The sequence below is a fragment of the Microbulbifer sp. ABF4_107 genome (genome assembly GCF_056312215.1).
On sequence record NZ_CM149983.1, the window covers coordinates 57,672 to 173,014 of the forward strand.

Below are 115,343 nucleotides of genomic sequence, written 5' to 3' on the forward strand. Positions count from 1 at the left end.
GATATCCTGGTCACCGGTTCTGTATTCCAGAACAACCGCGATCACTCAGAAATCGACCAGTTCCGCTTCGGCGGTAATTTCGAGCTGAATGCGTCGAGCGATATCGATTTTGGTATTTCCCGCCAGGAAGTCAGCAATACGTCTCAGGAAACCTTTGTACAGCGCAACAGCTGGGGTGGTGCCGGCAGCCCCGCCGATCTTCCGGACGAGTTGTTCACTGCGAAGGATCTGTCGGACGAATTCGACATGTCCTGGGGTGACTTCTCCGAGATCGATGGCAACCAGACCGCCCTCGATATGTATTTTGCCTGGGACTTCAATGCCGTGCGCGCGATCGCCGAGCAGCAGTTCGGCAATGATCCCACGGATCTGTCCCAGGCCACTGCGCTGGGGGATTGTGGTACGGCATTCTGTGCCTCTACCGACTGGGGTTCGCAAACCGACCGCACCACGGTGGAGACTACCAACGCCGCCTACGCTCAGTACAACTTCCGCTCCGAACTGCGTGGCATGCCCTATCGCGTGAATGCCGGGCTGCGTTTTGAAGAAACCGAAGTGGTATCCACCTCCATCGTGCCTACCTATGACACCGCGACCTGGTCTGGTGGTACCGAAGTTGTGCTGACCAGCAGTGACGGTGCACGGGACTACCTGACCCAGACCGGCGAATACAGCTACGTACTGCCGAGCCTTGCGTTCAGTATCGACCTGACCGATGAAGTGGTCGCGCGCGCGGCGATCAGTGAGGCGATCACTCGCCCGGGCTACAACGACATCAAGGGTGGCACCACCGTTGGTGGTCAGGCGAACAGTGGTATTGGCGGAGGCTCCTCCGGTAACCCGGGCCTGAAGCCGTTCGAGTCACTGAATTACGACCTTTCCCTTGAGTACTACTACGGCGACACCAGTTACGCGTCCGTCGGGTTGTTCCGCAAGGAAGTGTCCAACTTCATTAGTGGCGGTATCACCGAAAGCACCATTTTCAATATCCCCAACCCGTCCGATGGCGCGCTGGTGGATGAGGCCCGGGCCGCAATTGCAGCGGGTGCCGATGTTTCCATTCATGAATACATCGCGCAGAACTACGCCGATAGCCCCTACGTCAATGTGACGTACACCGACGAGGGTGAGATCGACACCGTGCAGATCACCGGTAATCCTGAAACCGATAACGACATGGTGTTCCGCATCAGTCAGCCGGTGAATGGTGAACTCGACAACACCATCGACGGTATGGAGCTGGCGGTTCAGCACTTCTTCGGTCAATCCGGTTTCGGTATGCAGGCGAACTACACCATTGTGGATTCCGACCTGACCTACGATCCGTTCCTGATCATGGACCAGGAATCCATGATCGGCCTCAGTGATTCCGCCAACCTGGTGGGTTTTTACGAGAAGAACGGTTTCCAGGCGCGTATCGCCTATAACTGGCGAGATGAGTTCCTGAGTGCCCGCGGTCAGGATACTGGTGAGCATCCGCAGTATGTTGAGGCGTACAGTCAGATCGACCTGAACATCAGTTATGAGATTCCGCAAATCGAAGGTATGCAGGTATTCCTCGAAGGCATCAACGTAACCGACGAGTATGTACGTGTGCACGGCCGCGACAAGTACCAGTTGATGGGACTGTATCAAGGTGGTGAACGCTGGCAGCTCGGCGCACGCTACGCCTTCTAAGCGCCTTCACAGGATGGTTTGCTAAAGCAAAGGAAAGCCGCTGTTCCCAGAGGAACAGCGGCTTTTTTGGCTAGAGAGTTTTACATCAGATAAAAACAATAACGGTGAGAGAAGTACGATGACGAATGCAGTATTGCTGAACAATGTGGATCACCGCGAATTGCGGGTGATGACCGAGCGCTCCGCGGCGTTTGGCGATGATCAATGGTTCGCACTGACGTTTCCCCTGGAGTTTCGCGCACTGCAGGGGCAGTACCCGATCTTTTTCCAGAAAGATGCGCGCAGTGGTAATTTTTTTCCTCTGGCGCTACTGGGGCTACAGCCCGGGGAGAATTTGTTCCTGAATGAGTGCGGATGGGATGCGTCATACATTCCACTGGCCATTCGTCGCGAGCCCTTCATGATTGGCCGCCAGCACCACGTTGAGGATGGCGTGCAGAAAAGCCGGCGCGTAATTCATATCGACCTGGATAACCCCCGGGTCAATCGCGTCCGTGGAGAAGCGTTGTTTCTTGAATACGGTGGTAATACCCCCTACCTGGATCGCGTTGCAGACATGCTGGAGGCGGTACATCAGGGGATAGAGCAGGGCGAAAAGTTCGTGCGCACCCTGCAGGTACATGGATTACTGGAACCATTTACGCTGGAGGTGACCTTGAATAATGGTGAGACCAATCAGCTTAAGGGCTTCTATACCCTCAATGAAGAGCGCTTGAAGGCGCTGGATGCGGAAGACCTGCAGGAGCTGCATGGTGCCGGGTTCCTCGAGGCCATCTACATGGTCATGGCTTCCCAGTCCCAGATGCGACGTCTGATTGACGAAAAGAACCGACGTCTCACGGCGCACTGAGGGGTGAACCTTGGAAGCTCCATTTATTGAGGATGCGGGTGTCACTGCGGCGAGTGAAGTCTGGGGTGTGCACTCGGGCAATATCCTGGAATATCTCGCCGGAGTGACGCGCCCACTTGTTTTGCGCGGTTACTGCGCTCACTTTCCTTCGGTTGTCGCGGCGAAAGAATCGGATCGCGCTGTTGCAGAGTATTTACTGGGTCACTATAGCGGCCATCCGGTCAATGGCTGCTACGGAAAACCGGAGACCGGTGGCCGGGTGTTCTACAACGAGGACATGAGTGGCTTCAATTTCCAGGTCCGGCAAACGGATCTGGGTATCTTGCTCGACGAAATTCTTGCCGATTCGGGCCAGCCCGATACACCCATGCGCTATATGCCCTCCAGTGAAGTGGGGCACTGGTTTCCGACGTTCGCTGAGGTCAACGATGCCGGTGTGCGGTCGGTTTCACCGGTAGGTTCCCTGTGGCTGGGCAATAAGGTGCGGGTGGCCGCACACTACGACTTTCCGAATAACCTCGCGTGCAATATCGCCGGGAAACGTCGCTTCACCCTGTTACCTCCGGAACAAATCAGTAATTTATACCCCGGCCCGCTGGAATTCGCGCCCGGTGGCCAGGAAGTGAGCCTGGTGGATTTTTACCAGCCTGACTTCGAACGGTTCCCGCGATTTCGTACCGCACTCGACCATGCGCTGGTGGCAGAATTGGACGCGGGCGATGCATTGTATATTCCGGGTATGTGGTGGCATCACGTGGAAAGCCTGGGCAGCCTCAATGTACTCTATACCCACTGGTGGCGGGATTCCGAAGCCCATATGGGAAGGCCCACCAATGCACTGTTACATGCCGTGCTCGGGTTGCGCAATTTACCCGCGCATCAGCGCAAGGCGTGGAAGGCATTGTTTGACTACTATATTTTTGACGCGGAAGACGGTGCTTCCGAGCATATTCCGGCGGGGCGCCGCGGTGTTCTGGAGCAGCCCCTCTCGCTGGAAGCTGCGATGCAATTGCGGGCAAAACTGCAAAATGACCTGAAGCGCTAAAAAAAAGAAAACAATAAAGAAAACGTGAGAGATGTAATGAAAAGCAAGCAACGGGTTCGCAATGTGGTCATCGCTGGTGGCGGTACGGCAGGCTGGATGACTGCGGCCGCCCTGGCGAAACTTTTGGGAAAAAACCTCAATATAACCCTGGTGGAATCGGAAGAAATTGGCACCGTAGGGGTAGGTGAGGCCACCATTCCTTCCCTGCACCTGTTTCACCAGCTGCTCGGTATCGATGAGCGCGAGGTAATGGCCTTCACCAACGCTACCTTCAAGCTGGGGATATCGTTTGAGAACTGGAAGGATGTCGGGCAGGACTATATCCACTCATTTGGTGATGCCGGGCAGGATTGCTGGGCGTGCAATTTCAGCCACTTCTGGGTGAAGGGATTACAGCAGGGAATCCAGCATGACATCGGCGATTACTGTGTCGAGCACTACGCTGCCCGCCAGGGCCGATTCGCTACCGGTGGACAAAGGAAGCGCACACATGCCTATCATTTTGATGCAAGCCTGTACGCAAAGTATCTGAGAACGCTTGCGGAAAAATTTGGGGCCAGACGGATTGAGGGAAAGATTCGCAACGTGCAGCTGGATCACGCAACTGGCGATATACTGGCACTGAATCTGGAGAGCGGCGAGCGACTCGAAGGTGATCTGTTTATCGATTGCACGGGTTTCCGCGGCCTGCTGATCGACAAGGCGCTTCACACCGGTTACCACGACTGGGGTCACTGGCTTCCCTGTGATCGCGCGGTCGCCGTGCAAACCACCAAAAGTCACAGCCCGGTGCCTTATACACGATCCATCGCCCGTGAGTCCGGTTGGCAGTGGCGAATTCCACTGCAGACACGTACCGGGAATGGACTGGTCTTCTGCAGCCATTATCAATCGGACGATGAGGCTCGGCGGCAATTACTGGACAATGTCGAGGGTGATGCGCTGACTGAGCCCAGGGTTATTCCGTTCCGCACTGGAACCCGCCGAAAGCACTGGAATAAAAACTGTGTGGCGATCGGGTTGTCCAGCGGGTTTATCGAGCCGCTGGAGTCTACGAGTATTCACCTGATTCAGCGCAGCATCATTCGTCTGATGACCATGTTTCCGGCGGATGGAATCAAGCAGGTGGATGTCGACGAATTCAATAAATTGGTGCTGGACGAAACGGAGAATGTGAGGGATTTTATTATCCTCCACTACAAGCTTACCGACCGCGAAGACAGCGAATTCTGGCGTTATTGCCGGGGAATGGATATTCCGGATTCACTCGCGCACCGTATGGCCATGTTCAGGGAAAGTGGCCGTGTATATAAATACGGAGAAGAGTTGTTTGGAGAGACATCCTGGCTGCAGGTTATGCTCGGGCAGGGAATTATGCCGCAAAGTTATCACCCGATTGCGGATATGATGAGCGCAGCTGAACTGGATAAATTCCTTGCGGGTATTCGCAGCCAGGTTCGCGGCACCGTTGAGAGTTGGCCGCAGCATATGGAATTCATTGGTCATTACTGTAAGTCCATGGCGCCTGAGAAAATGTGATGGATTCGGCGCAAGTCTGCGCCGAAATGGTTTCTCAGGTGGGTCATATTTTCAAAATCCATAAAGTGGGACGACGGGAACTTAGTAAAGAAACTAGCTTCAACCTCGCGATGTACTGAATTGAGAGCTACAGCGCTCGCACTCCAATAATCAAGAATAACGATGAAGCGAGGTTTGACCATGCGTCTACTCCCCACATGGCGGAGCACCCTGTCGGTGCCCGCACGTTCCATGATCACAAGCAGCGCGATTGCCCTGTCACTCGTGTTACCGCTTCCCGCCGCGGCACAGCAAACCAATCTGGCGACAGGCTCCAGTATTTCTGCCAGTACCGCGGACCTCCCCGCAAGCAACGCGATCGATGGCAACAACGGCACTCGCTGGGCGTCGGCCGCGCAGACAGACCCATCCTGGATTGCCGTTGATCTCGGGCAGGCCTACGACCTGGACCAGGTAGAAATTTTCTGGGAAGCGGCCAATCCGGATACTTACGAGATCTGGGGGTCCAATAATGGTGTTGACTGGAGCACACTGAGTGTTCAGACCGGTGGTGTCTTCGGACACCGCACGGACACGGTCAATGTTGATGGAATCTACCGGCATGTGCGCATTCAGGGTATCAGCCGCAGTGCCGGAAACCAGTGGGGGTACTCCATCTGGGAGCTTGCGGTGTTCGGGCAGGCCGCAAATTGCGATAACGGATGTGTGGTGGAGCTGGACGGCAACACGGCACAGGCGCGGCTCACCGGCGGCGATATTGTGGATGTGCACTATTCGATTAATGGCGGCGCGCAGATGAATGTGCGAATGTCCCACTCGGGTGGCTTGTGGACACACAATATCCCCAATCTGAACGCCGGCGATGTAATTACCGTGTCCTACACGAAAATTACCAACGGGGTGGGTGAGAATATTCCGGCCAGTCAGTATGTGTTTAGTGGCCAGGGCGGTTCCTCTTCATCATCTTCCTCTTCATCTTCCTCTTCATCGTCCTCGTCGTCATCCTCTGGTGGCGGTTCGGGTGGCAGTGGTTCAAGTAGCTCCTCAAGCAGTTCCTCCGGCGGCTCGTCCAGCGGTTCATCATCGGGTGCAGATCTGGGCAATATTGTCCCGCTTTACAACAGCGGCACCGCACTGGAGCCCGCCATTACGTTTGAAACCGCCAATGCGCTGGTTACCCGTTTCTCCGACCGCGCCCGGGATCGCCATGCCAAAGAAGACCAGTTCCAGGCGTATGACCATTACCTGAGTTTTTACTGGGAGGATCGCACCGCGGCGATCGAAATCATCGATGAAGTCGCCAAGGGCGGTAGTTCAGTGCGGATGAATGTGCGCACCGAGTTCAAGCTGAGTGATACCGAGGCGGAAAACCGCTGGTTCTATCGCGGTGTGGGTACCGTGGCGGAATATTGCGATAACGGCACTATGGTGGTTGTCGATCAGTATAACTATTACAAGGAGCGCACCTATAACTGCCGCGAAAACCGCAACATCCAGGTGGGAGATCTGCTGGAGTTTGAAATCAGTCAATTCCTCGATCCCAGTGTGCCGAATGGCCGCGCCAATTATTACGGGACCACCTTTCTGTATATTGTCGGTGAAGGCCTGGTGCCCTGGGACGTTGGTGGTGCTACACCATTTGGTGGGACAAAAGATTCGTTCAAGATTCCGCAAAGTGCGTGGCTCGGTGGCGATACCACCATACATGCGCTGACTTCCGGAGAGACCGACAATCACTATATGCAGATGGCGACCAACCTCGGCTATGAAAATGCGCAACCGTTTATGCGCGGACGCCGGGTGCTGCATAGCTCTGCCATTGATGGCGTGCACGATGAAAAACCACTGGAAAACCCGCCGTTTGCCCCAATGGTCAATCTCGCGGGCCCCCATTACATCAACGATAGTTGTGCCAGCTGTCATGAACGCAATGGCCGCGCGGTACCGGCCGCAATCGGTGAACCCCTGGATAAATGGACATTCAAGGTTGCCTCTGCCAGTGGTGACCCGGATCCATATCTCGGCTCTGCGCTTCAGCCCAAGGCCCGCAATGGCGCCGCCAGTGAGGGGCAGGTCTCGATTGCCAGCTGGAGTGAGCAGAATGGACTGCGCTCGCCGAATTATGCGTTTACCGGCGTAGTGCCGGAGCGTTTCTCGGCACGGATCGCACCGGGCATTGTCGGTATGGGATTGCTGGAAGCCATCGACGAATCCAGTGTGATCGCCAGTGCCGATCCTGCGGACGCGAACGGTGACGGTATTTCCGGACGGGTCAACCGCGTAGTCGACCCTGAAACCGGCGAAACACGATTGGGCCGTTTTGGCTGGAAGGCCGGAATTGCCAGCATTCGCCACCAGCTGGCCCGTGCGCTCAACACGGATATGGGCGTGATGACATCGGTGTTCCCGCAACCGGACTGTGGCAGCAGTCAGAACGATTGCGGTGCGACTGGTGCGGAGCTTGCCGACAATCATCTGCAGGATCTGACCAAATACGTCGCTTTGCTCGGCGTGCGTCCCCAGCGGAATTATGACAACCCGTCAGTGGTCAACGGCAAACAACTGTTCGCCAGTATCGGCTGTGCCGGTTGCCATACTCCCACGCAGCAAACCAGTGCACAGCATCCGTTTGCGGAACTGCGCAATCAGACCATTCACCCCTACACCGACCTGCTCGTGCACGACATGGGGCCGGGACTTGCGGATAACCTTGGCGAAGGTGAAGCCTCTGGTGCGGAATGGCGAACTCCCGCGCTTTGGGGGTTGGGTCTGTCCGCCTGTGTTACCGGTGGAGTGGAAAACCCGGTCGGTGGTCAGGGTAATGAAATCTGCACACCACAGCATGGCTATCTCCATGACGGGCGGGCGCGCAGTATTGAAGAGGCGATTCTCTGGCACGGTGGGGAAGGTCAGGCGGCCAACAATGCGTACCAGAGCCTGAGTGATGCACAACAACAGGATTTGTTGAGCTTCCTGAATTCACTCTGATTTTTTAAAAAATAATTGGCAAGCACTGATAGAAAGGCGCGGAAACTTTTCCGCGCCTTTTTTATTGGCGGGGCAGGAAGTCACAGGGCCCAGGTTGTGTACCAACGGAATGTGGGGCGACGGATATTCATTTCCTGCGCTAAAAAGGTTCCGTTCCCTGTGGGGACCTGAGTGAAAAAATAAACAGTGATAAGAATAAACACAGTAAAAGGAGACAGCGATGTCGAGATTCCTGTTCCGCAGTACCACACTGGCAGTTGCCGTGGCCGCAGTCGGATGTGGCGGTGGCAGTTCCAATAGCGAAGATCCGGGTGAGACTATTATTGATCCGCCGGTGGTCGATACCCGCCCCGAACAATGCTTGGAGGACCCGGAAAACTCCGGTTACTGTCTGGTGTGGTCCGATGAGTTTTCCGGTAGTGCGATCGATGCTGAAAAATGGGTTCACGAAAAAAATTGCACCGGTGGTGGCAATAACGAAGCCCAGTGTTATACGGATTCCCCGGACAACTCCTGGGTAGCGGACGACATGCTGCATATTCGGGCCATTCGCGAAGATGCCACAGGACCTTCCGTGGTCGACGATGATCCGAATTACGACGCCAACGATACCTCCGGCAGTGGCACTTTTACCTCCGCCCGGTTGCGTACCAAGAACATCGGCGACTGGAAATACGGTCGTTTTGAAATGCGCGCGAAATTACCATTCGGGCAGGGGAGCTGGCCCGCGTTCTGGATGCTGCCCACAGACTGGGCCTATGGTGGTTGGCCCCTGTCTGGCGAAATCGACATTCTGGAGGCGGTCAACCTGAAAGTCGGCGGTGAAGATCGGGTGTACGGCACGCTGCACTACGGCGGTACCTGGCCCGGCAACAAACACACCGGTGAGGCCTACCAGATTCCCGGTGACCTCAACCCTGCCGATGGCTTTCACTCCTACGCCGTGGAGTGGGAAGAGGGGGAGATACGCTGGTATGTGGACGGAGACCACTATGCGACCCAGACCAGCGACGGCTGGTACACCACCGCGGATCTGGAAAATCCGCTGGCGCCTTTCGACCAGTCCTTTCACCTGATACTGAACCTGGCTGTGGGGGGCGACTGGCCCGCGAACGTGAATGACACCGGTATCGATGAAGAAGCTTTTCCACAGGACTTTGTCATCGACTATGTGCGGGTATATCAGTGCACGGAAAATTTTGATACCGGTAAAGGCTGTGCCAGCAGCGACGGTGATTTTGTCCACAACCCGGGGCTGGAGCCGCCGCAGGCACCGGACAGTAGCGACGACGAGCTGGTGATTTTTGACGGTGAGGCCAAGGCCCCATACGCCTGGTATACCTGGACCGCCCATGGGGATATTGGCTACACCATCGAGAACATTGGTGGTGAGTATGGTGAGGTGGCGCAGATCACCTATAACACCAATCAGGGAATCGGCTTTTTTCAATCCGACAGCGCTTACGACCTGAGCGATTACACCTATGTGGAGTTTGACCTGCGGGTTCTCAACGAGCCGGCGAATGCCGGTTCTGCGGGTTTAACATTCCGCGCGGATTGCGGTCATCCGTGTTCCTCTGGTGATTACCTGCTGGATATGCCCGCGCCGGACCAGTGGACACATTTTCAGATCCCGGTGATGGCACTCGTCGAAGGTGGTCTCAACGCCGGTAGCGTCAATACGCCGTTTGTCATATCGCCCACCTGGGACAATCAGATGGGGGCAATATTGCAGATCGATAATATTATCTGGACCCGCTAGCGGTTCATGCCCCCACATACCGTCCCATTTTCCCGAACCGTACAGAGTGGAAAGGTGGTCAGCTCCATTTTGTGATGGTTTGGGGAAGTGGGACGATCCCTTTCCCTGGATTCCGTACAAAGAAGCCTGGAATAACCGGGTGCTCCTGCCTGTGAGTATGGCTGCCCGGTGCTTACGTCAAAGATGGCACAACAAAAACAAGTGGGAACCTGGGAATAGGAGTAGCACGGTGATGAAAAAGCGAATTTTGCTGGGGGTCATCTCCGCACTGGTGGCCGGGGCAGTGCTCTCGGGCTGCGGTGAGCAGAAATTGACCGAGTCAGGGGCGACAAAAACCGGGGGGAAATATGGGGATGCACAGGCCGCCGTCTGGCCGTCACTCACTTCGGGTATTGCCAAAGACCCGGCTATCGAAGCGCGAATCGACGACCTTCTGAGCCGGATGTCGGTGGAGGAGAAAGTCGGGCAGATGATCCAGGCGGAGATCAAAAATGTAACCCCGGAAGAGGCCCGAGCTTACCACCTGGGCTCCATTCTCAATGGCGGCGGCGCCTTCCCGAATAACGACAAACACGCGAGAGTGGCCGATTGGGTGGCACTGGCAGATGCTTTTTATGCGGCCTCCATGGATACCAGTGACGGCGGTGTCGCCATCCCGATTATCTGGGGCACCGATGCAGTACACGGCCACAACAATGTCATTGGTGCGACGCTGTTTCCTCACAACATCGGTCTGGGCGCCACGCAAAACCCCGAGTTGATGCGCCAGGTTGGAGCGGTTACCGCAGCGGAAGTCTCGGCTACCGGAATAGACTGGGTTTTTGCGCCCACACTGGCGGTCACCCGGGATGACCGCTGGGGGCGTAGCTACGAGTCCTATTCGGAAGACCCGCAGATCGTGCGCAGCTACAGTGGGCGGCTGGTGGAGGGCCTGCAGGGCAGGCCCGGTAGCGATGAGCTGTTTGCGCCCAAGCGGGTAGTGAGTACGGCCAAACACTTTATCGCCGACGGTGGTACTGAAAATGGCATCGACCGTGGCGATGCCATCATGTCCGAGGCGGAGCTTATCGAAATCCACGCCCAGGGCTACTTTTCTGCCATCGAATCCGGTGTGCAGACGGTGATGGCATCCTTCAGCAGCTGGAATGGGGAAAAGCTGCACGGGCATAAATACCTGCTCACCGATGTGCTGAAAGAACGCCTGGGTTTCGATGGCTTCGTGGTGGGGGACTGGGCCGGGCACCAGTTTGTAAATGGGTGTTCCAATGTAAGTTGTCCACAGGCGGTGAATGCCGGTCTGGACATGTTTATGGTGCCGGACCCCAGCTGGAAAACGCTGTATGCCAACACCGTGGCACAGGCCAAGAGTGGGGAAATCGCAGCTCAACGCCTGAACGATGCAGTACGGCGGATTCTGCGGGTAAAGCTGCGAGCGGGCCTGTTTGATGCCGGTGCTCCATCCACCCGGGCCTACGCCGCGGATGAATTCCTGATCGGCGCGCCGGCGCACCGGGCCATTGCCCGCCAGACAGTGCGCGAGTCTCTGGTACTGCTGAAGAACAACGACGGGCTGCTGCCCCTGCAGAGAAACCAGCGGATTCTGGTTGCCGGTGACGGAGCCGATAATATCGGTAAACAGGCTGGTGGCTGGAGTATCACCTGGCAGGGGACCGGCAACGAGAACAGCGATTTTCCCGGCGCTACCTCTATTTTTGGAGGCATTGCCGAGGCAGTAGCGAGTGCCGGTGGTGTCGCGGAGCTCGCCGTCGATGGTCACTATACGGAAAAGCCGGACGTCGCCATCGTGGTCTTCGGTGAAGACCCCTATGCGGAGATGCAGGGCGACGTGTCGAACCTGGATTACCCCGGGGACGCGGATCTGGCGTTGATACAGCGGTTGAAGGCGCAGGGTATTCCGGTCGTGTCGCTGTTTATTACCGGTCGTCCACTGTGGGTAAACCCCGAGATCAATGCGTCCGATGCATTTGTTGTGATCTGGCAACCGGGCACGGAAGGTGCCGGTGTTGCCGACGTCATTCTTCGGGATGGCAAGGGCGAAGTGAATCACGATTTTAAAGGCCAGCTGACCTTCTCCTGGCCCGATAGCGCGCTGCCTACGGTGCGCAACCGCGGGGAAAACGAAGCACTGGCGCAATTTAAATACGGTTACGGCCTCGACTACGGCCAATCCGTGCAGCTTGCAGCGCTATCGGAGAAGAGCGGGCTGGAACTTTCCCATGGCAATGAGGCTCTGGCGGTATTCAATGGCCGCGCACTGGATCCCTGGAGCCTGCAGGTAACCGATGCCGGCAATAATCAGACGGTGATCGCCAGCAGTGTGTCGAAATTACAGGGAATTAGCGTGCAGTCCGTCGATCGCAACGTGCAGGAAGACAGTCGCCGTCTGCAGTGGACCGGTGAGGGCAATGCGGTAGCCGGGTTCTTTGCCAACAGCCGTACCGATCTCACGGGCTATCTGGAGAATCAGGGTGCGCTGGTGTTTGATGTGAAAGTCGACGGCGCACCCAGCAGTGCGGTCAATCTCGGCGTATTCTGTGGTCAGGACTGCGGTGCGGAACAGTCGATTACCGATGTCCTGAACAGTGCGGCACCGGGTGAATGGCGCACCATCAGCGTTGATCTTCAATGCCTCGCCAACGGCGGAGCGAAAATGGATATGGTGCTTTCGCCATTTTATGTGCGCACCGCAGGCGCGCTGGATATGACCGTGCACAATGTACGTATCGCATCCCAGACTAGTGCGGATATCCACTGCGGGTAATCGCACCCTGCCACTTACCCCGGTCGCCACTTTTCCAACCCCGGCGACCGGACTGGGGAGGCACGCCCGGTACTCAGCTAGTGGTCCATGCGGAAAGTTGTGTAACTGTTCGCTTCGCCAAAGTGCCCAGCTCTGCGTTGAGAAAGCTTGAAATAGAACCACTATTCCGGCGCTTTCTCGCCTTGATCTGAAGACTTTGGCTGTGCTCCTTAGTTACCGAACTTTCCGCATGGACCACTAGCAGACGGTCGGGAGGGGGTGCGGGCGGCAAGCGCCTGCTTCCGAAACTCGGTGGGAGACATACCTACCAATCGGCTGAAAAAGCGGTGGAATGCCGACTTGCTGTTAAAGCCAGACTCCAGCAGTACGTCCAGCACCGTCATATCGGCTTTTTCCGGATCGGACAGCAATGCCTTGGCGGCTTCCACCCGGTAGCTGTTCACGTATTCGAAAAAATTGGTGCCGAAGTGCTTGTTGATCACCGCTGAGACCTCTTTGGCGGGCAGATCGATTCGCTCGGAAAACTGTTCCAGGTTCAGATTTTTCTTGAGGAAAATCTTATCGCTCTCCATGGCGTTTCGAACCTTCTCGATGGCGGGCTCTGAGGGTTCCTCTTCTGCCGTTACTGCAGGCGTCTCTTCCTTGGGCTGGGTGACCAGCAGCTGGTGCGCGTAGGTCAGGCTGTAGGCAAAGAATGCGTTGATGAGGATAAACGACAGGTAGTTGTCGGCGATGCCCATATAGTCCGCAACTATTTCGCTGGAGAACTTCGCCACCACGTGCACCACCATGGTCCAGGCCCAGGCGATGCAGACTCCCCATACCAGTGCCGATAGCCAATTCAGTTCCACTTCGGAGTAGTGCGAGTACTCGTCTTTCAGTGCATGGCGATAGCGGCGCAGCTGGAGTAGCGCGGCCACCGCGTAGACGAAGGGTACCAGTGAGGCCAGGTCCCAGATCAGCTCGATAAACGTGGCGGGCAGGGCCTGATCCAGATTGTGCGCATTGCGCAGGTCACTGCTGGTGATTCCGAAAATCGCAATACACAGTAATGCGAGCAGGGCTGGTGCCAGGTGGATCGTCATTCTCGGGGTGAAGTTCAGCTTCGGGCGGGTCAGCGAGCAGACATAGAGATAGATCGCCGGGCCTTTCAGAAGCAGAGTTGCAAACAGCAGATAGGGCAGCGCGCTCTGCTCAAACCAGGGGGCAACCGTAAACTGGTCGTTCCACAGCAGCAGGGTGCAGCCGGATGCGATCGCAATCACCAGCAGGAACGCCGTCAGCAGTCGGCCATCGTGACGGGCGCGTGTGGGCAGAATGGACTGGAACACCGCCAGCAGCAGGCACTCTGCTGCCGTCATCAATAGGACCACGTCGTGGATATTGAAGATGTATTGTTTCATTGAGACATCGCCGGAGAGTTCTTGTAGTTGTTGTTATGTTTTTATGGGTTTTATAGGGGGGGAGTATATGAGAATTCCCCCCGGGGGAGGAGCGTGCGCGGCCCCTATCCCGCCGCGGGGCCATCCCGGTTTGTCCATTCTGGCAAAGTGACACTGCCCAGTTTGGGGATTTTTTCAAAGTGGGGCGACGGATTCGGCGGCCGCCGAGCACACTCAATCTATCGGGTTCCCGGTTGCCGTCCTTTGTTGCCGTCCTCTATCGGTGTGACGCCACAGGCCGTCGGTGTCGCAGGCGGAACGCCAGCCTCGGGCTCGAATCATCTCTCTTTTCCCGTTGAAGGGACGTTTCTCGTCGACCTTCCGACATTGGTAGGGCCGGCAGGATTTACCTGCCGGGCTTTTTCCCCCAGATCTGCCCGAACGCCATGCCCAGGGGCTGCATGATCCCGCTGGCGCCTCATCCCCTCATATTTGTCTCTACTACGCTATCGAGGGCTGGAGTTTTTGCCGGCAAATCATTACCTTATAGCGCCATTTTTGGGGCGGTAAGTCCTGCCCAATCAAGGAATCTATTAAAGGAAAGCCTCATGACCAGAATCGTTGCGGACATCGGCGGCACCAATGCCCGCTTCGCCATCGCCCACCCGCATCAGGGCGGTTACCGGCTGGAAGCCATTCATGTGGTGAACTGTGCCAAATTTGACGACTTCTATAGCGCGATGGGGGAGTGGCTCGAAGGGCTGGACCAGGCGCGCCCCAGCGAAGCATGCGTCGCTGTGGCGGGGCCGGTGGAAAAGACCCCCGAAGGCGGTCGCGTAACCATGACCAATCTGGGCTGGGACATTCGCGCGGAGGAGCTGTGCAAGCGCTTCTCCCTTGATCGCGCTCTGGTGGTGAATGATTTCGCCGCGCTGGCGCTGTCCCTGCCGCGCCTGCAGGAAGAAGACAAGTGGGCCCTGCGAGATGTGCCGGCACAGGCGGGCGGACCTATGGTGGTCGTCGGCCCTGGTACCGGCCTCGGAGTGGCGGCGCTGGTGAGCGAGGCGGGTAAGTACCGCGTGGTTCCTGGGGAAGGTGGCCATGCCAACCTGTCTGCGGGCAGCGAGCGCGAGCTGGAGTTGTTGCGCATCCTGGCCCGGGATCAGATGCCGGTGTACAACGAGTATGTGCTCAGTGGTGGCGGCCTGGTGAATCTTTACCGCGCGGTCGCCGCCCTGCACGGCCGCCAGGCCGAAGAGTTAACCCCGCCGGACGTGAGCGGCCGCGGCCTGGACGGTTCCGACCCTCTGTGTCGGGAAACTCTGGTCGACTTCCTCAATTTCCTTGGCAGCGCCGCAGGAGACGCGGCCCTCTACTATGTGGCCCGCGGTGGCGTCTTCCTTGGCGGTGGCGTGCTGCCAAGGATCGAGTCCCTGCTGCCGGAAAGTGAATTTGAGCAGCGCTTCACTACCAAAGGCCGCCTCGGAGACTGGTTACAGGGGGTGCGTGTTGAGGTATTGAAGGCCGGTTACCCCGCGCTGGTCGGCGCTGCGGCCTGGCTGGAGCGCTGACCGCCGGGTTTTCTCTTATTCCCGCATCAATTAGGGCTGAACAAACTTTGCTCAGCCCGTATAATCTTTCACCTGATGGTGACCTGGGCCGGCCCTCCTATCCCTCTACTCCTCCGCCGGCCCCAACTTCTCCCCCCTCCTCCCCCCTTGGGGGTGGAGGATAAGGACTTCGGGTAAGCCTAGGATGGCATTACTCACCATAACGATAAGTCCAAGGGAGAAGATGATGAGTCTGACTAACAAACGATTCCGGCCGGCACTGCTGTCTGCAGCCATTGCCGCCGCTGCGACCGCCTCCATGGGTTCCTTTGCACAGGAACAGGATGAGGCACTTGAAGAAGTAGTAGTCACTGGCATTCGTTCCAGTGTTCTCGATTCCGTATCCGCCAAGCGGGATTCCGATGTAGTAGCAGAAGTGATCGACGCGGGTGACCTGGCTTCCCTGCCGGACGTTTCTATTGCCGACGCGCTTGGCCGCCTGCCCGGTGTGACCACTGTGCGTGATTCTGGGCAGTCTTCCCAGTTGAACATCCGTGGCATGAATGGTGACTTCGTTCAGACTAGCCTGAATGGCCGTGAGCAGGCGAGCACCAGTGGCTACACCGCCGGCAGCCGCTGGATTGCATTTGACCAGTACCCCTCCGAGCTGATTACCCAGGCCGCCGTTTACAAGTCTCCGAAAGCATCGCTGATCGAGGGCGGTGTAGCCGGTACTGTGGAAATGAAGACCGCTAACCCGCTAGAAGCGGAAAAGCAGCACAACTTCAATGCCAATGTGCGTTACTCCTTTAACGACGCCGCGGAGAACGTTGGTGCTGACGAAGCTGGCCAGCGTGTTAGCTTCTCTTACCAGGGCAAGTTCCTGGATGACACCCTGGGTGTAGCCGTTGGTTACGCTGATTTGTCCCAGCCAAATAACGCTGAGCACATGAACTCCTTCGTCGAAGGTACCCGTGATTTTGATGGCGATGGTAGCGAAGATCGCATCATTAAGGGCTTCCAGCTGCGCGCGGAAAATGGCGAGGACGAGCGTCAGGGCTATCTGGCTTCTGTTGTCTGGCAGCCAAGCGACGCTATCAGCGCCCAGTTTGATTACTTCCGCTCTGATTTCAGCTCCGTTGACACCCGCAGCGGTTTCTATCTTGAAGGCCTGCAGCGCGATGCGGGTACCTACGATATTCAAAACCCGGTAGTTGAAGACGGTATCCTGACCGGCGGCGATGTCACTTTGACCACTCTGAATGGTCCTTGGATCGAAGTTCGCCAGGAAGACCAGTCTACCGAATCTGTGACTGAAAGCTTCGGCTTCGAATTCGACTGGCAGATCACCGATAACTTCAATGCGAAAATGGATATCGCTCACAGCAGCGGTGAAAAGACTCGCCTTGACCGAATCGCCAGCATGCACGCCTACGACCTGACGTATGATGCCGACGGTAATCTGCAGTCCTGGCAAGAGTTGGGTGATCAGAGCGTAGCGTTCCAGCTGAAGAACGGCAAAATGCCTTCCGTCGCGTTCAATACCGATTATACCGACCTCAGCCATATGCGCCTGGGAATCTGGGAGCAGTTCCCACACGAATACACCGATGAGCTGGACAGCGTAAAATTCGACTTCAAATACGATGTTGATATGCCGGTAGTTGCCTCTTTCGAGGCTGGCGTTCGCTGGAGCGAGCGCGTATTTGGCGATGAGCGCGGTACCTTCCGTTGGGGCCGCCGCGAAGGTCAGAATGGCTTTGTCGACACCGATGGCAATGTCGTACTGAACGAAGGTTGTGAGTTCAACCGAAGTGACGTCGCCTGTATGCCAATGGATCTGGATGGCTTCGTAAATGTCGAGTCCTTCGGCGGCTCCATGTCCGGCTACCCGAACTATCTGACGCTGGACCTGGAAGGTATCGCCAATGCGGTGTTTGGCCCGGGCAACTATGACGCTCAGCAAACCTGGGATCACAACTGGACCCTGATTGAAAGTGGCGAGCTGAAAGAAGAAGTCACCGCGTACTACTTCATGGCGAACCTGGATACCGAAATGTTTGGTATTCCGGTTACCGGTAACGCAGGCGTGCGTGTCGTTGAAACCGATACCAAGTCCATCGGTATCCAGCAGGTGCGTGACGGTGAAGGTGATGAAATCATCGACGACAACGGCGTGGCGCGTTACGACTACGCTCATGTTGAGTACGGACCCGAGTACACCGACGTACTGCCGTCCCTGAACCTGAGCTTCCACATCACCGAGCAGGACCAGGTGCGCTTCTCCGCGGCGAAAGTGATGGGCCGTCCTCCGGTATTCCAGCTGCGCGGTGGTGCAGGTTCCTGGATCGATACTGCCAATGACGGCGTAAGCCCTCGCTACAACGTGTGGTCAAAAGGTAATCCGAACCTCGATCCGTTCCGCGCGAATCAGCTGGATATCTCTTACGAGCACTACTTCGAAGATGGCGGCGCGGTAACTGCAGCTGTGTTCTACAAAGATATCGAGTCCCTGATCGAAACAGTTACCTTCTTCGAAGGCGATATCGCCTGGTCCGAAATTGGCCTGGAAGCGCCAGCCGGCCTGGTTGAAGGCCAATACCAGACTGTACGCAACAACGATATGGGTGGTTACGTCCGCGGTATTGAACTTGCCTACACCGATACCTTTGACCAGTTGCCTGGTATTTTCTCCGGCCTGGGTATGACCAGCAGTTACTCCTACACTGAGAGTGAGACCGCAGTAGATGGCGGTGGTAACTTCCCGGATCAGTTGCTGCCGCTGCCCGGTCTGTCTAAGAATGTGTGGAGCACCAGTGTATTCTGGGATATCGGTAACTTCAGTACTAACGTGAATGCTCGTTACCGTGATGAGTACGCGTTTTCCGGTGTGGCTCCGGGCGGTTCCAGCCTGACGATGGCCGATGCGTACACCACCGTCGACTGGCAGTCTTCGTACTCCTTCGACAATGGTGTAGACGTACTGTTCCAGGTCAATAACCTGACCAATGAGCCAAATGTCGCCACCTACGGTACACCGAGCGCGGTTGCGGAGTACGCCGAGTACGGTCGTCAGTACTTCATGGGTGTGAGCTATCAGTTCTGATTTAGGAACTCCAGATAGTCCCATGACTGCTTTGCAGTGACACAGGCCGCCTGCCGGGGTAACTCGACAGGCGGCTTTTTTGCATTAAGAATTGTGGTTTCAACATGATTGGACAGAATCAGAAGCCGGGAAGTGTTCCCGCGAAAAAAATTGTCATTGTCGGTGGAGGCACGGCAGGGTGGATGGCCGCCAACCTAATGGCAAAGAGCTGGATTAAGAAAGGCTTTGAAATCACGCTGATTGAATCACCACAGATCGGCATTATTGGTGTTGGCGAAGGATCTACACCGCAGCTCAAAGGCTTTATGGATTCCTTGGGAATCACTGAGCAACAGTGGATGCCGGCCTGTAATGCTACGTACAAGCTCGGGATTACGTTCAAAGACTGGTCTGTACGGCCGGGCTATACCAGCTATTTTCACCCCTTCCCCGCACAGCCCGATGACTACACAGCCCCCGCGTTCTTTCACAATAGTTATGTCCGCCGCCAGGGTGTAGATGTAGAGGGGCACCCCGATCACTTTTTTCTCGCAACGTATCTGGCTGCACAAAAAAAGTCACCGATAGCGTCGGAAAACTTTCCGTTTGAAATCAATTACGGCTATCACTTTGATTCGACATTGTTGGGGCAGTATCTCGCGCAGTTTGCGCGCGAACAGGGCGTGAAGCATGTCCAGGCTACGATCAATGATGTGCGATTAAATTCCAGTGGAGATATTGCCAGTGTGGTGACCGATGACGGGCAAGAAATTTCCGGAAGTCTCTTTGTGGACTGTTCGGGATTCCGTGGCTTGCTGATTCAGCAGGCGCTGAAATCTGATTTTGTAAGCTTCGGAAAAAACCTGTTCAACGACTCTGCGGTTGTGGTGCAGACTCCAGGGTCGCATGAGCTCGAATCTCAGACAATCTCCACTGCGCTCAAATACGGCTGGGTGTGGAAGATTCCACTGACCAGCCGCATTGGCAACGGCTATGTCTTCAGTAGTAACTTCTGTACTCCGGACCAGGCGGAAACGGAATTTAGACAGCACCTGGGGCTGCTGGATAGCGATGTGGCAGTTCGACATCTGAAAATGAAAGTGGGCCGGCTCGAGCAGCACTGGATGAAAAACTGTGTGGCCGTTGGCCTCTCACAAGGCTTTATCGAGCCGCTTGAAGCGACAGCTTTGCACCTGGTTCAGGAAACAGTGGAAGGGTTTATCGAGGCATTTGAAAAGGGCGATTTCACCGACAGAAATCGCGGTGCCTTCAATAAGAGTATCAATGACAGGTTTGAGGCAGTAAGAAACTATATCGTGGCGCACTACCGCGTCAGCTCGCGCAATGATACCGACTACTGGATCGAGAACGGACGCAACGAGCACCTCTCGTCTTCACTGCGTTCGGTACTCGAGGCATGGGTGAGGGGAAAAAATGTTTCCGACGAGTTGGACCGTCAGGATATCGACCGCTACTACCCGTCGATATCCTGGAACTGCCTGCTGGCAGGCTATGGCCTCTACCCCGAGCAGCATCAATTGAAGCCGGGCAATGCGCTGGCACACAAATACAAACTGGATGAAATTCAGAATTTCATCAGACGATGTGGATTGAACTTCAGGTCCCACCGGGAGCAGATCGATCAACTGGCAAATCAGTTGAATTGATGCAAAACGCCGGAAGTCCGGCAGTTGTTTTAACTGCAGCTCGTCTTAAGTCACTGGTAGAAGTAAGAATGTGTAACGGTGAATTGAGTATGGTGTATTAGATTTCACATTGCGCATCAAACAGCCAGGTTACCGCGCGCGGAAACTCACCACGCCAGAACGCTTCATTGTGTTCCCCGCGCGGATCCAGCTCCGCATACCACTGAGTAACAGGAACGTTATTCTCTAGCAGCGCCTGCATTTTGTGGTGCCCGGCACTCATTTCCTCGCCCTCCAGCTCACCGGTTAGCAGGTAAGTGCGAGTCTCTTTCAGGCGCGGGTTTTTCTCGGTAGCGGCAAACATTTCCGGCGCTATCCAGTAGGAAGGGGAGAAGATGCCGGCCATGCCGAAGATATCCGGATAGCGATTGATGGCATGGTTGGAAATCAGTCCGCCCATGGAGCTGCCCATAACGGCGGTTTGTTCTCGGTCTGGCTGTGTGCGGTATGCGCGATCTATTTGCGGCTTCAGCTCCTTTACCAGGAAATCCACATAGGCGTTGCCTTCGCCGTGGCCGAAGCGCTCGTTGTCGTAGGGATTGAGTTCGGTCATGCGGTGCTCGCCGCCGTTGTCGATACCCACCACGATCAGATCCAGGCCGCATTGGTCGGACAGTCGGTTCAGGGTCTCGTCCACACCCCACTCCCCCGAGTAGGCGGTGGCATTGTCGAACAGATTCTGCCCGTCGTGCATATACAGTACCGGATACCGCTTGCCGGAGTCTTCGTAGCCTTCTGGAAGGTAAACGCGGTAGTTGCGTTCCCGCTGCAGCGTGCTCATCTCGATGGCTGGCATGACGTGAACATTGGGTAGTGCTGTGGACGCAGGTTTTGTAGCGGTTGGAGCGGAAGATGCGCTGGCAAGCGAGGATAGAATTGCGAATACCAGAGGTGTGGCCAAACTGAGTTTCTTGTGCATTGTTATGTCTCTCGAGATCTGGTGCGAGTGACAGTATCCAATGTTCGGAGAAAGGGTGCGTCAGCCTGGATTGGGGAGGAGGAGGAAATACAAGGCCCCGCGAGCGCGGGGCCCAGAAGGGAAGGCAATCAGTGCGCGGTGGTCGTAAACGCGTTACACACCATCACATCCGTTTCCACAGAGCCAATCACCCGCTCGGCGGTATTGCCGCGCAGCAGTGAGCCGGTCTCGCCGTACTGGTTCAGGGTGCCCATCACCACCAGGTCGGCGTCGATTTCTTTGGCGATCTCCGCGACCACTTCATTGGTATATCCCTGCTTCACATGAATGCGGTCGGTGGGTACGCCAGTTTTGTCGGCCAGCTTGGCCAGGGCGCCGCGGTCCGGGTAGAGCATGGAGTCCAGGTAGGCATTCACCAGGTGCAGCTCGGCACCGTACACCTCGGCAATGTAGCTGGAGCGCTCGGTGATCTGGCGGTTGAGCTGGCGCTGCTGGGTGGTCTGGGCCTGGTAATTGACGGTGGCCAGAACCACTTTGCGGCGATCCTTGGCGCCCGGGCGGATCAGTACTACCGGGCACTTGGCGTGCTTCAGTACCTGCCATTTGGATTCGGCGAAGGTGAAGCGTCGGCTGCTGGTGCGGGCGTGTACCGGCAGGTAGATCATTTCTGCGTTGTAGCGCTTGGACTCTTGAATGATCGCGCCTTGCCAGTCACTGGACCAGCAGACGTTGATCTCGAACTCCACGCCCGCCTCTTCGATGGGCTTGCGAATCTGGTCGCGGAACCAGAATTCGTCGCGGAACAGGTGGTCGTTCACCGCACGGGTGTCGACAGCTTCGCCATCCACGGCTACGAAGACCGCCAGTTTGGGCTGCGGATTGCGTTCGCGGGCGGTGGCCAGGGCGCGCTCCAGGGCGACATGGCGGTCATCGTTGGGGTCTACGACTACGAATACGACAGGTTTTTCCTGCATGTTCACTCCTTCAAATTAGAAATCTGTTTCCCTAAGTTCTCTCTCTGCGCAATCGGTATTCTTCTCCAACGCAGACGCTCCGCCCCATTGTTATTGGCGCCCTGATATTGGGGTATCAGGGCATCTGGGCGGCCCCGCGGACGGGTAGTCAAGACTATCACCGGCCGCTGCTTTTTTCATCTACGCCCCACCCCGGGAGGATGAAACCGGGGGTGAGGCGGGTACAGTAGGCTGCAGTGATGACCGTTCGATAACGACGGAGAGAAGATAATGAGAAAAATGAACGCACTGGCCGCGCTGATTTCCGCTGCGGCCCTGACAGTTACCGCCTGCTCGGACGGCGGGGCCAACCCGGCGGCCGATACCGCTGTTGAATCAAAGGTTTCTTCGGCGTCGCAGTCTGCACCCGCCCTGACCGAGGTGAAGCAGGCAGCCGCGGACCCATTCTGGAATAACGCCACTATCTATTTCATGCTTCCGGACCGTTTTCACAACGGCAACCCGGAAAATGATCTGTCCTATGGCCGTGAAAATGACGCGGCCCACCTGCGTGGTTTCCATGGTGGCGACCTGCGCGGTGTGATCCAGAAGCTGGAAGAGGGTTACTTCACCAATCTGGGTGTGGATGCCATCTGGATGTCGCCGGTCATCGAGAATGTGCACGGCTTCGATGAGGGCGACAAACGCACTTATGCCTTCCACGGTTACTGGCCCAAAGACTGGACCAACGTGGATGAAAACTTCGGTACCGAGGAAGAACTGGCAGAACTGATCCGGGTTGCTCGCAGTAAGGGTGTACGCATTCTGCTGGATGTCATCATCAATCACACCGGCCCGGTGACCAGTAAAGACCCCCTGTGGCCGTCGGACTGGGTGCGCACCAATCCCCAGTGTGACTGGAGCAGCTTTGCCCAGAACGTACAGTGCGCACTCACGGATAACCTGCCGGATATTCTGACCGAGAGCGAAACGCCGGTAGCACTGCCGCCGCAGCTTACTGAGAAGTGGCAGCGCGAAGGTCGCCTTGACCAGGAAGTGGCAGAGCTGGACGCCTTCTTCGAGCGCACCGGGTACCCGCGGGCACCGAAATACTACATCGTCAAATGGCTGACCGACTGGGTACGTGAATACGGTGTGGATGGCTTCCGTGTTGATACCGTAAAACACGTCGAGCCGGAAATCTGGGCTCTGTTGAAGAAAGAGGCCAGCCTCGCTCTGGAAGAGTGGAAGGCGAACAACCCACAGGAAAAGCTGGATGACCGCAGCTTCTTTATGGTGGGCGAGGTTTACCACTACGGAGTTAAAGACTTCGCCAGCAGTGACGGCCGCCTGTATGACTTTGGCGACCGCAAGGTGGATTTCTTCAACTACGGCTTCGACAGTCTGATCAACATGGGCTTTGCCGCCCACGCAGCCGACGATATGGAAACGATCTTCAGTGAGTACTCCAGCATCCTGCATGGCGGCGAACTGCAGGGCGTATCAGTACTGAACTACCTTGGCTCTCACGACGATCACCACTCGTTTGACCGCGAGCGCAAGCAGGTGAAAAGCGCAGCGTTGAAACTGATGCTGGCTCCCGGTGCGGCGCAAATCTATTACGGCGACGAAATTGCCCGCCCGATGATTGACGAACAGGCCTACGGCGATGCCTCCATGCGTGTACCCATGGACTGGAGCAGTATTGAGCGGGCGCAAACCAGCGAGATCCTGGATCACTGGCAGAAGCTTGGCCAGTTCCGTCAGTCTCATCTGGCGGTGGGGGCCGGTGTGCACAAGCAGCTGAGCGAAGCGCCGTATATTTTCTCCCGCACCCTGGACGATGACCGTGTCATGGTCGCACTGGATATGCCGGTGGGTAAAAAATCTGTGGATACCGGTGCGGTATTTGTGGACGGTACCCTGGTCAAAGATTACTACTCCGGCGTGGAAGCTACCGTCGAAAATGGCACTATCACGCTGGATACCGAATTTGACACGCTTCTACTGGGCCCTGTGGCGTCTACAGAGGTCAGCGCACGCTAATGCGTATTTGTCGATGCAGCGTCAGTGAGTCACCTTGTTGTTCCCGCAATAGCGGGGATTCTGGCACCCCCTGGGTCAGGTAGGACCCGAACTTCTCTTTCTCGTCGAAAGGCTTGCCGGTATCAGGAAACTGATACCGGCTTTTTTTTGGCTGGTGTTTGGGTGACCCGCGATGGCGCATTTCGGTACTACGCCCCCGGGGAGGGGGGAGGTAATCACCGTGTAATGGCGTAACTTGAGGCTGTGCCAAAGTGTTTTTGCACACGAATAGCGCTGAGAGGTTGTCGGCGATTAAATAATAAAGGCCACGTATTTAAATAATATGATGGTTTTCCGGATAAAAATAATTCCCGGAGTTAGCGATGATTTCTGCCCCTGTGAACACCGGAGTGCCACACTCCGTTGCTGCTGTATTCCTGCGCCTTGCTGCTGCGCTGATTCTGCTCCTCCCTTTGAGCGCCTCGGCGCAAACCTGGTCCGAAGCCTGGTTCCGCGGTACCCCCAACGACTGGGGTACCACTGCGATGACCTACGATACCGCTGAAGGTGTCTGGGTTACCGAGCAAACCTTCGACGACGCCAATCCGCGCTTCAAAATCAGCCACTATCAGAACTGGAATGAAGCCTATCCCGGGGCAGATTACCAGGTGGCCAATGGCCACTATCGCATCACTTTCGATGATGACAGCAAGGCCATTACCGTAAGCGAAATCACCGAGCCCCCACCCGCCGGCACGACAACCAGTATCTGCTTTGACAACCCGCAGAATTACGCGAGCCCGCATGTCTATTTTTGGAATCCAGCGCCCGGCGGCAGCGTGAATGACCTGCCCGGTTGGCCCGGCGCAGCGATGAGCGAATCCGGTGAGCATTACTGCTACGACTTCTCTGCGCAGTTGAATAACGGTGAAATGCCGGACTCGCTCAATGTCATTTTCAATGACAATGGCGGTGCGCAGACTGCGGATCTGCAATACAGCGGTGATCCCTGTTATATCGGCAACCAATGGCAGCCGGCGGCGGCCTGTGGCTTGGATGAGGAGCCCAGCGATGACCTGCCGCCGAGCACCCGCCCGTTGCTGGCGCAGCCGCTGAACTTCCCGATCAGCGGCAATGTCTCCGGAGGCAACTACCGCTTCGAGGTGGCCTACCCGAACCTGCAGGGGCAGTTTATGTCTCCGGTGATGGTGATTCCGGACGGCATCAATGACCTGCTGTATGTGGTGGACAAAACCGGCACCATTTTCGCATTCCCCAATCGCGAAGATGTGGCGCCCGGTGAAATTCGCGAGCTGTTGAATATCAACGGCGAGGTACGGAACTACCACGAACAGGGACTGCTGAGCATGGCCTTTGACCCGGGCTTTGCCAGCAATGGTCATATCTACATCTATTACATTCACGGTACCGATGATAATGAGCGCGCACCGGATGGCAGTTACGGTGACGCGATTCTCGAACGCTGGACCCTAGACAACCCCAACGATCCGTCTCAGGCGCTGGCTTCTTCACGCACGGAAATTCTGCGGGTTCCCCAGCGCGGGCCGGACCACAAGGGTGGCATGATGCAGTTCCACCCGGAAGACAATTATCTGTACCTGAGTATCGGTGACGGCGCCTACGGTCACAGCGCCACCATGAGCTATCCGGAAGATCCGCGGACCAATAACGGCGCCCAGGAAACCGATAACCTGCTGGGTACGTTTATTCGCATCAAGCCTCTAGAACAGGCGGTTAACGGCAAGTACTACGAAATCCCCGCGGACAATCCTTTTGTGGGCGTGCCGGGTTTCCGCGAAGAAATCTGGTCTTACGGCCACCGCAATCCCTGGCGCTGGAGTTTCGATACCGAAGCGCCCTACACCCTGTGGGAGACGGAAGTCGGCCAGGCGGGATTTGAAGAAGTAAACCTGATCGAAAAAGGCAAAAACTACGGCTGGCCGGTGTGTGAAGGCACCAACAACCGCGGTGATCTCGGTGGTGATCCCGGTAAAAACTGCAGTACCGATTTCGAGCCACCGCGGGATGGTTACGCGCACCCGACCGGCTACTCGATTATTGGCGGTGTGGTCTATCGCGGCAACGCTCTGCCGGGTCTCAGCGGAAACTTTGTGTTTGGCGATTACGTCACCAAGCGCATCTGGTCCATCGTGGATGGCGAAGCCAAAGAACTGATCAGCGATGCCTTCCCGGAGAATATCGCCTCCTTCGGTACCGACCTGAGTGGCGATACGCTGCTGGTTTCCACCTACGGTGTGGAGTACGGCGGCCAGTCCACTATTTACAAAATCGTGGACGACGATGCGGAAGCGGCGGTCATCCCGGCGAAGCTCTCCGAGACCGGCCTGTTCGCAGATCTTGAAGCCCTGGAGCCGGTAAGCGGCGTTATCGAATATGCCCTGAATACCGAAGGGTGGTTCGACGGTGCGGCACTGCGGCATTTTATTGCGGTGCCGAACGACCAGCAGATCGACTTTACTGAGACCAGTCAATGGGATCTGCCTGTGGGTACCGTGCTGGTAAAACACCAGAGCGTCGCCACCGCGGACAATCCGCAACAACCGTTTACCACGTCCGTTCTGTTCCGCCAGGACACCGGTAAGTGGCAGGCGGCTAACTATTACTGGAACAGCGCCGGCACCGACGCTGACCTTGTAACCGAAACCCTCACAGTGATGGACGGCGGCATTGAAAACCGCCAGCGGGCCGTGCAGTCAGCCGCCGACTGCGGATCCTGCCATATCGGAAGTGGCAGTCGCGAGCCCCTGGCGGTGCACACCCGTCAATTCAATCGGGAATTCCAGTACGGCGAGACCGAAACCTCGGTGGCCAATCAGCTGGATGTGTTCAACACCATCGCGCTGTTGTCGGCAGACATCGGCAGCGCCGATAGCCACAACGCCTTCGTGAATGCAGCGGATACCAGTGCCGATCTCGATGAGCGCGCGCGCACATATCTTGAAACCAACTGTTCCCACTGTCATGCCAGTGGCTTTATGGATCTGCGCTACGACACCCCGCTCGCGGACATGCGTATCGTGAACGTGGAAACCACCGGCGGCGCCGCCCGCTTGCGCCCGTTCGACCACGCCAACAGTCTGGTGTACATCTACCAGACCACCGATAACAACCGCATGCCCAAAGGCACTCGCTATACGAACCCGGTGGCGGAAGCGCTGTTTCGCCAATGGATCGATGGTACCGGCCTGCAGCAGGTGGGGATTCAGCTGGATGCGGACAGCGATCGCCTGAATGGCGGCGATGCGCTGGCCGTGGAGGTTTACTCCCTCTACGACAACGGATTTACCGCGCCGGTACCCAATGCGCCGAGCGTAAGTACCAGTAATAGCAATGTGCTCGCCGTGGAGTCGGTGGGTGACGATGACTTTGTACTGCGCGCCGGCAATACCGGGTCTGCCATTGTCACGGTGCAGCAGGGCGGTTTCAGCAGCCAGCTGACCATCGCGGTAACCTCTATTGATACCGCCATTACCGGACTGGAAATTGCGCCCCAGGGGCAGTCTCTGGAAAGCAGCCGCCAGCTGGTTGCGGTGGGACTTCGTGCCGATGGCACCCGGGAAAATATTTTCGGACAGGTCAGCTGGTCGATCGAAAGTGGCCCCGCCACGGTGGATCAAAGTGGACTGGTGACGCGCACGGGAACCGGTGAAGTCGTAGTGCGGGCGACCCTGGGTGAATTCACGAAGCTGCTGACACTGGCAGAAGGCTTTGATGGTATTCGCGTGCGCTACGACAACCCGAACAACTGGGAGCAGGTGATGGTACACCTGTGGACCACCGTCGATGGGCAGGACCAACCGTTGACCGAATGGCCGGGACTGTTGATGTCCGGGCCTGATGCCGAAGGCTGGTGGACCCACACCGTTGAGCAGGAAGATCTGCACAATGGCCAGGTTAACCTGGTCTTCAACAACGGTAACGGTGAGCAGACCGGAGACCAGCGTGATATCGACGAGACCTCGAGCTTTGTCGGCGGCGCCTGGGAACCCTGGACGCCCGAAGGGCCTGTTGGCGGCGACACATCGCGGGTTTCCGTGATCGGCGGTACCACGGCGGACGGCGGGCGCGATTACGCCATCGGCAGCGTGATCAGCGTCAACGCCGACGATGCGCCACTGGGCACTGTATTTGGCGGTTGGAGCGGCGATGCGGCGCCCTATATCGTCAGCGACCCGTCGCTGCCGCAGGTGCAGCTGCTGATTCCACAGCACGACCTTTCCCTGGTGGCACTCTTCCCCAGCGCAACCAACGAGTACGAGGCGGGGCAGAATTTTTACGCGGCCCAGTGTGCAAGCTGTCACGGTGACCAGGGCCAGGGCGCGGTTGCCCAGGTGCTGGCCGGCAGTGGCGCCAACTGGCAGTTGGGCGAGCTGACGCAATATATCGAAGACTTTATGCCCATGGACGCCGCCGCCAGTTGTACCGGCGACGAGGCCGGTGCCTGTGCCTATGAAGTGGCGAGACTGATTGTGGACGAAGCCTGGGACAGTGGCAGCTGCAGTGGCAGCGACTGCGATGGCAGCAATCTGGATCAGCGCAACCTGCGCCTGCTCACCCGCGAGGAATACCTCAACAGCGTGCGGGATATTTTCGCAATCGATTTCGACAGTTCGATGATGAGCCCGGTACCCGCCGACGGTCGCTACCGCAATTTTGACACCGCTTCCTACCTCTCCGCGGACAACGACCGCACCCTGGGGTATGAAATGGTGGCCGAGCAGGTTGCGGACCTCGCCATCGCGCAGGCCGGTTTCATGAACCTGGTGAGCGGTTGTGGCGATGTGCAGTGTGTGGTGGATACCCTCGGCTTCCGCCTGTTCCGCCGACCGCTGCAGAGTGCGGAAATTACCCGCTACGCAGGACTTTACCAAAGCGACGATGATGGCCGCCTGGCACTGCAGGCGATGCTGATGTCACCGCACTTTATGTATCGTTCCGAGCTGGGTGTGCTGGACAGCGAGAGTGGCCTCTACCGGCTCGATAATTACGAAGTGGCAACCCTGCTGTCCTACACCTTCTGGGCCACCACACCGGATGACACGCTGCTGCTGGCCGCCACCGAAGCGGGCTTCGATATTGCCGCGCAGGTGGATCGCCTGCTGGCGGACCCCCGTGCAGAACGCGGTCTGCGCCGCTTTATCAGCGGCTGGCTGATCAACAATCAGTATCCCTTCCCGGCAATCACCGATACCAATCTGGTGGCGGCGTTCAAGGAAGAAACCGTCGGCTTTGTACTGGAGAACATCCGCTCGAATTCTGCCTTCGGCGAATTGCTCTCTGCCAACTACACCTGGGCCAACGGCGATCTCGCCGCGCATTACGGCCTGGATGCGAGCGGCGGCGACTGGGCCATACGCACCTTCCCCGCGGGCGATCCCCGCAGCGGCAGCGGTCTGCTCGGCCACGGCAGCTTCCTCGCCTCCCGTACCAGCACCGTTAACCCGGCGCCGATCAAGCGCGGCGTATACGTGCGCGAAGTGCTGATGTGCCAGGAGTTCCCGCCTCCGGCTGCCGCGGACTTCAATGTGGTATTTGAAGATACCGACAGCAACCGCGAAGCCACTGCCCGTCACACGTCCGATCCTGCCTGCGCCGCCTGTCACCAGTTTATTGACGGTGTCGGCTTCGGTTTCGAGCGCTTCGGCAGCGATGCCCTGTATCGCACCATCGAAACCATCGGTACCGGTGAGCAGCGCGAGATTGACGACAGCGGCAGTATCAAGAGTCTGTACACCCCCGCGACGGTGATGGATCCGACCAGCCCCAGCTACGACTTCTATTCAGTGCCGGAACTGGCGGGCCTGATTGCCGGTAGTGACCAGGGCGAGGCGTGTTTTGCCCGTCAGTTCTACCGCTATGTGGTTGGGCGTGAAGAGGGTGCCAGTGACGATGTGATCATTCACACTACCAGTGAAGACCTGCGCAATGGCGGTGGCATGCGCGATATGTTGCGGACCCTGGTTCTGTCCGACGCTTTCACCCAGCGCCGCTAGGAGATAACAATAATGAAACTCTTCAAACAATTTGGTTTTACCTCGGTCAATGAATCCAGCCGCCAGTCGCGCAGAAAATTCCTGCGCAACCTGGCGCAGGCGGGCATGCTGTTACCGCTGGCGGGCAGCATGCTCGGCCAGCGTGTACTTGCGCAGGGTGGCAGTGCGCAGCGGGTGCTGTTTCTGTACTACCCCAATGGTGTAGTTCCATACAACTGGGTGCCGCAGCAGGGGCCGGGCAGCATCAGTGGCAGCCAGGAGCTGAGTTTCGGGTTGGGGCCCTTGTCGTCCTGGCACAATCGGTTGATCGTGTTGCAGAACCTCACACTGGATATTGGTGAAGGTGCCGGTGCCCACTACAACGATATGCGCGGAATTCTTACCGGCAATAATCAGATCGGCTATGGCAGTGCCAGTATCGACCATTTGATTGCCGAGCAGTTGGGTAGCGAAGGCGTGCTGAGCCTCGGCGTGCGCACCGGCAATCGCTCCGACATCATGATTTCCAAACCGCGCAATGTAGAGTCCGGCGCACGCCCGATTCCGAATAATGATCCGGCGGATGCCGCGCAAAAACTTTCGGTAGGGATTTCCGATGGCGGTGGTGGCGGTAACGATCCCGACAAGCAGGCCTATTACGACGCTATCCTGGAGGACTTCGACAGCCTCGCTGATGTCACTCTGGAGAATGCACAGCGGGATAAACTCACACTGCATGAAAACGCGCTGAAGCGACTGCGGGACCTGGCCGGCAACCAGGTGGGCGAATGCAGTTTTAATACCAACGTAATGAGCGACCCCTATTACGCATCCTCCAGCCCGCTGTCCCCTACCGAGTGGCAGATGTTCCCGCATCTGGCCCGCGCCCAAGTGGACAATATCGTCGGCGCTTTTTCCTGTGGCCTGAACCGCGTCGCCACCCTCCAGCTCTCCAAGGGCGATGAGAACGGCAACCTGGTCAATTATTCCTACGATGAGTGCTGGCAGATGGCCCAGGACGCCATCAGTCAGGGTGTTCAGCACAGCAACGGCAGCGGCCCTGTCGGCTCCATGACCCGCTGGTATAACGAATTTGCCAGCCACAGTGCCTCTCACCGCCCCGGCGATGTACCCCACACCGCCCAGGTGCGCTGGTACCACTCACTCCTCGCCTACACCCTGCAGCAACTGGAAAACAAAGGCCTGTTGGATGACACCCTTGTGGTGATGTTCAGCGAAGTCGGCGACGGCTCCAAACACGGCGGCGCAGCCGGTGCAGTCACCCTAGCCGGAGGCGCCGGCGGCGCCCTGCAGATGGGCCGGATCATCAACTGCGGCGATGGCGTCAACAACGGTCAGCGAATCTACGGAACCCACCAATTGTTCGGGGATGTAGCGCGCTATTTGGGGGTGAATTCCTTACCGGAAAGTCACTGGTCTGGCGGGGTTGTTTAGAGGCTTGGGCTTATCGGTAGAATAAAACAAAGCCCCGACGTCGGGGCTTTGTTGTTGAGGAAGGGCTTATTGCTCTGAAGGCATACTCTGCAGCGCGCTTTTCAGCTCCCGCAGTTTTTCTTTCACTCTTGCGGCATTGTCGGGGCCGATGCGGATCATCAGTTTGTGCAGGCCGGGCATTTTTTCCAGTTTCTCGTCTTCAAACTTGTAGTAAACCGTGGGGCGGACCAGTTTGATCGGACCTTCGATTTCGGGAGCGGCGAGGGCCTGGTCGATGGCGGCGAGAAGGGCGGCGTGGAAGTTTTTGTTCTTCAGGCCCAGCTCACCGTAGGCCTGTTTCAGGCGCGGGTACCAGAACTGGTAGAGATCGACAGCGGTGTCGGTGTCCACCATGGCAAACAGGCGCACCGGCTGGTCGTAGCGCTGGTAGTTCTCTTGGGACAGCACATACACCTTCTGCCCGTCGTCTTTGATTTCCAGTTCCTTGACCGCGAGCTTGCCGTCCACGTTATTGAACGGGCGGTTCTTGTGCATCAGGTCGCCCTTGGTGGCAGTGTTCACCGCCGCGACCCATTTGCGCACCACTTCATCGGGCACTATCCATTTGGCCAGGGCGCCGTCGGAAGAGAGGCTTATGATGTCCTTGCGGGCTTCATCATCGCTGTCGTTCAGGGCGGGCAGCTGGCGTGGAGGGTCTTCCGGCTCGGCGGGTTCCGGCGTTGGGGGAATGACCGGCTCGTCTTCGGGCTCGTCGAGGTCGACCTTGGGCTGGGTTTCGGGGGCGACCTCGGGCACCGGCTCGGGAACGTCCTGCGTGATGTCGTCGCGCACCGCAAACCAGTAGATACCAAAGGCAACCGCCGCTGTCACCAGCAGGGCGATCAGCCACTCTTTGATCGTGCCACCCATCTCGACATCCTCCCATTGATTCCCGTGTGCCCGATTGTAAAACCAAGGCTGGCGCTTCAAAACTCAGTGTAAACCACTGACTGTGAAGTCTAGGACAGTATCAGGTCGGGAAGGTTTCGCCTATAGATAGTGGATAAGAGGAGGGGGGAGGCAGGGGCGCGAGCGCACCCCTGTGAGAGGAGGCGGAAAACTCAGCGAGTGACTTTAAAGATCTGGCCAGACAACCGCGGGGCATTCACGGACACGCTTGCGGAAAGGTCATCGGCGACAACCATCTCTACGGTGCCTTCGGTCAGCTGGTTGGTAAGGGTGTACGTACCGGCTTCCAATTGCCAAGCGGTCGCCAGCTCCTTCGGCAGCTTTACGGTGGTAGCGCTGTCGTCGCTACTGAAGTTGGCGATCACCAGCAGACGATCCTCCCCCGCCCAGCGGGCGAAGGCGTAGTGCTTGTCGCTGTAGTTGTCACCCTGTTCCCGGTTATAGCGGTGCAGGTCGAGGTATTCTCCGGTGAGCGCCGGACTCTGGCGGGAGAAGGTCAGCAGCTTACCGTAGAAATCCCGCAGGGATTGTTCGGATTCGCTGAGTTTTTCGCTGTTGAACGCGCCTTGGTTATTCCAGCGGCGAATGCTGGGCACAGACCAGTAGTCGAAGATAGTGGTGCGGCTGGCCTTGCCAAAGCCCGCATCGCCAGCACCGGGTTCACCCAGTTCCTGGCCGAAGTAGAGCAAAGTCGGCGCGCCGCTGATGGTAGAGGAAACCACCATGGCGGGGATGCCCGCCCTGGGGTTGCCGGCAAATTCCGGGCTGGCGATACGCTGCTCGTCGTGGTTTTCCATAAAGCGCAGCATATGGTCCTCGATACCGCTGAGGCTTTCCTGGATGTCTACCAGCGGATCGGTGCCGGCCTTGCCTTCCATCACCGCGCGGATGGCATCGTAGGTGCCGACCTTGTCGTACAGGTAGTCCATTTTGCCGAGGTGGATATAGTCGCGGTACAGGTCCGGCTGGTAGATCTCCGCCAGCAGCAGGGCGTCATCCTTCTGCATTTTGATGGAGGAGTTCAGGTAGCTCCAGAACTCCACCGGCACCATGCCGGACATATCGTAACGGAAGCCATCCACACCAAAGGCGAGCCAGTAGTCGGTGATTTCACGGAATTTTTTCCAGCTACTGGGCACGTCTTTATCTGCCCAGAAGGCTGCGTGTGCGCGGTAATCTTTCTGTGCGAAATCTGCAGGCAGTTCGGCGAAGTCGTGGCTGCCATCCGGGCGCACGCCGAAATTGATTTTTACCGTCTCGTACCAGTCGCCCTGTGCCGGCTGCGGCGCGCGGCTGCCATTGCCGGTCCACTTGGCCGGAACCTCGGCAAATTCACCGTCGATCAGTTCGTGGGCTTCGCCGTTCAAAGGCTGGTAACCATCGTCTGCCAGCGGTACCCGGAAGGGCTCGCCGGGTACGTAGTAGAAGTTATTGTCGCGGGCGTAGGCCACGCTGGTGTCGTCATCCACACCGAAATCGCGTACACCCTCGGGCTTGTCCAGGGACTGGTAGTTGCGCGCAACGTGATTGGGGACGATATCGATCAGAACCTTAAGACCGGCATCGTGTGAACGTTCGATCAGCGCCTTGAATTCTTCCAGTCGCTTGGCCGGATCGTCGGCAAGGTCCGGATTTACGCTGTAATAGTCTTTTACCGCATAGGGCGAACCGGCGCGGCCCTTGATCACATCCGGATCGTCATTGGCAATGCCGAAAGCGGTGTAATCGCGCACAACCGCATGGTGCAGGGAGCCGGTGTACCAGATGTAATCGGCACCGAGCGCGCGGATTTCTTTCAATGCCTTGGGGGTGAAATCACTGAACTTGCCTACGCCGTTTTCTTCAATGGTGCCCCAGGGCTTGTTGGTGGCATTGGTGTTGCCAAACAGGCGCGGCAGAACCTGGTAGATCACCGGCTTGCCGTTGCTTGCGCTGGCAGAAACATCTTCCTGCGGTGCGTTTACCGCAGTGCTATCGGTTTGCTGATTACAGGCGGTAAGGGTGCCGGTAGCAATGGCGCTTGCCAGAAGTAGCTGGATAAATTTATTCATAATCTTTCTGTTCACGTATGGATTACAGGTTTACCGAAAGGGCCTGATTTTTCTCGGACCAGTTGAATTTCACGTGTAGGGTTTTCGCTCCCTTGTCGTACCAGGCGGTGTTCTCGACTAGTGCACTTTCCTTGTCGACCAGTGTGATCGCCTGTCCACCCTGCTGCACGGATGCAGGTTGCGCTACATTGTGCAGTACCAGCTCGACGTTGCGTGCCTGGGGTGCACCGGTATAACCATTGCCTTCGCGATCAAACTGGAACTGAATCTCCGCGTCGTCGCGCTCGCTCGCAAACAGCAGTTTCTCGTACTCTCCTTTACTGAACGCATCGGCGGTAACGCCGTCGTCCTCGTAGACACTGCCGGAGGACCGGGTTACGGAATCGTGGGCGTAGTAGTCCAGGCGCAACTCCGCGCTGGAATATTCACGGGTGTTCTGCATGTCTTTTACGGTGGGGATAAACGCACCGGCGCGCACCAGGACAGGGATGGTTTCCAGGTCTACAGCGATGCGCGCGAGGTCCCCCGCGTACTGGTTGTCATTCCAGTAATCGAACCAGACTCCGCCGGGCAGTTGCACCTCTACCTCATCACTGGCTTCCATGACCGGCGCAACCAGGAAATCGTTGCCCCACAGGTAGGCACTTTTGTTGTCCATCAATGCGAGGTCGCTTTCATTTTCAAAAAACAGCGGTCGCATCAGCGGCATGCCGGTCTGGCTATTTTCAAACGCCAGGGTGTAGTTGTAGGGCAGCAGGCGGTAGCGAAGCTTGATGAACTCGCGGGTGATGTCGCGGGTTTTGCGGTCGTGGAATACCGGCTCTGGGGCAATATGGCCCTGGGCATGGGGGCGGTAGACGGGCTGGAAGGCGCCGTACTGCAACCAGCGGATATAGGGCTCGCGCTCAAAGCTGTCGCCGTCGGCAAAACCACCAAGATCCGAGTGGGTGTAGCCAAAGCCGAGCAGGCCCATCTGCAGTGACAGCTCGACCTGTGGCTGCAGACCGCCCCAACCGCGCGATACATCACCGGTCCAGGGAATCATGCCGAAGCGCTGGGAGCCGGGGAAGCCGGCGCGCATCATGATAAATGGGCGCTCATCCGGGCTGTCTGCCTTTTCGTTTTCAAACAGCATTTGCGCCCAGCGGTGGCCGTAGGCGTTATGGATTTCGTCGGCCATGCCAATGGCGTGTACCGTGTCGGACGGGTGCACTTCCGGTTCGCCCAGGTCGCCCCACCAGCCGGAGACGCCCTGACTTTTCAGGTCTTTGTAAATGTTCCAGAACCAGTCGCGGCCGTCTTCGGAAAAGACATCAATCAGGCCGGTGTTGCCGAAGTAAAAATCAAACTGCTTGGGATTGCCGGCGAAGTTTTTCGCCAGCGCCTTGCTGGCCACGGCCTGATCCCAGCGCTTGGATGTGGAAAGTACAAACGGTTCGGTCACCAGAATGGTTTCGATTCCCTGGTCTTTCAGTTCCGCCATCATTTCCACGGGTGCGGGGAAGGCATTGGTGTCCCAATCCAGGTTACCCATATGGCCCTTGATATCCGGGCCGAACCAGTAGAGGTCGAGTACCAATGCATCGAGGGGGAAGTCCTCTTCGCGGAAGGCTTTGACGGTCTCGCGCACCTGGTCATCGGTGCGGTAACCAAAGCGGGAGGCGAAGTTGCCCAGCGCCCACCGCGGTGGCATCGGCTGGCGGCCGGTGACGTCGACATAGTTTTCGATCAGCTGCGGGTATGTTTCCCCCGCAACCACGATGTAGGCGCTGCGACCGGCCACTGCCTCGAACTGCATGACGTTTTCTTCGCTGGCACCCAGGTCCATGGCGCCGGTGGCGCTGTTGTCGAACAGCAGCACATATTTGTTGCTGCTCATCACCGCCGGCAGGCTGAAATACATCTGGTTGGATTCGGTGGAGTAACCGTAGTGGGCCTTGTTGTACAGCGGCATGCGGTGACCGCGGCGATCCATGCCCAGCACCCGCTGGCCACCGCCGATCAGCTTTTCATCTTCCGCAAGATTGAAGCGGAAGCCACGCAGTGTTGGGTGTGCGAAAAAGCCGTGCTCCTCGCTCAGCAGCGGTTTGCCGTCGCGCAGGTATTCGATGTGGAAGGGTGACTTGTGAATCACCGCGGTCAGACCGCCGAGGGAATAGCGCAGTGCCTCCTGGGACACACTCAGCTGCGCCTGCACATCGCGCAGTAATTGATCCGCACGGGCAAACGAGGGGAGTTGCTTCATACCCTCGCGCTGGTAGTGGACTTCCAGTGCGCCGGAATTGAGCGGCGTCAGGGTGACCTGGCTGTCGCTGGTTTCGATGATCAGCTTGTTATCGAGAAGCTGGTGGCTTTGATATTGACGCTCAGAGCTCGCAAGCGCCGGTTGCATGGCGGTCGCTAACAAAGTGGGCAGCAGGGTAGCCAGCCCGAGTTTTTTCAGCAGCCTTGTGGGCTTGTTGGTAATTACTTCTTTCATCGTCTTCGCTTTTTGTATCTGTAATTTTAATTTGGGTATACGGTGCTCGCTCCGCACCTCCGTCATGCCGGATCAAGTCCGGTATGACGAAGTGAGATGGTTTCGCTAGTGGACCTCAACAACCGCTACATCACCTGCAGGGATCACCATCTCGCCCAGCAGAGTGGACTTGCCGGAAGTAACATCGGTTGCTTTGGATTTGGTTCCCAGCAATTCCGAGAGATGCGCCAGCGGCAGCTCGCGGGTTTTATCGCTCTTGTTGATGGCCACCATGACTGTGTCGTTATCGTCATAGCGGAAGTACACATAGAGACCATCGATGGGGGCAAAGTGTTTGAGCTTGCCGCTGTGGATAACGTCTTTGTCTTTGCGCCAGTTGAACAGCGTGCGCACGAATTGCTGCGCGTCTTTCTGTTCCACACTCAGGTTATTGCCGGTAAACGCATTGACCTTGTCGCCGGCCCAGCCGCCGGGAAAATCACTGCGCACGATACCGTCGTCCCGCTGCTTGGGGCTTTTCGCCAGAATCTCGTCGCCGTAGTAGAACTGCGGAATACCGCGCATGGTGGCGATGTAGGCAATCGCCATACGGAACTTGCCCAGGTCTTCATCCAGCTGACTGTAAATCCGGCTCATATCGTGGTTGCCGGCGAGGATCACCAGATTGTTCGGGTCGGGGTAGAGCACGTCATTGGCCAGTGACTCGTACAGGGAAATCAGGCCGGTGCTCCAGGTCTCCGGCTTTTCCAGCCCCTCGCGCAGGCCGTAGAGCAGCGGGAAGTCCATCATGCTGGGCACGTGGGATACGTAGCCATTGCGGTTGTTATTGCCCGCCTGCCAGTAGGCCACCAGTGCCGCCTGACGGGTCCACTCCTCGCCGACGATATTGAAGTTGGGATATTCCCGCATCAGGCGCTCGGACCAGCGGGTAAGAAAATCCGCATCGGAGTAGGCATAGGTGTCCACGCGAATACCGGAAAGATCCGCGTACTCCACCCACCAGATCGCGTTCTGGATCAGGTAGTTGGCCATGCGCGGATTGCGCTGGTTGGGATCGGGCATGGAATCCACAAACCAGCCGTCGGTAAACAGCTGGTGGTCCTTGTGACTGGCGTAGGGGTCCATGTGCACGGTGCGCGCGTGATTGGTGTATTCGAACTCGCCTTTCTCGACCCCCTCGCCATTCAGCCAGTCATCCCCCGGAAGATCGTTCAGCCACCAGTGCCCGTCGCCGATATGGTTCGGCACCATATCCTGGATCACCCCGATCCCTTTCTGTTTTGCCGCGGCGACAAACGCGCGGAAGCTTTCATTGCTGCCGTAGCGCGGGTCGATGCGGTACAGATCCGTGGCGGAGTAGCCGTGGTAGGAATAGGCCGGCTGATTGTTTTCCACCAGCGGATTGGGCCAGATCTGGGTGAAACCCATATCGGCGATGTAGTCGAGGTGCGCCTGCATACCGGCGATATCACCGCCGTGGCGGCCGCCGGGGGCACTGCGGTCCGGCCCTTCCTTCATATCCGCGGCGCGGTCATTGGCGGTGTCGCCATTGGCGAAGCGGTCCGGGGTAATCAGGTAGATGGTGTCACTGCTGTCGAACCCCTGGCGCTCCGCGGAGCCGGCGCGGCGCTGCTTGAGGGTGTACTCCACTGTGACCTGGATGTCGCCGCTGCGCAGTGCGATGGGCAGGGTGCCGGGCCTGGCGTCGTCGCTGATGGCCAGATTGATAAACAGATAATTGGGGTTCTGCTCCCGCTCGGTACCGCTCAGGGTAACGCCGGGGTAGTCGATGGTGACTGCTGCGTCTGCAATATCGTCCCCATGCAGCATCAGCTGCAGATTGGGCTCCGCCATCTGCGTCCACCAGAAGGGCGGCTCCACACGCTCGACGGCGGGCTGGTCAGCGGCGCTACAGCCCATGGTCAGCGCCATCAACGCCGAGAACAGTGGGGCTGCCAGTCGTGCTCTGGGGCGGCGGGGTGTATCCATCATCATCGCGGTCACCTGTTATTGAATCGGGCGGTCCATTCGGGCGGACTATTCGCACTTTTTTTCACCATTGTGCCCGCACTTCACCCCCCTGTTATCCCCCTCCCGGCGGGGGGAGGAGGGCGCCTCATTCTTGCCTCTGGCCCGCCCTCATTTCCCTCTCGCCCCCACGCGGGGAGGAGGCGGTGACCGGCCAGTTCGCCAGTATGTTCAACAGCCCGCGAGCAAGAAGCTATACCTGCGCTTCCCGGCGGGCCCTTCCAGCAGCATCTCGCTGGCTGATGACAACAAATAAAGGAAGGCTCGCCAGTAATGGCGTCCACAGACCGAACTATGGAATTGCAATTTCACGCTGACCCCTCCCTGCTACCGCGCGCTGTATCGGGCGGTGTGCGCTTTGTCTACGACGCCGCCCCTGGAGTGTCCACTGTTGCACTGGCTGGTACGTTCAATAGCTGGGTGGGCGACGCTTGTATGTTGGAGCGCATGTCAGCTTCGCGCTGGGAGGTCACGCTTCCGGTGCCGGCCGGGCGGCATCTCTACAAATTTGTAATCGACGGCGAAGACTGGATTGTCGACCCCGCCAACCCATGGATATCAGAAGACGGCCAGAACAATTCCTGTTTAACCGTGAATGAGGCGGGCGAGGTGTTGATGCGCCAGCACAGTCTAAGCGAGTCGGCACCGGGCCCTCTGTACGCACGCTCTTCCATCGCCAGTCCCGACTGGCTCCGGGATGGTGTTATTTATCAATTGTCCGTCCCCGCTTTTGGTGGTGACTTTGACGGTGTGCGTACCAAACTCGGTTATTTGAGTGAGCTGGGCGTTGATGTGTTGTGGATCATGCCGGTTCATCCCGTTGGCATCGAGGGGCGGTGTGGCGCGCTGGGTGATCCATATGCGGTGCGGGACTTCGACGCGATTGATGCCGCATTAGGGGATGACGTCGCGTTGCGCACGCTGGTGCATACTGCGCATGAGCGCGGTATGCGAGTGATCCTCGACTGGACACTTAATCGCAGTAGTGTCGATCACCCTTTCACGCGTACGCATCCGCACTGGTACACACGGCGCGCGGACGGCAGCATTTATTATGCGGTCCCCAACCGCGAATACTTTGCCGGTTTTGATTTTTCTGACCGCAGTCTGCGGCGTTACCTGATCGACAGCATGCGCAAGTGGATCGAACTCTTTGATTTCGATGGTTTGCGTTTTGACGATTCCGACATCACACCCCGCGATTTCCTCGATCAGATCCGGGCTGAGCTGTCCGCTGTGCGCCCGGATATAGCGCTTATTTCCCAGGCCTACGACGAGTTCCACCACCTGGCCTCCTGTGATCTGACTTATGAGGGCGGCACCCGTGAAATGCTGCGTCGCTGCGCGCACGGGGAGGCCGATCACACGGCATTTGCGCGCTACTGGAACGAGTCGACCTACAGTTTCCCGCGCGGTGCATTGCGTATGCGCTGGTTAGAGGAAAAGGAGCAGGGACGAATCTCCGACTTTTTGGGGCACTCTGCTCACCGCCCGGCAGCGGTCGTGCAGCTGACTATGAACGGGGTTCCACACATCTTGATGGGGCAGGAGTTCGCTGAGCCGACCTGGACGGACTGGACCGTTTTGTTTGATCCCTACCAGCTCAAGTGGAGCGCCTTCGACAGTGATCTTTACACGCACTATCAAACTCTCATTCGCCTGCGTCGTAGCCACTCGGCACTGCGCTCAGGTCGCACCGATTTTCCGCAAGATATTCCCGCCGGCTGCATCGGTTTTGTTCGCGGTAATGACAGCGAGAGAATTGTTGTTCTGGTGAACATGTCTGCGAAAGTATGCGAAATCGACTCTCGGTTCACACAGGCCAAACCACTGTATGCCCACGGCTTGGACGGCGCTGGCAGGACGCTCTCACCCTATGGCTGGGTGATTGGAACGATTGATCAAGAATAGTGGGCAGTGAAGGGATTGTGTGCTCTGGCTTGGCGCGCATTTTCACCACGCCCCACTCGGGGAGGAGGTATCGCCGCGCCAGTTCGGCAGTATGTACAGGAGCCCGTACCAGCGCGAATCTGCAGTAGAAAGTTCGTTGGGCAGACGTTTAAGAAAAATAATCAACCGAGATGATGAACATGAACAAGAGCTACCTGGCCCTGGCGGCGCTGCTGCTGGGTGCGAGTTCTATGGCGCAGGCGGAATGGTTCCTGCGCGGTACCCACAACAACTGGCAAGCGGAGCAGATGACTGATGTCGGCAGCAACACCATGGTCGCCGAAGACGTGGTGTTCAGCGCGGCGGGCCAGTTCAAGATCGACCGCTGGGGTGACTGGAGTGAGAACTACGGTGCCAATCAGCAGCAGAACGGCCCGGATATCACCGTGGCCGCCGGTACCTGGGATATCGAGTTTTACACCGACACCAAGGACTACAGCATTCAGCCCGCCGGCGCGCCCGATGCGGATAACGATGGCGTGCCCGACAGCCAGGATCAGTGCGCGAATACCCCAGCCGGAGCGCAGGTTGATGCCAATGGCTGTGAGGTTGTGGTCACCCAGCAGCTGCATATCCGCGGCACCCACAACGGCTGGGTTGCCGGAGACCTGCTGAGCGATATCGGTGGTGGCCTCTACAGTGCCTGTCGCAACTTCGCCGGCGGCGATGGTGGCGGTGGCCCGCGCTTTAAAATCGACCCGAACGGCGGCTGGGGTGGCGACGAGTTTCCCGCAGCGGACGTTACCGCCAGCGGCTGGACGGAAGTGGTGGTGAATGGCAACAGCCTGACCGTCGCCAGCGTGACCACCGATATGGCCGCCAACTGCGGCAGCGGTGGAACCGACTCGGACGGCGACGGCGTGCTCGACAGTGCCGATCAGTGCCCCAACACCCCGGCAGGAGCCCAGGTGGATACCAACGGCTGTGAAGTAGTCATCGACACCGATGGCGACGGCGTGCCGGACGCCACCGACCAGTGCCCCAATACCCCTGCAGGTGCGAGCGTAGATGCAAACGGCTGTGAGATCTCGGCGGATCTCGCCCTGCACCTGCGCGGCACTCACAACGGCTGGGTAGCGGGCGACCTGTTGACCCGCGTTGCCGGTACCGACAACTACGAGGCCTGTCGGAACTTTACCGCCGGCGACGGCAACGGCGGCCCGCGCTTCAAGATCGACCCCGATGGCGGCTGGGGCGGTGATCAATTCCCCGCGGAAGATGTATCGGCCAGTGGCTGGACCAGAGTCGTCGTCGATGGAGACAGCAACGCGCTGGCGAGCGTGACCACCAACCTCGGCGAAAACTGCGGCGCTGCACCGCAAGACAGCGATGGCGACGGTGTACCCGATGGCGCGGACCTTTGCCCGAACACCCCCGCCGGCACCACCGTGGACGCCGATGGCTGTGAAGTAGTGCAACCAGAACTGAGCGACTTCCGCAACCGCAGCATGTACTTCGTGTTTGTGGACCGCTTTGCCAATGGCGACACCAGCAACGACAACGGCAACAACGCAGCCGCTACCTCCAGCACAAAATCCGCGGGCGGCCTGTCCGAGTGGAAAAAATACTGGGGCGGCGATATTCAGGGTCTGATCGACAAGCTCGACTATCTGGAAGCGCTCGGCGTTACCGCCATCTGGGTCACTCCGCTGAACGACAACATCGACAACTCTGGCAGTGACGGCGCCTACCACGGCTACTGGGGTCGCGACTTCTATGAAGTGGATGAGCACCTGGGGGACTGGGCTCTCGTAGACCAGCTGGATGCGGAAATGGAAGCCCGCGGCATGAAGCTGGTGCTGGATATCGCCCTCAACCACTCCAACCAGGACGACCAGTATGAGTTCGGCGCGCTCTACAAAGAGGGCACCTTCATCACCGACGTGAACCAGGATAACGGCACCTGGTATCACCACAACGGCGCCATCTCCGATTGTGGCGACAGCGATCCTTCCACCACTTGCGGCAGCGAGTGGGACGATCCCTGGTCCTTCACCAACAAGACCCTGTTCAACCTCACCGACTTTAACCACGGGATTAACAGCAACAGCGCGGCGGATCAGTACCTGATTGATGCGGCGATCAAATGGATGAGTCACGGTGTGGATGCTTTCCGTATTGACGCCATCAAGCATATCGAGCCGAACTTTATCAACCGGTTCAGCCAGGCCGTGCGCGCGGTGGATCCGGATGTGTATATCTTCGGTGAGTGGTATGGCGCCGGTGCCGGTGAAAGCCTGTCGATGACCTTCCTCAATGAAAACCGCGGCTCCGAGCTGTTGGACTTCCAGCTGCGCAACAACATCGAAGCGGCCATTGCCGGCGATATCACCATGACCCAGCTGAACACCCATATCGAGTCCCGCGCGGGTGCGATGGGCAACCGCGAAAGCTGGCAGCCCATCTTCCTCGACAACCACGACGCGACCCGCACCAGTGTGTTCCTGCAAACCACAGGGCCTGTGGACAACGGCCGTACCGGCAAAGGTTTCAGCAAGGCGCTTGCCGATGCGCGCCAGAACCTGGGCATGGCGCTGGTGATGACCCTGCCGGGTATCCCCACCATCTACTACGGCAGCGAGCAGAACAGCACCTGGTTCACCGCCAATGGTGACGGTCAGGTGGGGCACGACCCGTACAACCGCGAGGGTATGCCTTCCTTCAGCGAAACCACCCAGGCGTTCCAGTTGATCGGTGCACTGGCCAACCTGCGCTCGGTAAGCCCGGCATTGGCGTCCGGCAGCTACAACGAGCGCTGGGTCAATCAGGACGTGCTGGTGTTTGAGCGGGTTCAGGGTAATGACGCGGTAATGGTGGCCGTCAACCGCGGCGGCAGCACTTCCATCAACGTGAGTAGTTTGGCGCTAGCGGATGGACAGTACAGCAGTCTGGTGGGCAGTGATTCGGTGAGTGTGAGCGGTGGCTCCGCGATTCTGAATCTGGATGCCAACGAAGTCATCGTGTTGCACTAAACCGCATTGTCCCGTGCCTGCTCACAGGGCACTGGGCTAGCGGTCTTTTCCTGAAGCCCCGGGCAGCCGCTCGGGGCTTTCTATTTTGGTGATGGTGCCCCGGTCGATATGCACCAGAGAAATGCGTTGTGTCTGCAGCTTTGCCACCTCTGCGGGGTCCACGGAAAACCTGCGCGCCTGGGATTCCGGGGGGAGCGGTGAGGGTGGGTTTCTGGCATCGACAACCGACTTCAGGTATTCGCGGCGGCTGATCGCAAGAACGGAAAGTGATAGAGAAAACAATACGATCAGTTTGAAGAATGGCAGCAGTTCCTGGAAAAAAAGTTTCGCGTGAACCGGCGGGAGAGCGTCGCGCAGGCCAAGCGCCACTTCGGTAGCGTGCCAGGCGATAGTCAGCACTGGTTGCAGCAACCAGATCATCAGTGCCCACGCCAGAAAGGTGAGAGCACCATCGCGCAAACGGCACCACCTGGGAACCTTTGCCCGGTCAATAATCGGCGGCCAGACTGGATTCATCGGAATCCCCTGTCGGGGCTCGTCCAGGTACCGGTTTGATGTCGCAAGTAGAGAATGCTGCGAGGTAAACCGACGATTGCGGTCAGCGCCTGTACAACCCAGAAAATCAGTGGGTACCAGATAATCCAGTAAAGGCTGCGGAATATATCCGGTTCAACTCTCCGGTCGAGCAATGCGGCGATCAGCGCCTGCAAGAGGTAGGTCAGTGCAAGGGTCATCCCCCACTTGTCAGGCAGGAACCCCAAGCTGTTAAAACCCAGTCCAAACGAAATTCCCAGCTGATGCAGTAGCCCGACACCCATAAACAGAAGTATGGTGTAAGACCAGAGTATCGAGAGCACATAGTTGATCCAGATAGGCCACATACGCAGCCCTTTGCGCGAGAAAAGCTGAGGGAAATATCGGAGGATGACTGTGGTTCCCCCTTCGCTCCAGCGCACCCGCTGTCGCCACAGACCGCGAAATGTTTCCGGGGTCAGTATCCACGCGAGTGCCTTGGGTACAAATTCGACATTCCAGCCCGCCATCTGAACGCGCCAGGTCATATCCACATCGTCCGTCAGGGCGTGTGTATTCCACCAGCCGGCTTCCTGCAGGGCGCGTTTGCGAAACGCGCAGACCGCGCCCGACACCGTAAAGAAACTGCCGTAAATATTCTGTGCCCGGCGGATAAGGCCCACCATGCCGGAGAACTCCCCCACCTGCAGTAGCCCCACAATACTGCTGCGGTTGCGAATGCGCGGATTGCCCGCGATACCGCCGATCCTAGGACTGACCTGAAACTGCCGCACGATCCAGTGCAGGGCATTGCGATCCAGTAATGCATCGCCGTCGATACACACCAGGATTTGATATCGCGCAGCCAGAGCACCGGTATTTAGCGCGCAGGACTTGCCCTGATTGCTGCTGAGGTGTATTACCGACAGGCGCGGATTGGTTTCGCACAGGGTGTCGAGGGTGGCAGCGGTTTCGTCTCTTGAGCCATCGTTTATCGCGATCACTTCGAAATTCGGATAGGTGATGCGGCTCAGGTTCTCAATGGTCTCCCTGACCTGGAGACCCTCGTTATAACAGGGCACCAGAATGGAAACCCCCGGGTAGGTGGTCAGCTCGGGAGGAGAATCAAATTGCGGTTGATGCCGTTCGCGCACGATGAAAAACAGCACCGCACCGGTTATCCAGTAGTAGGCCATGACAAACGGGTAACCGAAACAGAAAATGGCCAGGGCCTGTTCTACATAGGTCCAGTTCACGGTGTTTTCTCCCCGGATTGTTTGGCAGAGGCGGGGGGATCCGTAACGGTACCCTGCGCAGGGAATGTCCGCGCGGAGTTGGTGGGCGCCAGCGAAGTTACCGGGGGGCGATCGTTGATAAGGTCCTGTGGGTCCCAGCCAAAGGTTGTGCCGCCGAAACTCTGATACTGCAGAATCGCATCGCGGATTTCCGCCGCATTCGCCCTGTCGCCAGTGTAGCCCCACAACCCCGTACGGTGTGCAATGCGCTGATAGGGCGAAAGCCCATAGGGGGGAGCCGGGTCGCGCTCGTCTTCGCTCAACGGAATGGGGTTACTGGTTTGGCCGGGTACCAGTGTGATATCCGCAAGCGCCGCGCCGCGCATCAGCGGATAGTATTGCGGAGCGCGCCAGAACAGCTGCAGCCCGGGGCGCTCCTGCTCAATTATGGCGAAACAGCGCATCGCCAGTCGGTCGGCCAGCGGCCAGTGGCTGAAGTCTGTGCGCTGACGCCTGGCACGCATTTGCCAGGGAGTATTCTGTGGATCGGCGGGTTGCTGGGCGAGGCTGGCAACATCTTCCAGCAGCAGTCCGTCAAAAGGTACATAGCGTCCCAGATCGCGGCACAGTTGTTCCACCGCCCGGGTAGAACCGAGGGTGCGCAGCGCCTGCCGATGGGGAAAGCGGATAATCACCCGCGTACCTGCGCGAGCACGCATCTGTGCTGCCAGCCGCGATAGCAGATCCTGTTGCATAGGCAAGGTGCGGGTAGGAAACCAACTTGCGGTAATGTCGCCGTTGTTGTCTTCCACCAGGGTATCAACCAGAACACTGGTGGTACCCAGGGTCTGCAGATTCTCCAGTGCTGCACCCAGTCGCAGATTTGTCACCTCCGCACTGTCGCTGGCAAAGGCTGCAGGATCGACAGGCACGATACGCCGGGTATTAGTCCATGGGTCGATAAATTGCATCGCCGAAACCCACTCCCCGAGGGGCGGATTTTCCGTAGGCAGATAACGGGCGACCTGCATGGGAATGGATGACGACGGCAAGGTAAGTTGAGCAGGCTCCGGGTCCAGCGTCAGTGAAAAGTCAAAACCTGCCGATCGGGCGATCTCCAGAGTTGTCTGGTTATAGCGTCCGTAGGGCCATACCAGTGCTCGGGGCGCACGGCCCAATTGTTTTTGTATTCCGTCGCGGGCGCGCTGTAGGTCTGTGCGGATACGGGCCCGATATTCCGTCTCGTTTTCGTACCCGCGTGTCGGGTCATACCGGCGGGTGACCGCGGCGGGCAAGCCGTTCCCCTGCGGATTGCCAATCTCTTCCCGGTGCAGGTTAAACGTGTGCGAGGCAAACTCGATCAAGCCCGATGCCTGCATTTGCCGCGCCTCATCCCAGGTGATAAACGCGCTGCGCGGCAACTGCTGGCGCCCGTAAGTCACCGTCCCCCCCGCAGGCGTATCCATCCACTGCCCCACAACGGCCGCTACCACCGGGTAGCGATAAGTCAGGGCAAGTGGGTAAACGCGGGAAAAAGTACTGCGGCGGCCGTCGTCTACAGTCAGCAAAATGGCACTGTCCGGCAGTGGCGCTTCCCCGCGCTGCGCGCGGGCAATATCGTCGAGGCTGATGGGCGTCCAGTCGTTACCGGCAAGCCATTCGAAAAAAGCCACCAGCCGATCACTGGTGATCCCCGAGTCGTCCAACTGATCTTCCGTATCGGCAATATCGTGCAGCGCCACACTGTAGAACACGCCGGGCTCCGCGGGATCAGCGTGAACGGAACTGCAGAGCGGCATAAATGAAAAAACGATTCCGAGCAGCAAACCTGGCCAATAGTGCATGATCAGAACCTCTGGCTGTAATCGAGAAACAGCCCCCAGGAATATTCATTTTCGCCGTCATAACGCCGCATCGACCGCTCGATACCATAATGCAGCCAGGTGCGTGATGAGGGTTGCCAGTACTGGCTATAGCGCAGGGTGCCAATAGGGCCGGATGAGTAATTTTCCTGCCAGTAGCTACCCAGCTCGACAAAAAACTGTTGCACCAGATCCGCGTCGTACCAGCGCCACAGACGGTTTTGAATCGCAGTGGATAGTGACACTGAATAGTCTTCTTCCGGGTTGAAGTAGGGTGCCCCCAGCAGACTGTTGTTCGACGTATAAAAGGTAGGGCGTAAATAGATATCCAGGGAGTGGCCGTCATGCACCTTGGACATGCCGCTCACAAACCACTGCTGGCGGTTATTGCCATCGGTAAAATCCGCAATGGCAGCGTTTACCGAAATACTGCCCGCCTCGCTAAAGGTATAGGTGGTCCCCAAGCTCGCGGAGTCCGCGCGAATACCCGCCTCCTGAGCACGCAGTGGTGTCATTTCTGAATAGCGTTGTAGATCTGCCGAGAAACCCCAGTGGTCCGTAGGCTGCCACTCGGCAAGGAGGCTGGCGCCGCCACCATCCAGTTCGCCACTGTGGTTCCAGCCCGCCAGGGTAACGGTCAGGTCTGGCCAGCGCCCTTCAATACCTGCACCAATGGCATTACTTGTGAGTGAGCGCCCTTCGGGGGTCGAACTGGTGCGGATATCGGCGGCAAACAGGCGGTAGCGCTCAGCCAGCGGTGGGGTGTATATCTGGAGAGTACCATCAAGCCCGCCGCCCTCTGCATCGGGACCGCCGCCTTGGGTTTTTGACGGCCGTAATTCCAGGTGCAGTTCGGCCTTATGATAATTGGCCAGGTCCCGCTGCAACCGCCGCACCTGGCCATTGCCCGGTGCGATCTCGGCGAGCGCGGTGATCTCCTGTTCCGCGACACGCCAATGGCGTCTACGCAGCAGCGAGTCTGCGGTCGATATACGGATGTCGGTCGCCTCTGGAGACAGGCTGCGTGCGATCAGAAGCTCCTGATGCGCACGCCTTGGCCATTCCCGTGCCGCTGCCATTTCGCCCCGTTCTGCGCGCAGCCAGGCATTGGCCGGCGCGGCTTCTACAAGAGGCTGCAATCGCTGCCAGCTGGCTTTCGGCATGGCAACCAGACGACGCGCTTGTGCGGCGAGAGTCTGATTGCTCAGCCATTCGTCGTTTGGTGAGGGGCGGCTATCAATGCCCACCTTTCGCCAGGCGCTGCCCTCCGCCGCGAGCGCGTCCGCCGTTGCCAGTGCGGCATCCAATTGTTCCGCCTCAAGCTGAGCGTAAAAGAGTCCCACACGGGCATCGCGGTTGTATCCACCTTCGGCAATCACGGTCTGGTACAGGGGAATGGCGCGCAGCGGCAGCCGCACAGCCAGCAACGCATCGGCCTTTGCCTGCAGGACATAGAGCGGAAGTTCGTCGCCGTGCTGTTCGAGACGGGCGATTTCGTCTAGTGCCTGCTGCCACCAGCCCCGATCCCGCAGAGCGATAACCAGGTCCCGTCGCAGCCGGGTCACCAGCCCCTGGTCGACGGGTTGGCTGTTTTCGGCGCGCTGTAACTGCGAGCGCAACTCGACGATTGCGCGATCAGTCCCATCGAACTGATGCGCTGGTCCCCGAGTATTGATCTGCTCACCCCAGCGCACCAGCAGCGCCGCCTGGCGCGCATCGATACCGGGGTCGCTGGAGCCCCGAGCGCGCTCTGCAGCAAATGGCGCATTCAGCTCCATTACGATATCGGCCTGTGCGCGGCGAATATGCGGATTATCAGGCGCAATTAACCGCGCCTCACCAATCAGGCGAAGCGCGGTGTAATGATCGCCCTCTCGAAAAGCAGCACGACCCTCTTCGAGCAACGCCTCCGCCTTAGCTGGCAGTGGCGCTTCATTGTTCGCAAATGCACTAAGCGGCGCCATTGCCGCCAAATAGAGTGCGCCCAGAAAAGCTCGCATTCCTTCGCTCCGGACCAGGAGCCCCTCCGGCTCCAAATCCTGTTCTTCATTTTTTAGATCACAGCTTTAAAACTTAGCAGCTTCGGTGCGAGGTATTGAAAAGAATGAGAGCGTGGAATCGCGATGAGCGCTGGGAAAGTGGTATCGTGGCAGGATGGATTTGAGAGGAGCCAGATAGGTGAAGCGCATATGCTGGGCAGTTGCGGCAGTGGCCATGAGCGTGTTGCTGTCGGCTTGTGATGTTTTTAAGGATGAAGAGTCAAAAATGACAGGTGCAAAGCCAGCCCCCTTGGACTTTCTTCCGGCCTTATCCGGTGACTACTTCCGGTTCGACTCGGAACAGGTTGGTCGCCCATATCATATCTACATTCGCCTGCCAGAAGATTATGCAGCTTCTTCGCAGAAGCAGTATCCGATAATTTACCTTCTAGATGGTGATTCTCTATTCCCAATTCTGGCTGCCAACCACATGTTTCTGCACTACGACGACGATATTCCTGAAGCCATCGTAGTAGGGATTGCTTATGGCGGCTTCGACCCTGAAACCAATTGGCGAGATTTCGACTTCTCCACCTACGCTGCTGACTGGAAGCGCAGTGGTGGAGCGGAGGCTTTTCATAAATTTCTGGAACACGAGTTGTTGCCAGAGGTTGAGAGTCGCTACCGTGCGGACTCGGAAAGACGCGTACTATTCGGCCAAAGTCGTGGTGGGTTTATGGCGCTGTACTCTGCTTTCAATCATCCGGATCTGTTTTGGGGGCGCATTGCCAGTAACCCCAGTTTTCTGCCAGATGGAGAGCAGTTCTTTGTGGATCCGGTAGCAGCCACGCGGAATGACTTGCAGGTAATTGTGGCAAGTTCATCAAATGATCGGTATCGAACGAATCGCGCGCGTACCATAGAGTGGCATGAGTATTGGTCGGTGCGCGAGGACCCCCCTTGGAGTACCCATTTCGTGAACATCGAAGGAGGCACCCATGCGGCGAACAGTACTGACAGCTACCGGGCGGGATTGCGGCAGGTATTTAAAGCAGAAATTGAGGTGGCTCATATGGACTCTGCGAGCTCATCTGCCGCTCGCTAAAAGCGGCAGTTGGTAGAGGGCAGTTCTTTATTCCTATCGATGTTGGTCAATCAAAATAGGATTTCCATCCGGATCTTCAATTACAATACTGCCGGGGCCTGAATCACCTTTCGCGTCATCGCGGACGATCTGGACTCCGCGTTTGATCAGTTCCTCGCGCAGCTCGCGTACATCGGTAAACTCACCGGTATTCTGCGCTGACTGATCCCAGCCGGGATTGAAGGTGAGCATATTCTTGTCAAACATACCCTGGAATAACCCAATAATATGTTCGCCGTTTTTCAGGATCGTCCAACCCTGCCCGCAGTCGCCGCCCAGTGACTCGAAACCGAGGCTCTCGTAAAATTTTTTTGAAGCCTCAATATCTTTCACGGTCAAGCTGATCGAAAATGCACCCAGATTCATATCGCTCTCCTTATTTTGTAATTGGAAAAATGGCTACTCGATAATGCGACGGTCAGGTTCCAGAATCCAGCACCTTTCATTGTGCTCGAATCCAATGCTTTGGTAGTAAGTGTTTGCGGCGGGTGCCGCAATGAGAATCAGCTTACATTTTGGGCCGAGTTTCTGCTGGGTAAGTTTTTGTAGCGCTTTGCCGATCCCGCATTTTTGGTGGCTGCTCGCTACCGCAAGGTCGGAAAGATAACAGGCGTAGTGGAAATCGGTCACGCTGCGAGCGATCCCTACTAGTTCGTTGCCTGCCCAAGCGCTCACCGTCAGATTACTGTTTTTAAGCATTCCTTCCAGGCACGCAAGATCATCCGCCGGCCGGCGTTCCGCGAGGGTCGACTGCTCAAGTAGTTGCAGAAACTGGGTGACTGAAATCTCGGTGTTGATTCTGTATTCGATATCCCTATTCATATAGTCTACCGGGCCCTTGATATGTGGGTTATAGATCGATATCGAAATCCGGCCCGCCTTTGCCGGATACTGCACGTCCCAAGCCGCGCAAAAGCGATGCGATTAAACGAAATGGCAGTTCGACGATGACTTCGGCGACCTGTAACCAGACGGACTCTTGCTCTTTATCGTGCTTTGGCCAGATATAGTAGGCGGCGAGATAGCCCAGAATAGATCCCGCCAGCACAAACACGCTGAATCCACGCGCGAACAGGTCGAAAATGAGGTAAATGCTGGCACAGAAAAAGAAAACGGCCAGAAGTTGCCGAAATACATACATTGTTATTCTTCCTTGGTACGTTCAAGCCATCATAACGCCACCGGCGTCACGAACCAACGTGTGCTAGAGTGCGCGCCGCTACCTCCCTCCCACAGCGAGCTCAACTATGAAACCCTGGATTCAACTCGGTACTGCAGAAATTCCCAATGATGGCGGTACGCTGACCTTACGCCAGCGCGACCAGGAGTTCTCCATCTCCCTGTCCGGCCCTCGTGGTGAGCTGATGAACAGTCGCAGGTTCCACAGTGAGCAGCAGCTATCTGTGTTGGGCTGCGCGCACCTGAAGAATCGCAAGAATACCCGGGTGCTGGTTGGTGGCATGGGGATGGGCTACACCTTGGCATCTGCACTGGAAGCCGTGCATGCGTCGGCACAAGTGATCGTCGCCGACCTTATCCCCGAGGTAGTAGAGTGGAACCGTGGGCCGCTTGGGGATTGTGCCGGACGCCCCCTGGACGATCGCCGGGTCAAGGAACATATCGGCGATGTGGGTGAGCTGCTCGTAGGGCTGCGTGAAGAGTATGATGCGGTACTGCTGGATGTGGACAACGGCCCGGAAGGCCTGACCCATAGCGACAATAACTGGTTGTACTCTGTCGAGGGCACCAGCAGTATTTATAGAAGCCTCAAACCGGGCGGTGTACTGGCGGTGTGGTCCGCATCGCCAGACCGGGTATATACCAGCCGGCTGAAAAAAGCAGGCTTTCAGGTGGAAGTGAAAACAGTGCGCGAGCGACCGGGGAAGGGCGCTCGCCATGCGATATTTCTCGCCCAAAGACCGGGTACAGAAAACAAGACTCGAGGCCGCTAATCTGCACTCGGTAGTTTATGAGAGTGACCCGACCCGGTCTACTCGACGCGGCGCCAAACCTCATATTCAACGCGCTCGCCATCTTTCCAGCGCTCGTTATACCAGTATTCATCTTCAACTCTGGTGGTAAACACAAATTTTGCACCAGATTGCTCGCCAAAAGAATTGAAGTGGAGTGTTTCCGTATATTTCCCATCGGCGACCTCATAAGTCCCGGTACCCGATGCCCAGAACTCGCCGCCTTTCATCGACGTAAAGCTAAAATGACGATCGCTGATGATCTTCAGCGCCTTAAAATCGAGATCCTGGTAATCGAGTAGAGTCCCCTTGTTGTCTACATAATTACCGGAAACCAACTCCCAGGCACCGGTAAGGTTATCGGCGCTTGCGAAGGTACTAATCAGGGAAAGTGCGACAGCTAAAACGTTTTTTTTCATATTAATCCTTATTGAAAGTATTTTAATGTGCCAAGGCTGTTATCTGCTGATTATCGAAATGGATTTTACCGGCATCCCATCATTTTTCTGATGGGGTCGTATTTGGCTGTAGTAGCCAATGATGCAACTCGTGATTCCCTGTTTAGCAGCAAGGAAGGATTTGTAGCCGGTTTCCGGCACCCACTCTGTTTTGAGGCTTCGGAAGAAGCGCTCCGTCGGAGCGTTGTCCCAGCAGTTTCCGTGGCGGCTTAGGCTCTGCGTCATTCTGTATCGCCACAGTTGCTGCCGGAACGCGAGGCTTGTTTACTGGCATCCCTGGTCGGAGTGGAACATGATGCCCTCCGGTTGTCCGCGCGATTCGTATAAATGCCACCGGACCTTGAGCCGCCCGCTAGTGGTTGATTTCCGACCAGAACCAGCCTAGTATGGAATGCGCACTATTATGCGCATAACTTGGAGCGCCACTATGACCACTCTTTTTGACGCAAATGCCCCCAAGAAGGCAACAAACCTCAGCATAAATAGTGACCTGCTGGTCAAGTCCAGGTCGATGCACATTAATTTATCCGCGACTTTGGAGCAAGCGCTAAGCCAGGAGCTCGCAAAGCGAGAGGCTCAAAAATGGAAAGATGAGCATAAAGCTGGAATTAAGGCCTACAACGAATTTGTTGAAGAACATGGTTGCTTCAGCGATGAGTTTAGGAATTTCTGATGCCGCAGTTCGACGTATATAAAAATCCCAGCAAGACAACTCAGAAGACTTTTCCCTTTATTCTGGATATTCAGCACGAGTACATTTCTGATATAGGAACAAGGATCGTGCTCCCTCTCGGCCGGTTGCAGTATTTTAAAAATGAAAATCTCGGGAAGCTTACCCCCGTGATTGAATACGAAGGTGACGAGCTAATCTTACTCACGCCACAGATTGCCTCCATGCCAACGAATAGACTAAGAAACCCAGTCGGTACACTCGAGCATTTTCGAACAGAAATATTAGCCGCTCTGGATTTTGCTATTACCGGCATTTAACGCCGCGCTCAGGGGCGGACAATGCTATGCACCTTTGTGCAACAATGGAAGCGTAGCGACCAGCACAAAGGTGCATAGCGTTGGCCGTCCCTCTGCAGCGCTTTGTTAACTGCTGCCTTGGGATTCACTCCGGAGCTTAATTAGATGGTCACCAACTGGAAGGTAGCATGGCTTCGAGTCAGCATAGTACGGGCTAACTACGATATTAGTTATTTCCCCGTTTTCTCTATCAAGTTTGATTTTCGGATTCCTAGAAAACCAACCAATAGATTGGGATACTGACTGCCTTACTTTTTCGCAGTAGCCACTTTCCCGAGAAACGTAGACCCTAGAGATAAAGTTCCCCGTTGAATCAAAAAGCGCGAAATTGTAGCCATGAGGCATTGAGCCGGCTTGAAGATCTGATAGACCAGCAAAGTATGCTCCCCCCTCTACCGGAACTATTTTCGTGAACGGTGTTGTTTTTGCATTGAAAATAACTTTACCGTCATCTTTTCTAATTATACGTAAATCTGAATTTTCAACCGTCCACGCACGAGCAATATGGGAGTGCAAAACATAAACATCATCACTCTCCGACCATATATGAAGATTGCTTCCGCGTGGCTGATCTGCTTGAGAAAAGACAGAAATCAACATACCTAAAATTGAAATGATAAATTTTCTATTCATGACAGTTAACGCCGCGCTCAGCCGCAGCTTACTTTGGGCGCTTTGTTGCGCGAAAATAGGAGCGTAGCGACTGCGCAACAAAGTGCTCAAAGTAAGATGTCGGCTGCAGCGCCTTGTTAACGTGCACCGCCCTTTGGGCCGCTACGGACTAAATTTTCTGCTTGAGACTTGCCGCCCGCACCCATATAAAAAGGGTGAGAATTAGCCACAAGCCTTTCTCTACATTACAAAAAACCTGCAGTTTAAGGCGCCGCCGAAATTTGGTCACCTAACTTGCAGCCAACAATTTCTAGCGGACTATGCCTTTCTCCATCATTTCGGATGGCCGGTAAAATCCCGAAGCACCAACCTTCTCTTTACCCGAACCTGGAATCAACCACAATCCGCTATTCAATGCTTTTTAAATTCGATTTCTCTCAGCCAGCCCACAAACTACTTTCTTGCCTCAGCACGTTAACGCCTTGCTCAGCGGCGGCTTACTTTACGCAGCTTTTGCGTGAAAATGGGCGCGTAGCGACCGCGCAAAAGCTGCGTAAAGTAAGACGTCAGCTGCAGCAAATTGTTATGTGTGTTCAGGGTGCTGACTCTCGAACTCCGGAGAGCACGGACTATATATTTCAAGTATCTCATTCTCACTCCAAAGGCGATATAAATTTGCTTTTCCATTTACTTCTTCATACCAGCTGAACTTTTCTCTGAGATAGTTGAGGTAATCTGATTCAGACACTACCGACAAAAACCCATCATTAGTTAACTGAAGCGAGGAATCTCCACTATCGCAAGACTCATTGATCACTTGAAAAGTATAAATAAGATCAAATTTTATTGTTAGCTTTTGGGCTTTCCTTGGTGAATGTACTAAGTGCGCCCCTTCAACTGGAGCGCCTTCCTCTTTGGTAGAGGAAGAATCTGACTTAACCATTTCCAATAGAACGATTGAAATCCCCAAATTTTCATAGGAAATAGTGTCAATTAACCATGAGTAAGCTTTATCCAATTCACTCTTCATACTATGTACACATAACGCTCAGCGCAGGCGCAGACAACGCGGAGCGACTTTTGTGTTAATGTTTGAGCGCCAGCGAGTAACACAAAAGGCGCGTAGTGTTGGCTGTCGCTCTGCCGCTGCTTGTTATACGCCCAGGGCCTCGGCCGTAGTGATAACCTGGCAGTATTCACCATGCAGATTTGATAAATATAACCAGTGTACATCGTCAGCTGAATAGTTTTTACCATTTAATGTCGATATTCCATAAGCTGCCGTTGCATCTCCAGGCAAATAGACTTGATAGCCTAAGCCGGCGGCGACTCTTACAGTTGCATCAATAGAGTTGTTCACCAGCACCCCGCAAATGACCAGCTCCGTGGCTCCAAATTTTTTAATATGGCATTCAAGATCTGTATTGATAAATGCGCAATTTTCAGATTTTGTAACTACGACCTCATCGGAGAGTGGTGCTACCAGACTTTTGAAAGAAAAGCCGTCTGATGACCGGTGGTACGGAGAACCTTCATATTTCGAAGCATGCCTCACATGGATAATTGGCAGTTTTTTGCCACGCCATTTTTCAAGTAACTGAGCGATTCTGTTTTCAGCTTGTTGCTCACTTCTTTCTGTACTTGCATACGAATCAATGGCGTTTTGGACATCAACAATAACAAGTATCGGGTTCTCTGACTTAATCAATTTTTACCACCCGCGTATAACGCCCACGGCAGGGGCGGCTTACCCTATGCGCGTTTTGCGCGAAAATGGGAGCGAAGCGACCGCGCAAAACGTGCATAGGGTAAGCCGTCCCGCGGAGGCCCGAAGGGCCGGAGCTTCACTGCCCGTGATTGTTAAGCTTTTCACTCGGACCATGGGCCAGCGCCTTGGGAGCCAACACCTAAAAGAGCACTACTTACCCCGAGATCAATTCTTAGTGCCTCTTGCGAAAATTCGATAGAACTTACTTTCTGATAATACTTGTACTGCGCGGGAGATAACGCGAGGGCGTACGCATATTCCTCATGTTCGCCTTCTAGCCCCGTGAGTGAGAGAGCAGTTTTTACTTGATTGAATTTCAAGTTACTGCTCTTTCCATATTCATCTCTCAATTTAGAGACAAACAAAGTGCGAATCTTGCGTAGTTTTCTCCTTTTGCTCCACAAGCGCTTTACTAGATTCATCGTTTCAATGCTTAACAGTTTTATTCAAAAGCCCCAGATATAGACATAATGTCTATATCTGGACATATATTGCCATATCTACCCATTATGCCTATATCTACCCATTTCGGTATATGTCTATATCTAGGCATATTTGGTTTCATACTACGATTTACCGCCTGGCTCGCACGACGGATATGGCGCCAGATGCCATTGGCGGGGGTGGCAAAGCGGCGTCTCATTCCTTGCGCGGGTCTACAGCTGTAAACGCAGATTGCTTTCGATTTCCTCGATCAGTGTTGTCGGCACTTCCTGCTCGGTGGCCAGGCGGCGCCAGTGGGAGACCTGCTCGGTTACTTTATCCACAACGCTGTCGATTTTCCGCTTGCTAAACAGTGGGCTGATGCTTTCCAGGCTGTAGATGTCTTTTCGGGTAAATCCGTCCCGTTTGCCGTTCAGGGTCATCCAGTGGCTGTTTACCCAGCGGCTGCCTGGTTTGTAGCTGTATGCGAGGTCGTAGGCGGGGGCCAGTTGCCAGGTTTTTCCCTTGAGCTGGAAGGCAAAGTTCTTTGCGTGGTCGTCGTGGTTGCGTGCGACGATATTGAAGACCAGGCGGTGCAGCAGCTGTTCTGCGTCTCTGGCGGTGAGTTTGAGCTGGCGGGCGATGCCGAAGAGTTCGGCGTAGGAGTAGGAGCCCGGTACCTTGTAATCTACATGGGCGATGCCGTTCAGGGTCTGGATATGGATTTTGTCATTGCCGTGGCGGTCAAAGCGCTCCGTTACAAAGTGTCTGCGGTTGCCCTCGTGCAGTAAATGGCAGGGCATCATGTCGATCCCGCAGCGGGTGGCCATCTGGTGATAAACGTATTCCATGGCGCCGAACCCCATGGGGTCACCGAAGGTTTCCTGATTCTTGTTGTGTTCGCTGACGCCATCAAACTTCATCAGATAGTGGGTGAACCCGGTGGGCACGTCTGTCTGGCCGGAGCGCACCTGGGTGAAGTCCTGGTTGAAGGCGAGTACGGCTTTGGGGCGGGCGCCGCCGGCGCTCATGCCAACGGAGAGCAGGGCGACCATGGCTTCCCGGTTCTCACCGTTCTTCTCCAGTTGAACCTGAAAACCGGCGCGGCTATCGAGCACTTCCTGGGCGATCGCGACCAGTTCGTCGATGGCGATATCCTGGGAGGCGTTGAGTTTTTTGATGCGTGTGGCCGGGCTGTATTCCAGGGCGCCCATACCGCGCGTGCCGGTGTATTGCAGCCGTTGCAGTGGGGTGATGTCCTGGGGTTGTTTGCCCTGGGCGGCCATCCAGGCGTTGAGTACGGCATTGCCGAAATCGTCCGGGAGAGAATCGGCTATCAGGCCGGGGAGGCCGCGGAAGGTTTCAAAGCGCAATTCCGGGAAGCGGTAGATGCGCCGCGCCAGGGGCATTTTAAGTGGTGAGAGTTCGATGCCGGTGTCGATAAACGCGGGGTCGTATTCGAAGGCGCCGAGGCCGCTGTCGGTATCGAAGCTGACGGCGCCGGCGGTCTCGCCCTGATATTCGACGTTGATGACTTCCATTACCATTCCGCTTCCTCCCGGGTGTCTTCTTCACCCCCTTCCTCTTTACCGCGTTGACCGGACGCCCGTTGGCGCTGTTTGCCCTGGAGCTTGGCCAGCTGGATGGGGGAGGGCGGCTGCGGAGGCAGGAAATTGTCCAGTTGCTGGGTGAGTTCCAGGGCCTGGAGAATGGCGACCAGAACCTCCAGCTGGGCTTTGCCTTTTTCCGCGTTGAGCACCGCTTTGCGACTGACGCCGGCGCGCTCGCCGACTTCCTGCTGGGTCAGGTCCAGGTTCAGGCGCGCCTGCTTGAGTCGCTGGCCCAGCGCCCCGGCGATGGCGGCGGGCGATCTGCTGGTGTAGTCCATTGGGTAGCCCTCAGGCTCGAAATCGTAGCGATTGTGGTTAAGGTACGCTTTATGGAACCTTAATGGGTTTGTTCAGCATTATGTGCCCATTTTAGGACCTTGTTAACATCTATTTAATGTGCAGGAATAGGGATTTTACCGGCACTTTAAGCATTAAAGTCCAAAAAAGGGATCTTTATGGTGATTGTGATGAATAGGTTGTGTGCCCGCGGGCCGATATTCTCCGCCCCCGCCGGGGAGGATGGCCCCAATTGCCCCTGCTGAGACAATCCCCGCATAACCATAAGTCAGTCAGCGGTGATCCCAATGTCTCAAAATCCATCCACGGCGGCGGTTGCCGGCGCCAAGCCTCAGTTGAGCTTCTGGCAGATCTGGAACATGTGTTTCGGGTTTCTCGGTATCCAGTTCGGTTTTGCCCTGCAGAACGCCAACGTCAGCCGAATTTTTCAGACCCTCGGGGCCGAAATCGACGATATTCCGGTGTTATGGGTGGCCGCACCGCTGACCGGTTTGCTGGTACAACCGCTGATCGGCTATTTCAGTGACCGCACCTGGACCGGCTTTGGCCGCCGCCGCCCGTTCCTGCTGGCCGGGGCCATTCTCTCTTCCATCGCCATCCTGTTTATGCCGCATTCGCCCACTTTGTGGATCGCTGCCGGCATGCTGTGGGTGATGGACGCCTCCATCAATGTGTCCATGGAGCCGTTCCGCGCACTGGTGGGCGATATGCTGCCACAGAAGCAGCGCTCCTTTGGTTACGCCTTGCAGAGCTTCTTTATTGGTGTGAGCTCGGTGGTGGCCTCGGCCATGCCGTGGATGCTGGCCAACTGGTTTGATGTTTCCAATACCGCGCCGGAGGGCGTGGTGCCGGATTCCGTGCGGATTTCCTTCTATGTCGGTGGTATCGGTTTCCTGCTGGCGGTGCTGTGGAGCGTATTCCGCACCCGTGAATACAGCCCGGAGCAGCAGGCTGCGTTTGAGGCGGCGGAATCGCCCGAGCTGCAGGAACAGACTCAGGAAGCCGAGCAGGATCACAGCGCCGGCTACCGCAAAATCGGTGGTGCCATGCTACTGGTGGGAGCCGCCTTTGCCGCGTTCGTCTGGCAACAGGGGCTGGATCAGCAGCTGTACATTCTCGCCGGACTGATTGCCGGCCTTGGTGTGATGCAGCTGCTGGCGCTGGTATTGCGCGCCAAGTCCGGTGACGACAAGGGTATGCTGGAAGAGATCGTATCCAACCTCTACTCCATGCCCGATGCCATGAAGCGCCTGGCCTGGGTGCAGTTTTTCTCCTGGTTTGCGCTGTTTGCCATGTGGATCTATACCACCGCTGCGGTCACCAGTTTTCACTTCGGCACCAGCGAAGTGACCTCTCAGGCCTACAATGATGGCGCCGACTGGGTGGGCATCCTGTTCGCCACCTATAACGGTTTTGCCGCCCTCGCCGCACTGCTGATTCCCGTGATGGCCCGCACCCTGGGCATGCGTCTGTCCCACAGCCTGAACCTGGCCCTGGGTGGTCTTGGCCTGCTGTCTTTCCTGTTTATCCGCGACCCGCAGTGGCTGCTGCTGCCAATGCTGGGTGTGGGCTTTGCCTGGGCATCGATCCTGTCACTGCCCTACGCCATGCTCTCCACTCATGTGTCCACACGCAAGATGGGCGTGATGATGGGGATCTTCAACGGCTTTATCGTGATTCCACAGCTACTCGCCGCCAGCGTACTGGGCTTTGTACTGCGCACCTTCTTCGACAACGAAGCCATTTACGCGCTGATACTGGGCGGTGCCAGCTGGCTGCTGGCGGCGGTCTGTGCCCTGCGGGTCAGCGAGCCGAAAGCGGCCGAAACCGACGGCGACCTGGCCCAGGCCGAAGGCTGAGTAACTGCTGCGTCCGCAACGTCTTCTTTGATATCACTGATCGATGTCATCTTCCGTTTGCCCCGCTGGTCGGGGCTTTTTTGTGTCTGTCGTAAATACAGGGTTGCGGCGGAATATCTGTCGGAAATGCGGTAGGATTTGCAGACTTTGCTGCGAGAAAAATACATTTTTCCGATAATAATTTTAAAAAGGTGGGTCTGGTGATGATTTCCTGGTTGGCGCGATGCCACATTCTCAAGCCTGTGGTGGGCCTGATACTCTCTCTATTCCTTGTGTCCCCTGGGGGCGCGAAAACGAATGAACTGACCGCCAAAGACTATGGTGCCCTGCCAAAAGTCAGCATGCTGACGGTCTCCCCCAGCGGCGAACGCATTGCCTTCCGCATGACCGGGGAAAACGATTCTGATATCGCCATCGTGATGTCGCTTGCGGAAGGCAAGCGGTTGAACGCCGTGAACCTCTCTGAAATAACGCCGGAATCCATCTATTTCGCCAATGAGAACGAGCTCATTCTGGTGGCGTCGAATGTGCGCAAAATGTGGGGGTTTCGCGGCAAGCTGGATTTGAGTACCGCTTACGCCTTTAACGTGGCAAATGGCGAGGTGCGTCAGCTGTTGACCCCGGGAGACGTGATCTATGCGGGGCAGACCGGGCTCGGCAGTATTGTGGGGCTCTCGCCCGATAACAAGTACGCCTATATGCCAGCGTATGTGCCCGACAGCAAGAATGATCAGAGCCCGCGCAAGTCACTGCTGCGGGTCGATCTGGATAGCCCGCGCTACCCCCGGGTACATTTCAAGGGGCGCTCGTCCTCCTGGGATTTCTTCGTGGACAACAAGGGCGAGGTGATCGCACACGAGTTGTTCGATAACAAACGCAACCTGCACCGTATGCTCGCGCGCCACGGTGATGAATGGAAAGAGATTTACCGCGAGGAGACTTCGGTACCGTCGATCAGTTTTATGGGGCTGACCCCCGACCGCGAGTCACTGATCGCCATTGCGAATAATGGTGAAACCAATCGCAACGACTTTTACACCTTGTCACTGATCACTGGCGAATTCGCGAACCTGGGTTTCGGTCGGGATGATGCGGATGTGGAATACACCTACACCAGCCTGGACCGCCGAGTGTGGGGAGTGCGCTACTCCGGTTTTACCCCGAGTTACCGGTTCTTTGATCCGGCGCTGGATCAGCGGATGCAGGACATTCAGGCACAGTTTGCCGGACACTCGGTGTGGCTGCGTGACTGGAGCGCAGAGTGGGAGCATCTGGTGGTGTACGTGGAGGGCTCGCAAGTAGCCGGGGATTACTACCTGTTCCCGAAAGAGGGCAGCCCGGTACTGCTGGCTTCCGCCAGGCCTCAGATCAGCAGTGAGCAGATTCATCCCATCGCGACCATGAATTTCAAAGCCCGCGATGGCATGGTGATTCCCACACTGCTCACCTTGCCGCGAACCAAAATGGACAACCTGAAAAACCTGCCCGCGGTGATTCTCCCCCACGGCGGCCCTGCCGCTTACGATCGCGTCAGCTTTGACTGGTTGGCCCAGGCGCTGGCCAATCGGGGATATCTGGTTGTACAGCCGCAGTTCCGTGGTTCCACCGGTTTTGGTCTCGACCATCACCTGGCGGGTAACGGGGAGTGGGGCGCAAAAATGCAGGATGACGTCACCGACTCGCTGGATACGCTGGTGCGCAAGGGCATTGTTGATCCCCAGCGCGTGTGTATTGCCGGGATGAGTTACGGCGGATATGCCGCGTTGGCCGGCGGCGCATTTACCCCTGAAAAGTACCGCTGTGTGGTATCGGTAAATGGCGTAAGTGATCTGGAGCGGATGCTACGGGATGAGCGGCGTGACAACGGCAGGCATCACTGGGTCGTCAGTTACTGGGAAGAAAGCATGGCCCGTGGTGAAGTCGACAAAGACCGCTTACGTGCCGTGTCTCCGGTGCGGTTTGCGGAGAACTTTCAGGCACCGGTATTGCTGATTCACGGAGAGGACGATGTCGTGGTGCCGATACGGCAGTCTGAATACATGCACAAGCAGCTCAAGCGCAAGAAAAAAGCCGTGGAGTTTCTGGAATTGAAAGACGAAACCCACCACCTCGTCACGGGAACTGCCCGCATGCAGACCACCGAGGCCATCGTCGCGTTTATCGACAAACACCTGCAGCCTTGATTTGAGATTTATTGATGATTGGGTGAGGATAGCCGGTTTTCGCAACCACTTTTGCTCACCTAATTATGTCCTTTCTCAATACTCTGGAATCCGCCCTCAATACCTTCGTTGCCTACGCTTGGGGCACGCCGCTACTGGTGCTACTGGTGGGCGGAGGCCTGTTCCTGCTGATCAGCTCCCGGGCTCGCCCCTACCGTCATCTTGGCCACAGCATTGCCCTGCTGCGGGGGAAATACGACAACCCCAATGATCCCGGCCAGGTGCCGCACCGGCAGGCGCTGTCCACTGCACTCTCGGGCACTCTGGGGCTCGGGAATATCGCCGGGGTGGCTATTGCCATCAGCACCGGCGGACCCGGGGCAATTTTCTGGATGTGGGTGACTGCGCTGGTGGGCGTGGCCACCAAGTTCTACACCGCGACGCTGTCGGTGATGTATCGCGGCCGCGACAGCAACGGGGAGGTCCAGGGCGGACCCATGTATGTGATTCGCGAAGGGCTGGGTAAACGCTGGCTACCGCTGGCCTACCTGTTTGCCATTGCCGGCCTCGGCGGTCTGCTGCCTTCCTTTCAGTCCAATCAGACGGTGCAGTTGCTGCGGGTATCATTCGCCGAACCGCTGGGCTGGGTAAGTGCGGACAATGCATTTCTGTTTGATCTGGGGCTCGGTGTGCTGCTCGCCGCCGCGGCACTGGTGGTGATTGTTGGGCGCATCCAGCGCATCGGTCGGTTTGCGGTACGTATCGTGCCCGCTATGGTGATTTTCTATCTGTTGCTGACCCTCGGAGTCATCGGCTATTTCTGGCAGGAAATTCCCGGGGCTTTCGCGCTGATTTTTACCGATGCCTTTTCCGGTGAAGCCGTGGCCGGTGGCGTTCTTGGTACGGTGATCGCGACGGGAATCAGTCGCGGCGCCTTCTCCAATGAGGCAGGTATCGGTACCGAGTCCCTGGCCCACGGCGCGGCCAAAACCACCGAGCCGGTGCGCGAGGGTGTCGTGGCCATGGTCGGGCCGATCGTGGACACCCTGATAATCTGTACCTGTACCGCGCTGGTGATTCTGCTGACCGGTGTGTGGCAGAAGGGCGAGGGCATCGAGGGGGTGTCGCTGACGGCAAATGCGTTTAGCAGTGTGTTTGGCGGCTGGGGTCCTGTACTGCTGTTGATCATGGTGGTGCCGCTGGCCTTCAGCACCATCGTTACCTTCTGGTACTACGGCATGAAGTGTTTCGTGTTCCTGTTTGGCGCGCGCTTTCAGGTGGTATACACGGTTATCTATCTGTTGCTGATCGTGCTTGGCGCGGTGCTGTCGCTGAATATCGTAAACAGTCTGATTATCGGCATGTACGCGGTAATGGCGATCCCCACCATGGTTTCCACCCTGTTGCTGTCCGGTCGGGTGAACCGGGCGGCGCACGATTATTTTGTGAAGACTCCGGGCGTCTGATTGCCCCGGTGCACGGGCACCCCTGTGCCATACTTTTTTCGGGAGACTCTGAAAGCCTGTGGTAACACCGGCCTGTTCAGAGGCTCCCATGGCTCGCGAGTGTGGGCGCAGGTATCCAGGAAGGATACATCCGGGAAGTAGAGGTGCCATAGCACCGGGTAGTAGGGATGCTCGACCATGGAAGTACGCGGTTTTCGCGGGCGCCACGCCTGCCTCTTTGTTGCGGTCATTGGGCTGTTTTTTTCGTTCGCATCCTTTGGGGCGCAGCCTGACAGGAGCCGGGACAGCTTTCGACATGGCTGGCTCCCCGCGCCTCCCGCTGCTGAAATTATTGAGGGCTCGGTCAAGAGCCAGCATTTCCCCCTTGCGGGCTACCGCATATCGCTCTACGCCAATTTCACTATTGCCGGTGGCTTCCAGCGCAAACTGGCGACGGCGGTGAGCAAGCCCGATGGCAGTTTCCGCCTGCACTACCGACTGCCTCCGGGCCTTATCGCGACAATGCCGCCGGTGTTGCTAATGGTTGCGGAAAGGGGGCTGGTGACCCTTGCCACGGTCGTGTCCAGTAGTGAGGTGCCGCCACAGCTGGTGATCAACGAGCGCACTACCGTTGCTACGGCGACTGCCTTCGCGCAGTTTATTCGCGACCGACAGTTGCGCGGCAATCATGTGGGGATGCAGAACGCCGTTAAAATGGTGACAAATATGGCGGACCCGGCTTCCGGACGGGCATCCGATGTTTTGCGGCAGACCCCCAATGGCAGTGAAACCAGTACCTTTGCAACGTTTAACGCTCTGAGTAATGTGGTTGCCGCCTGCGTGGCCTCCAGCGAACACTGTGAACAATTGTTTGCAGCCACTTCAGTGGCGGGCGCGCCCCCGGCGGAGAATGTTCTGCAGGCGCTGGCCAACCTGACCCGAAACCCGTCTTACCCCCTTTACCCGCAGGACAATGCGGACCCGATATACCTGCTGTCCCTGGCGGCGCCTTTATACCAGCCGGCGCTGGAGCAGCGTCCCACAAACTGGCTGCTGTTTATCAAATTTACCGGTGGCAAGTACTCCGCACAGGATCGCTTCAACCTGATGAACGGGCCGGGAAATATCGCCTTTGATACAGAAGGCAGTGCCTGGATTCTGAATAACTACATTCCCAAGGCCACCAATCAAAACGCCTGCGCAAGCCAGCGTTTATTGCGCTTTTACCCCTGGGGTGAAACTTATGAAGGGTCGCCTTATTACGGCGGTGGCCTGAGCGGTGCGGGATTCGGTATCACTCTGGATCCACGCGGCAATGTATGGGTGGGGAATTTCGGTTTTGAATCGCCGGCCTGTGCCGACGGTACGGTACCGCCAGATCCGGAAAATAAAATTCCGGCCACCCACAACAGTGTCTCGCTGTTTCACAAGAGCGGTCGGCCGATTTCCCGCAGCAATGGCTTTACCCGGGGCAATATCTGGTGGCCGCAGGGAACGGTTTCTGACCGAGAGGGTAATATCTGGGTAGCCAATTGTGGCAATGACACGGTGACCATGATTCGCAGTGGCAATCCGCTGCTGGCAAAAAATTTCCTGTTGCCCGGTGCCAATCCCGATCTGCAGCCCACCGAGTCGCCATCCCTGAAGCCTTTTGCGATTGCCATCGACAAGCGCGGACGGGCCTGGATTACCGGCAACAAGGCCGAGCGCCTCTACCGTATTGATCAGCGCGGCAATGTGGAGGAAGTGAATACCGGTGGTGCCGAACTGTCATGGCCTATGGGTATCTCCAGTGACAGCAAAGGGAATATGTGGATATCCAATTCCGATGCAGTGAATGTGCCCTGTGTGGACCCGCTCGATCCCCAGGGGGGCGGTAACCCATCCATTGTATTTATGCCCGCGGATGGTGGGGCACCGGTACAGGTGTTTGGCAGGGGTGGGTTGAGTATTCCCTGGGGTAACGCGGTGGATGGCAGTGATAGCCTGTGGGTGTTCAATTTCGGTCACACCCCATTTGAGGATGTACAGGCAGATACGGTTTGGCCGGACACCGGCGTGTCGCGTTTTTGTGGGGCTGGCGAGTGCCCGCCCGGAATGTCAGTCGGTGACCCAATCTCCCCGGATACCGGCTACACCAGTGATGCCCTGGAGCGCATTACCGGGGGCGGTATCGACCCATCCGGAAATCTCTGGTTACTGAACAACTGGAAGAAGATCGGTCCCTTCGTATACGACACCAATCCCGGCAGTAATAGTTTCGTCATTGTTCCCGGTGCGGCGACGCCGGTAAAAACGCCCCTTATTGGTGTGCCGCGCCACTTTCCTTAGCCGTAGTCGGGAATAATTTGTATTCAATGAAAAGGTGGTCCTGTAGAAATCTGTGCGATTTTTCGCTGAATCAACCGCAATTTAAACAGTTCGGCAATTGACCTATTGCACTCTTTTTGGCCAGTGGCGAGTGCTTTTTATACGCGGTATGAAAAAGGTTTCACTGCCATCTGCATTTGGCGCCTAATTTTGTGTGAGGGGTTTCACAAACTTGGAGCGCGGTTTGATTTTTGTCTCAACGGCTATGGGAACCAGTGAAGAAAAGCGCTACAAACGTTGTTTACCTAAAAACATAAACATTTCTCTACGGTTACAACTTAGGTGGCAATATGGCGAATCCGCTCGATCCAAAACCAGATGCGAATCTGGATTCCAACTCTTTTCTTTCCGGCATGAACGAAAATGGTGCGAGCGAACGTCCGTTCGCGGATAAGCTCGAATCCACGATGGCGAAGGATCGCTCGGTTATCGGCAAAAATATCAAGTTCCGCGGCGAACTGATCGGCACCGAAGACCTGCATATTGAAGGTACCATCGAAGGTACCGTGATTATGGAAGGCCACGACCTGTCCATCGGTCGCGAAGGTGAAATCAACGCGAATATCCACGCGCAGAACATTGTCATCAACGGCACCCTCACCGGCGATGCGCTGGCAGACGAGCTGATCGAGATCCGCAATACCGCTGTAGTGAAGGGCAACCTGACTGCCCCGCGTATTCAGCTGGACGACGGCGGTAAGTTCCGCGGCTCCATGGATATGGTCGACACCGACGACGAGATGAAAGCCCGTCACTCCGAGTTCAAAGACAAACTGGTTCACCCGAATCTGCCGCCGAAAGACGAAGCGCCGAGCAAGCCCGCCGCGAAAAAATCTTTCGCACCGGCTAAAGACGCTGCCAAGGATTCGGCCAAGGACGCGGAGCTGGCTGGCAGCTGATCCTCCGCTGCAACGCCGCATCCCCCCGTGCGGCGTTGCCTTCTTTCTCCCGGCTCACGCCCCGAATTCCTGCGATAGACAATGCAACACCGCTCTTTTGGCCTCGCTGCGTTAACGACCGAGATGGTCAAAAGCGGGGACCGAATACTCGACCTCGGGCCTCTCTCGTCCGGTACCACTCAGGCTTTTCTCGGCCTTAACTGCCAGTGTCATATCGAAGACCTGGTGGAATACCTCGCAGACAACCAACACGCCAGTGACCCACTGCAGGCGCTGGAAGATCACCTGATCCCCAAGCCGGAAAAACTCAAGTTTGATGTGATCCTGTGCTGGGACCTGCTGAATTTTCTCGAGCTGGATGTTATCCGCCACCTGATCCGTCTGCTGGAGCCGCATCTGAAGCCGGGTACGATTCTGCACACCATGCGTTATACCGGGCGCAACCAACCGCATAAACCCCGGCGCTTCCGCCTGCTGGATAATTTCTGCTTTGAATATGTGGACGATCCCAGCTACCCGGAGGTCGCGTCCAAGGGTCACTCTACCGTCACGCTATTGAAATGTATGGACCGTTTCAGCCTGTTCAATTCCCTGATGAAGCGGGAGGGTATGGACCAGAATGTCACCGAGCATTTTCTCGAGTACGACAGCACCACGTCGCGCAATCAGGTACGCAGCGGTGGCGCCTCCGATGTAAGCGCCTATTTTCGCCAGGTGCGCGACGATGAGCGGCTGGAGTTTGCCGGTGTGCGCAAGGCATTGAGTGCGTTGCCCGCGGCGGCCACGGTGCTGGATTGCGGGCGTAAAAACGGGCGCAATATCGATGCGCTGAAAAAGAAGGTCGGTTCGCTGTATGTGGAAGATCTGCACGCGTCCCTCACCTGGCGCAAGAAGATGCACGGCGAGACCAGCGGCTTCAGTGAATCCATGTTCAGTTTTGATCCCGGCACCCGGCTGGATGGGGTATTCCTGTGGGATCTGCTGAATTTCTGCAGCCCGGAACAGATTGCGGCGCTCGGTGAATTACTGGCGGGGCGCATGACCTCCGGTGGCCAGCTGCATTTTCTGGTGTACAAATCCAGCCAGCAGCCGCAGCGCCCGGCGATGTTTGAGCTGTTGGAAGATGAAAAGGTCGCGGTTACCGGAATCTCCGAAAGTCGCAGCGAACGCAGCCTCGGCAATACCGCCGATCTGATGCGCCTGCTGCCCGGCTATCGCCTGTTCAGTCACCACTTGGGACGGCTGCCATCGGGGGATTCGGTGCAGGAGTTTGTGTTGCAGCTCAAAGCCTAGTCGCCACCGCATGCTGGAAACAGAAAGAACATTAAAAAATTAAACCGAGAAGATTTCACACGAGATTGCTTCCATGTCTGAATTTTTGCGCTCTGTCTTTGTTGCCCTGAGCCCGGATGCGGTGACCGAGGGTTTCCTTTCCCTGATGCTGGTGCTGTTTGCGCTGGCGCTGGTGTGCCGGTTTCTGCGCCGCGCCGCTGAGTTTGTCGAACAGGCGCCGGGCCTGCTTACCTCCCTCGGTATCCTCGGCACTTTTACCGGGGTCATCATCGGCCTGTTCGAATTCAGTCTGGGAGATATTGATCAGAGTATTGCCAACCTGCTGGATGGTTTGAAAACTGCCTTTATTACCAGCGTGTGCGGCATCGGCCTGTCCATCGTCCTGCGCGCACTGACCCGTTTTATTCCCATGCCCGGCGACCATGCGCCGGAAACCGAACTGTCGGATATTCACATGGCGTTGCAGCAGCTGCAGGGCGCCCTGGTGGAAGGGCAGGAGCGTCAGCTCAAGCAGAGCGAAACCCAGCTGGCGAATTTTTCCGAGCAGATGTCCAGCGCGCTGGTCGCGCAAATGGAGCAGGTGGTAACCCGTTTCAACGAGCGTGTGGAAAGTCAGTTTGGTGAGAACATGACCCGCTTTGGGGAAAACTTTGCCCAGTTTGACCGCATGGTGGAAACCCTCACTCGCGAATACAAAGCGCACGAGGAGCGGGTGGAATACTGGTCCGAGCATTGCGATACCGCGGTGATGGGGCTGGTGCAGGTGGCGCGGGATCTGCAACAGATCCATCAGCAACTGGCGGAAGTGCCGCAATTCTTTGAAGGTATGCAGGGGGTTAACGATCAGGCCCGCGCGCAGATGCAGGCATTGAATGAACAGCTGGAGCGCTACCGCGGTGTGAGTGTGCAAATGCAGGAAGTACTGCCGCACCTGGGCGAGCGCATCGATCAGTTTGTGCAGGGTATCGATGTGGTGCAGCAGGTGATGACCAGCGACATGAAGCAATCACTGGTAAGTATTGCCAAGCAGAGCGAGCTGCTGGGCGCGCAGATCGCGGCGGTGTCCGGCGCCTTCGAAAAAATGTCCAGCCTGGATGCGGATTTTATCCAGGGGTTGGTGCAGGAGTCAGTGACTACCCACCGCAATGGTATGCAGGAACTGGCGCTGCAGCAGGCGCGTACCCACAAGGAAATGGTGGATGCCCTCAGTCACGTGATCCGCAAAAGCATGGGCGATGCAGAAAACTCTATCGGCAAGCAGTACCAGCTGGTGGAGCGCAAGATGGAAGAGGAAGTGGAAGGTGTTATCGCGGCCATGGGCCAGGCGCTGGCGACCATCAGCGGCCAGTTCACCCGGGACTACCGTCAACTGGTTGCGCAGATGCAGCGTCTCACCGCCACCGCCCAGTCTTCCCGGTCCTCCGAGCGCGCCCGTGAGGAAATCGCCTGATGAACTCGAGGTCCGGGTTTTCCCGTTCCGGCAAATTGGGCGTGGGCAAAGCCCGCTCCGCGCGCACTGACAGCGACGCCTCCTGGATCAGTGTTTCTGACCTGATGGCGGGCCTGATGATGGTCTTCCTGTGCATTGCCGTAGCAATGATGCGCTCGGTGATGATCGAGCGGGAAAAGATCCGCACCATCGCCATGTCTTACAAAGAAAACCAGCTGGCCATCTACGAGTCCCTGCAGAGCGAATTCGCCCCGGATCTGGCGCGCTGGGGTGCCACCATTGACCGCGATACCCTCACAGTCGCGTTCAATAACTCCGATGCCATGTTCGATACCGGGGAGGCAGCACTCAGCGATAGCTATCAGGTGGTATTCGAGGAGTTCTTTCCCCGCTATATGAACGTGCTGGCTCCATACAAGGCTTCGGTGGAAGCGGTACGGATTGAGGGCCATACCAGCACCGGCTGGGGCCAGACCAGCGACCGCAATGCCAGCTACTTCAACAACCTGCGCCTGTCGCAGGATCGCGCGCGCTCGGTACTGCGCTATGTATATACCCTGAACGAAGTAACCACTCACCACGCCTGGATGATGCAGAATGTGGCGGCGGTCGGATATTCTTCCTCGCGACCGATTTACAATGCCGATGGCAGTGAGAATATCGAACAATCCAAGCGAGTGGCCTTCCGCGTGATTACCAATTCCGAAACCAAGATTCACAGTATCCTCGAGGAGTCTTTCTGATGGGCCGCTGGAGCCGCCACCTGGAAGCGCTTACCCAGGCCATCTCCGGAATGGGGACGCCGTCCGCTCCCCAGCAGGACGGTGATATCGAGCTTGAGGAGCGGCCCGAGGTGCTGGAGCCATCTGCAGACCCGTCCGAGGACCTGGGTCAGCAGGGTGTCGATGAAAGTACTTTGGAGCGCGCCCTGATCAAGGGTATGGAAGTGGCGCTCGGAGATCTTGAGCAGACCGAACACGGTTGGGTGTACCGGGGCCACCCGGTAATGGTGTTCGCGGTGGATGTGACTGCCGTGGAAGACCGCGAGGTGCGCCGCGAGTTTTTTCAACGGGTCCATCTGGCCAGCTGTTGCGGTGCGCTGGAGGATGCGCAGCAGACTGTCTGGATCGGTACCGCGCGTGAGGCGCTGGCGGCCCCAGGCCTGGAGGAAGCCCCTCACGCCTGTGAATACTGTCTGGCCAAGGTGAATCATCGCGGCTATCGCGGCCTGGGTCCGCGGGACCGCAGTCGCGTAGCCGCGAACTTCAGTTTTCACTGGCACGTCAGCCAGTATGCGCAGGAATTCTTTCCCGGAAAGAGCGCACATTTCTGGGCCCCGGGCAAAATACCGCAGCCATTGCACCGTGCGGAAAATGAAGTATCTGACAGCGGAACCTGCGGGCTGTGTGAGTGGCAGGTGCCTGCCGGGCAGGGTTGGTTTATACCCATCGAGCGGGGCGCATCCTTGGGGCTGTCCATGGACAGTTGTGTTCTCTGTGCCCAGCAGCAGGCCATGGGGGTACTGACGTTACCGGATGCGAGTGCGCTGGAAGCGAGTCACTCCCGCCACAGCGCGAAACGGCAAACACTACCTGCCGAGGCAGCGGGGGATAGTGCTGAAGACAGCGAACGGGATTGGTCGAGTGTGCGCCGCCAGTTACCCCTGTCCTGGCATCCGCTGTGTGAACAGCTTGAGCGGAAGTTGTCTGCCCCCGTATTGTTCCACCGCTTTACCGGTTACGAAGGTATCGCCGTGCTGGCGTGGCCAGAGCATCGCCGGGGCATTGTTGCCAGTGAGGACGATCGCGCACTGCTGCCGGAGGGTTGGGATTTCTGGACACTGCGCAGTGTGCTGGGCAGTCTCGGTTAGGCAGCTATCGGCAATTAAAAAGGGCAGCGTTCGCTGCCCTTTTTTTGACTGGCTATTTACCATTTGTTCGCCGGTGAAGTGTTACTGGCGAATGGTTACCTTGGTGCCCATGGGGGAATTTTCGTAGAAAATTTTCGCCATATGCCAGGGCAGACGGATACAGCCGTGGGATTCGGGACGGCCGGTTACCTTACCCGCGTGCATGCCCACCGCACCGTTGACCCGCATAAAGAAGTCCATGGAGGCTCCGCGGAATACGGTGCCCGCAGGCCGTTTGTCACGGCGTACATCCACACTCGCTTTGCGCACGTAGCCGGCGCGGTCCACGTAATGTCCGAACAGGTTTGAACGGTGATCAATATCTTTTTCCGATACCCGGAAGCTGCCCGTCGGAGTGCGGTAGCCGGCGATACCCGTCGCTACCGGTGAGATACCGGCGAGCTGGCTGCCCTTGTAGAAGTACGCCCGTTGTTCACTGATATCGATAATGATGTGCGGTGCACCACCAACGACATCCCGGCGCCACCAGGCACTGCCATCGGTCATGGATCTGTGTTGCTGGTAGGGGTAGGGGTAGTCACCGGCTTGTGCCACCGGCGCAAAAACCGCAGACACGGCCAGTACCAAACTGGTGCCGATGGCGATTTTTTTGAATACCCGCTGGAAGGAATTGAACGTGACGGAAGTGAAAGAGCCTTGCATGCGTACCTCATCTGCTCTCGCGAGCAATTTGCAGGTCGGCGTCTTCGTGTTCGCTCGTGTGATTCGGGTAATCCGTGGGTGCCCTTTTTCGGCACGAACGAAGCCCTGCACCAGCGTGCACTAACTTGACCTGTGAATTTCCCCAAAGCGGTGAGCCGGTGTGTCCCGGATTGGCCGCGGGATGAGCCTGCCCGTCAGCACTGCTGGAGCGCAGTCCTCTGGGCAAGTGAGAGGCATGGTAGGGTCTGGGTTTGGCGCCTTTTACATTTAAATGGAATGACCGCGGGCGGCGATAGATGATTTCCGACGTGTGGGCGTGAGGCAAAAAAAAGCCGGCTGATGAGCCGGCTTCAAACCAATCCAGAAAATCTGGAAAGCGTGCTTTGACGAGAGAGCAACTAATTGACGATCTTATTGAGAGGTAACCTTTTGAGTGCCGGCACTGCCAGCGGTTCGATACAGGTGCGCAAGGGCGCGCCAATTTCTCAATAAAGTCCGAATTTTGTGATGTTTTATACCTGTTCGTTGGTGGTGACTGCCGCGGGTTACTTGCGGAAAAAGACCCGCGCGCCAGCCACCGGTAATTTAACCGTATCGCCATCTACGGTGCCTGCAAACCAGCTGGGGGTCATGTCTTCGCTGCCGGCAAACTCCGCCGGCAGGGTAAATTCGGCGGCCTCATGGCCCAGGTTCAGCACCACGAAGTAGCCTTCACTTTCACCGTCACCGCGCTCAAAGACCAGCAGGTCATCGCCGCTGTCCAGAATTTTCTGGCTGGCGGTGGCCAGTGACGGCGACAGTGCGGCGTGCCATTTCAGCAGATCGCGGAAGCGGTTCAGCATGGCGTACTGGTCGTCTTCCTGAACCGAAGCGGCCAGGTGGTAGTGTTCCTCCGCAACCGGCAGCCACGGCTTCACCTTGGAGAAGCCCGCGTTGATCTCACCGCCGTTGAACCAGGGCATGGGGGTACGGCAGCCATCGCGGCCCTTGAATTCCGGCCACAGGTTGATGCCGTAGGGGTCCTGCAAATCTTCGAAAGCCACTTCCGCTTCCGGCAGGCCCAGCTCTTCACCCTGGTACATGCACACACTGCCGCGCAGCATCAGTTGCATCAGGAAGAACAGCGGCGCGCGGGCGCGGGCGGCTTCCGGGTCGAAGCCCTTGTTCCAGCGAGTGAAAGAGCGCGGCACATCGTGGTTGGAGATGGACCAGCAGGGCCAGCCTTCCTCGATCACCTGGCGGTTTTTCTCCAGGGTGTCACGCAGGAACTGCGCGCTGCAGTCTTCCGACAGCAGGTCGAAGGAGTAGGCCATGTGCAGGCGGTTTTCCGTGGTGTACTCGGCCATGATCTTGTGGGTGTTGTCGTCGCCCACTTCGCCCACGGTGGTGGTGCCCGGGTACTGGTCCATCAGTTCCCGCACCCGTTGCAGAAACACCAGGTTCTCCGGCTGGGATTTGTCGTGAATGTGCCACTGGTACTCGTAACTGTTCACCGGCGGCAGACCGTTCTTGTCCAGCTTCACCGGACGCGCTGGATTGCTTTCCAGGGAGCGGTTGTGGAACGCGTGATTGATGGCGTCCAGGCGGAAACCGTCGACCCCGCGGTCGAGCCAGAATTTCAGGTCTGCCAGCAATTGCTCCTGAACTTCCGGGTTGTGCAGGTTCAGGTCCGGCTGCTCTTTCAGGAAGTTGGTCAGGTAGTACTGGCGGCGGCGGGTGCACCAGCGCCAGGCGCTGCCGCCGAAGTTGGACATCCAGTTGTTCGGCGCGCTGCCGTCTTCGTTGGCATCCGCCCACACGTACCAGTCCGCCTTGGCATTGTCGCGGCTCGCGCGGCTCTCCTCGAACCAGGGGTGCTGGTCGGAGGTGTGGCTCAGGATCTGGTCGATAATGACTTTCAGGCCCAGGGCGTGAGATTTCTCGATAACCTGGTCGAAGTCGTCAAGATTGCCGAAGATCGGGTCCACATCGCGATAATCGGATACGTCGTAGCCGAAATCCGCCATCGGCGATTTGAAGAAAGGGGAGATCCAGATGGCGTCCACGCCGAGTGATTTCACATAGTCCAGCTTCTGGCAGATACCCTGAAGGTCGCCGATGCCGTCGCCGTTCGCGTCGCAGAAGCTGCGGGGGTAGATCTGGTAGATAACGCTGTTGCGCCACCATTCCCCGTTTGGATTTCCGTTGTGAATACCGCTCATACCGTGAGTCCGTTTTGAAAGCTTTTTATGGATAGCTATTAGCTTAGGGTCAGTATGGCGGCGCTGGTGCCCGCTTACCTCCTCCCTGAAAGGGGGGAGGGGTCCGGTTACTGTGGCCTCCCGGTGGTTTGGCGGTATGAACTGCTAGATGCGCTGCGCTTATCTACCCTACAGGTGGGCGGAGGAGGGGCTGGCATTGCGTAGGGTGGATAAGCGCAGCGCATCCACCCTGTTGCGGAGTGCGCTCTTCGCTATTGCTGCATCAATGCAGGCAACACTTCTTGTATTTCTTCCCGCTTCCGCAAGGGCAAGGCTCATTGCGCCCTATCTTGGGCTCGGCAAGGAGGGGCTCCGATTGAGCAACGGGGGGCGGCATTTGATCCTGACGCTGATCCAGCCAGTAAGCGTGGAGAATGCGGGCGGAGGGCTCGACTTCGGCTTGGGCGTCGGCTTTTTGTTCTTCTGTGAACGTATCAAGTAGCGCAATTCCTTGTTCTGTGGCGTGCAGGGAGATGAATGCCTGGGCGCTTTCGATACCCTCGGGCAGCGTGCTCCATAGATCGGCGCGCAATGCAACCGCGCGCATATATCCGAAGCACCACAGGCCAACAACTTCCTGGCCTTCCTCATCTTCGATGAACAGGGCCTCGTAGGCTTCCGGTTCCTCGAGAAGAACGTCTGCGCTGTTGTTCATAATCCTGAAAACGATGTCAACAAAGCGCGAAAACTCCTTTTCACTCTCCCACTCGGGCACTTGGTCTTCGCCACCCCAGATTTCCGGAATTCATTCGCTGGGTAAAATGATCTCCGGGCCCGACACAATGGCGGTAAGAAACCCCTCTAGCTCGGAGGCGTTGAAAATGCTGTGCTCCGACTCGTACTTCTCCAGCGTGGCGTCTAGAAATTCGAGGTCGTCTTGCTCGTCGTTTAGGGAGTGGTCCATATAAAGCTTATGCTTTCGCTTGCTTGAGGTGAGGGCGGTAGGGGGAGAATACAGGGCAGGGCCCGGGCATTCTACCGGGCGAGGCGGTAGGTGCACTGCGCTTATCTACCCTACGGGTGGGCGGAGGCAGGTGCGGTATTGCGTAGGGTGGATAAGCGCAGCGCATCTACCATTGATTGCAAAAGTGGTACGGGTGTGCACCCAATAGTCCTTGAAGGGGGTTATAGCGCTCTTTAAGATTCTGGGCACTTTCACAGGGAATTGAAATACGGCAAGGAATCGCATGAGTCTCCCACGTACCTCTCTCCAGCTTTCTCCAAAGAACACCACGCTGATCGCCGGACAACGCGCTGGCAAACCCATCAGTTGCGCCCCCGAGCTGAAACCGGTCTACGACCGCCTGCAGGCGGCTGCAGACCGCAATCACCACTGGGCGCGTATCGCCGTCAAGGAACTGAATGCACTGACCACCGGTATGTTGGGTAAAAACAACGTGTATGTACGGCCCGGTGAGCGCCAGCGTGGCACCGGTAGTGAGAAATATTATGTGTTCTTGCCGGGACTGAAGGCAACTGTGGTGCGATGGATGAATGATCAGTTTTGTATTTTGGAGCTGGACCTAGATGACAAATATTTCGAAATTAAGGGACTGGCCAAAGAGCGAAGCAAGCTGGGACTATATCGCGTCAGAAAAGAACGGGACCGGTGGGAGACTAAATATGTCCAAGATGGCAAAGTGCATAAGCAAAAAGGGCGCTTGGTAACCGTAGCGGACTCAGGATATGAATCCGCTATAGATGCAGCCTCCTACAGCATCCCAGGGGCATTAGAGTTTTTCGGCAAGAACACGGTAGGTATTCGGGAAGGTGGTGCCGACTTACATTTTACACCTGGTTCTAAGCCTATAGGCGGTCTCAGAAGCTACAACGCATTGATGATTGATCATTCCCGCGCGTCAGCTTTGCATCTGGCGGCAAGTATGGAGAGTGCGCGCGAAGTCAAAAATGTTGCTTGGGTGGCAGACTTTGGTGGATCAGCAGTGTTAACCCAAGCGATGCAAATACTTGTCAGCAAGGGGGTGACGCTGGAAGGCCACACGGTATATCTTCATAAGCCGCGCACTTCTCCTGGCAATGCGCTCAAGTTGGCTCATAAATTAAACTTGAGCCTAAATGAGAGTTTTGCCAATACCGGTCTGAACCCACGGGGTATATTAAGTCAGTTCTCAGTTGCGGGGGATCGACTGAATAACGATGATGATTCATACAATCGCGGGTACCACGCCTTCGCATGGTTTAAGGGTGTCGTGGGCGTTTCCACTCCCGTTGGTGTAACCGCTGCAATTATGACTAGCCCAACAGCCGCAATGCTAGGTGGTATTGCTACTGCAATTGGTGGGGCTGGAGCGATATATGCGATAGGTCAAAGTGTGGCTCAGGATTTGCGTCGGCGCTACAAATTATGAGGGGATTCCATGCGTAATTTGATTAAGTACCCACCATTGGAGTGGCGTAAAAAACATACCTATTGTTCCCCGCAAGGTCCGAGCTTTAACTCGGCTTCTAGGATCGAGATACAACTTGGCGGGAGTGCTCTGCAAATAAAAGCTCCAAACCATAGTCCACGGCGGTCAACAGTAAAGCAGGTACGAGTGATTCCAGGTCGAGATGTGTTGGCTGATCCGCGGCTTGGTCGATTTGCTGAAGGTGTTATGGCAAATCGAGATTGGGGGAGAATTTCTTTGCTAGCAAGAAATTGGGCTTTCTACGGACCGTGGATGAGCGGGTGTAAGGGCGAGCTTAGGATGAGTGTTGCTTTGATTGGCCGTGCCGAGAACTGTACTTTCTCCAATATTTCCTTTTTAAATCCGAAAGCTTTTGAAGTTGTGCTAGTTCGATATTTAAACGAGCTATACGGTCACGAAAACTGGGAAAATGAGGATTCGCATATTGCGCGGTACTATGGTCCTGTAGATTGGCAGTGTCATCATCATTTTCCTGTGCCCAGTGCCAGTTTCAAAATTTACAATCAGGGAGAAGACTCCAGCGATCTCGCTTTACCTGATCACTTGTTCGTGTTTCCGGTGACCAATCAGCACTTCGTTGAAGTCTGCTTTGTGCAGGAATACTACGGCCGTGACGAGAACGGTAATTTAGCTTTCGATACTAGTCCGATGCAGGAGCTTCAGGATAATGTGTTCAACAGCATAGCCTTGGAACTCGGGCCTGAAACTCAAGCCAAGGTCGACAAGATTAAAGCCGAAGTCGGAAACATGCAGCTCTGCAAAGTATTCGCCCCTCTGAAATGGCCCACCAATATCTATCCACCGGAGCCAGCAGGCGCACCGGAAATGCGAAAATCCTTGAAAGCCGGTTGTTAAAACCGGCTTTTTTATTGCCCATTTGGACCTCGCTTCAGGGCTTGTCCTGCACCGAGCGCAACAGTTGCTCGGCCAGGGCGATGGCCTGCTGGCGGTCTTTCACATCCAGCTTCTGATACAGGCTGCGGATATGCGTCTTGATAGTGCTGGGGGCGACCTTGAAGTGCCGCGCGATGCGCTCGTTGGAGAGGCCTGAGTGAATGGCATTCAGCACCTGCCACTCCCGGGGGGTGAGGGGGGAGTGGCGGAGGAAATCGGGCACCGCGTCGCTGGCGAGGATTTCCCGCACGATGGTCTCGTCCAGCTCGATGCGGATACCGCCGCCCAGTTCCGGCTGTTGCTGGGCGAGTTTGATCAGCTGCTGGGCCTTTTCCTGCAGGTTCTCGCTGAGTGCCTGTTCGCCGGCTTCCTCGAGCGCCGCTTTCAAAATCACGATCATCGGCTTGCCGATTTGCAGGAAGCTTGCGGTCAGGTCGCTGTCCAGCATGATGGTAAGTGCGGCGCGGATATGTGCCAGGGCCTGTTCGCGGCGCTCGCGCAGCCACGCCAGATGCGCCGCAAGGACGCGGTTGCGCAACTGGTCGGTGATCAGGCCGCACTCCTCTGCCACCTGTTGCAGGCGGCCCAGCAGCCGGTTGGCGTCGGACCAGCGGTGCAGGGCTATGAGTGCGCGCACGTGGTTGCGGCCGTGGCACTGTTCAAAGTGATTGCTGGGGCGATCTGCCACCGGCTCTGCCTGCTCCTGCCAGATAGCAATTGCCTCGGTATTTTCCAGGGCCTGCCACACCCGCATGCGCGCTGCGCCCGCGTTGGCTACCCAGTCGCGGTGATACTGTTCACCGGCGAGCAGGTGTTCGACCCGCTCCATCCACTCCAGACACTCGTCCTTGTCGCCGCGCGCCAGTGCCACCTTCAGTAGCAACGTGTATTCCGGCAGCAGCCAGCGCTCGCCCACCTTGCGGTTGATCTGCATTCCGCGGCGGGCAGAGTCGGCTGCGCCGTCCAGGTCGCCGGCTTCCCATTGCAACTGGCCCTTGAGGCGGTAGATAAACTCGGAGATCGGCAGGCCCACCAAGTGGTGCTCTTCCACCAGGCGTTGCGCGCGGGCCTGCAGCGCGGCGGCTTTTTTCAACAGGCCGTTGGCAAAGGCGATTTCGGTCTGCTGGCACAGGGCCCAGGCGGCATTGGGGATATCCTGGCGGGCGATGGTGGCCTTTTCCACGGCTTCCATATGGTGCATGGCCTGATCCAGTTCACCCAGGCAGAAGCTGGTTTCGCCGATCACCAGCTGCGCGGATATTCGCTCGTTCAGCTGATCTGCGGGGAGAAGTTCGAGGGCTTCCTGGGCGTATTCCTTGGCCTTGAGGATCTGCCCGCGGGACACGGAAACCTGCGCGCGCATCGCGGCGAAAGCACCTTCATACGCCTGCCACTGTTTGGGGTCTTCGCGCTGCAGCCAGCTCTCGGCCGCCGCCAGCAGTTTGTTGCAGCGCTCGTAGTCGAAACTGTCGCGGGCAAGCCGCGCCGCCAGCAGGGTAAAGCCCGCATGGCGTTTGATCTGATCTTCACCCAGCCAGGTGAGGCTGTCGTTGAGTACCCGGAACTGCCCCTCGCGCAGGAACTGCTCGCCCTGCTCGTCGATCAGCCGGTGTACCCGCTCGCGATCCTCGGCCTTGAGCGCGTGACGCAGGGCTTCCAGAGGCTGGTTGAGCTCCTGCCAGGTGTCGCTGGCGGTCTGGTGGAGCTGGGTGAGTTCGTCGCCGTCGGACAGTTGCCGTTGCAGGAAGCGCGCGAACACCGGGTGGAAGCGGAACCACTGGCGACTGGAATCTTGTGCCTGCAGGAATAGCCCGCGACTGGCAGCGGTTTCCAGTTGCTGCTGGCCGCCGCTCTGGCCACTCAGGCGCTCCGCCAGCAGGCCGTTGACCCGGGTGAGAATGGAGGTGCGCGCCAGTAACTGGCGCAGTTCCGGTTCCAGTCGTTCCAGCACTTCCTCGGCGAGGTAATCGAGAATATGTCCGTGACCCTGCTCCAGTTCGCCCAGGTAGCGGTCTACCTCCTCCTGGTTGCGCACCGACAGGGCAAACATCTGAATCGCCGGCGGCCAGCCCTCGGACAGCTGGTGCAGTTGCGCAACGCGGTCACTGCCAAGGGCGAATGGCAGGCGGCGGGCGAGCAGCTGGGTGGTCTCGTCGGTGGTCAGTGCCAGGTCTTCCGGGCCCAGCTCCAGCAGTCGCCCCTGCAGGCGCAGGGCGCCGAGCCCCAGTGGTGGCTGGCTGCGGCTGGTAATGACCACGCCGATACCGGCGGGGGCGTGGCGCAGCAGGAAGCGGGTGGCGTCGTGCACTGCCGGGTTGTCTATCTGGTGGTAGTCATCGAGAACAATACGCAGCTCACTGGGGAGCTGGCGCAGCTCCGACAGCATCTGGCTGATCACCAGGGAGGGGTCGAGGTTGTGTTGTGCGGCGAGAATTTTGCTGGTCTCCGGCACGCCGTTGCCGGTGGCGCGGTGCACGCTTTCCACCAGGTAGCGGCAGAACTGGCCGGGTTCGTTGTCGCCACCGTCGAGGGAGTACCAGGCCACCGGGTTGTCCTGCTCCGCGGCCCAGGAGGTGACCAGGGTAGTTTTACCGTATCCGGCGGGGGCGGTAACCAGTAACAGCTGGTCACTCTGGCTCTGTTCCAGAAGGGACTGTAACCGGGGCCTCTGCAGGGTGTGTTCCGGGCAGTCGGGGAGGCTGTACTTGGAGGCTAGGAGCATGGCAATAACCGATTAGCAGGGCTTGAGCCGGGATTCCTATCGACCAGAAGCACTTAAGAACCCCGGAGACGCAATTGTACAGTTTTAGTGTGCCAGTCTCGTAGCTGTTTAGCCTCCTCCTCTCAAGGGGGGGAGGAGAACCCCAAACACGATTCGCCACTCTACTGGCCCCGGGGTTAGGGGGCTCTGAACTCTTGGAGGGCGTGTTTTTACGGTTGCCATGACAAACTGCGCATTATCTGGACTTGCGCCTTTTTTGCCCTTGAAGCTTGATGTTATCCACACTGTGGCATTTTGTCGCAGGGTGCCGGGGGCGCTCGGTTGTCCCTGCCCGTCCCTTCTCTGGTAGCAAATCAATACAACGCTGACTCAAGAGGATACGGAAAATGAAAATTCGCAGTTCGAAACCACAGAGGTGGCTAAAGTGGGCTGGTGCGTTGAGTGCCTCACTATTTGCCAGCGCGGCATTCAGCCACGGGCTGATGGTTGAGCCCCCGTCGCGAAACGCCCACTGTGGCTTGAATGAAAAACCGGATCAGGCCACCACACCGGCCTGCGTGGAGGCCGCACAGTTGGACTCCAACGGTATGTACCAGTTTATGAGCGTGCTGACCCATACCATTGGTCGTTCCGGTGGCGACTCCACCAATGTGTGTGGCTATGACAGCGAAACCTGGAACGGTGGGCCCTCACCGTGGGATCACCAGCTGGATTGGCCCACCAGTTCAATGAGTGCCGGCCCCCAGACCTTCTCCTGGAATATCAGCTGGGGTCCGCACTGGGACGATACCGAAGAGTTCAAGTACTGGATTACCCGTGAAGATTTTGTCTATCAGGTCGGCAGCACGCTCACCTGGGATGCATTCGAAGACGAGCCTTTCTGTGTACTGAATTACGACGATACAGATCCCGATGGCAACCCGGCAGTGGTGGCCGAAAAAGCCAGCAACCTGTTCCACACCACCTGTGAGGTACCTGAGCGGGAAGGGCGCCATATCATTTACGGTGAGTGGGGGCGGAATTACTTCACATACGAGCGTTTCCACGGTTGTGTCGATGTCGCGTTTGACGGCAGTGGCTCCGGCGGTGGTTCTTCTTCCAGCAGTGGTGGCTCGTCATCTTCCAGCAGCTCATCTTCCGGTGGCACGTCCTCCGGTGGAAGCTCCTCCTCTTCTTCCTCAGGCGGTAGCAGCTCCAGCTCTGGCGGCAGCTCAAGCTCAAGTTCCGGCGGTAGCTCCAGTTCCAGCTCGAGCTCTGGAGGCAACGCGGGCAGCGGCGTTCAGTGTGAATATGTGGTTTCGAATGACTGGGGTAGTGGCTTTACCGCAGAAGTACGCCTGACCAATATCGGCGACCAACCGGTAACCGGCTGGGAAGTGGAGTGGGAGTACGCGGATGATACGGTGCTCACCAATACCTGGAATGCCATCGTCAATGGCATGGGGCCGTTTACCGCCAGTAACCTGAGCTGGAACGAAACCATCGGTGCCGGCCAGACCGTCACTTTCGGCGTGCAGGGTGAAAAATCCGAAGGCGTTGCCGAGGTGCCCGAGATTACCGGTGCCATCTGTAACTGATCCCAATCAGCGCACGGTGTAAACAGGAAAGCCAGCGGGTAACCGCTGGCTTTTTTTGTGGGCGCTGGCTGCGCCAGTTGCAGTTGCGTGCGCCTGGCAGCGGCCGGATGTCAATTTTAAGCGCGGGTAGGGGGGACTATTAATTCTCGTGAATCGTCCTCTTGGGTAGATAGGGCTGCATTCCCCGCACAATTGCGTGGGGAGAAGACGCTCGGGGTGCCCCTATCCTGCCCTTACCCCGCAGCGCGGACGACTGTCGAAAATCAAACAATAACCAAAGATCGTCGCCAGCCTCTTTCTTCAAACGGATCGAGAGAGCCCATGGCGGCACATTGCGAAGAGGGAAACCCAAATGTTCGAACGCAAGAAATTGTCCGGTGCAGTAGTGGCGGCGATTGCCTCCATGGCCTGTGCGCCTCAGCTGTTTGCCCAGGAAAACACCACCCTGGAAGAGGTCACCGTTACCGGCATTCGCGCCTCCATGGAGCGTGCCATGGATATCAAGCGCGATTCCGCCGGCGTTGTTGATGCCATTTCCGCCGAAGACATCGGCAAATTCCCCGATACCAACCTGGCAGAGTCCCTGCAGCGGATTACCGGTGTGTCCATCAACCGCGTCAATGGTGAGGGTTCGGAGATTACCGTGCGCGGCTTTGGCCCCAGTTTTAACCTGGTGACTCTGAATGGTCGCCAGATGCCCACCTCCAATGTGTCCATGGTGGGTGGTGATCAATCAGTAGAAGAAAACAGTAATGCCGGTACCGGGCGTTCTTTCGACTTTTCGAACCTGGCGTCCGAAGGTGTTGCAGGGCTGGAAGTGTACAAAACCGGCCGCGCGTCTTCCCCTACCGGTGGGATTGGTGCCACTGTGAACATCAATACTGTTCGCCCATTGGAAAATCCCGGTATTCAGGCATCTCTGGGGGTGAAGGGGATGCACGACACCGGGGTGAACTTTGAGGGTGAGGACATTACCCCGGAAACTTCCGGACTGTTCAGTTGGACCAATGAAGAAGAAACTTTCGGGGTGGCACTGTTTGGCTCTTATCAGGAGCGCAATGGTGGCACCCGCAGTTCCACAGTAAACGATTGGGACATCCGCACCGGTGCTACCATCAACGATGGCTCCAGTGAATTTGTCGGCAACGACACGATTATCAATAATGCCCCGGACGACGATCAGCTGGTGGCTATTCCCAAGGACAGCCGCTACCACGTCTCCACAAACGAACGTCAGCGCACCAATGCCCAGCTCACCATGCAGTTCCGCCCGCGGGAAGATCTCACCCTGACTGCGGACGCCATGTACGCAAACAACGAGCAGACCGAGCAGCGCGTGGACCAGGGCAACTGGTTTAATGCCATTCGCAGTGAGATGACCTTTGACGGCAACTCCACCGTGTCGACCCCCATTTATCAATATCAGGACGTGCCGGGCGATGTAAAAGACCTGGGACTCGAGCAGCAATTGCGTTCAACCGAAAACACTCTCGAGTCCTTTGGCTTCAACGCCGATTGGGATGCCACGGATACACTGAGTTTCAGTTTTGACGCTCACACCTCACAGTCCAAGTCGAACCCTAATGGGCCCATGGGCACAAGCTCTATTCGCTTTGGCATTGGCGCCTTTGTAGTAGATGGCCACACCCTGGATGTAAGTAGCGGCTTCCCGGTTTCCGACATTGTTTTCAATGACGATCACTACAACGGTAATGGCCAGCTGGATGCCAATGAACTGGCATCTTCCGTTGTGCGAACCACCACCGCCAGCCAGGAGCACCAGATTGATCAGTTCGCAATTGACGGCAGCTGGGAGCTGGAGAACGGCCGCATCGATTTTGGCCTGAGCAGTATTGCGTCGGATATGACTCAGCAAAATATGCGCACAACTCAAACATTGGGTGGCTGGGGTAACCGCACTCCAGACGTCCCCGCCGATCTGGTGGAAGCCTTCTGCATGACCTGTATGTTTGAAGACTTTAATACCGGCAGTGATGGCCTCACCGTGTACCGCGGAAATGCCGGCGAACTTTACTCTGCAATGGTTGAGCCGTGGACGGCTGACAATATTGACACTCAGTTGTTCAATACGGTTGAGGAAGATATTCAGTCCGCATACTTCCAGCTTACTCTGGATGGCGAGCTGGGCAGTTTCCCAACACAGTTGGTCGTCGGTACCCGCTTTGAACAGACCGATACCACATCCACCTCGCTAGTGTATGTGCCCTCTGGGATGCATTGGAAGGCGGACAATGACTTCGAACGCAAACTTTCGGATGAAGTACTTCCTGTAAGCCTGGACGGCAAGTACAACAATCTGTTGCCAAGTCTCGATTTCTCCATCGATCTGCGCGAAGACCTCAAAGGACGTGTGTCTTACAGCAAGACCATCGCTCGCCCCGACTATGCGGCATTGTTCTCATCTGTGTCAGCGGAAAAGCCCTCCGGGCCCACTGCTTTAGGGGTGGTACCAGTCGGTTCCCGCGGCAACCCGGAACTGCAGCCTTTGGAGTCGGATAATTTTGATCTGTCGGTTGAATGGTACTACGGAGACAGCAGTTATGTTTCTGCAGGGTTCTATGAGAAACGTGTGGCTAACTTTATCGGTGATGGTAAGTTCCGTGAGTCGCTGTTTGACCTGCGTGACCCAAGCTCCGGCGCGCCGGGTACTCGCTCCGGTGACGCCCTGGACGCCCTGGAAGACCTGGGAGTAGACGCCAGCGAGGCGCACCTCTTCACCATGACTGCACTGATCGATAATTTCAGTATTGCCGATGCGAAGTCCATGTTTGAAGCGGAGCTGGTGGATGGCAACCTACCGCAGGGTTATGTGGATCAAATTCTGACCGACTACGATGTGGTCGCGAATGCTGACGACCCGTTCTTCGAATTTGATGTGACCTCCAAGGTCAACAACCGCGAAGCGAAGATCCATGGCTTTGAGCTGGCGGCGCAACACTTTTTCGGGGAAAGCGGATTTGGCCTGCAGGCCAACCTGACCACTGTACGTGGGGACGTTGGCTTCAATAATGGCGCCGACCCGACCGCGACGCAGTTCGCGCTACTCGGTCTCAGTGACAGTGCCAACCTGGCGTTTATCTACGAGAACTTCGGTGTGTCGGCGCGACTGGCCTACAACTGGCGCGATGAGTTCCTGTCGCAGGTTAACCGCGGTGCCTCCAACAACCCGGTCTACGTGGACGAATTCGGTCAGCTGGATATGAATATCAGCTACGAGGTCACCGATAACCTGACTGTACTGTTTGAGGGCCTGAACCTGACGGAGGAAAGTCTGACTCACTTCGGTCGCGACAAGAGTAATGTCTGGTTTGCTCAGGAACTTGATGCGCGCTATCTGATCGGTGCGCAGTACAAATTCTGATGGTATCCATGTCGGACCTGTTCGACATTGGTATCAGCAGAAATGACGAGTGTTTAACCGGGGGACCGCTGCATTTGCAGTGGTCCCTTTCTGCGTTGTAAAAAAGACAAAATAAAAACAATAAGGTGAGAGAGATGACCCAATCTGTACTACTGGATAACGTCAAGCATCACGATCTCAAGGTTCGCACCGATTACGCAGCGGAATTGGGGGATGGCGTCAATCAGGTTCTGGTTTTTCCTTCGGAGTACCAGCACCTACAGCGTGAATACCCAATCCTGTTTTTTCGCGATAACGAGAGTGGCGAGTACCAGTCGGTGGCGCTGTTGGGGCTGGACCGCGACGAAAATCTGTACCTGGATAACACGGGCTGGCAGGCGGATTATGTACCGGCGGTACGCGCGCGGGGGCCCTTTCTGATCGGTCTGCAAAGCGGCGGCGAACCGATGATTCACGTGGATATGAGCAGCCCACGGATTAGCCGGCAGCAGGGAGAGCCGGTGTTTTTGCCCCATGGCGGGAACACGCCTTACCTGGAACGGATCAGTGGGATTCTGCAGCTGATTCATCGAGGTGCGTCGGAAAACCGGCACATGTTTGAGGCGTTCGCCGCCTGTGATTTGATCGCGCCGGTGAAGCTCGAGCTCAAACTCAGTGAGAGCGAGCAGTACACCATCGAGCACTTCAGCACAATCAACGAGGAGCGCCTCGCCGCATTGAACCCATCCGAACTGGCGTCGTTACACCGCGCCGGTTTTCTGAAGTACGCATTTCTTGTGGTCGCTTCGCTCAATAATATCTCCCGCCTGATAGAGAAGAAAAAGCGGGTATTGGCGCGCGCAGCATAGCGCGCCGGTACTAACGCAATCTGATTCGGGTTTGGGCCGGGGAGCTAAATAGCGATGTTTGAAAAACGCGTAAACGATATTGAGGGGGCGTCCCTCGATGTACTGCCGCTGGATGCACTGGTTGAGGGGGATGCGCCGGTTGTGATCCGCGGTTTTGCCCGGCACTGGCCGCTGGTCGCAGAGGGGCTGGAGTCGCCTCAGGCAGCCATGGATTATCTGCTGCAGTTTTACAATGGTTCACCACTGGTCGCCTACATCGGCCCGCCGGAGATTGAAGGGAAATTCGGCTACAACGATTCGCTGACAGGTCTCAACTTTTCCGCACAGCGGGTTGTGCTGAACGATTTTCTGCAGCAGGTCGAAAAGACGCTTTCCCAGGAGGGAGCGCCCTCTCTGTATATCGGTTCCACAACCATCGATGCCTGTCTGCCGGGTTTTCGGAAAACCAACGACTTGCTTCCGCAGTGTGAAGCGCTCACACACTTTTCTCCACTTGCGAGCATCTGGGTCGGCAATCGCACCGTAGCGCGTGCGCATTTCGATACCTCGTTGAATATCGCCTGTTCTCTGGTGGGAGAACGGCGTTTTACTCTGTTTCCGCCGGAGCAGGTTGCCAATCTTTACCCCGGGCCACTGGAACCGACCCCGGGTGGGCAGGTGGTGAGTATGGTGGATTTCCAGAGCCCCGACTTTGCCCGGCATCCGAATTTTCGTGCAGCAATGGAGAGCGCGCTGATCGCGGATCTGTCACCGGGAGATGTGCTGTTTTATCCCGCTTTGTGGTGGCATCAGGTGGAGGCAAGGGCCAACTTCAACGTGATGGTGAACTACTGGTGGAACCAGACTCCTGCGTTTATGGATACGCCCATGAACACCCTGCTGCATGGCATGCTCAGCCTGCGGGACAGACCCGAAGCAGAAAAGCAGGCGTGGAGAGCACTGTTCGATTACTACCTGTTCGGTGATGCCGAAGTCCCGCGCGCCCATCTGCCGCAAGCGGCGCAAGGGCCGCTGGCGGCATTGGACAATATGACCGCGCGGCGTCTGCGCGCAAAACTGCTGCAGAAACTCAATCGCTGAACAGCGAAATGGGGAAAACCTATGCAAAACAACCGCTTTAAAAAAGTCGTCATCGCCGGAGGTGGCACCGCCGGCTGGCTGGCCGCCGCGGCGCTCTCCAGACAGCTGGGTGCACTGGTGGATATCGAACTGGTGGAGTCCGATGCGATCGGCACCGTCGGCGTAGGGGAGTCGACGATTCCGACCATCTGCTCGTTCCACGCGCTGCTGGGAATCGATGAAGCAGAGTTTATGCGCGAAACCCAGGCCACCTTCAAACTGGGCATCGAGTTTGAAAACTGGGGGCGCGAGAGCGATCGTTACGTGCACGGATTCGGGCAGCTGGGTAAAGCCAACTGGATGGGTGAATTCCACCAATTCTGGTTGCACGCGCAAAGCCTTGGGTTTGGTGGTGATATTGGAGAATACTGTCTGGAAACCCAGGCGCTCAACGCGCGGAAATTCGCGACCTCAAACAAGCCGGTTCTCAATTACGCCTACCATCTCGACGCTACCCGCTACGCCCGGTATCTGCGCGGACGCTGTGAAGCGCGCGACGGAGAGCGAGGGGTAAAGCGTACGGAAGGCAAGATTCGGCAAGTGACCACCAACAGTGAAAGCGGTTATATAGAGTCTCTTGTGCTGGAGAGTGGTGCTGTGGTGCAGGGGGATCTGTTTATTGATTGCACCGGGTTTCGCGCCTTGCTACTGGGGGATACTCTGCAATGTGGTTTCGAGGACTGGAACCACTGGCTGCCCACCGACAGCGCTTTTGCGGTGCAGTCGGAACTGGTGGGCGAGGCGCGGCCCAATACCCGGGCCATCGCGCGCAGTGCCGGCTGGCGCTGGCAGATTCCCCTGCAGTCGCGCATGGGCAACGGTATGGTGTTCTGCAGTGATTATCAGTCGGACGATGCGGCACGCGCGCAGTTCCTGGCGGAGATCGAGGGCGCCCCTCTATTTGACCCGCGTCTGATTCGCTATCGCGCCGGGCGCCGCCGCAACGCCTGGGAAAAGAACTGTATCGCCCTCGGCCTGTCCAGTGGTTTTGTGGAACCACTGGAGAGTACCAGTATCCACCTGATCATGATCGGTATTACCCGTTTGATGCAGCTGTTCCCCTTCGATGGGGTCACCCCCGGCCTGCGCAATCGCTTCAACGCGCTGTCCCGGGACGAACTGGAAAAGGTGCGGGATTTTGTCGTGTTGCACTACAAGGCCACCGAGCGGGAAGACACTGAATTCTGGCGCTACTGCAGGCACATGCCGGTACCCGACTCCCTGGCGGAGCGTATTGCGCTCTTTTGTGAGAGCGCGCAGGTGCATCGCACTGCGGATGAGCTGTTCCGCCCCGACAGCTGGGTGCAGGTGATGCTCGGTCAGCACCTGCGACCGCAGGCCTACCACCCCATGGGCCGCCTGATGACCGAGGCGCAATTGCGCCAGGCGCTGCAGAGCCTGCGAGGGAATATCCGCACCGCGGTAGATCGACTGCCCGGCCACCAGCAGTTCATCAACCAGTATTGCCGTGCCGCCGCGCCCGAGACGGTGTAGGTAGCCACGGCCGCGCCGCAAAAGAAAAAGCCGGCGCAAGGCCGGCTTCAAGCAGAGATACGATGAGAGAGTTTGATCACCACGCGTTCAATCAATAGTGATCTAGGGGAACTGGTTACTTTGACGGGGCTGTGGCGCTCGAGTTCCTCGCGGCGCGAAAAAAACTGAATTTTTTTGTGCCTTTTTCCGACTTTGACCCGCTGGTGGCGCAAAAAGCATCTTTTGTGGCGCAATTCTTCCCATCGTCACCATCCAGTGTTACTTTTCCTGTGATTTCTTAATCGTTGTGGTACTTGTGTCACAGTTCGTTACAGGACGAACGCCACAGAATCCACAGAAAGCCGATGCGCGGGCAAACCCCGGCGAGGTATTCGCATCCAAGATAAGCCTAAAAATAACACTCAGTAGAACATCGAGTTCAACACGTCGGGGAGCGAACAATGGCCGATCTGGTAATCCTCGCGGCGCCGGGCATGGGTGCCGTGCACGAAGACTTTGCGGAGCCCCTGTTCCAGGCCCTCAAATCCGCCCTGGGGGACGACTGGTCCCGCATCCATACCGAATCCATTCTCTGTCAGGGGCACCTGCAGCCCAACCTCGAGCGCGTATTCGACGCCATGCAAAAGCGCGACATGGACTACCTGCGGGCGCGCAAGTTCATGCTCTACGGCCTCTCCGAAGCCGCCGCCCAGCTCAGTGACATCCATCAGCGCGGTGGTAACTACGACAAAACCCAGCAGGCCATCTACCAGACCTTCGAACGCGCCGCCAAAGCCACCAGTGACAACGCCCCGGTCATCCTGCTCAGCCACTCCATCGGCTGCAGCATCCTCTCCAACTACCTGTGGGACGCCCAGCGCCCCACCATCAGCCACGGCATCTGGCGCGATGGCGGCCCCAAAGGCGTCCACAAAGCCTCCGCCAAAGACCTTTTCCTGCGCGGCAAAACCCTCACCCACTGGTACACCCTCGGCGCCAGCAACCCCCTCTGGACCGCCGCCATGGCCCGCGACCAGATTCAGGCCGTCACCTCAGACACCCGCGGTTACAACTTCCGCTGGAAGAACTTCTACCACCCCGACGACCTCTTCGGCTGGCCCCTCAAGCCCCTGAGCCCCTCCTATAACCAGGCCGTGTACCGGGACTACGAGACCCGCCCCCTGGCCGACTGGACCGCCGCCAGCTGGGGCCCGCAGCTGGTCTCCCACGATGGCTACTGGCAGAGTGAGCTGGTGCAGAAGAGTCTGATTGAGGATGTGAGAGAGGTTTTGAAGAAATCCTCTGCGCGCAGGCCGAGTCCTATGCAACGGGCGACGGCGGCGGCAATCTGATCGAAGTCATGCAGTAGATGCGAAGGCCCCGATACCGGGCAACGGCTTGTGAGACCTTCTGCGAGAGGGACCTCGCAGAAGAGCCCCCATGGATGGGTTATCGGGGGGGCGCCTAGCTCGTGTCTCACAAGCCGTTGCCCGGTAGCGGGGGCGCCCCTGACCTGGATTTGTAGGGATTATCGCCACCTAACGAGCTACGAAGTACCCGGGACCACCTTAGCCGGATAAGTCCACCAGCGTTATACTCGGCACCGAAGACAAACTAGGTACTCCCATGGCTCTGCAATTTCACTCGGTTCCCGTCACGCCCTTCCAGCAAAACTGCACCCTGCTGTGGTGCGACCAGAGCAAGCGCGCGGCCGTCGTAGACCCGGGTGGCGATGTCGACAACATCCTCGCCGCCGTGAAAGAACGCGGCCTGAAACTGGAGAAGGTCCTCCTCACCCACGGCCACCTCGACCACGTCGGCGGCACCAAACCCCTGTCCCGGGACCTCCAGATCCCCGTCGAAGGCCCCCAGCAGGCAGACCAGTTCTGGATCGAACAGATCGCCACCCAGGCCCAGATGTTCGGCTTCCCCCCGGTGGAAACCTTCACCCCCGACCGCTGGCTCAACGATGGCGACACAGTCACCATCGCCGACGAAGTGCTCGAAGTGGTGCACTGCCCCGGCCACACCCCCGGCCACGTCATCTTCTTTCACCGGGACAGCAACCTGGCCCTGGTGGGCGACGTCCTGTTTGCCGGCTCCATCGGCCGCACCGACTTCCCCATGAGCAATCATCAGGACCTTCTCGACTCCATCACCAAAAAACTCTGGCCCCTCGGCGACGCAGTAAAATTCATCCCCGGCCACGGCCCCATGTCCACCTTCGGCCAGGAACGCCAGACCAACCCGTTTGTTGCCGACAAACGTTTCGGTTGATTCAGTATGCATTCACCCTCGGGAGTGCTAAATGAAGCTCTGAATACTTATGGTGGCAGCGCTGCCACCGAGTGCAAACTCGTGAGACACGAGCTAGGCGCCCCCCCGATAACCCATCCATGGGGGCTCTTCTAAAACGTCCCTGTTTTAGAAGGTCTCACGAGTTTGCACCCGGCGTCAGCGCTTTCGCATCGGCTCTAATGCTTTCGGTCACAGGTCGGTTATGAAATTCTGGAAATTACTCACCCTTGTCTCAATCCCCTCAGCCCTGTTACTCACCAGTGGCTGTGCAGTAATTTCCGAAAACGAATGCCAGGCCGGCCTCTGGTACGAGCGGGGTATCGAAGATGGCGCACGCGGCCGCAGCCAGGCCACGGTCTACCAGATCGCGCAGAAGTGTCACGAATACGGTGTGCGTACCGATACCGCCGCCTGGATGCGCGGTCATGAAGAGGGGGTTGAACAGTATTGCACCCCGGAAAATGGTTTTGTGGTCGGGCGCCGCGGACGCGACTATGAAGGCGTCTGCACCGGCCCCACCGCCGACCTGTTCCTCGCCAATTACGAGCGTGGCCTGGCGGTCTACCAGGCCGAGCAGCAGTACGCCGCGCTGGCCAACCGCTATGAAGATGCGGAGCGCGAGGTGTATCGGATAGAGCGCGCCATGGACGATGCGGAAAGCAAGGAAGAGCTGCGTGCATTGCGCAGCCAGCGGCGCGGCCTGCTGCGGGAAATGCGCTACCTGGAAGCTGAGATGATGCGCTTTGGCGGTTTTGGTGCTTTTAACCCTCTGCTGTTTTATTGATATTCGTCGGCAACGTTTGTCACGATGAATAGTAAAAGGTGATTTCATGGCGATCTGGCACAGCAACCCTACGGTCGACGAAGTAAACCAGAGCATGGGCGAGTGCATGCCCACGTACCTGGGGATGAAGATTACCGAGATCGGGGACGATTATATTGTCGGCACCATGCCTGTGGATGATCGCACCCGCCAGCCATTCGGTATCCTGCACGGCGGCGCCAGTGTGGCGCTGGCGGAGACTCTGGGCTCCATGGCCGCAAATATGGTGGTGGACACCAGCAAGTTTTACTGTGTGGGTCAGGAGATCAATGCCAACCACCTGCGCCCGGTACCGGATGGCACTGTGACGGCAAAAGCGAGCGCGGTTCACATTGGCCGCAGCAGCCAGGTGTGGGAAATCCGTATCCAAGATCCCCGCGATAAGCTCAATTGTATTTCCCGCATCACCATGGCGGTGGTGCCGGTACCTTCAACTTAAATCTGATGTGACTCTGTATTTGCCGTGACCGGGGATTTGTTTACCTTTGAGGAAATTTCCTACCGCCTTGCCCGCTCGCCGCGCCGCAAGCGGCTGGGGCTGGTGGTCACGGAAAAGGGCGCGGAAGTGCGGATTCCCCAGCGCTGTGCCGAGCGACACGGCCATCAGTTTCTGCGTGAAAATATCCACTGGGTGCGCGAGCAGTTGCGCGGCGTCGAGCAGCGCAAGGCGCAGGTCCCGGAGCATCATTTTGCGTTTGGTGCACGCTTCCCGTGGCTCGGCAAAACCCTCGAGCTGGACCGCGCCGCCTGCGCGGCGGATGCGGGCATTCGCGACGGTTATATCCAGCTTTACAGCCGTGTGCGCGAACCGGATGAGGCTCAGATTCAGGTTGCGCTACAGAAACTCTACCAGCGCGAAGCCCTGCAACTCCTCACTGACAAATCCCAATATTTCGCCGGTCTGCTGGGGCTTAAATTTTCTTCGGTAAAAGTCCGCCGCACCCGCAGCAAGTGGGGGCACTGCACCATTCGTGGAGAGCTGCAATATAACTGGCTGGTATGCCTGGCCCCCGAGCCTGTTGTGGATTACCTGGTGATTCACGAGGTCTGCCATCTTCAGCACCACAATCACAGTCGTGAATTCTGGGCGCTGGTCGCGAGTCTTTGTCCGGACTACAAACGGTTGCGGCGGTGGCTCAAGGAGAACGGCCACACTTTACAGCTGTAGTGGTGGGCCCGAGGTTTCGTGGTATCGGTGCTTCGGTTCTGGTTTAGTGGCGCCGGAGCACTGGGGAATAGTTTTTGGAACCGCTGTGAATACGTCCATGTACGCTGCGTCGCAAACGTCCCTGTTTGCGACGCTTCCAAAAACTATTCCCCAGCACTCCGGCTTATCCCGGGCTTTTTTACTTCGTAGTTTGTTGCGAAGTAATACGGTTCGAACTGAAGGAAAAGTGCCGGGTGCGGGTTTTCAGGAGCGTCGCAAACAGGATGTTTGCGCCGCAGCGCCCAGGGATGGGTTCACAGCGGTCCTGAAAACCCGCACCCGGTGCTTTGCCGCCACGGCAGGAATAACTGGGTACCACAAAGCCTGAACCAATACATCCCAGCGCAAGTTTCTACTTATCCCGTCCAATCTGGCGTAAACTCCCAACATCATTTTTAAGGCAAGCCGGTATGGAATTGGAACCTCTCGGAGACGACTTTGAGGAAAACTGCGCCCGCTTTCTGCCCGAGGCAGTAGAGCAGGGCTGTGTGTGGGCGCTGGAAGGGGAAGAAGGCTTCGCCCTGTGTGAATCGGAGCGTCGTGCCGATACTGACGTGATGCCCTTCTGGTCCCAGCGGGAGTTTGCCGAAGCGCATGCCGTCGACGACTGGGCCGGCTACCAGGTCGTCCCCGTCGACCTCGAAGAGTTTATGGACGACTGGCTCGAAGGCATGCACGAAGACGTACTACTGGTCGGCATCAACTGGAACGACGAAATGGAAGGGGAAGAAATCGAACCCCTCGACCTGCTTGAACAACTCGAGCAGGAGCTCGACTGAGGGCAATCTGCGTAACGCAGACGTTAAACAGAACCGTTTAAAAAACAAACAAGAATAAGTTGGCGACAAGTGCAGTGAGCTGCATCCAAGCGCCGGAAATAAATCTCCAACAGGAGGTCTGAGATGAGTCAGTTTTCAGGGGTACAGAGCGTCATTTACGGCGTCAGTAATCTGGAAGAAGCCAAAGCGTGGTATACCACCCTGCTGGAAGTGGAACCCTATTTTGAAGCCGAATGCTATGTCGGCTTCAACGTCGGCGGCTTCGAGTTGGGGCTGGATCCCAGCGCGCGCAACGTGATCAGCCGTGCCGATGGCGTCGTCGCCTACTGGGGTGTTGCGGATATTGCCGCCCAGGTAGACCGGATGAACGGCCTCGGTGCGCGCCAGCACGGCGAGATTGTCGATGTGGGGGAGGGCATATTGATGGCCAGTTTCCTCGATCCGTTCGGCAATGTATTTGGACTCATCCAGAATCCGCACTTTAAACTGATGCCTACACCGACGCAGGAACCGTCCGACTGAGACCGAGCGCAGTATTGGAGCAGTAAACGTGAGCAAGCCCCCCGCCAACCGATTCCGCCCCTCCGACCAGGGCTTCGCCGCTGAAAGCCTGGCCCAGATCGGCCGTGGCTATGTGGTACCGGACCGGGTGGCGCTGATCACCGGCTGCTCCAGTGGCATTGGCCGCGAACTGGCGCTTGCCCTGCACGCCCGCGGCACCATCGTCATCGCGACCGCACGCCGTGCGGAAAGCCTGCAGGAACTGGCAGACCTCGGCATTGCCACCGAGTCCCTGGATGTGAATAACCAGGCCGATATCAATCGCGTGGTGCACGCCATCAAAACCGCGTATGGCCGCCTCGATATTCTGGTGAACAACGCCGGTTACGGCCAGATGGGTCCGCTGCTGGAGCTGGATACCCGCACCCTCGAAGCCCAGTTCCGCACCAACGTCTTCGCCCCCATGGCCCTGGCCCGGGCCTGTGCGCCACTGCTCAAATCCCGTCGCCATGGCGTCATCTGCAATATTGGCTCCGTCTCCGGCGTTCTGCCCACCCCGTTTTCCGGGGCTTACTGCGCTTCCAAGTCCGCACTTCACACCCTGTCCGATGTGCTGCGCCTTGAGCTGAAGCCGTTTGGCATCCGTGTCGTCACCGTGCAGCCGGGGGCCATCGCCTCCGAGTTTGGACGTCATGCGGAAACCTCCCTGCGTGGGCTGTTGGCTCCGGACTCTTGGTACAAGCGCAGCGAAGATCACGTGCGCGCCCGCGCCGTGGAGTCCCAGCAAAATGCCACCCTCGCCCGCGACCTGGCCAAGTCCCTTGCCGCCGAGCTGTTGCGTAAGCGTCCCGCCAGCCTACTCAGAATCGGCAACAAAAGCCGGCTGCTGCCGTGGATCGCCCGCTGGCTGCCGCGCTGGCTGCGGGACCGGATGTTGTCCAAGCGGTTTGGGCTCAAGCGGTTGCAGCTCTCCAATCAATAAATTCGCGTTGCACATCGTCGCATTCAGTCGGAATCGAATGCCCTGACGCCGCCACCTCACCGCAAATCCACTATGTTTGTGCATAGCCCAATGATTTTCCTCGGGCCGAATTACCGCTGGAATTTTTTCCCACTATGGCTCTCGACCAGATAACAATTCTCGCCATCCTGGCCGTTACGATCGTTCTGTTTATCTGGGGCCCCTGGCGCCATGATATGGTGGCCCTGGCGTCCCTGCTGGCCTGTGTGTTCACCGGGCTGATCGAGCCGGAAGAAGCGTTTACCGGGTTCGGTCACCCTGCCGTGGTCACTGTGGCCTGCGTGCTGATTCTGAGCCGCGGACTGCAAAATACCGGGGCCATGGATGCGCTGGCCCAGAAAGTTGTCCCCAAAAGAGGGGGGATCACCCTCGCCATCGCCGCACTCTCTGCCCTGGGAGCGGCCATGTCCGGATTTATGAACAATGTCGGCGCCATGGCGCTGCTAATGCCCGTCGCCACCGATCTTGCCGACCGCTACGAACTGCCCCCTGGCAAGGTGCTGATGCCCCTTTCTTTCGGCACCATTCTGGGAGGGATGACTACCCTGATTGGCACGCCCCCCAACCTGATTGTCTCAAGTTTTCGCGCCAGCAGTGGCGCCGGCAGTTACGGCATGTTCGACTTCACCCCGGTGGGCGTGGTGGTGGCGCTGGTGGGCGTTGTATTCGTATCGCTGATTGGCTGGCGACTGGTGCCGGCACGCAATCAGGCGGGAGCGGGCACCTTCGATACGGGTACTTACCTCACGGAAGCCCTGGTGGGGGAGAAGAGTCCCTCCATTGGCAAGTCGCTGGCGGAGCTGGTCAAAATGATTGGCGACGAGGACGCCCAGGTTATCGGGTTGGTGTACAACAATGCCCGAGTATCCACCGCAATGCCGGGACTGCGCGTGCGGGCCGGGGATATTCTGGTGATCGAAGCGGAGCCGGAATCGCTGTCATCGGTTTTGTCGAGTCTCGGGTTGACGCTGGCGGCGGATCCACAAAATGAAGACGATACCGCGGTGGATAGCGCGGCGCCGGTACCGGAAGCGGAGGAGCCTGTGGAAGACCGGGGTGATCGCCCTCCGCTGGCCGAACAAAATATGGCGTCTGGGGCTCGTGAAATAGTCGAGATTGATGACCTAGAGATCCCGCCGGAGCTTGCCGCGGATTCCGGCGCTGGCAATGGGTCGGACACGAGTGGCAAGGAGAAGGGCGCCAAAAAAGAGGGGGATGAAAAACGGGGCCGGGAAAAGGCTGATCTTACCCTGCGCGAACTGGTGGTGCTGCCGGACTCTTATCTGATCGGTCGCACTGCGGAAAACCTGCGGCTGGCGGGCCGGTACGAGATCAATTTGCTGGCGCTGTCTCGCCAGGGGCGCCGTTCGGTAAAGCGTCTGAGCTCAACGGCGCTTAAAGGGGGGGATGCCCTGCTGATGATGGGCACCGAGGAGAACCTATCCAACTTTGCCAAAGAGCAACGCTGTGTGCCGCTTGCACAGCGGGATATTACGATTCCCAATAAAGAGAAGGCCTATGTGGCGCTGATCGGGATGGGGTTGGCGGTGGCGGGAGCGGCGTTTGGCTTGCTGCCCGCAGCAATTTCGTTTGCTACCTGTGTGCTGGCGTTTATGGCGTTGAAAGTGGTGCCGCTGCGCAATATGTATGAAGCGGTGGATGGCTCGGTGATTGTGTTGCTGGGGGCATTGATCTCGGTGGCCGCGGTGATGGATTCCACGGGGGCGGCGGATGTGGTGGCGAAGTTGATGCTGGACAATCTGGCGCAGGGGAATCCTGTATACGCACTGGTGCTGATTCTGGTGGTGACGATGACGCTGTCGGACTTTATGAACAATGCGGCGACGGCGGCGGTGATGTGCGCGATCGCGTTGAGTGCGGCGGCGCAGCTGGATGTGAATCCGGACAGTTTCCTGATGGCGGTGGCGATTGGTGCGTCCTGTGCGTTTCTGACGCCGGTTGGCCACCAGAACAATACCTTGATTCTGGGCCCGGGCGGTTTCAAGTTCGGCGACTACTGGCCCATGGGCTTGCCCATGGAAATTCTGGTGGTCGCCGTCTCGGTACCTATGTTGTTGTGGGTCTGGCCCTTGTGAACTTCGGCTTACCTATTGTGGCGTTACCGCTACCGGTAACTTCCCTCTAACCTTTATCACGCCACATCATCATCCGGTGACTGTACCAGAGCCGCCAGATACTCCCCGCAAAACCGCAGCGCATCCGTCACCGTAACAATCCCCGCCAGCTCGCCTTCCTTCATAACCAGTACCGAGCCAATACCGGTTTCCGCCATGGCCAGCAGGATCTTGTCGAGTGGGTCGTGGATGTCGGTGATATAGGGGCGGCGGGCGCAGAGGTCGCGGACGTAGAGTTGCTGTTCTTCCAGGCGGTGGCCGGGTGAGCGGGCGCGCTCGATGTCGCTGCGTGAAATGACAGTTTCCAGGTCGCCGTCCTTGGTGACGGGGAGATGGTGGACGCTGTGTTCTTGCATCAGGGCCTCGGCGGCTTCGATGGGGGCGTCGATGTCGATATGGTAGGGGAATGGCGTCATCAGCGCGGCTAAGGTGGGCATATGGTGAATGTCGCGGATTTTGTTCATAGGCCTTTTTTCACTCCCTTTCTGGATACCGCTCGCCGATATCGGCGCCCTCTGCACAAGGATAGATCAGTGGTTTGGCGGCGTTTGGATATGAAGTTTCGTTTGCCGGCCTTTCGAATAAGCGTTGGCTATTTATAGACAACACAGTATTATGCGCAGCCTTGGCGTATGGGCATTTTTGCCCGGCAAGAGATCAATCTCCAGATATGTACTTGAAATACCAAATTCTGGTATTACATTGTTGATGTCTGCGCATACGATTTATAAATACTATTTGCCTGATTTCTTTTTCGAATAGTCCGCTTGATGACTCCGAGTGCCCGTAGTCCGGGTGTTCGGCCGGGTTCGGTAGAAATGGCCATATGTGGTTTTTACGTGGCCGGCAGATGTTATAGATATATCGCAGCTACCCGCTGAATACGCCTGATTGCCACGGCAGATATACAGCAGTTGCCGTATTTGGGTGAAGAAATGTAAATACATTTGCAAACCCGCTGAAGATAAGTACCAAGCCAGGAGATATACCAGCTCCCGGTTAATTTCTCATTTGGCTTATATTACTCGGCTTGCGGCCGTGTATTTAGGCAAATTGACACTCTATCAAACCACTAAACCGCAATATATATCGAGGCTCACGTATATATGTTCCAAGATTACGATCAAATCGAACAACAAATTGCCGAACACCAGGCCAAAATTGAAGAGCTGCAGGAGCAGATGGCGAAGGCCGAGCGCAAGAAGCAGGGCGTTATTGCCTTTGACAAGGCGCTGGTCAACCTGGCTGCTGAGTACGAAATGGAAGAAGATGAATTCTTCCCCGCCCGCGGCGAGATGATTGTGGATTGGCTGGTGGGCCAATTGAACAATGACGATGCGCCGGACTTCGTGCGCTCCCTGAAGGCCCGTGTCGCCCGCCACCTCAAGCGTGAAGGCGAGACTCCGCGCCGTGCAACCCGCAAGGCGGCCAGCAGCAAGCCAGCAGAACCGAAGCTGGAAACCGGGCATTACCGCAACCCCTACACCAATGCCACCATTGAGAAGAAAAAGCGCAATCCCAAGCAGCTGAATCAGTGGGTCGAGGAACACGGCCTGGAAAAGGTGCAGTCCTGGAAGATCTGATTTCCCTGCAGCCAGGCGATTGATAAAACCCCCGGTGGTCCCAGCTGCCGGGGGTTTTTTGTTTCTCCGTCAGACTGGTTTCTCCAGGGATTGGCGGAGCCATCTTTCCGGCGGGTGCGAAACCTTCAATTATCGGGCAATTGGGCGTCAATTGGCGGATTCCCGCGCATACCTGCCTTCACCGCCCGTGGATATCAACAATACTTTTTTGAGGTGCACGTATTGTTTGCCCGACTAGTTGTTGAATGAGGAGTACCCTGTGCCCAAAAGGCTCGCGTTACCGGGTGTCGATTCCCTGCGCTTCCCGCTACTCACCGGGGTCTATCTGGTCCTGTGTCTGAGCCTGGCGGGCTGCGACTTCAGCAGTGATTCCGGCAGTATCGCGCCCAACGCAAGCTCCTCAAGCAGTAGTTCCGGCGGTACCCGCAGCGCCAGCAGTTCAGGCGGCACCGGTGCAGAGATGACCGGTGTATTTCTGGGTGGGCATATTCAGGGGCTCTACTATCAAACCCCCAGCTTCTCCGGGCTCACCGATGCTGACGGCAACTACCGCTATCTCGATGGCGAAGAGATCCGCTTTTCGCTGGGTGGTATTGAACTTGGCACTGCGCTGGGTGCGCCGGAACTGAATCCGTTCCACCTGGCGGGCGGCGAGCCGTTGACCGACGAGGCCGACCTGCGCGCAACCCTCGGAGATCACCAGCGGGTAGCTGCGCTGGATGTCGCCACCAACATGATGCGCCTGTTTATGCTCCTCGACCGGGATCTCGACCCAAGCAACGGCATCGACCTGAGTGACTGGGACACGGACTTGCAGGACTACCGCCTGGATCTCGCCTATGACCTGTACGCATTTCCCTATCGCCGCGGTCTGGATTCGCTCCCGGCAATAAAGAGCAACTTCGATATTTACTACCAGTTGCCGCTGGACGCACCGCTGCTCTATCTCTATGACCTTCTCGGCATTCTGGTGCCCACACTTGTTCCGGTGGAAGAGAATCGGGATGTGCAGGATAACGGCACGATTGAGCAGCGGCTGCGCTGGCTGTACACAGACATGGGGTTGCCGCGCGAAATCCGCTATACGTTGCTGCCGGACGAAACTGATCGCTGGCAGGAGCGCCTGGACTACCTCTACGACGATCTCGGGCGGACGGTTTTTGTGCGCCGGGAAACCGATACCAACGAGGATGGCAGCGTTAATTTTTTCTATACATCGGAGCGTTTTTATAACGACGAAAACTTCCTGGTCGAGGTGCTGGAGCAGGACGGTCGCCTGGTCGAAGAGGAGAGCCGACGGTACACCTTCGAATATGACAGTGGCAGCAATCTTGTTCTGTTCCTGTTCGAGCAGGATGCGAATTTTAATGGTGTGATCGATGCCATTTATGCGGTGGAAAGCCTGTACAACGATGACGGCCTGCTGCGCTGGCGCGAGGCGGAAACGGACCTGAACGCCAACGGTGTGGTGGAGCGGCGCCTGCGTTACGAATACCTGTATAACAACGATGGTTACCCGCTGGAAGTGGTGGAAACCGAAGACGACGGGGTATCGCTGCGCGCCGATGGGATTGTTGACCGGCGTCGGGAAATTACCTATCGCTATGGCAGTGGCGACCAGCTACTGCGTGAGGTTGTCCGACTGGACGATAATGGCGATGGCCAGGTGGACCGTATTAACACCTATGAATTTGCCTACCGATCCGATGGTCGCCCTTACCGCGAAGAGTGGATCTTTGATGTGGACGCGGATGGCAATCCAAATAGTCGTCGAACTTTCGAGTACCGCTATAACGCCGACGACCTGCTATTCCGTGTGGAAATGATTCTGGATAATGACGATGACGGCGTTGCGGAAGCCCGCGAGGTCACCGATCACCTGTACAACGATCGCGGTCAGCTGCGCGAAACCACCATCGAGACATTTAACGGTGGCGATGAACGCCAGGGGTTACTGACCACGGTACGCCTGTATGGCCGGCGGGGCGAGCTGGTGGACTGGTACCGGGAAGGTGGGGGCGTTACAGGAACGACCAATACACCAATTCGCCTCGGCTGGCGCTATCGGGAAATTGACGACGGACTGCGCTACCTGGTTCACCACTTCCGCTACCGGCAGCCCGCGTTTGTCGAGCAGGGGACCACCGATATCAATTTCCCCTGTGTGGATTACCGCTTCGCCGAAGGGGGGCCCCGCTGTGCCATCAGCTGGCCATTGCAGTGGAAACTGGAGTGGGAGGTTTTCTGGAAAGCGCCGGGTATCAATCAGGGTGCGCCGGTGGTAATCCGGCCCTGAGAAGCGGCCTGGACCGGCTTAGAACCGCAGCTGTAAATCCGCATACACACTGCGCGGCTCGCCAATAAAGTAGCGGTCGCCTCCACCGAGGCTGCTGTAATCCGCGCGCTCGGCATAATCCACATTCATCAGATTCTCGATGCGCAGCCCGACAGAGGTATGCGCACCGAGAGTCTGCCGTGCGCGCAGGTGCAGCAGCTGGTGTCCCCCGTAGCGGTGCGCGTTTTCGATATCGGTGTAATAGCCACCGGTGTACTGCCAGTGCAAACCTAGCTGTGAGGACTGCGCAGGTTGCCAGGAAAGGTTCACACTGTGCAGCGCGCGTGGGGCGGTGTCGATATCGTTGCCATCGGTTTCAATCACTCCGGCCCCCGGCTCGCTGACGTCATTGGTGTACCGATGACGGGCGAAGGTTCCTGCAGCGCCTACTTGCCAGTTATCCGCCAGCCGCCACAGCCACTCGTACTCGAGCCCGAAATGCCGGCTCTCCCCATCGCTCAAATTCAGCCGGTCAGACGACTGGAATACCACATCGGACTTTTCCATATAGAAGGCGGTCAGGGTATAGCGGAAACTGTCAGTGGTCTGCTTCAGAGCGATTTCCAGGCTGTCGATGGATTCTGAATCCAGATCTGCGAAAACCTGTCCGTTTTGCAGTCGGTACAGCTCGGTGGCCTGGGGCGCGCGGAAACCGTGGGCAATACGCAGTGTGCCGCTGGTTGTGTTACTGAATTGGTGAACCAGGCTGGCAGTCAGCGAGACGTTGGTGAAGTCATCCTGGCGGTCGTCCGGGCGGGAGTAGCGACAGCCGACAGCTCCGGTAAACCCGTTGATACAAAGGGCACCGCTTTCGGTCGTGTTGCCACTGATCATCCGATTGTCGTAGTCGTACCGCAGGTATTCGCCGCGGGCGCCGAGTATTCCCCTGGTTGCCTCGCCCAGAGGCTGTTCGGCCTGGGTGAATGCGGCAGCGACCAGAGCCGATACCGTGTAGTCGTAGTGCTTGCCCGCCGGGAACGACGAAAAGCCCCCCTCCTGATGCTGACGCAGCCAGCCCCCGGTATATTCAAGGTCCACACCACTGGTCCAATGCAATCCATTTTTATCACCGTGGTGCAGTGTGGTCTGCACGCCAAAACCATGTTGCCCATTTTCTTCCAGCGGCGTGCCGGGCAAAAAATGCATCAGGAATTCCATCTCCGTGTAGCGGGCATAGGGTGTGATCTGCAGTTCACTGCCATTTTTCAGAGTGCCTGCCAGTTGTACCTGCACCTGGGCGGACTGACTGTCGCGGAAGGCTTCAGGGTTCGGGTTTTCCCTCCTGCGGGACGCGTCTTCGTAGGCGTTTTTGCCGGAGACGTAGCCGGCAGTCTCCTGATTCAGATTATTCAGGTTAACCAGTGTACGCACCGACCAATCCTGCCAGCGGCTATCGTGGCGCAACTGCATCTTTTGCTGATCAAACCCGGAGTCGTCTTTGTAGCCACCATCTCGTGCGCCACTGAAGCCTATGCGCATTCCGCTTTCTGAATCGCCGCTACTGTGATCCAGCTTGACGCGCTGGTAGTTGTTCGCACCCGCCTCAATGACCGCGCTGGATTCCCGTCCATCCACCGGTGCCCCACTCAGCACGTTGATCACTCCATGCTGCGCATCGGAACCGTACAGTACCGTGCCGGGCCCGCGTAACACTTCTACGCGTTCGGCCTGTTCGAAATTGGTATCGAACAGCTGGTTGACGTTGCAGAAGCCGGTGCCGCGCACAGAAATTCCATCCTGGGCAATGGCAAAGGCACCACAACTTCCAGCGCCGGTAAGGACCGGAGAGCGCAACGCGATCAGGCTCTCCTGCCCATTGCCGCGGTTGATAAAGGCACCGGGCACAGCGGTCAGTACCTGACTCGGATGAACGGCGCTGATCGAGCGCAGGGTGTCCTGTTCTACCACCGCCAGGGATTCGGCTTGCTCGCTTTGTGGTCGCCATGTCCGCGAGGCGGTTACCGTCAGCTGCTCCAGTTGCTGTTGTGGTGATTGCGCTGTGTGGCCTGAGTCTTTGGTTCTCTCCTCTGCCCAGGTACCGCCAGCAGCTGCGAACAGGCCGGCGGTAATCAGTGATTTCTGGAACGCGTTCACGGCAGTTAGTTTCCTGTTTGTTTCATACGCGTTACTGGTAATACGTAAATCTTTGGCGCTAAAAAGGCAATTGTACGGGATGGCTTCCCATCAATGCATTTTCAGGCGCGGTTTCACAAACCGGTTTGCCTGCCCGATCACGTACAGCAGCATCGCCTTGGGCCAGCCGTGCAGCGCGGCCAGGTGCATGCGATAGAGGGAGCGGTACGCGAGGCCGGCGAGCCGTCCCTCGATGGTGAGGCTGCCCTTGACCAGGCCGCCCATCAGATTACCCACCGCATCGAACTTGGACAGGGACACCAGCGAACCCCGGTCCTTGTAGGTGAACGGTAACAGTTCTGCTTCGGCACCTTTCGCTTGCGAGCTGTTTACCAGGCGAATCAGGTTGTCACTGGCGGTTTTTGCCATCTGCTGGGCAGACTGCGCGCGCGGGGGCACCTTTAATCCATTGCTATCCTCACAGCCGGCGCAGTCCCCGATAGCGAAAATCGACGGGTCGTCTTTACTGCGCAGCGTGGCCTCGACTTCAATCTGGTTCTGACGATTGAATGACAGCCCGTCCAGAGTCTGCAGAAAATCCGGCGCCTTGACGCCTGCCGCCCACACGCGGATCGCCGCAGAAATTTCCTCGCCGTCCCTGGTGACAAAGCCGGTTTTTGTGGCCTCTGCCACCTGGGTGCCGGTAAGCACTCGCACTCCGATTTTCGTCAGCTCTTTTTGCGAACTGTTGCCCAAGCGCGGGGGTAGTGCCGGCAGCAGGTGTGGGCCGGCCTCGATCAGGGTGACCTTTAGGTCGCCATTTTTGATGCGCCCGTAGTGGCCCATCTCGTGCACGGCGTCGACCAGTTCCGCCGCCAGCTCCACTCCCGTCGCGCCGCCACCGACAATGGCGATATGCACAGATTCCGCGACCTGACTTTCCAATTGGAGGAACTGATCCAGCAGTCGAGTGTGAAACTTCTGTGCCTGCTCGGCGCTGTCCAGGAACTGGCAGTACTGGCGTACGCCGGGTGTGTTGAAATCATTGCTCTGGCTGCCGAGCGCAAATACCAGGTAGTCGTATTCCAGTTTGCGTGCCGGGATCAGGGGCGTGCCGTCTTCACTGCAGACCTCTGCCAGTTCGACGGTTTTATTTTCCCGGTCCAGCCCCTGCAGGCTGCCCAGCTCAAACTGAAATCCGTTGGCGCGGGCGTGTACCTGGTAATTGAGGGCGTCGAGGCTGGAGTCCAGGGCACCGGTGGCTACCTGGTGCAACAGGGGTTTCCATATATGCGTGCGGTTTTTATCGACCAGGGTGACCTGGGCTGCGGGGGATTTATTCTGACGGTGGAAGCGACCGAATGAGAAGTGGCGCCCGAGGCTGGTAGCCAACTGCAGGCCACCGGCGCCGCCGCCAATGATGACAATTTTTTTCATAACAGAGTTTCCTGTAGAGCTTAAAAGTAATCCGGCTCATCGCAGTACTCTGTGGGACCCAATTTGTTCTTGTCCGGGGCCAGCCCGGGATTTTATGCAGCCAGTATTGCCGGTGCACAGGCGTTTGGCAATCGATTAATGGTTACACAAGAAATGGTCACCGGTGAAACACCGGCGACCACTGGTATGGCATGCTGCCGTCAATTGTTCAGGTGGCCACGGCGGTGCTGTACCTGGCCATCTGTTTCCAGTCGCCGCTTTTGGCGAGGAACACGGGTTGCGCTACCGTTTGTGGGTGTGTCTGTGGGTGCGACGGCTCGCCACCGGGAAGTGTATCCACTACGCCGATGATCGCGGCCTGACGGAACCCGGCGGCGTGCAGCGCCGCAAGGCATTGCTCGGCATGGGTCGCCGGGACGGCGCCGAGCAGGCCGCCACAGATTTGCGGGTCGACGAGCATCGGTAAATGCGGCAGTGATTGCCAGGCCGCCGGGTTCTGCAGTGCGGCAAAGCTGCGCGCATTGTGCTGCAGTAGCGACGACGATGGCTCGCTGAGCATCTCCTGTTCTGCACAGAAGGCGGCACCGGGTAAAAGCGGCAACGCATCGGCAAACAGGCTGGCTCCCATGGCTACATGATCTTGCGACGTTAACTGGGGCAGCATTTCCAGCAGTTGCCCCAGCAGCCCGTGGCGATCTATACCGCGCACGACACTGGTGCCATTGCGTACCAGTATTTCAGCAGCGGTAGCATTGCTCTGCAACATGCTGTCCAGTGCCTGCTGCAGCCAGCGCGCCCGCGCTTTGCCCCGCGCTTCTGCCGCGAACAGGGTGCCACTACCCAGTGGTTTCGTCACGATAAGGCAGTCGCCGGCACGTGCGCCGACTTTCTGTTGCAGGTCGCCGGCATCGACCGCGCCGTTAACGGTTAGTGCCATTTGTGATGACTGTCCCTCGGTCAACTGCCCGCCACTGAGAGTACAGTGGTACTGGTTTAACTCCCGTGCGGTGCCGTCCAGGATTTGCTGCAGGTCGCGGTTGGCAAATGCCGTTGAGCTGCCCGGGACCCGGGAGGGCAGGGTCACCAGCGCCTGAGCAGACACCGGTTGTGCCCGCGCCGCGAACATCTGCGTCAGCGTGTGCTGTGCGAGAATTCTTCCAAACAGCCAGGGATCCTGCACCAGTGCCTGCATCTGCTCAGAACTTTGCACCAGCATTTTATCCCGGGGCAGGTTGAGCAGGCTGGTCGAGGCGCGCAGTGCTGTTTCGGGTTCGCCGTTGTCGAAGCGAGTCGGTTCCGGCTGTGACAGTTGCGAGAGAGCCTGGTTGAACAGATCGCTACCCAGCACCGCACTCCCGGCGAAAGACTCTGCGCCGGTTTCGGCTGCAAACGCCGAGTTGTCGGCGGTCGGCCCCGGCACCGGCAAATTACTGATTCTGCGAAGGATCCGCCGGTCCTGCCGATCTTTCCAGTGCCAGAAGATTTCACCCGCTGCCGCGATACCTCCCTGGGAAGCAATGGCCTGCTGTGCACCGCAGGAAAGGTGGCGAAGTTGCAGGCGCGTGCGCTGGTAGGGCTTCAGCGATTGAGCCAAAAATGTTGCGCGTAAATTGCGGTATAGCGCGGCCCCCTGATTGCGGGCTTCCGCGGCAGACTTTGCGGTTGCGGCGCTGATACAGGCGACATCGCCAACCGCAAAAATGTGGGGATGACTGCGGGAGCGCAGGTAATCGTCGACCTCAACAAAGCCCCCTTCATTTACTGCAAGGCCAGACTGTGCCAGCCACGGTGGCGCCGAGGGCTCGGTGCAAAGCAGTGCTTTGTCGATCGCAATGAATTGGCCCTCGTCGCTATGGATTCCCTGCGGCGTGATTTCCGAAACGCGCCAGCGAGGGTGGTACTTTACCTTGAGCCTGCTCATTTCTCTCGCCGCGAGGCTGCGCGCGAGCAACGGGTACTCCGCCGGAGTCTTGCTGCTTGCTTGAACCAGATGGACTTCCACCCGGCCGCTGTACACCGGCTCTTCCAGTGCCCAGGCCATGGCCGTCGCCAGTTCAAAGCCACCGGCGCCTCCGCCGATCACGCCCAGCTTCAATGGGCGGTGCTCCTGGTATACCAGTTGCTTGAGCTGTTCCCAGTAACGGAAAAACTGCCCGATGGGCTTTACCGGAATGGCGAGCTCGGAACCGGGGATCTGGTGGCAGGTGGAGGCGCCTACCGCGAGGGAAAGGACGTCGAAGGCAAGATCCGGGCGCCCGAGCAGCGACACCCGATTGCTATGCGGATCAATGTGGTGTGCGCAAGCCTGAACAAAGCGCGCGCCGGCGGCACGGCACAGGCGCGGCAGGTCAATATGAATATCACTCTGGCTGTAGTGGCCGGCGATCATACCCGGCACCATGGGCGAATAGGCGCTCTGTACCTGAGGTGAAACCAGCGTCAGCCGCACACCGGGCACGGGCTTTGTGGCCCATCGCCGCAGCAACTCCAGATGGCCGTGACCGCCGCCGATCAATACCACGTCCTGGCTTTGGGTTTGCTTGTGCATGCTTTCCTTCCATGTGTCCACCGGAATCCGCTCTTCGGTGGCCGGTCCTTGTGCTAACTTGATTGAAATATAATCAGTGTAACGGTGAATAGTGGATTAGCACGTTTTGCGCAGAGTGATCGGAAGTATTTGCTGCCGGAATTTCTGCGTCAGTGTAGCCGTTGTTTTTTCAATTGCCTTTGGCCTGAATAAAAACCCGTTTGGTGCTAAGGCGCGACATCCGCGCGGTCTCCTCTGGTCTTTACTGTAGAGAGTCCGCAGTTCCGCCCGAAAATCGCGAGGATTGCGCGCAATACACTGTTCGCCGAGCCTCGATGTCTAGTTCACCACAAGATTCACCGCCGATATCTCCCGCGAGGGACGCGCAGCGCAAGGGCATTTATCGCCTTTTGTGGTTGCTGGTGATATTCCTGCTGTTGATCGCCGCGCTGAATCTTTTCCTGTCGATTTACCTGCCCGGCAAGGTACAGCGCTGGTTGCACCAGCATGGCCTTGAGGCCGAGGTACAACACATCGACGTATCTTTGCCGCGATTGCACGCGCACCTGCGCGGTGTGGAAGTACGCAATAAATTCGAACGCGGCTTTCGCGTGCGTGAAGCCACCCTGGGGCTGAGCTGGTGGTACCTGCTACGAGGAAAAGTTCACGTCAAACTGGTGGAACTGGACGGGGCCTATATGGACCTGGAATCCTCTCCGGGAAAACGTGGTCGGGTGTGGGAAATTGGCGGTTGGCATCTGGCGGAAGGCGAAAAGAGACCGAAAAACTGGCGCGTGGATCTGACCGCAGCCACTCTCCGCGACAGTGTGGTGTGCTACCAGCACAAACCCCAGTGGGACAGCCCAAGCTGCGTGCGAATCGGCAAACTGGTACTGGATGATTTCTTTGTCAGCGGAGTTCGTGAAGCCACGGAGGCATTGAAATTCGATATTGGCGCGGAAGACCTGCAGGTGGAAAACCTGCTTGCCTGGGATGAATTTCCGGGCAAGGTTTCCCGTTACGGTCTCCGTAGCCAGACGCAGGAAGCGGGTGAGGGCGATTTGCAGAAATCGCCAGAGGAAGATCCCACCCTGGCACTGGTCGCTTTGCACACACATCGCATTCGCTTTGCGCGGCCGGGCAACGCACTGCGTACAGAGGCGGTGCTCGCGCGCAAATTTGCCGGCTGTCCTCCGGACCGCTGGGCGGAAGCTGTGCCTGCGCTGAATCGGATCACCGGACACTGCGGCATTGCCCGCCGTCTCGAGTTGCGGGGTTCGGCACTTTTTGCTTTTGGCGCAAAATCGGAAATCGCCTGGCACCGACTGAGCGGTGAGGAAGTACGGCTGCGCTACCGCAACCGGCGTTACCCCAACTGGCACGCGCAGACCATCGCGCTCGACAGTTTTGATTTCCTGCGTGAAGAAAAGGCGCTGAGCTGGCAGAGCGGTGGCGCCAGCAATTTCTCCTGGTGCCCTGGCCCCTGGCGCGGTGGCTCACATCATTACTGTATGCGCGCCGGAACTCTGCGCCTGCCCAGACCAACGGAATTTCACTGGCAGAATGGTTTGACGGTTGACCTCACCGAGGCCAGCCTGAGCCAGGGAAGACTGGTGGACATGGATACGCCATTGCCGGATTCTCACGCACTGTCAGTGAATCACTTGGGTCTGGGTGCGTTGCAGTATCGCAACAGTGCGCGTCAACTCGGATTGCAGCAGGTACAGCTGGATGTAGCGAACGGCTGTATCCCGGGGGAAATTCTCGGTGCGGCCACTCAGTGTGTGCGGCTGTCACAGTTGCAACTGGCGGAGGAATTCTCTCTGCAGTTCCCGCGCAAGGTGGCGAGCAATGGACGACCGGCGCAGACCTGGGCACTGCAGAGTGGCGCTGTCGCACTGGACAGCTTTCGGATATCGCCGGCGGCCGCCGCGGCTTCTCCCTCCCTGCAAGCCAGTGATCCGGTAGAGCTTTCCGGGCTGAACTGGGCCCGGCTGAATCTGTCGCCGGCGGACGGTGAGTATCTGGCCGAGGACTTTGCCCTGCAGTCCCTCTCCGGGTGTATGACTGAGGGCCTGTTGCCTCGGCGCCTGTCTCCCCTGTGCGGCCGGTTACGCGCTCTGGAAGGCGACGGCAACTTTGTGCTGCAGACCGGGGGAGGTTCCTCCGCCGCCGCGTCTCCCTACCTCATTCTCGGCGAGCTCGCGCTGGAGAGTCTGTTGCTCTCGGATCACCTCTCCCCGGATCCGGACCGTCAAACCGGTTTGGCACTCACCCGGTTGCGCCTTGGCCCGGGCCTGTTTCGCCGCAGCAAGGAGCTATTGAACCCCGGGGAATACTTTGCTGCGGGGCAGGGGCACTGGTGGGTGATGGAAGAAGATGGTGCTGCTGTTGAGGGGAGCCTCAACGAAGAGGCGGGTTCAGAAAAGGGGCAGCTCACCAGATCCCCGCCGGACACTGCGGAAACCGGGGGCGCTGGTCACCTCGCATCGGGGGCAAGCAGTGCCATTGGTAAGCGTATTCACCTGAGCAGTACCGAGCTCGAACTGGACGCTGCACTGCTCGAGCGGCTGGAGGGCTGCATGCCAGCGGCCTGGCAACTGTTGTTGGCGCGCGGATCGGGTGAGCGGCGCGCCGCCTGTTTTGACATTCGCAACCTGCAACAGCAGCAGCCATTACAGCTGCAGCTGGATACCCAGCGCGCCGTGAGCGCGGAAAACGTACCCGCGCGCAGTGCATTCCGCCTCGGGCTGAGCGCCGCCGGACTGAGCCTCGATGGTGCTGAGATTGATACCGCCGCCGGTGACTCCCTGCTATCAGTTACCCAGTTGCGGCTACCCAAAGCCGCGATGAATTTTCAGTCGGCGCCGACACTGGCACACCTGGATTTGCCCGGTGCGGCGCTGGACGGCGCGGCCTTTTGTCTGGGTGACGACCGCTGTGTACAGATTGAAAGCCTGCGCACCGGCGATACCTTCCAGCTCGACTACCGGCGTGAACACTTTCGCGCGGACCTGAACCAATTGGCACTGGCGCGCCTGTCATTGACCGGAGGAGAAGGGGACTTTACCGCGGAAGTGCGCGACCTGGCCGGACTCTCCATGCAGGTTGATCTACCGCGGAGTGCCCCGGCAAGTGCCGACTGGCAGCTGGATACACTGCAGGCCAGCCGACTGGATATGTGCTGGCCGCAGCGGGGAGATACCGATTCCATGCTGCCCCGCTGCTTGCGCGGCCGCGACTTGCGCTCGGATGGCGAGGGCGTGGCGATTCAGAAGCTGGCGTTATACCGCTTGCTGCCTAGCGAAAATACCCCTGTTGATTCCGCTGCGCCGGCGCAGTTAGAGCTGGGGCAATTGCGCATTGCCGGTATCGGTATGGAGCAGCCAGTCGGTGACCATCCGGTGGTGATAAACGTGCGGGATATCCGGCTTGATTCGGCGCGAGGATGCGGACCAGAGGACTGGTTAACCGCCGCCCGCTTGCGCGGTGAGAGCAGTGGCCGCTGGGGTGGCTGCCTGGCACTGGGAGCACTGCGTCTCGCCGGCGACAACCGGATTGCACTGGGACGAGGTGAAAAAACGGCAACCACCGATATTCTCGACCTTGGGCCGCTGTGGCTAGAGAACCTGGAACTGCGCTCCGCCGCCGATCAATCATCGAAGTTTCATCTTGCAGAGTTGCGTTGGCAACATCTGCGCTGGCCCGGTGGTAAGCGGGTACACGTGCGGGACCTGATCGCACAGGACTTCACCGGTTGCATGCCGGACAAACAGGGCCGGGTGAACCGCGGGTTGGGAATTCCGTGTGTCGCCGTCGGCAAGATCCAGATCTCCGGCAATCAACGGCTCGAACTGGAGGCCGGAGCAGAGGGTGAGAGCGAACAAGATTTTCGGTCCACCGGACGTATTGTTGTCGAAGATTTCGTGTTTCTTGAGGGAAACCGTGCGCGCATGGGGTTTGCCAGTCTCGATGTTCGCGATCTGGTCTTTTCGCCGGGCGTCCTGTCTCTGAGGGACGGCAAGATGAGAGGCATTCGCGGTTGTCTGAAGCCGGTACGCTGGGATGAAAATCCGCTGACTCCCTGTTTTCATGTGGGAAAAGTCACCGTGACCAGCGAGCATCGGGTGATCCTGAGTCAGTTCGGCAGCGGTATACCCCAGCGCTACTTTCGCAATATCCAGGTCGATGGATTGCGCATTTTTCACGGCAGCGGGAATGGGGAGCCAGCGGGTGAATCGACCCCCTATTTGCAGGTGGAATCCCTGCGGGCCGACGAACTGGGATTCGGCAGCCGGCAGATTGTGGGCAAAAAACTGTTGCTCAGTAATATCCAGGGTTGTGTCCCGCGAGGGTATGTCCCCGGTGTGCGCTATTGCTTGGACCTGCAGAACCTGGAGGCTACCGGTCTGCTCAATTTCGGAGATCGCAGTCTGCAGCTGAATATGGCGCAGTTATATCGACTGGCTCTCAACGACACTGACGGAGATCAGCTACTGGAAACCGAGTTCGCCGAGGCGCGTGGATTAACATTTACCCGTGAACTTGTGCGGCTACTGCATGCCGAAGTGGCCAATAGCAAACTGTTTCGGCGGGATCCGCGCGCCCAGGAATTCGCTAATCACCCGTGGAATACCGAAATCAAACTGTTCAGGGTGTCCCAGTTCGATTATCTGCCCAAGGAAAAATCACTCAATGTCGACACCATTGATTTACTGAAACCGCGCAGTGTTCTCGCCCGTGGACAGGAGGATGATTTTGGTGCCTGGGAGCGCTTCCGCGATGAAACACCCGCCCCCCAGCGTTATCACTATCAGCGCGGCGACCTGGCGCGGGAGGCCAACCGGTTCCGCTATCGGGTGCGCCAGTTGACGGTGGATCAAGGTCACTTCCTGTGGTTCGACGATACACAAGTATACGAGGCTAAATTGCCAGTGCGACGCATCAATCTGCTGCTGCAGGGTATGAGTAATTACCCGGAAGATCCGCCGGCGGTACTGGTGTTCAACGCCCGCCCGGGCGGCTTTAGTGAAATGCACCTGGCAGGTCATGTGAATCTTCTGGAGAGTAATCACTGGGATGCCAGCCTGTTGGGCTATGTGGAAGGCGCCAACCTGATTCCTGCGACCCCCTACATTGCGCGGCTGCTCGGCTACAAAATTTTACAGGGGCAGCTGGATGCGGAAGTGAATATTGCCGTTGACGACAATCAGGTGGATGCACTTGCAAAAATGGAGTTGCAGAAGATCAAGGTGCGCAGGGTTCGGGATACCGATCATCTGGCGGTGAAAAAAAGTTTTATTCCTCTGAGCCTGGCGTTGGCGCTGCTGAAAGACGGCGATGGTGATGTGCGTTTCGACATGCCGGTAACCGGGCAACTTTACGACCCCAAATTCAATTTCAGCTTTATCTTCAGCGATCTGTTGCAGCGAGCCATTCTCGAGTCGCTGTTTGCCTATTTCACCCCGATAGGCTTTTACAGCCTGGCCAAGCTGGCGTGGGCTCGCTTCCGCGCGGAACGCTTTGATGATCTTGAGTTTGCGCCCGGGTACGACACCCTCAGTGAGCAAGCCAAAGTGTCGCTGAACGGCATGATCGAAGATATGCGCGATAACCCCAAAGCCCGTCCTGGAATCTGTGGTGTTTCGACAGCACAGGACTTGACGGTGCTATTTCCCCATGAAGCCCGGGCCGTGGGTGGCGACAGAACTCAGTGGAAAGCGTTTTTCCGCGACCCGCCAAGAGGCATGCGTGAGGAGTTACTGCGTCTGGCCAATCGCCGCGCACGACATGTACAGAAGTTCCTGATCGAGGCGGGGCTGGATCAAAAAGACTTTATCCAGTGTGCCCCCGACTATATCGGTACCGATAAAGGTGCCCCGCGTGTGGAGTTTTCAAACTGACCGTTAAATGAAAAATCGAAGGAGCAGGTAATGAGAGCGAAAAAGAACCTCGCCCATCAGTTGATCGAGCAGCACCTGGTGAGTGGCAAAATGCAGCCCGGTGAAGAAGTGCAGTTGAAAATTGACCAGACCCTGTGTCAAGACGCGACCGGCACCATGGTCATGCTGGAGTTTGAAGCGCTGGGGTTGCCGCGGGTAAAAACCGAGGTCTCCGCCCAGTATGTGGATCACAACCTGATCCAGGCGGATTTCAAGAATGCGGACGATCACCTGTTCCTGCGCAGCGCCAGTCGCAAGTGGGGCATCTGGTTTTCCCGCCCCGGAAACGGCATCAGCCACGCGGTGCATATGGCGTGCTTCGGAATCCCGGGGAAAACCCTGCTGGGCTCCGACAGTCATACCTGTGCCGGTGGTGCCATGGGCATGCTCGCCATGGGGGCGGGTGGCCTGCAGGTGGCATTGGCCATGGCCGGAATTCCATTCTCCCTGGTCATGCCGGAAGTCATCGGCGTGGAGGTGACCGGCAAATTGCCCCCCTGGGTAAGTGCCAAAGACGTGATACTGGAAATGTTGCGCCGCTACGATGTGAAAGGCGGTGTGAACAAGATATTTGAATATTACGGCCCGGGGCTGGACAACCTCACCGCCATGGATCGCCATGTAATTGCCAATATGGGACAGGAAATGGGGGCTACCGCCAGTGTTTTTCCGGCGGATGAACAGGTGCGCGTGTTTCTGAAGCAGCAGGGGCGCGAGCAGGATTTTGTGCCGATGCAGGCGGAAGAGGGTGCAGAGTATGATCATCGCGATACCCTCGATCTGTCCCGGCTGGAGCCGATGATTGCCTGTCCCTCCAGCCCCGGCAAAGTAGTGACGGTGCGCGAGGTCGCGGGGAAACCGATTTATCAGAGTTACATTGGCTCCTCT

76 protein-coding genes and 2 pseudogenes (2 of these 78 cut by a window edge) are annotated in these 115,343 nt (G+C 57.4%); 48 read left to right on the plus strand and 30 right to left on the minus strand.

Going from position 1 to position 115,343, the window contains the following annotated elements; all coding sequences use genetic code 11:
• From ACYX4K_RS00190 to ACYX4K_RS00220, 7 genes are all read left to right on the plus strand, one after another.
• A protein-coding gene (locus ACYX4K_RS00190) for a TonB-dependent receptor (protein ID WP_476178736.1) crosses the window boundary here: on the plus strand, positions 1-1,677 show its 3' portion. The gene continues 1,311 nt to the left of window position 1, outside the view; only the last 1,677 of its 2,988 coding nucleotides appear in the window; its start codon lies beyond the left edge, outside the window; it ends in the stop codon at positions 1,675-1,677.
• Positions 1,678-1,795: 118 nt separating this feature from the next.
• Positions 1,796-2,527 (plus strand): SapC family protein, encoded by a 732-nt coding sequence (locus ACYX4K_RS00195; protein ID WP_475090827.1) that lies wholly within the window; start codon positions 1,796-1,798, stop codon positions 2,525-2,527.
• Between the two features lie 10 nt (positions 2,528-2,537).
• A complete protein-coding gene (locus tag ACYX4K_RS00200; protein WP_475090825.1) occupies positions 2,538-3,572 on the plus strand; it encodes a cupin-like domain-containing protein in 1,035 nt (344 codons plus the stop codon).
• A gap of 36 nt (positions 3,573-3,608) precedes the next feature.
• Positions 3,609-5,111: a tryptophan halogenase family protein gene (locus tag ACYX4K_RS00205; protein ID WP_475090824.1), complete on the plus strand. Its 1,503-nt coding sequence runs from the start codon at positions 3,609-3,611 to the stop codon at positions 5,109-5,111.
• Between the two features lie 180 nt (positions 5,112-5,291).
• Positions 5,292-8,099, plus strand: a complete 2,808-nt coding sequence (locus ACYX4K_RS00210) for a di-heme oxidoredictase family protein (RefSeq protein WP_476178737.1) — start codon at positions 5,292-5,294, stop codon at positions 8,097-8,099.
• 220 nt (positions 8,100-8,319) lie between these two features.
• The gene (locus ACYX4K_RS00215; RefSeq protein ID WP_475090822.1) at positions 8,320-9,861 is read left to right on the plus strand and encodes a family 16 glycosylhydrolase; all 1,542 of its coding nucleotides are present in this window, start codon (positions 8,320-8,322) and stop codon (positions 9,859-9,861) included.
• 232 nt (positions 9,862-10,093) lie between these two features.
• Positions 10,094-12,643: a glycoside hydrolase family 3 protein gene (locus tag ACYX4K_RS00220; protein ID WP_475090821.1), complete on the plus strand. Its 2,550-nt coding sequence runs from the start codon at positions 10,094-10,096 to the stop codon at positions 12,641-12,643.
• A 209-nt stretch (positions 12,644-12,852) separates the two neighbouring features.
• Here the strand turns inward: ACYX4K_RS00220 and ACYX4K_RS00225 are convergent, their stop codons facing one another.
• Entirely contained in the window at positions 12,853-14,046 is a 1,194-nt protein-coding gene (locus ACYX4K_RS00225; RefSeq protein ID WP_475090820.1) for a helix-turn-helix domain-containing protein, read from the minus strand.
• Between the two features lie 587 nt (positions 14,047-14,633).
• Here ACYX4K_RS00225 and glk point away from each other — a divergent pair.
• From glk to ACYX4K_RS00240, 3 genes are all read left to right on the plus strand, one after another.
• Positions 14,634-15,596: a glucokinase gene (gene glk, locus ACYX4K_RS00230; RefSeq protein ID WP_475090819.1), complete on the plus strand. Its 963-nt coding sequence runs from the start codon at positions 14,634-14,636 to the stop codon at positions 15,594-15,596.
• A 226-nt stretch (positions 15,597-15,822) separates the two neighbouring features.
• Positions 15,823-18,681, plus strand: a complete 2,859-nt coding sequence (locus tag ACYX4K_RS00235; protein WP_475090818.1) for a TonB-dependent receptor — start codon at positions 15,823-15,825, stop codon at positions 18,679-18,681.
• 104 nt (positions 18,682-18,785) lie between these two features.
• Positions 18,786-20,327, plus strand: a complete 1,542-nt coding sequence (locus ACYX4K_RS00240; protein ID WP_475090816.1) for a tryptophan halogenase family protein — start codon at positions 18,786-18,788, stop codon at positions 20,325-20,327.
• 97 nt (positions 20,328-20,424) lie between these two features.
• On the opposite strand, the gene ACYX4K_RS00245 is transcribed toward ACYX4K_RS00240, so the two are convergent.
• Together ACYX4K_RS00245 and ACYX4K_RS00250 are read right to left on the minus strand one after the other, a co-directional pair.
• Positions 20,425-21,162 carry an alpha/beta hydrolase gene (locus ACYX4K_RS00245; RefSeq protein WP_475090815.1) on the minus strand — a complete coding sequence of 246 codons (738 nt, stop codon included), beginning with the start codon at positions 21,160-21,162 and terminating at the stop codon, positions 20,425-20,427.
• 251 nt (positions 21,163-21,413) lie between these two features.
• A complete protein-coding gene (locus ACYX4K_RS00250; RefSeq protein WP_475090814.1) occupies positions 21,414-22,259 on the minus strand; it encodes a universal stress protein in 846 nt (281 codons plus the stop codon).
• 270 nt (positions 22,260-22,529) lie between these two features.
• On the opposite strand from ACYX4K_RS00250, the gene ACYX4K_RS00255 reads away from it, so the two are divergent.
• From ACYX4K_RS00255 to ACYX4K_RS00265, 3 genes are all read left to right on the plus strand, one after another.
• Positions 22,530-24,284 (plus strand): alpha-amylase family glycosyl hydrolase, encoded by a 1,755-nt coding sequence (locus tag ACYX4K_RS00255; RefSeq protein ID WP_475090812.1) that lies wholly within the window; start codon positions 22,530-22,532, stop codon positions 24,282-24,284.
• A gap of 362 nt (positions 24,285-24,646) precedes the next feature.
• Positions 24,647-30,298: a PQQ-dependent sugar dehydrogenase gene (locus ACYX4K_RS00260; RefSeq protein WP_475090811.1), complete on the plus strand. Its 5,652-nt coding sequence runs from the start codon at positions 24,647-24,649 to the stop codon at positions 30,296-30,298.
• 12 nt (positions 30,299-30,310) lie between these two features.
• Positions 30,311-31,732 (plus strand): DUF1552 domain-containing protein, encoded by a 1,422-nt coding sequence (locus ACYX4K_RS00265; RefSeq protein WP_475090810.1) that lies wholly within the window; start codon positions 30,311-30,313, stop codon positions 31,730-31,732.
• Positions 31,733-31,798: 66 nt separating this feature from the next.
• Here the strand turns inward: ACYX4K_RS00265 and ACYX4K_RS00270 are convergent, their stop codons facing one another.
• The 4 genes from ACYX4K_RS00270 to ACYX4K_RS00285 form a co-directional block, all read right to left on the minus strand.
• On the minus strand, positions 31,799-32,641 hold the full coding sequence (locus tag ACYX4K_RS00270; RefSeq protein WP_475090808.1) for a DUF3014 domain-containing protein: 843 nt from the start codon (positions 32,639-32,641) through the stop codon (positions 31,799-31,801).
• Positions 32,642-32,832: 191 nt separating this feature from the next.
• Entirely contained in the window at positions 32,833-34,731 is a 1,899-nt protein-coding gene (locus ACYX4K_RS00275) for an alpha-amylase family glycosyl hydrolase (protein ID WP_475090807.1), read from the minus strand.
• A 22-nt stretch (positions 34,732-34,753) separates the two neighbouring features.
• Complete coding sequence (locus ACYX4K_RS00280; RefSeq protein ID WP_475090805.1) at positions 34,754-37,210, minus strand: glycoside hydrolase family 31 protein; 2,457 nt, start codon at positions 37,208-37,210, stop codon at positions 34,754-34,756.
• A gap of 105 nt (positions 37,211-37,315) precedes the next feature.
• Positions 37,316-39,205 (minus strand): glycoside hydrolase family 13 protein, encoded by a 1,890-nt coding sequence (locus ACYX4K_RS00285; RefSeq protein WP_475090803.1) that lies wholly within the window; start codon positions 39,203-39,205, stop codon positions 37,316-37,318.
• Positions 39,206-39,532: 327 nt separating this feature from the next.
• Between ACYX4K_RS00285 and ACYX4K_RS00290 the strand changes: the two genes are divergently transcribed.
• Together ACYX4K_RS00290 and ACYX4K_RS00295 are read left to right on the plus strand one after the other, a co-directional pair.
• Positions 39,533-41,149 (plus strand): alpha-amylase family glycosyl hydrolase, encoded by a 1,617-nt coding sequence (locus ACYX4K_RS00290; RefSeq protein ID WP_475090801.1) that lies wholly within the window; start codon positions 39,533-39,535, stop codon positions 41,147-41,149.
• Positions 41,150-41,322: 173 nt separating this feature from the next.
• Positions 41,323-44,160 (plus strand): alpha-amylase family glycosyl hydrolase, encoded by a 2,838-nt coding sequence (locus ACYX4K_RS00295; protein WP_475093895.1) that lies wholly within the window; start codon positions 41,323-41,325, stop codon positions 44,158-44,160.
• A gap of 36 nt (positions 44,161-44,196) precedes the next feature.
• Here the strand turns inward: ACYX4K_RS00295 and pgaD are convergent, their stop codons facing one another.
• From pgaD to pgaA, 4 genes are read right to left on the minus strand one after another with little or no spacing between them, the layout of a single operon-like run.
• The gene (gene pgaD / locus ACYX4K_RS00300; protein ID WP_475090799.1) at positions 44,197-44,676 is read right to left on the minus strand and encodes a poly-beta-1,6-N-acetyl-D-glucosamine biosynthesis protein PgaD; all 480 of its coding nucleotides are present in this window, start codon (positions 44,674-44,676) and stop codon (positions 44,197-44,199) included.
• Positions 44,673-45,929, minus strand: a complete 1,257-nt coding sequence (pgaC, locus tag ACYX4K_RS00305; protein ID WP_475090798.1) for a poly-beta-1,6-N-acetyl-D-glucosamine synthase — start codon at positions 45,927-45,929, stop codon at positions 44,673-44,675. The genes pgaD and pgaC overlap by 4 nt, the downstream gene beginning before the upstream one ends.
• Positions 45,926-47,752: a poly-beta-1,6-N-acetyl-D-glucosamine N-deacetylase PgaB gene (pgaB, locus tag ACYX4K_RS00310; RefSeq protein WP_476178738.1), complete on the minus strand. Its 1,827-nt coding sequence runs from the start codon at positions 47,750-47,752 to the stop codon at positions 45,926-45,928. The genes pgaC and pgaB overlap by 4 nt, the downstream gene beginning before the upstream one ends.
• A 2-nt stretch (positions 47,753-47,754) precedes the next feature.
• Positions 47,755-49,770: a poly-beta-1,6 N-acetyl-D-glucosamine export porin PgaA gene (gene pgaA, locus ACYX4K_RS00315; protein ID WP_475090795.1), complete on the minus strand. Its 2,016-nt coding sequence runs from the start codon at positions 49,768-49,770 to the stop codon at positions 47,755-47,757.
• Between the two features lie 214 nt (positions 49,771-49,984).
• Here pgaA and ACYX4K_RS00320 point away from each other — a divergent pair, with 214 nt between their 5' ends.
• Positions 49,985-50,854 (plus strand): alpha/beta hydrolase, encoded by an 870-nt coding sequence (locus tag ACYX4K_RS00320; RefSeq protein WP_475090794.1) that lies wholly within the window; start codon positions 49,985-49,987, stop codon positions 50,852-50,854.
• Positions 50,855-50,887: 33 nt separating this feature from the next.
• Here the strand turns inward: ACYX4K_RS00320 and ACYX4K_RS00325 are convergent, their stop codons facing one another.
• Genes ACYX4K_RS00325 through ACYX4K_RS00335 form a run of 3 tightly spaced genes read right to left on the minus strand, consistent with a single transcriptional unit; the run spans position 50,888 to position 52,034 of the window.
• Positions 50,888-51,259, minus strand: coding sequence for a VOC family protein (locus tag ACYX4K_RS00325; RefSeq protein WP_475090793.1), 372 nt, complete (start codon positions 51,257-51,259; stop codon positions 50,888-50,890).
• A 33-nt stretch (positions 51,260-51,292) separates the two neighbouring features.
• Positions 51,293-51,715 (minus strand): GNAT family N-acetyltransferase, encoded by a 423-nt coding sequence (locus ACYX4K_RS00330; RefSeq protein ID WP_475090792.1) that lies wholly within the window; start codon positions 51,713-51,715, stop codon positions 51,293-51,295.
• Positions 51,716-51,743: 28 nt separating this feature from the next.
• Positions 51,744-52,034 (minus strand): hypothetical protein, encoded by a 291-nt coding sequence (locus ACYX4K_RS00335; RefSeq protein ID WP_475090791.1) that lies wholly within the window; start codon positions 52,032-52,034, stop codon positions 51,744-51,746.
• Positions 52,035-52,140: 106 nt separating this feature from the next.
• Between ACYX4K_RS00335 and ACYX4K_RS00340 the strand changes: the two genes are divergently transcribed.
• Positions 52,141-52,845, plus strand: coding sequence for a spermine/spermidine synthase domain-containing protein (locus ACYX4K_RS00340; protein ID WP_475090789.1), 705 nt, complete (start codon positions 52,141-52,143; stop codon positions 52,843-52,845).
• 38 nt (positions 52,846-52,883) lie between these two features.
• Here the strand turns inward: ACYX4K_RS00340 and ACYX4K_RS00345 are convergent, their stop codons facing one another.
• Together ACYX4K_RS00345 and ACYX4K_RS00350 are read right to left on the minus strand one after the other, a co-directional pair.
• On the minus strand, positions 52,884-53,282 hold the full coding sequence (locus ACYX4K_RS00345) for a hypothetical protein (protein ID WP_475090788.1): 399 nt from the start codon (positions 53,280-53,282) through the stop codon (positions 52,884-52,886).
• A 39-nt stretch (positions 53,283-53,321) separates the two neighbouring features.
• Positions 53,322-53,645: pseudogene (locus tag ACYX4K_RS00350) on the minus strand (integrase core domain-containing protein); the annotation flags it as partial.
• Between the two features lie 103 nt (positions 53,646-53,748).
• Here ACYX4K_RS00350 and ACYX4K_RS00355 point away from each other — a divergent pair.
• Together ACYX4K_RS00355 and ACYX4K_RS00360 are read left to right on the plus strand one after the other, a co-directional pair.
• Entirely contained in the window at positions 53,749-53,994 is a 246-nt protein-coding gene (locus ACYX4K_RS00355; protein WP_475090786.1) for a type II toxin-antitoxin system CcdA family antitoxin, read from the plus strand.
• Complete coding sequence (locus ACYX4K_RS00360; protein WP_475090785.1) at positions 53,994-54,311, plus strand: CcdB family protein; 318 nt, start codon at positions 53,994-53,996, stop codon at positions 54,309-54,311. The genes ACYX4K_RS00355 and ACYX4K_RS00360 overlap by 1 nt, the downstream gene beginning before the upstream one ends.
• Before the next feature lie 105 nt (positions 54,312-54,416).
• Here the strand turns inward: ACYX4K_RS00360 and ACYX4K_RS00365 are convergent, their stop codons facing one another.
• The 6 genes from ACYX4K_RS00365 to ACYX4K_RS00390 form a co-directional block, all read right to left on the minus strand.
• Entirely contained in the window at positions 54,417-55,061 is a 645-nt protein-coding gene (locus ACYX4K_RS00365) for a hypothetical protein (protein ID WP_476178739.1), read from the minus strand.
• 484 nt (positions 55,062-55,545) lie between these two features.
• Entirely contained in the window at positions 55,546-55,992 is a 447-nt protein-coding gene (locus tag ACYX4K_RS00370) for a hypothetical protein (protein WP_475090783.1), read from the minus strand.
• Positions 55,993-56,115: 123 nt separating this feature from the next.
• Complete coding sequence (locus ACYX4K_RS00375; protein WP_475090782.1) at positions 56,116-56,670, minus strand: isochorismatase family protein; 555 nt, start codon at positions 56,668-56,670, stop codon at positions 56,116-56,118.
• Between the two features lie 161 nt (positions 56,671-56,831).
• On the minus strand, positions 56,832-57,152 hold the full coding sequence (locus ACYX4K_RS00380) for a hypothetical protein (protein WP_476178740.1): 321 nt from the start codon (positions 57,150-57,152) through the stop codon (positions 56,832-56,834).
• 234 nt (positions 57,153-57,386) lie between these two features.
• Complete coding sequence (locus ACYX4K_RS00385) at positions 57,387-58,700, minus strand: type II toxin-antitoxin system HipA family toxin (RefSeq protein ID WP_476178741.1); 1,314 nt, start codon at positions 58,698-58,700, stop codon at positions 57,387-57,389.
• Positions 58,694-59,041 (minus strand): helix-turn-helix transcriptional regulator, encoded by a 348-nt coding sequence (locus ACYX4K_RS00390; protein WP_043320704.1) that lies wholly within the window; start codon positions 59,039-59,041, stop codon positions 58,694-58,696. Before ACYX4K_RS00390 ends, ACYX4K_RS00385 begins: the two co-directional genes overlap by 7 nt.
• 306 nt (positions 59,042-59,347) lie before the next feature.
• On the opposite strand from ACYX4K_RS00390, the gene ACYX4K_RS00395 reads away from it, so the two are divergent.
• The 9 genes from ACYX4K_RS00395 to ACYX4K_RS00435 all read left to right on the plus strand — a co-directional run bounded on the left by ACYX4K_RS00395 (position 59,348) and on the right by ACYX4K_RS00435 (position 72,408).
• Positions 59,348-60,919, plus strand: coding sequence for an MFS transporter (locus ACYX4K_RS00395; RefSeq protein WP_475090779.1), 1,572 nt, complete (start codon positions 59,348-59,350; stop codon positions 60,917-60,919).
• 203 nt (positions 60,920-61,122) lie between these two features.
• Positions 61,123-63,102, plus strand: a complete 1,980-nt coding sequence (locus ACYX4K_RS00400) for an alpha/beta hydrolase family protein (RefSeq protein ID WP_475090777.1) — start codon at positions 61,123-61,125, stop codon at positions 63,100-63,102.
• Positions 63,103-63,167: 65 nt separating this feature from the next.
• Positions 63,168-64,547 (plus strand): alanine/glycine:cation symporter family protein, encoded by a 1,380-nt coding sequence (locus tag ACYX4K_RS00405; protein ID WP_475090776.1) that lies wholly within the window; start codon positions 63,168-63,170, stop codon positions 64,545-64,547.
• 177 nt (positions 64,548-64,724) lie between these two features.
• On the plus strand, positions 64,725-66,857 hold the full coding sequence (locus ACYX4K_RS00410; RefSeq protein ID WP_475090774.1) for an NHL repeat-containing protein: 2,133 nt from the start codon (positions 64,725-64,727) through the stop codon (positions 66,855-66,857).
• Positions 66,858-67,186: 329 nt separating this feature from the next.
• Positions 67,187-67,795 (plus strand): bactofilin family protein, encoded by a 609-nt coding sequence (locus tag ACYX4K_RS00415; RefSeq protein WP_475090772.1) that lies wholly within the window; start codon positions 67,187-67,189, stop codon positions 67,793-67,795.
• Between the two features lie 81 nt (positions 67,796-67,876).
• A complete protein-coding gene (locus tag ACYX4K_RS00420) occupies positions 67,877-69,088 on the plus strand; it encodes a hypothetical protein (RefSeq protein WP_475090771.1) in 1,212 nt (403 codons plus the stop codon).
• Between the two features lie 73 nt (positions 69,089-69,161).
• On the plus strand, positions 69,162-70,538 hold the full coding sequence (locus ACYX4K_RS00425; RefSeq protein ID WP_475090769.1) for a hypothetical protein: 1,377 nt from the start codon (positions 69,162-69,164) through the stop codon (positions 70,536-70,538).
• A complete protein-coding gene (locus ACYX4K_RS00430) occupies positions 70,538-71,281 on the plus strand; it encodes an OmpA/MotB family protein (RefSeq protein ID WP_475090767.1) in 744 nt (247 codons plus the stop codon). The genes ACYX4K_RS00425 and ACYX4K_RS00430 overlap by 1 nt, the downstream gene beginning before the upstream one ends.
• Complete coding sequence (locus tag ACYX4K_RS00435) at positions 71,281-72,408, plus strand: hypothetical protein (protein ID WP_475090765.1); 1,128 nt, start codon at positions 71,281-71,283, stop codon at positions 72,406-72,408. The genes ACYX4K_RS00430 and ACYX4K_RS00435 overlap by 1 nt, the downstream gene beginning before the upstream one ends.
• Positions 72,409-72,489: 81 nt before the next feature.
• On the opposite strand, the gene ACYX4K_RS00440 is transcribed toward ACYX4K_RS00435, so the two are convergent.
• The 3 genes and pseudogenes from ACYX4K_RS00440 to ACYX4K_RS00450 form a co-directional block, all read right to left on the minus strand.
• The gene (locus tag ACYX4K_RS00440) at positions 72,490-73,110 is read right to left on the minus strand and encodes a L,D-transpeptidase family protein (RefSeq protein WP_475090763.1); all 621 of its coding nucleotides are present in this window, start codon (positions 73,108-73,110) and stop codon (positions 72,490-72,492) included.
• A gap of 545 nt (positions 73,111-73,655) precedes the next feature.
• Positions 73,656-75,311: an alpha-amylase family glycosyl hydrolase gene (locus tag ACYX4K_RS00445; RefSeq protein WP_475090762.1), complete on the minus strand. Its 1,656-nt coding sequence runs from the start codon at positions 75,309-75,311 to the stop codon at positions 73,656-73,658.
• Positions 75,312-75,573: 262 nt separating this feature from the next.
• Positions 75,574-76,254, minus strand: a pseudogene (locus tag ACYX4K_RS00450) (UPF0149 family protein).
• A gap of 283 nt (positions 76,255-76,537) precedes the next feature.
• On the opposite strand from ACYX4K_RS00450, the gene ACYX4K_RS00455 reads away from it, so the two are divergent.
• Both ACYX4K_RS00455 and ACYX4K_RS00460 read left to right on the plus strand, forming a co-directional pair.
• Positions 76,538-77,719, plus strand: a complete 1,182-nt coding sequence (locus ACYX4K_RS00455; protein ID WP_475090760.1) for a hypothetical protein — start codon at positions 76,538-76,540, stop codon at positions 77,717-77,719.
• A 9-nt stretch (positions 77,720-77,728) separates the two neighbouring features.
• Positions 77,729-78,634, plus strand: coding sequence for a hypothetical protein (locus tag ACYX4K_RS00460; RefSeq protein ID WP_475090759.1), 906 nt, complete (start codon positions 77,729-77,731; stop codon positions 78,632-78,634).
• A gap of 34 nt (positions 78,635-78,668) precedes the next feature.
• Here ACYX4K_RS00460 and malT read toward each other — a convergent pair whose 3' ends face one another.
• Positions 78,669-81,395, minus strand: coding sequence for an HTH-type transcriptional regulator MalT (gene malT, locus ACYX4K_RS00465; RefSeq protein WP_475090758.1), 2,727 nt, complete (start codon positions 81,393-81,395; stop codon positions 78,669-78,671).
• A gap of 386 nt (positions 81,396-81,781) precedes the next feature.
• Between malT and ACYX4K_RS00470 the strand changes: the two genes are divergently transcribed.
• The 14 genes from ACYX4K_RS00470 to ACYX4K_RS00535 all read left to right on the plus strand — a co-directional run bounded on the left by ACYX4K_RS00470 (position 81,782) and on the right by ACYX4K_RS00535 (position 98,519).
• Positions 81,782-82,972, plus strand: coding sequence for a lytic polysaccharide monooxygenase (locus ACYX4K_RS00470; protein ID WP_475090757.1), 1,191 nt, complete (start codon positions 81,782-81,784; stop codon positions 82,970-82,972).
• Positions 82,973-83,324: 352 nt separating this feature from the next.
• Positions 83,325-86,354, plus strand: coding sequence for a TonB-dependent receptor (locus ACYX4K_RS00475; protein ID WP_475090755.1), 3,030 nt, complete (start codon positions 83,325-83,327; stop codon positions 86,352-86,354).
• A gap of 134 nt (positions 86,355-86,488) precedes the next feature.
• Positions 86,489-87,202: a SapC family protein gene (locus ACYX4K_RS00480; protein ID WP_475090754.1), complete on the plus strand. Its 714-nt coding sequence runs from the start codon at positions 86,489-86,491 to the stop codon at positions 87,200-87,202.
• A 54-nt stretch (positions 87,203-87,256) separates the two neighbouring features.
• Positions 87,257-88,282 carry a cupin-like domain-containing protein gene (locus tag ACYX4K_RS00485; RefSeq protein WP_475090753.1) on the plus strand — a complete coding sequence of 342 codons (1,026 nt, stop codon included), beginning with the start codon at positions 87,257-87,259 and terminating at the stop codon, positions 88,280-88,282.
• 21 nt (positions 88,283-88,303) lie between these two features.
• On the plus strand, positions 88,304-89,815 hold the full coding sequence (locus tag ACYX4K_RS00490) for a tryptophan halogenase family protein (protein WP_475090752.1): 1,512 nt from the start codon (positions 88,304-88,306) through the stop codon (positions 89,813-89,815).
• 440 nt (positions 89,816-90,255) lie between these two features.
• On the plus strand, positions 90,256-91,146 hold the full coding sequence (locus tag ACYX4K_RS00495) for a hypothetical protein (RefSeq protein ID WP_475090751.1): 891 nt from the start codon (positions 90,256-90,258) through the stop codon (positions 91,144-91,146).
• Positions 91,147-91,420: 274 nt separating this feature from the next.
• Positions 91,421-92,071 carry an MBL fold metallo-hydrolase gene (locus ACYX4K_RS00500; protein ID WP_475090750.1) on the plus strand — a complete coding sequence of 217 codons (651 nt, stop codon included), beginning with the start codon at positions 91,421-91,423 and terminating at the stop codon, positions 92,069-92,071.
• A 223-nt stretch (positions 92,072-92,294) separates the two neighbouring features.
• Entirely contained in the window at positions 92,295-92,876 is a 582-nt protein-coding gene (locus ACYX4K_RS00505) for a DUF2799 domain-containing protein (RefSeq protein ID WP_475090749.1), read from the plus strand.
• A gap of 46 nt (positions 92,877-92,922) precedes the next feature.
• On the plus strand, positions 92,923-93,354 hold the full coding sequence (locus ACYX4K_RS00510; RefSeq protein WP_475090748.1) for a hotdog fold thioesterase: 432 nt from the start codon (positions 92,923-92,925) through the stop codon (positions 93,352-93,354).
• Between the two features lie 24 nt (positions 93,355-93,378).
• Positions 93,379-94,083, plus strand: a complete 705-nt coding sequence (locus tag ACYX4K_RS00515) for a M48 family metallopeptidase (protein ID WP_475090746.1) — start codon at positions 93,379-93,381, stop codon at positions 94,081-94,083.
• 449 nt (positions 94,084-94,532) lie between these two features.
• A complete protein-coding gene (locus ACYX4K_RS00520; protein WP_475090745.1) occupies positions 94,533-94,901 on the plus strand; it encodes a DUF2750 domain-containing protein in 369 nt (122 codons plus the stop codon).
• 123 nt (positions 94,902-95,024) lie between these two features.
• Positions 95,025-95,423 carry a VOC family protein gene (locus ACYX4K_RS00525; RefSeq protein WP_475090743.1) on the plus strand — a complete coding sequence of 133 codons (399 nt, stop codon included), beginning with the start codon at positions 95,025-95,027 and terminating at the stop codon, positions 95,421-95,423.
• A 28-nt stretch (positions 95,424-95,451) separates the two neighbouring features.
• Complete coding sequence (locus tag ACYX4K_RS00530) at positions 95,452-96,384, plus strand: SDR family oxidoreductase (protein ID WP_475090742.1); 933 nt, start codon at positions 95,452-95,454, stop codon at positions 96,382-96,384.
• Between the two features lie 134 nt (positions 96,385-96,518).
• Positions 96,519-98,519: an SLC13 family permease gene (locus ACYX4K_RS00535; RefSeq protein WP_475090741.1), complete on the plus strand. Its 2,001-nt coding sequence runs from the start codon at positions 96,519-96,521 to the stop codon at positions 98,517-98,519.
• 56 nt (positions 98,520-98,575) lie between these two features.
• On the opposite strand, the gene ACYX4K_RS00540 is transcribed toward ACYX4K_RS00535, so the two are convergent.
• Complete coding sequence (locus ACYX4K_RS00540; protein ID WP_475090739.1) at positions 98,576-99,022, minus strand: CBS domain-containing protein; 447 nt, start codon at positions 99,020-99,022, stop codon at positions 98,576-98,578.
• A 642-nt stretch (positions 99,023-99,664) separates the two neighbouring features.
• On the opposite strand from ACYX4K_RS00540, the gene ACYX4K_RS00545 reads away from it, so the two are divergent.
• Positions 99,665-100,141, plus strand: coding sequence for a hypothetical protein (locus tag ACYX4K_RS00545; RefSeq protein ID WP_475090738.1), 477 nt, complete (start codon positions 99,665-99,667; stop codon positions 100,139-100,141).
• A 259-nt stretch (positions 100,142-100,400) separates the two neighbouring features.
• On the plus strand, positions 100,401-102,437 hold the full coding sequence (locus ACYX4K_RS00550) for a hypothetical protein (protein ID WP_475090737.1): 2,037 nt from the start codon (positions 100,401-100,403) through the stop codon (positions 102,435-102,437).
• A gap of 18 nt (positions 102,438-102,455) precedes the next feature.
• Here the strand turns inward: ACYX4K_RS00550 and ACYX4K_RS00555 are convergent, their stop codons facing one another.
• The 3 genes from ACYX4K_RS00555 to selD form a co-directional block, all read right to left on the minus strand.
• Positions 102,456-104,570 (minus strand): TonB-dependent receptor, encoded by a 2,115-nt coding sequence (locus ACYX4K_RS00555; RefSeq protein ID WP_475090735.1) that lies wholly within the window; start codon positions 104,568-104,570, stop codon positions 102,456-102,458.
• A 90-nt stretch (positions 104,571-104,660) separates the two neighbouring features.
• Positions 104,661-105,986 (minus strand): NAD(P)/FAD-dependent oxidoreductase, encoded by a 1,326-nt coding sequence (locus ACYX4K_RS00560; RefSeq protein WP_475090733.1) that lies wholly within the window; start codon positions 105,984-105,986, stop codon positions 104,661-104,663.
• Between the two features lie 208 nt (positions 105,987-106,194).
• A complete protein-coding gene (gene selD / locus ACYX4K_RS00565) occupies positions 106,195-108,534 on the minus strand; it encodes a selenide, water dikinase SelD (protein WP_475090731.1) in 2,340 nt (779 codons plus the stop codon).
• A 314-nt stretch (positions 108,535-108,848) separates the two neighbouring features.
• On the opposite strand from selD, the gene ACYX4K_RS00570 reads away from it, so the two are divergent.
• Both ACYX4K_RS00570 and ACYX4K_RS00575 read left to right on the plus strand, forming a co-directional pair.
• On the plus strand, positions 108,849-114,416 hold the full coding sequence (locus ACYX4K_RS00570; RefSeq protein WP_475090730.1) for a DUF748 domain-containing protein: 5,568 nt from the start codon (positions 108,849-108,851) through the stop codon (positions 114,414-114,416).
• 30 nt (positions 114,417-114,446) lie between these two features.
• A protein-coding gene (locus ACYX4K_RS00575) for an aconitate hydratase (RefSeq protein WP_475090728.1) crosses the window boundary here: on the plus strand, positions 114,447-115,343 show its start. The gene runs 1,044 nt beyond the window's last position; only the first 897 of its 1,941 coding nucleotides appear in the window; the start codon lies at positions 114,447-114,449; its stop codon lies beyond the right edge, outside the window.

Bases quoted from the DNA above. Each gene is read 5' to 3' on its own strand.
- ACYX4K_RS00195 (WP_475090827.1), top strand. From the start codon at position 1,796: ATGACGAATGCAGTATTGCTGAACAATGTGGATCACCGCGAATTGCGG.
- ACYX4K_RS00205 (WP_475090824.1), top strand. From the start codon at position 3,609: ATGAAAAGCAAGCAACGGGTTCGCAATGTGGTCATCGCTGGTGGCGGT.
- ACYX4K_RS00210 (WP_476178737.1), top strand. From the start codon at position 5,292: ATGCGTCTACTCCCCACATGGCGGAGCACCCTGTCGGTGCCCGCACGT.
- ACYX4K_RS00215 (WP_475090822.1), top strand. From the start codon at position 8,320: ATGTCGAGATTCCTGTTCCGCAGTACCACACTGGCAGTTGCCGTGGCC.
- ACYX4K_RS00220 (WP_475090821.1), top strand. From the start codon at position 10,094: ATGAAAAAGCGAATTTTGCTGGGGGTCATCTCCGCACTGGTGGCCGGG.
- ACYX4K_RS00225 (WP_475090820.1), bottom strand. From the start codon at position 14,046: ATGAAACAATACATCTTCAATATCCACGACGTGGTCCTATTGATGACG.
- glk (WP_475090819.1), top strand. From the start codon at position 14,634: ATGACCAGAATCGTTGCGGACATCGGCGGCACCAATGCCCGCTTCGCC.
- ACYX4K_RS00235 (WP_475090818.1), top strand. From the start codon at position 15,823: ATGAGTCTGACTAACAAACGATTCCGGCCGGCACTGCTGTCTGCAGCC.
- ACYX4K_RS00240 (WP_475090816.1), top strand. From the start codon at position 18,786: ATGATTGGACAGAATCAGAAGCCGGGAAGTGTTCCCGCGAAAAAAATT.
- ACYX4K_RS00245 (WP_475090815.1), bottom strand. From the start codon at position 21,162: ATGCCAGCCATCGAGATGAGCACGCTGCAGCGGGAACGCAACTACCGC.
- ACYX4K_RS00250 (WP_475090814.1), bottom strand. From the start codon at position 22,259: ATGCAGGAAAAACCTGTCGTATTCGTAGTCGTAGACCCCAACGATGAC.
- ACYX4K_RS00255 (WP_475090812.1), top strand. From the start codon at position 22,530: ATGAGAAAAATGAACGCACTGGCCGCGCTGATTTCCGCTGCGGCCCTG.
- ACYX4K_RS00260 (WP_475090811.1), top strand. From the start codon at position 24,647: ATGATTTCTGCCCCTGTGAACACCGGAGTGCCACACTCCGTTGCTGCT.
- ACYX4K_RS00265 (WP_475090810.1), top strand. From the start codon at position 30,311: ATGAAACTCTTCAAACAATTTGGTTTTACCTCGGTCAATGAATCCAGC.
- ACYX4K_RS00270 (WP_475090808.1), bottom strand. From the start codon at position 32,641: ATGGGTGGCACGATCAAAGAGTGGCTGATCGCCCTGCTGGTGACAGCG.
- ACYX4K_RS00275 (WP_475090807.1), bottom strand. From the start codon at position 34,731: ATGAATAAATTTATCCAGCTACTTCTGGCAAGCGCCATTGCTACCGGC.
- ACYX4K_RS00280 (WP_475090805.1), bottom strand. From the start codon at position 37,210: ATGAAAGAAGTAATTACCAACAAGCCCACAAGGCTGCTGAAAAAACTC.
- ACYX4K_RS00285 (WP_475090803.1), bottom strand. From the start codon at position 39,205: ATGATGATGGATACACCCCGCCGCCCCAGAGCACGACTGGCAGCCCCA.
- ACYX4K_RS00290 (WP_475090801.1), top strand. From the start codon at position 39,533: ATGGAATTGCAATTTCACGCTGACCCCTCCCTGCTACCGCGCGCTGTA.
- ACYX4K_RS00295 (WP_475093895.1), top strand. From the start codon at position 41,323: ATGAACATGAACAAGAGCTACCTGGCCCTGGCGGCGCTGCTGCTGGGT.
- pgaD (WP_475090799.1), bottom strand. From the start codon at position 44,676: ATGAATCCAGTCTGGCCGCCGATTATTGACCGGGCAAAGGTTCCCAGG.
- pgaB (WP_476178738.1), bottom strand. From the start codon at position 47,752: ATGCACTATTGGCCAGGTTTGCTGCTCGGAATCGTTTTTTCATTTATG.
- pgaA (WP_475090795.1), bottom strand. From the start codon at position 49,770: ATGCGAGCTTTTCTGGGCGCACTCTATTTGGCGGCAATGGCGCCGCTT.
- ACYX4K_RS00320 (WP_475090794.1), top strand. From the start codon at position 49,985: ATGAGCGTGTTGCTGTCGGCTTGTGATGTTTTTAAGGATGAAGAGTCA.
- ACYX4K_RS00325 (WP_475090793.1), bottom strand. From the start codon at position 51,259: ATGAATCTGGGTGCATTTTCGATCAGCTTGACCGTGAAAGATATTGAG.
- ACYX4K_RS00330 (WP_475090792.1), bottom strand. From the start codon at position 51,715: ATGAATAGGGATATCGAATACAGAATCAACACCGAGATTTCAGTCACC.
- ACYX4K_RS00335 (WP_475090791.1), bottom strand. From the start codon at position 52,034: ATGTATGTATTTCGGCAACTTCTGGCCGTTTTCTTTTTCTGTGCCAGC.
- ACYX4K_RS00340 (WP_475090789.1), top strand. From the start codon at position 52,141: ATGAAACCCTGGATTCAACTCGGTACTGCAGAAATTCCCAATGATGGC.
- ACYX4K_RS00345 (WP_475090788.1), bottom strand. From the start codon at position 53,282: ATGAAAAAAAACGTTTTAGCTGTCGCACTTTCCCTGATTAGTACCTTC.
- ACYX4K_RS00355 (WP_475090786.1), top strand. From the start codon at position 53,749: ATGACCACTCTTTTTGACGCAAATGCCCCCAAGAAGGCAACAAACCTC.
- ACYX4K_RS00360 (WP_475090785.1), top strand. From the start codon at position 53,994: ATGCCGCAGTTCGACGTATATAAAAATCCCAGCAAGACAACTCAGAAG.
- ACYX4K_RS00370 (WP_475090783.1), bottom strand. From the start codon at position 55,992: ATGAAGAGTGAATTGGATAAAGCTTACTCATGGTTAATTGACACTATT.
- ACYX4K_RS00380 (WP_476178740.1), bottom strand. From the start codon at position 57,152: ATGAATCTAGTAAAGCGCTTGTGGAGCAAAAGGAGAAAACTACGCAAG.
- ACYX4K_RS00385 (WP_476178741.1), bottom strand. From the start codon at position 58,700: ATGGTAATGGAAGTCATCAACGTCGAATATCAGGGCGAGACCGCCGGC.
- ACYX4K_RS00390 (WP_043320704.1), bottom strand. From the start codon at position 59,041: ATGGACTACACCAGCAGATCGCCCGCCGCCATCGCCGGGGCGCTGGGC.
- ACYX4K_RS00395 (WP_475090779.1), top strand. From the start codon at position 59,348: ATGTCTCAAAATCCATCCACGGCGGCGGTTGCCGGCGCCAAGCCTCAG.
- ACYX4K_RS00400 (WP_475090777.1), top strand. From the start codon at position 61,123: ATGATTTCCTGGTTGGCGCGATGCCACATTCTCAAGCCTGTGGTGGGC.
- ACYX4K_RS00405 (WP_475090776.1), top strand. From the start codon at position 63,168: ATGTCCTTTCTCAATACTCTGGAATCCGCCCTCAATACCTTCGTTGCC.
- ACYX4K_RS00410 (WP_475090774.1), top strand. From the start codon at position 64,725: ATGGAAGTACGCGGTTTTCGCGGGCGCCACGCCTGCCTCTTTGTTGCG.
- ACYX4K_RS00415 (WP_475090772.1), top strand. From the start codon at position 67,187: ATGGCGAATCCGCTCGATCCAAAACCAGATGCGAATCTGGATTCCAAC.
- ACYX4K_RS00420 (WP_475090771.1), top strand. From the start codon at position 67,877: ATGCAACACCGCTCTTTTGGCCTCGCTGCGTTAACGACCGAGATGGTC.
- ACYX4K_RS00425 (WP_475090769.1), top strand. From the start codon at position 69,162: ATGTCTGAATTTTTGCGCTCTGTCTTTGTTGCCCTGAGCCCGGATGCG.
- ACYX4K_RS00430 (WP_475090767.1), top strand. From the start codon at position 70,538: ATGAACTCGAGGTCCGGGTTTTCCCGTTCCGGCAAATTGGGCGTGGGC.
- ACYX4K_RS00435 (WP_475090765.1), top strand. From the start codon at position 71,281: ATGGGCCGCTGGAGCCGCCACCTGGAAGCGCTTACCCAGGCCATCTCC.
- ACYX4K_RS00440 (WP_475090763.1), bottom strand. From the start codon at position 73,110: ATGCAAGGCTCTTTCACTTCCGTCACGTTCAATTCCTTCCAGCGGGTA.
- ACYX4K_RS00445 (WP_475090762.1), bottom strand. From the start codon at position 75,311: ATGAGCGGTATTCACAACGGAAATCCAAACGGGGAATGGTGGCGCAAC.
- ACYX4K_RS00455 (WP_475090760.1), top strand. From the start codon at position 76,538: ATGAGTCTCCCACGTACCTCTCTCCAGCTTTCTCCAAAGAACACCACG.
- ACYX4K_RS00460 (WP_475090759.1), top strand. From the start codon at position 77,729: ATGCGTAATTTGATTAAGTACCCACCATTGGAGTGGCGTAAAAAACAT.
- malT (WP_475090758.1), bottom strand. From the start codon at position 81,395: ATGCTCCTAGCCTCCAAGTACAGCCTCCCCGACTGCCCGGAACACACC.
- ACYX4K_RS00470 (WP_475090757.1), top strand. From the start codon at position 81,782: ATGAAAATTCGCAGTTCGAAACCACAGAGGTGGCTAAAGTGGGCTGGT.
- ACYX4K_RS00475 (WP_475090755.1), top strand. From the start codon at position 83,325: ATGTTCGAACGCAAGAAATTGTCCGGTGCAGTAGTGGCGGCGATTGCC.
- ACYX4K_RS00480 (WP_475090754.1), top strand. From the start codon at position 86,489: ATGACCCAATCTGTACTACTGGATAACGTCAAGCATCACGATCTCAAG.
- ACYX4K_RS00485 (WP_475090753.1), top strand. From the start codon at position 87,257: ATGTTTGAAAAACGCGTAAACGATATTGAGGGGGCGTCCCTCGATGTA.
- ACYX4K_RS00490 (WP_475090752.1), top strand. From the start codon at position 88,304: ATGCAAAACAACCGCTTTAAAAAAGTCGTCATCGCCGGAGGTGGCACC.
- ACYX4K_RS00495 (WP_475090751.1), top strand. From the start codon at position 90,256: ATGGCCGATCTGGTAATCCTCGCGGCGCCGGGCATGGGTGCCGTGCAC.
- ACYX4K_RS00500 (WP_475090750.1), top strand. From the start codon at position 91,421: ATGGCTCTGCAATTTCACTCGGTTCCCGTCACGCCCTTCCAGCAAAAC.
- ACYX4K_RS00505 (WP_475090749.1), top strand. From the start codon at position 92,295: ATGAAATTCTGGAAATTACTCACCCTTGTCTCAATCCCCTCAGCCCTG.
- ACYX4K_RS00510 (WP_475090748.1), top strand. From the start codon at position 92,923: ATGGCGATCTGGCACAGCAACCCTACGGTCGACGAAGTAAACCAGAGC.
- ACYX4K_RS00520 (WP_475090745.1), top strand. From the start codon at position 94,533: ATGGAATTGGAACCTCTCGGAGACGACTTTGAGGAAAACTGCGCCCGC.
- ACYX4K_RS00525 (WP_475090743.1), top strand. From the start codon at position 95,025: ATGAGTCAGTTTTCAGGGGTACAGAGCGTCATTTACGGCGTCAGTAAT.
- ACYX4K_RS00535 (WP_475090741.1), top strand. From the start codon at position 96,519: ATGGCTCTCGACCAGATAACAATTCTCGCCATCCTGGCCGTTACGATC.
- ACYX4K_RS00540 (WP_475090739.1), bottom strand. From the start codon at position 99,022: ATGAACAAAATCCGCGACATTCACCATATGCCCACCTTAGCCGCGCTG.
- ACYX4K_RS00545 (WP_475090738.1), top strand. From the start codon at position 99,665: ATGTTCCAAGATTACGATCAAATCGAACAACAAATTGCCGAACACCAG.
- ACYX4K_RS00560 (WP_475090733.1), bottom strand. From the start codon at position 105,986: ATGAAAAAAATTGTCATCATTGGCGGCGGCGCCGGTGGCCTGCAGTTG.
- selD (WP_475090731.1), bottom strand. From the start codon at position 108,534: ATGCACAAGCAAACCCAAAGCCAGGACGTGGTATTGATCGGCGGCGGT.
- ACYX4K_RS00570 (WP_475090730.1), top strand. From the start codon at position 108,849: ATGTCTAGTTCACCACAAGATTCACCGCCGATATCTCCCGCGAGGGAC.